91 protein-coding genes, 3 tRNA genes and 3 pseudogenes (2 of these 97 cut by a window edge) are annotated in these 115,343 nt (G+C 33.3%); 31 read left to right on the top strand and 66 right to left on the bottom strand.

Annotation, left to right across the window (positions count from 1 at the left end; all coding sequences use genetic code 11):
- The 3 genes from E9099_RS09500 to E9099_RS19190 all read right to left on the bottom strand — a co-directional run.
- Positions 1-826 carry the 5' portion of a heparinase II/III family protein gene (locus E9099_RS09500; RefSeq protein ID WP_136583405.1) on the bottom strand. 1,397 nt of this gene lie to the left of the window's left edge, so 826 of the gene's 2,223 nt are visible here — the first part of the coding sequence; its start codon is at positions 824-826; the stop codon falls past the left edge of the window.
- Between the two features lies 1 nt (position 827).
- On the bottom strand, positions 828-3,164 hold the full coding sequence (locus tag E9099_RS09495; RefSeq protein WP_136583404.1) for a chondroitinase-B domain-containing protein: 2,337 nt from the start codon (positions 3,162-3,164) through the stop codon (positions 828-830).
- A gap of 72 nt (positions 3,165-3,236) precedes the next feature.
- Positions 3,237-3,374: a hypothetical protein gene (locus tag E9099_RS19190; RefSeq protein ID WP_168800733.1), complete on the bottom strand. Its 138-nt coding sequence runs from the start codon at positions 3,372-3,374 to the stop codon at positions 3,237-3,239.
- Positions 3,375-3,883: 509 nt separating this feature from the next.
- On the opposite strand from E9099_RS19190, the gene E9099_RS19385 reads away from it, so the two are divergent.
- Positions 3,884-4,339: a hypothetical protein gene (locus E9099_RS19385; RefSeq protein WP_205960995.1), complete on the top strand. Its 456-nt coding sequence runs from the start codon at positions 3,884-3,886 to the stop codon at positions 4,337-4,339.
- Between the two features lie 176 nt (positions 4,340-4,515).
- On the opposite strand, the gene E9099_RS09485 is transcribed toward E9099_RS19385, so the two are convergent.
- The 3 genes from E9099_RS09485 to mutS form a co-directional block, all read right to left on the bottom strand.
- Positions 4,516-4,599 (bottom strand) — tRNA-Leu (locus E9099_RS09485).
- A gap of 26 nt (positions 4,600-4,625) precedes the next feature.
- A tRNA-Gly gene (locus tag E9099_RS09480) sits at positions 4,626-4,697 on the bottom strand.
- A gap of 95 nt (positions 4,698-4,792) precedes the next feature.
- On the bottom strand, positions 4,793-7,405 hold the full coding sequence (mutS, locus tag E9099_RS09475; protein ID WP_136583403.1) for a DNA mismatch repair protein MutS: 2,613 nt from the start codon (positions 7,403-7,405) through the stop codon (positions 4,793-4,795).
- Between the two features lie 99 nt (positions 7,406-7,504).
- Between mutS and E9099_RS09470 the strand changes: the two genes are divergently transcribed.
- Entirely contained in the window at positions 7,505-8,041 is a 537-nt protein-coding gene (locus E9099_RS09470; RefSeq protein WP_136583402.1) for an RNA methyltransferase, read from the top strand.
- Positions 8,042-8,133: 92 nt separating this feature from the next.
- Here the strand turns inward: E9099_RS09470 and E9099_RS09465 are convergent, their stop codons facing one another.
- The gene (locus E9099_RS09465; RefSeq protein WP_136583401.1) at positions 8,134-8,556 is read right to left on the bottom strand and encodes a hypothetical protein; all 423 of its coding nucleotides are present in this window, start codon (positions 8,554-8,556) and stop codon (positions 8,134-8,136) included.
- A gap of 281 nt (positions 8,557-8,837) precedes the next feature.
- Here E9099_RS09465 and E9099_RS09460 point away from each other — a divergent pair, with 281 nt between their 5' ends.
- Positions 8,838-9,158 carry a hypothetical protein gene (locus E9099_RS09460; RefSeq protein WP_136583400.1) on the top strand — a complete coding sequence of 107 codons (321 nt, stop codon included), beginning with the start codon at positions 8,838-8,840 and terminating at the stop codon, positions 9,156-9,158.
- A 21-nt stretch (positions 9,159-9,179) separates the two neighbouring features.
- A complete protein-coding gene (locus E9099_RS09455; RefSeq protein WP_136583399.1) occupies positions 9,180-9,554 on the top strand; it encodes a hypothetical protein in 375 nt (124 codons plus the stop codon).
- Between the two features lie 107 nt (positions 9,555-9,661).
- On the opposite strand, the gene E9099_RS09450 is transcribed toward E9099_RS09455, so the two are convergent.
- Positions 9,662-10,141, bottom strand: coding sequence for a GyrI-like domain-containing protein (locus E9099_RS09450; protein ID WP_136583398.1), 480 nt, complete (start codon positions 10,139-10,141; stop codon positions 9,662-9,664).
- Positions 10,131-11,267 (bottom strand): 2-amino-4-hydroxy-6-hydroxymethyldihydropteridine diphosphokinase, encoded by a 1,137-nt coding sequence (gene folK, locus E9099_RS09445; protein WP_136583397.1) that lies wholly within the window; start codon positions 11,265-11,267, stop codon positions 10,131-10,133. The genes E9099_RS09450 and folK overlap by 11 nt, the downstream gene beginning before the upstream one ends.
- Before the next feature lie 72 nt (positions 11,268-11,339).
- On the opposite strand from folK, the gene E9099_RS09440 reads away from it, so the two are divergent.
- The 4 genes from E9099_RS09440 to rpsU all read left to right on the top strand — a co-directional run bounded on the left by E9099_RS09440 (position 11,340) and on the right by rpsU (position 16,121).
- Complete coding sequence (locus tag E9099_RS09440; RefSeq protein ID WP_136583396.1) at positions 11,340-12,044, top strand: queuosine precursor transporter; 705 nt, start codon at positions 11,340-11,342, stop codon at positions 12,042-12,044.
- A 90-nt stretch (positions 12,045-12,134) separates the two neighbouring features.
- Positions 12,135-14,807, top strand: coding sequence for an AsmA-like C-terminal region-containing protein (locus E9099_RS09435; RefSeq protein ID WP_136583395.1), 2,673 nt, complete (start codon positions 12,135-12,137; stop codon positions 14,805-14,807).
- 152 nt (positions 14,808-14,959) lie between these two features.
- Positions 14,960-15,823 carry an RNA polymerase sigma factor RpoD/SigA gene (locus tag E9099_RS09430; RefSeq protein ID WP_101015307.1) on the top strand — a complete coding sequence of 288 codons (864 nt, stop codon included), beginning with the start codon at positions 14,960-14,962 and terminating at the stop codon, positions 15,821-15,823.
- A gap of 103 nt (positions 15,824-15,926) precedes the next feature.
- Positions 15,927-16,121, top strand: coding sequence for a 30S ribosomal protein S21 (gene rpsU, locus E9099_RS09425; protein WP_090841842.1), 195 nt, complete (start codon positions 15,927-15,929; stop codon positions 16,119-16,121).
- 225 nt (positions 16,122-16,346) lie between these two features.
- Here rpsU and murI read toward each other — a convergent pair whose 3' ends face one another.
- The 8 genes from murI to E9099_RS09385 form a co-directional block, all read right to left on the bottom strand.
- Positions 16,347-17,126 (bottom strand): glutamate racemase, encoded by a 780-nt coding sequence (murI, locus tag E9099_RS09420; RefSeq protein ID WP_136583394.1) that lies wholly within the window; start codon positions 17,124-17,126, stop codon positions 16,347-16,349.
- 66 nt (positions 17,127-17,192) lie between these two features.
- A complete protein-coding gene (locus E9099_RS09415) occupies positions 17,193-17,702 on the bottom strand; it encodes an OmpH family outer membrane protein (protein ID WP_136583393.1) in 510 nt (169 codons plus the stop codon).
- 163 nt (positions 17,703-17,865) lie between these two features.
- Positions 17,866-18,708 carry an OmpH family outer membrane protein gene (locus E9099_RS09410; protein WP_136583392.1) on the bottom strand — a complete coding sequence of 281 codons (843 nt, stop codon included), beginning with the start codon at positions 18,706-18,708 and terminating at the stop codon, positions 17,866-17,868.
- A 230-nt stretch (positions 18,709-18,938) separates the two neighbouring features.
- Complete coding sequence (locus E9099_RS09405) at positions 18,939-21,593, bottom strand: outer membrane protein assembly factor (RefSeq protein ID WP_136583391.1); 2,655 nt, start codon at positions 21,591-21,593, stop codon at positions 18,939-18,941.
- Positions 21,526-22,209 carry an isoprenyl transferase gene (locus E9099_RS09400; protein ID WP_240788989.1) on the bottom strand — a complete coding sequence of 228 codons (684 nt, stop codon included), beginning with the start codon at positions 22,207-22,209 and terminating at the stop codon, positions 21,526-21,528. Before E9099_RS09400 ends, E9099_RS09405 begins: the two co-directional genes overlap by 68 nt.
- Positions 22,210-22,267: 58 nt before the next feature.
- Entirely contained in the window at positions 22,268-22,957 is a 690-nt protein-coding gene (locus tag E9099_RS09395) for a DUF6089 family protein (RefSeq protein WP_136583390.1), read from the bottom strand.
- Positions 22,958-23,055: 98 nt separating this feature from the next.
- Positions 23,056-23,925 (bottom strand): NAD kinase, encoded by an 870-nt coding sequence (locus tag E9099_RS09390; RefSeq protein ID WP_136583389.1) that lies wholly within the window; start codon positions 23,923-23,925, stop codon positions 23,056-23,058.
- A gap of 2 nt (positions 23,926-23,927) precedes the next feature.
- Positions 23,928-24,587: a CBS domain-containing protein gene (locus E9099_RS09385; protein WP_136583388.1), complete on the bottom strand. Its 660-nt coding sequence runs from the start codon at positions 24,585-24,587 to the stop codon at positions 23,928-23,930.
- A 93-nt stretch (positions 24,588-24,680) separates the two neighbouring features.
- Between E9099_RS09385 and E9099_RS09380 the strand changes: the two genes are divergently transcribed.
- The 6 genes from E9099_RS09380 to clpX all read left to right on the top strand — a co-directional run bounded on the left by E9099_RS09380 (position 24,681) and on the right by clpX (position 30,151).
- A complete protein-coding gene (locus tag E9099_RS09380; protein ID WP_136583387.1) occupies positions 24,681-25,394 on the top strand; it encodes a pyridoxine 5'-phosphate synthase in 714 nt (237 codons plus the stop codon).
- A 36-nt stretch (positions 25,395-25,430) separates the two neighbouring features.
- Positions 25,431-26,192, top strand: coding sequence for an alpha/beta fold hydrolase (locus E9099_RS09375; protein ID WP_136583386.1), 762 nt, complete (start codon positions 25,431-25,433; stop codon positions 26,190-26,192).
- 23 nt (positions 26,193-26,215) lie between these two features.
- On the top strand, positions 26,216-26,569 hold the full coding sequence (locus E9099_RS09370; protein ID WP_136583385.1) for a phage holin family protein: 354 nt from the start codon (positions 26,216-26,218) through the stop codon (positions 26,567-26,569).
- Between the two features lie 132 nt (positions 26,570-26,701).
- Positions 26,702-28,030 (top strand): trigger factor, encoded by a 1,329-nt coding sequence (gene tig, locus E9099_RS09365; RefSeq protein ID WP_136583384.1) that lies wholly within the window; start codon positions 26,702-26,704, stop codon positions 28,028-28,030.
- A 140-nt stretch (positions 28,031-28,170) separates the two neighbouring features.
- Positions 28,171-28,845 (top strand): ATP-dependent Clp endopeptidase proteolytic subunit ClpP, encoded by a 675-nt coding sequence (clpP, locus tag E9099_RS09360; RefSeq protein ID WP_101015319.1) that lies wholly within the window; start codon positions 28,171-28,173, stop codon positions 28,843-28,845.
- Positions 28,846-28,918: 73 nt separating this feature from the next.
- Entirely contained in the window at positions 28,919-30,151 is a 1,233-nt protein-coding gene (gene clpX / locus E9099_RS09355; RefSeq protein ID WP_136583383.1) for an ATP-dependent Clp protease ATP-binding subunit ClpX, read from the top strand.
- 236 nt (positions 30,152-30,387) lie between these two features.
- Here clpX and E9099_RS09350 read toward each other — a convergent pair whose 3' ends face one another.
- A complete protein-coding gene (locus E9099_RS09350) occupies positions 30,388-31,902 on the bottom strand; it encodes a GH3 auxin-responsive promoter family protein (protein WP_136583382.1) in 1,515 nt (504 codons plus the stop codon).
- 42 nt (positions 31,903-31,944) lie between these two features.
- Between E9099_RS09350 and E9099_RS09345 the strand changes: the two genes are divergently transcribed.
- Positions 31,945-32,739 carry a DUF2797 domain-containing protein gene (locus E9099_RS09345; protein ID WP_136583381.1) on the top strand — a complete coding sequence of 265 codons (795 nt, stop codon included), beginning with the start codon at positions 31,945-31,947 and terminating at the stop codon, positions 32,737-32,739.
- Positions 32,740-32,769: 30 nt separating this feature from the next.
- Entirely contained in the window at positions 32,770-33,135 is a 366-nt protein-coding gene (locus E9099_RS09340; RefSeq protein WP_136583380.1) for a GTPase, read from the top strand.
- Positions 33,136-33,246: 111 nt separating this feature from the next.
- Here the strand turns inward: E9099_RS09340 and E9099_RS09335 are convergent, their stop codons facing one another.
- The 3 genes from E9099_RS09335 to E9099_RS09325 all read right to left on the bottom strand — a co-directional run bounded on the left by E9099_RS09335 (position 33,247) and on the right by E9099_RS09325 (position 36,732).
- Entirely contained in the window at positions 33,247-33,762 is a 516-nt protein-coding gene (locus E9099_RS09335; protein ID WP_136583379.1) for a gamma carbonic anhydrase family protein, read from the bottom strand.
- A 73-nt stretch (positions 33,763-33,835) separates the two neighbouring features.
- Entirely contained in the window at positions 33,836-34,570 is a 735-nt protein-coding gene (locus E9099_RS09330) for a LytR/AlgR family response regulator transcription factor (protein ID WP_136583378.1), read from the bottom strand.
- Positions 34,571-34,572: 2 nt separating this feature from the next.
- Entirely contained in the window at positions 34,573-36,732 is a 2,160-nt protein-coding gene (locus tag E9099_RS09325; protein WP_136583377.1) for a histidine kinase, read from the bottom strand.
- A 205-nt stretch (positions 36,733-36,937) separates the two neighbouring features.
- Here E9099_RS09325 and E9099_RS09320 point away from each other — a divergent pair, with 205 nt between their 5' ends.
- The gene (locus tag E9099_RS09320) at positions 36,938-37,951 is read left to right on the top strand and encodes an SIMPL domain-containing protein (RefSeq protein ID WP_136583376.1); all 1,014 of its coding nucleotides are present in this window, start codon (positions 36,938-36,940) and stop codon (positions 37,949-37,951) included.
- A gap of 58 nt (positions 37,952-38,009) precedes the next feature.
- Here E9099_RS09320 and E9099_RS09315 read toward each other — a convergent pair whose 3' ends face one another.
- On the bottom strand, positions 38,010-39,020 hold the full coding sequence (locus E9099_RS09315) for a type IX secretion system membrane protein PorP/SprF (RefSeq protein ID WP_136583375.1): 1,011 nt from the start codon (positions 39,018-39,020) through the stop codon (positions 38,010-38,012).
- Between the two features lie 254 nt (positions 39,021-39,274).
- Between E9099_RS09315 and E9099_RS09310 the strand changes: the two genes are divergently transcribed.
- The 3 genes from E9099_RS09310 to E9099_RS09300 all read left to right on the top strand — a co-directional run bounded on the left by E9099_RS09310 (position 39,275) and on the right by E9099_RS09300 (position 41,607).
- The gene (locus E9099_RS09310; RefSeq protein ID WP_136583374.1) at positions 39,275-40,177 is read left to right on the top strand and encodes a NifU family protein; all 903 of its coding nucleotides are present in this window, start codon (positions 39,275-39,277) and stop codon (positions 40,175-40,177) included.
- A gap of 120 nt (positions 40,178-40,297) precedes the next feature.
- Complete coding sequence (locus E9099_RS09305) at positions 40,298-40,498, top strand: dodecin family protein (protein ID WP_099568818.1); 201 nt, start codon at positions 40,298-40,300, stop codon at positions 40,496-40,498.
- A gap of 296 nt (positions 40,499-40,794) precedes the next feature.
- On the top strand, positions 40,795-41,607 hold the full coding sequence (locus E9099_RS09300) for a mechanosensitive ion channel family protein (RefSeq protein WP_136583373.1): 813 nt from the start codon (positions 40,795-40,797) through the stop codon (positions 41,605-41,607).
- Between the two features lies 1 nt (position 41,608).
- Here E9099_RS09300 and tsaB read toward each other — a convergent pair whose 3' ends face one another.
- The 34 genes and pseudogenes from tsaB to E9099_RS09135 all read right to left on the bottom strand — a co-directional run bounded on the left by tsaB (position 41,609) and on the right by E9099_RS09135 (position 83,610).
- Positions 41,609-42,280 (bottom strand): tRNA (adenosine(37)-N6)-threonylcarbamoyltransferase complex dimerization subunit type 1 TsaB, encoded by a 672-nt coding sequence (tsaB, locus tag E9099_RS09295; RefSeq protein WP_136583372.1) that lies wholly within the window; start codon positions 42,278-42,280, stop codon positions 41,609-41,611.
- 2 nt (positions 42,281-42,282) lie between these two features.
- Positions 42,283-43,620 carry a TolC family protein gene (locus E9099_RS09290; protein WP_136583371.1) on the bottom strand — a complete coding sequence of 446 codons (1,338 nt, stop codon included), beginning with the start codon at positions 43,618-43,620 and terminating at the stop codon, positions 42,283-42,285.
- Positions 43,604-44,722, bottom strand: a complete 1,119-nt coding sequence (locus tag E9099_RS09285; RefSeq protein WP_136583370.1) for an efflux RND transporter periplasmic adaptor subunit — start codon at positions 44,720-44,722, stop codon at positions 43,604-43,606. Before E9099_RS09285 ends, E9099_RS09290 begins: the two co-directional genes overlap by 17 nt.
- Positions 44,723-44,778: 56 nt before the next feature.
- Positions 44,779-46,020 (bottom strand): ABC transporter permease, encoded by a 1,242-nt coding sequence (locus E9099_RS09280; RefSeq protein WP_136583369.1) that lies wholly within the window; start codon positions 46,018-46,020, stop codon positions 44,779-44,781.
- A 3-nt stretch (positions 46,021-46,023) separates the two neighbouring features.
- Positions 46,024-47,253 carry an ABC transporter permease gene (locus E9099_RS09275; RefSeq protein WP_136583368.1) on the bottom strand — a complete coding sequence of 410 codons (1,230 nt, stop codon included), beginning with the start codon at positions 47,251-47,253 and terminating at the stop codon, positions 46,024-46,026.
- Positions 47,246-47,947 (bottom strand): ABC transporter ATP-binding protein, encoded by a 702-nt coding sequence (locus tag E9099_RS09270; protein WP_136583367.1) that lies wholly within the window; start codon positions 47,945-47,947, stop codon positions 47,246-47,248. The genes E9099_RS09275 and E9099_RS09270 overlap by 8 nt, the downstream gene beginning before the upstream one ends.
- A gap of 108 nt (positions 47,948-48,055) precedes the next feature.
- Positions 48,056-48,283 (bottom strand): hypothetical protein, encoded by a 228-nt coding sequence (locus E9099_RS09265; protein ID WP_136583366.1) that lies wholly within the window; start codon positions 48,281-48,283, stop codon positions 48,056-48,058.
- Positions 48,284-48,333: 50 nt separating this feature from the next.
- Positions 48,334-48,882 (bottom strand): DUF420 domain-containing protein, encoded by a 549-nt coding sequence (locus tag E9099_RS09260; RefSeq protein WP_136583365.1) that lies wholly within the window; start codon positions 48,880-48,882, stop codon positions 48,334-48,336.
- Positions 48,883-48,931: 49 nt separating this feature from the next.
- The gene (locus E9099_RS09255; protein WP_136583364.1) at positions 48,932-49,678 is read right to left on the bottom strand and encodes an SCO family protein; all 747 of its coding nucleotides are present in this window, start codon (positions 49,676-49,678) and stop codon (positions 48,932-48,934) included.
- A 10-nt stretch (positions 49,679-49,688) separates the two neighbouring features.
- Entirely contained in the window at positions 49,689-50,405 is a 717-nt protein-coding gene (locus E9099_RS09250; RefSeq protein ID WP_136583363.1) for a hypothetical protein, read from the bottom strand.
- 87 nt (positions 50,406-50,492) lie between these two features.
- Entirely contained in the window at positions 50,493-50,873 is a 381-nt protein-coding gene (locus tag E9099_RS09245) for a cytochrome C oxidase subunit IV family protein (RefSeq protein ID WP_136583362.1), read from the bottom strand.
- A gap of 21 nt (positions 50,874-50,894) precedes the next feature.
- Entirely contained in the window at positions 50,895-51,893 is a 999-nt protein-coding gene (locus E9099_RS09240) for a cytochrome c oxidase subunit 3 (protein ID WP_136583361.1), read from the bottom strand.
- A gap of 120 nt (positions 51,894-52,013) precedes the next feature.
- Complete coding sequence (locus E9099_RS09235) at positions 52,014-52,598, bottom strand: heme-copper oxidase subunit III (RefSeq protein ID WP_136583360.1); 585 nt, start codon at positions 52,596-52,598, stop codon at positions 52,014-52,016.
- A gap of 1 nt (position 52,599) precedes the next feature.
- Entirely contained in the window at positions 52,600-53,493 is an 894-nt protein-coding gene (gene cyoE / locus E9099_RS09230) for a heme o synthase (protein WP_136583359.1), read from the bottom strand.
- Between the two features lie 98 nt (positions 53,494-53,591).
- Positions 53,592-55,727: a gliding motility protein RemB gene (locus tag E9099_RS09225; protein ID WP_136583358.1), complete on the bottom strand. Its 2,136-nt coding sequence runs from the start codon at positions 55,725-55,727 to the stop codon at positions 53,592-53,594.
- 111 nt (positions 55,728-55,838) lie between these two features.
- A complete protein-coding gene (locus E9099_RS09220) occupies positions 55,839-56,648 on the bottom strand; it encodes an energy transducer TonB (protein WP_136583357.1) in 810 nt (269 codons plus the stop codon).
- A gap of 111 nt (positions 56,649-56,759) precedes the next feature.
- A complete protein-coding gene (locus E9099_RS09215; RefSeq protein ID WP_136583356.1) occupies positions 56,760-57,485 on the bottom strand; it encodes an energy transducer TonB in 726 nt (241 codons plus the stop codon).
- Between the two features lie 56 nt (positions 57,486-57,541).
- The gene (locus E9099_RS09210; RefSeq protein WP_240788982.1) at positions 57,542-57,913 is read right to left on the bottom strand and encodes a VanZ family protein; all 372 of its coding nucleotides are present in this window, start codon (positions 57,911-57,913) and stop codon (positions 57,542-57,544) included.
- A complete protein-coding gene (gcvH, locus tag E9099_RS09205; RefSeq protein ID WP_136583355.1) occupies positions 57,906-58,286 on the bottom strand; it encodes a glycine cleavage system protein GcvH in 381 nt (126 codons plus the stop codon). The genes E9099_RS09210 and gcvH overlap by 8 nt, the downstream gene beginning before the upstream one ends.
- A gap of 64 nt (positions 58,287-58,350) precedes the next feature.
- Positions 58,351-65,505, bottom strand: a complete 7,155-nt coding sequence (gene sprA / locus E9099_RS09200; RefSeq protein WP_410523977.1) for a cell surface protein SprA — start codon at positions 65,503-65,505, stop codon at positions 58,351-58,353.
- A gap of 51 nt (positions 65,506-65,556) precedes the next feature.
- Positions 65,557-66,138 carry a Holliday junction branch migration protein RuvA gene (gene ruvA, locus E9099_RS09195; RefSeq protein WP_136583353.1) on the bottom strand — a complete coding sequence of 194 codons (582 nt, stop codon included), beginning with the start codon at positions 66,136-66,138 and terminating at the stop codon, positions 65,557-65,559.
- Between the two features lie 55 nt (positions 66,139-66,193).
- Positions 66,194-68,488 carry an NADP-dependent malic enzyme gene (locus tag E9099_RS09190; protein WP_136583352.1) on the bottom strand — a complete coding sequence of 765 codons (2,295 nt, stop codon included), beginning with the start codon at positions 68,486-68,488 and terminating at the stop codon, positions 66,194-66,196.
- Between the two features lie 103 nt (positions 68,489-68,591).
- Positions 68,592-69,518 (bottom strand): annotated as a pseudogene (queG, locus tag E9099_RS09185) (tRNA epoxyqueuosine(34) reductase QueG).
- A 129-nt stretch (positions 69,519-69,647) separates the two neighbouring features.
- Positions 69,648-69,982, bottom strand: a pseudogene (locus E9099_RS19695) (cytochrome P450).
- Between the two features lie 28 nt (positions 69,983-70,010).
- Positions 70,011-70,754: a cytochrome P450 gene (locus E9099_RS19690; RefSeq protein WP_317130655.1), complete on the bottom strand. Its 744-nt coding sequence runs from the start codon at positions 70,752-70,754 to the stop codon at positions 70,011-70,013.
- Positions 70,755-70,992: 238 nt separating this feature from the next.
- Positions 70,993-72,012: pseudogene (ruvB, locus tag E9099_RS09175) on the bottom strand (Holliday junction branch migration DNA helicase RuvB).
- 137 nt (positions 72,013-72,149) lie between these two features.
- Positions 72,150-73,940, bottom strand: a complete 1,791-nt coding sequence (locus E9099_RS09170) for a cbb3-type cytochrome c oxidase subunit I (protein WP_136583351.1) — start codon at positions 73,938-73,940, stop codon at positions 72,150-72,152.
- Between the two features lie 35 nt (positions 73,941-73,975).
- The gene (locus E9099_RS09165) at positions 73,976-75,052 is read right to left on the bottom strand and encodes a cytochrome c oxidase subunit II (protein WP_136583350.1); all 1,077 of its coding nucleotides are present in this window, start codon (positions 75,050-75,052) and stop codon (positions 73,976-73,978) included.
- Positions 75,053-75,081: 29 nt separating this feature from the next.
- Positions 75,082-76,479, bottom strand: coding sequence for a quinol:cytochrome C oxidoreductase (locus E9099_RS09160; RefSeq protein ID WP_136583349.1), 1,398 nt, complete (start codon positions 76,477-76,479; stop codon positions 75,082-75,084).
- Between the two features lie 26 nt (positions 76,480-76,505).
- A complete protein-coding gene (locus tag E9099_RS09155; RefSeq protein WP_240788981.1) occupies positions 76,506-77,063 on the bottom strand; it encodes a c-type cytochrome in 558 nt (185 codons plus the stop codon).
- A 9-nt stretch (positions 77,064-77,072) separates the two neighbouring features.
- The gene (locus tag E9099_RS09150) at positions 77,073-77,603 is read right to left on the bottom strand and encodes a DUF3341 domain-containing protein (protein ID WP_136583348.1); all 531 of its coding nucleotides are present in this window, start codon (positions 77,601-77,603) and stop codon (positions 77,073-77,075) included.
- A gap of 3 nt (positions 77,604-77,606) precedes the next feature.
- Entirely contained in the window at positions 77,607-79,064 is a 1,458-nt protein-coding gene (gene nrfD, locus E9099_RS09145) for an NrfD/PsrC family molybdoenzyme membrane anchor subunit (RefSeq protein WP_136583347.1), read from the bottom strand.
- Between the two features lie 32 nt (positions 79,065-79,096).
- Positions 79,097-82,228 carry a TAT-variant-translocated molybdopterin oxidoreductase gene (locus E9099_RS09140; RefSeq protein ID WP_136583346.1) on the bottom strand — a complete coding sequence of 1,044 codons (3,132 nt, stop codon included), beginning with the start codon at positions 82,226-82,228 and terminating at the stop codon, positions 79,097-79,099.
- Between the two features lie 71 nt (positions 82,229-82,299).
- Positions 82,300-83,610 carry a c-type cytochrome gene (locus E9099_RS09135; RefSeq protein ID WP_136585164.1) on the bottom strand — a complete coding sequence of 437 codons (1,311 nt, stop codon included), beginning with the start codon at positions 83,608-83,610 and terminating at the stop codon, positions 82,300-82,302.
- Between the two features lie 213 nt (positions 83,611-83,823).
- On the opposite strand from E9099_RS09135, the gene E9099_RS09130 reads away from it, so the two are divergent.
- The gene (locus E9099_RS09130) at positions 83,824-84,222 is read left to right on the top strand and encodes an SPOR domain-containing protein (RefSeq protein ID WP_136583345.1); all 399 of its coding nucleotides are present in this window, start codon (positions 83,824-83,826) and stop codon (positions 84,220-84,222) included.
- A 74-nt stretch (positions 84,223-84,296) separates the two neighbouring features.
- Here E9099_RS09130 and infB read toward each other — a convergent pair whose 3' ends face one another.
- From infB to rimP, 3 genes are read right to left on the bottom strand one after another with little or no spacing between them, the layout of a single operon-like run.
- A complete protein-coding gene (infB, locus tag E9099_RS09125) occupies positions 84,297-87,122 on the bottom strand; it encodes a translation initiation factor IF-2 (RefSeq protein ID WP_136583344.1) in 2,826 nt (941 codons plus the stop codon).
- A 41-nt stretch (positions 87,123-87,163) separates the two neighbouring features.
- A complete protein-coding gene (gene nusA, locus E9099_RS09120; RefSeq protein ID WP_136583343.1) occupies positions 87,164-88,396 on the bottom strand; it encodes a transcription termination factor NusA in 1,233 nt (410 codons plus the stop codon).
- Between the two features lie 13 nt (positions 88,397-88,409).
- Complete coding sequence (rimP, locus tag E9099_RS09115) at positions 88,410-88,871, bottom strand: ribosome assembly cofactor RimP (protein ID WP_136583342.1); 462 nt, start codon at positions 88,869-88,871, stop codon at positions 88,410-88,412.
- 161 nt (positions 88,872-89,032) lie between these two features.
- Between rimP and E9099_RS09110 the strand changes: the two genes are divergently transcribed.
- Positions 89,033-89,857, top strand: coding sequence for a universal stress protein (locus E9099_RS09110; protein WP_136583341.1), 825 nt, complete (start codon positions 89,033-89,035; stop codon positions 89,855-89,857).
- Between the two features lie 57 nt (positions 89,858-89,914).
- On the opposite strand, the gene E9099_RS09105 is transcribed toward E9099_RS09110, so the two are convergent.
- Positions 89,915-89,987, bottom strand: a tRNA-Gln gene (locus E9099_RS09105).
- Between the two features lie 151 nt (positions 89,988-90,138).
- Here E9099_RS09105 and E9099_RS09100 point away from each other — a divergent pair.
- Together E9099_RS09100 and E9099_RS09095 are read left to right on the top strand one after the other, a co-directional pair.
- Entirely contained in the window at positions 90,139-93,447 is a 3,309-nt protein-coding gene (locus E9099_RS09100) for a DUF2723 domain-containing protein (RefSeq protein ID WP_136583340.1), read from the top strand.
- On the top strand, positions 93,448-94,074 hold the full coding sequence (locus E9099_RS09095; RefSeq protein ID WP_136583339.1) for a polysaccharide deacetylase family protein: 627 nt from the start codon (positions 93,448-93,450) through the stop codon (positions 94,072-94,074).
- Here E9099_RS09095 and E9099_RS09090 read toward each other — a convergent pair.
- Together E9099_RS09090 and E9099_RS09085 are read right to left on the bottom strand one after the other, a co-directional pair.
- Positions 94,071-94,367 carry a thioredoxin family protein gene (locus E9099_RS09090; RefSeq protein WP_136583338.1) on the bottom strand — a complete coding sequence of 99 codons (297 nt, stop codon included), beginning with the start codon at positions 94,365-94,367 and terminating at the stop codon, positions 94,071-94,073. The genes E9099_RS09095 and E9099_RS09090 overlap by 4 nt on opposite strands.
- A 53-nt stretch (positions 94,368-94,420) precedes the next feature.
- Positions 94,421-95,650 (bottom strand): metallophosphoesterase, encoded by a 1,230-nt coding sequence (locus E9099_RS09085; RefSeq protein ID WP_136583337.1) that lies wholly within the window; start codon positions 95,648-95,650, stop codon positions 94,421-94,423.
- 172 nt (positions 95,651-95,822) lie between these two features.
- Here E9099_RS09085 and E9099_RS09080 point away from each other — a divergent pair, with 172 nt between their 5' ends.
- The 7 genes from E9099_RS09080 to E9099_RS09050 all read left to right on the top strand — a co-directional run bounded on the left by E9099_RS09080 (position 95,823) and on the right by E9099_RS09050 (position 110,402).
- The gene (locus E9099_RS09080) at positions 95,823-97,496 is read left to right on the top strand and encodes an MFS transporter (protein WP_136583336.1); all 1,674 of its coding nucleotides are present in this window, start codon (positions 95,823-95,825) and stop codon (positions 97,494-97,496) included.
- A gap of 136 nt (positions 97,497-97,632) precedes the next feature.
- Complete coding sequence (gene polA, locus E9099_RS09075; protein ID WP_136583335.1) at positions 97,633-100,488, top strand: DNA polymerase I; 2,856 nt, start codon at positions 97,633-97,635, stop codon at positions 100,486-100,488.
- A 200-nt stretch (positions 100,489-100,688) separates the two neighbouring features.
- Complete coding sequence (locus tag E9099_RS09070) at positions 100,689-101,747, top strand: DNA cytosine methyltransferase (protein ID WP_136583334.1); 1,059 nt, start codon at positions 100,689-100,691, stop codon at positions 101,745-101,747.
- The gene (locus tag E9099_RS09065; protein ID WP_136583333.1) at positions 101,737-104,637 is read left to right on the top strand and encodes an ATP-binding protein; all 2,901 of its coding nucleotides are present in this window, start codon (positions 101,737-101,739) and stop codon (positions 104,635-104,637) included. The genes E9099_RS09070 and E9099_RS09065 overlap by 11 nt, the downstream gene beginning before the upstream one ends.
- 1 nt (position 104,638) lies before the next feature.
- Positions 104,639-106,186, top strand: coding sequence for a response regulator receiver domain (locus E9099_RS09060; RefSeq protein WP_136583332.1), 1,548 nt, complete (start codon positions 104,639-104,641; stop codon positions 106,184-106,186).
- Positions 106,187-106,190: 4 nt separating this feature from the next.
- Positions 106,191-108,095: an MrcB family domain-containing protein gene (locus E9099_RS09055; RefSeq protein WP_136583331.1), complete on the top strand. Its 1,905-nt coding sequence runs from the start codon at positions 106,191-106,193 to the stop codon at positions 108,093-108,095.
- A 3-nt stretch (positions 108,096-108,098) separates the two neighbouring features.
- Positions 108,099-110,402 carry a DUF2357 domain-containing protein gene (locus tag E9099_RS09050; RefSeq protein ID WP_136583330.1) on the top strand — a complete coding sequence of 768 codons (2,304 nt, stop codon included), beginning with the start codon at positions 108,099-108,101 and terminating at the stop codon, positions 110,400-110,402.
- 7 nt (positions 110,403-110,409) lie between these two features.
- Here E9099_RS09050 and E9099_RS09045 read toward each other — a convergent pair whose 3' ends face one another.
- The 4 genes from E9099_RS09045 to E9099_RS09030 form a co-directional block, all read right to left on the bottom strand.
- A complete protein-coding gene (locus E9099_RS09045; RefSeq protein ID WP_136583329.1) occupies positions 110,410-111,216 on the bottom strand; it encodes a tryptophan-rich sensory protein in 807 nt (268 codons plus the stop codon).
- A gap of 876 nt (positions 111,217-112,092) precedes the next feature.
- Positions 112,093-112,458 carry an endonuclease domain-containing protein gene (locus tag E9099_RS09040; protein ID WP_136583328.1) on the bottom strand — a complete coding sequence of 122 codons (366 nt, stop codon included), beginning with the start codon at positions 112,456-112,458 and terminating at the stop codon, positions 112,093-112,095.
- 530 nt (positions 112,459-112,988) lie between these two features.
- Positions 112,989-114,941, bottom strand: coding sequence for a YgiQ family radical SAM protein (locus E9099_RS09035; protein WP_136583327.1), 1,953 nt, complete (start codon positions 114,939-114,941; stop codon positions 112,989-112,991).
- 215 nt (positions 114,942-115,156) lie between these two features.
- Positions 115,157-115,343, bottom strand: the 3' portion of a protein-coding gene (locus E9099_RS09030) for an alpha-amylase family glycosyl hydrolase (RefSeq protein WP_136583326.1). 1,238 nt of this gene lie beyond the right edge of the window; the window shows 187 of its 1,425 coding nt (coding positions 1,239-1,425); its start codon lies off the right edge, out of view — the gene reads right to left on this strand; it ends in the stop codon at positions 115,157-115,159.

Below are 115,343 nucleotides of genomic sequence, written 5' to 3'. Positions count from 1 at the left end.
CTAAGTGCTCTCCTAAAAGCGTCATAGAATGCTTATACCACTCGTCCGCACCTTTAAAATCTCTCAATACAATAGACAGCATTGCTAAAGCCGACAATCCTCGTGTTTGATGATTACCCGATTTAAACGTTTTATTATGCTCATATAAATGTTGCGCATGTTGTAAAAACGTTGCAATGGTCACTAATTGCTCCGCATCAGAGTAGCCAGACTGTCCTAAAAACAAACTGTGTAATTGCAACCAATTAATCATACGGTATCCAGAACGAAAGGCCTCATACACGCCATTACCATCTTCAATACGTTCATATTGTTTATTGACTAAGGCTGTATTTAAAGACGCTAATTGTTCTGTAAAATAATCAAGATATTGCTCGTCTTTATTCTGGTAAAAATAATAGTATCCAATATCTATCATTTTATGCTGCCTAGCCAAATGGCGCAAAGCATAAGCATTTACTGGATCTCCGTTTTGATAATTAAAAGGCAATTCCCATTGCGCTTTCGCGGGAAATTTTGCCAAATGATCCAATGCGCGTTCTGTATGATTTATTTTGGCCTCAGGATAAATCTCTGTGTATTCCTTAAATCGCTTCTCGTTAGTTTCCCAATTATAGAAATAACGTTCCGTAAATTTTGTTCTAAAAAACCGTGCTAAGTCCGCTTCAGAAATAGCTCCGTTAGTTTTTAAATCTTGTTGAACAGTGCTTGTTAAATAAGATGCTAAATCTTGATTAGACAAAACCTTATCAGAAGGTATCGTTTGCCCTTCAACAGTTTGAAACCATCCTAATAAACTTATAAAAAGTAGTGTTATTGACTTCATATTAATACATCAATTTCATTTTCAAATTCTCTTCCGTGTTAATTTGCCCTGAATTAACTAGAGTGTTTTCGGACTCTACATTATTTTTTGCTCCCCATAATGTAGAGACAAACTGTACTTTGTTGTTTTTAAATGTGTTTTTAGTGATATTCACATTTACAATCCCGTTATGATTCAATAATGTTTTGTTCTTTTCTTTAGCTCCACAATTAATAAAAGTACTATTCGTGATTAGAAGGTTTCCGCCGATAGTAGACTCGTCATACCCCCCTCTATAATAATCAATCACATTTGCTTTTACATTATCAAAATGACAGTTATTAATGGTTAAATACTCTGTATTATAATCTCCTTTATCGTTGGTTTCCTCTGATAATTCTAATCCATTTTCACAGTTTGTGATTGCCGTATTCTCAAAAGTAATACGCTCTGAAAATGATTCTTTATACACTTTTAACACATAGTCAAAATCACTAATTTCAGTATTTGAAACTGTTAGACCGAAGTGGTTAGCCATGTTTTCTTTTAAACTTGCAAAGGCATAATTATTTTCATTCCCTTCTAAAACAATATTATTAATTGTTAATTTACCTTTAGATTGCAATGAAAACAATGGTGTCTCAGACGGTCCCACATATACTAACTTAGCCTTCTTTTCTCCTTGAGATTGTATTGTAATTGCTTTATTAATTATTAAAGCCTTCTTAAAAGCATAACTACCTTCCGCTATAGCGATAATATCCCCACTATTAGCTTCATTTATTTTAGCTTGTAAATCCTCTGCTTCGTTTACAACATGCGTTACTGGAGCTTTCACTTCTGCTTCATTTGAATACCAAGTTGTTCCGTATTTAGATTTATCCAAAATATTAGGACTACCAACCTCTGTGCCGATTACTGCACCAATACTGGTATTATCTATTCTTGACGTTCCAAATAAGTCTTTCTCAATCGTATTAAAATCGAAACCTTTATAAGCTTTTATTTCTTCAGGAACTCCTATTGGTAAAAACAGATTATCCGTTAACTTTTTCAACTCTAAAGAGGCCGCTATAATACCACCATCAAAATCATTAAACGACACGCCTTTATTATCGACTACATTATTTACAAATGTTACACCGTCTGCTTTATCGTTTTCCACAACAATAGCTTCCAACCCTTTTTCATTATACACAACGTTATTAGCAACCGTTGTTCTAATTGCTCGAGCCGATCTAATTTCTGATTTTGGTAACACATCCGCTTGCGCGATATTTGTACCCACACCAAATTGCCAAGGCGAACTACAATTAACGTAAGTATTATAAGCAACAACCACATCTGTGACTTGGTTGTAACGGTTTAATGGTGATTTAGGAATTCCATTCATAACCGCTAAAGGACTTCTAAAGCTTTTCCCTTTTAAATTGTAAAAGAAATTATTTGTAACCCAATGCCCTGTGTTAATTATTCTAATCCCACCATAATTCTCGTTTACACCATCACCTATAAAATAATTCCCATCGATTTTACAGTAATTACCATGACGTGTCACTAAAGACCCCTCACTTTTATAAAACACATTATTTCTAAACTCGTTGAAATTAGTTTTACTAGAAATCACCTCAACTTCACCATTACATTCTTCAAATAAATTATTAGCAACCATAGTATGGCTTGGAGACATAGACGTATAACTATTACCTAATTGAATAGTTTCTCCGCTTGGCCCACCTTTTACAGGTCTTGGTCCAAAATGATTATTAATAATTTGATGATAATTATTAATACTTTCAACACCTTCTATACTAACTCTTACTGTTGGGCCTCTGTTTGTTTTACCTGCAATATAACTATTGCTCAACTCATTATGTCTTCCCCAAAATTGCACCCATAAATCACTATTATCCCTTTTAGGCTTATTAAAATCTTCAATAACACAATTAGTCACCTTACAATGGTCAGCGATTTCATCCGGCGCATCCTTATGACTAATTTTAAAATCTATTACAGCACTAGATGGTGAAAATCCATTTTTAAAATGCAACCCTTCAACCACTAAGTATTCCCCTCCAAATTTCAAATACGACTGTCCTTCAATGGACACTTTACCTGCCGTTTCCGCCTTTAAGGTTATTGGATTGTCTTCAGTTCCTTTTCCTCTAAATTTTATTTCAAAATCCTTATAAGTTCCATTAGCCAACACAATATTATCACCAGGCTTAGCATCTTTAATAGCGCTATTTAATGCTTCTATATTAGATACCGTAGTAACACTAGCTTGTGTTGTTATTGTTTTTTTTCCACAAGAGATAAGGAAAAGAGATAAAACTAAAATATATACTGTTTTTTTCATAAGTATTAATAGTGTTGTTTTTATAAAAGATAAAAGTCTATTATTTTATTAAAAGACCTGGTTATTATTATTTTAATGTGTCACAACTAAATCATAGTATTTAGCGTAACAAAAAGCATCTGCATTTATAATTGTCAAGTAATTCCATACATCTAACCCCAAGTCTGTTTCTTCTGGCGCATTATTATCACCAACATCTTCTACCTCCATTGTAACTGCGAGAAGTTGCCTTATCACTGTGACAAACGAGCAACTACATATGATAAAAATAGTGTGCTTTTTTAACCCTAACCTTAACTGGTTTACCAATCTGGTTTACCAAATATAGTTTTTTTTAGTACACTACTAAAACAATAAACTTAATAAATAGCATCTAAAACTAATTATTTCATAATAACACACGTTTTCTAACGCATAAAATCATCATTTTTATTAAAAAACATACCGTATTCTAAATTCACAAAACTAATAAAACAGATTAAGAATATCTGAGTTCTTTTATTTACAATTCACTTTCAATTAAAAGCTTACAATCCTTAATGCTCCATAAAAAAAAAGAAATTAAAACCTTAAACAAAAGACATAAGCACATTAATACTAACAATTTAGGTACTATAAGTTGTTTTTTATCTAAAATGTTAAAATTTTGTTATAATTACTATAGTTTTTTGAAATTAACTTGTTAATTTTGAATTAATATAACACTAAAACAGAATCTAATGAAAAAATTATTATTAAGTGCAGTCCTAGTTGCTGCCGTATTATTTACATCTTGTAGAGATGAAAAAGACAATGCTGACAAAACTGAAGACACTTTAGAAAACGCTGCTGAAGCGACAGGTGATGCTTTAGAAAATGCAGCCAACACTACTGGTGATGCCACAAAAGATGCTGCTAACGCAACAGGTGAAGCTCTAGAGGACGCTGCTAACGCTACTGGTGATGCTGTAAAAGACGCAACCAACGCAACAGGTGAAGCTTTAGAGAACGCTGCTAATGCTACTGGTGATGCTGTAAAAGAGACAGCTGAGGGCGCTAAGCAATTAGCTACAGACGCAGTGGATGGTGCTAAAAAAATGGGTACTGATGCTGCAAACGCAACAAAAGAAGCTGCCTCAAAAACAGGAGCTGCTGTTGAAGAAACAAAGCAAAGAGTAAAAAGAGAAATGGATTAAAAACCTTATTTACAAAAACACTCTTTTCGAAACAAAAAAACCTTATCAAAATCTGATAAGGTTTTTTTTGTATTCAAAACTTAATTCATCTAAAAGCGCACACCCTAAATAATTGAGAGGCTACTTTTATAAAGCAAAAAACCTCTTGAAAATCGTTTGATTAACAAGAGGTTTAGTACTCGGGACGGGACTTGAACCCGTACGTCCTAATGGACATTGGATTTTAAGTCCAACGTGTCTACCAATTCCACCACCCGAGCTTGGTATATTTTTAAGAAAGTCTCAGAGCGAAAGACGGGATTTGAACCCGCGACCCCCACCTTGGCAAGGTGATGCTCTACCCCTGAGCTACTTTCGCAGTCTTTATATGAACGTGCAATATCGTATTGCGGTTGCAAATTTAGGACTTTTATTCAAAGTACAAAGCTTTTTTTGAAAAAATTTTAAAATAATTTATACTTGCTTCTTTTTCACCAACATACGTTTGATCTCATTTAGCTTCATTAAAGCTTCCACTGGTGTTAATGTGTCAATATCGATATCTATGATCTCTTCTTTGATGTTTTCAAGTAATGGATCGTCTAAATTAAAGAAGCTTAATTGCATCTCATCTTGCATAGATTTAACTTTATCTGTCAATTCTTCACTAGAATGACTCTTCTCTAGCTTTTTTAAGATCTGATTTGCGCGTCTTAATACTTGTTGTGGCATTCCTGCCATTTTTGCTACATGTATACCAAAACTATGCTCGCTACCACCTTCTACAAGCTTACGCAGAAATAACACATTGTCTTTTAACTCTTTTACGGAGACATTGAAATTTTTAATACGCTCAAAAGTTTCTGTCATTTCATTTAACTCATGGTAATGCGTTGCAAATAACGTTTTAGGCTTCGCAGGGTGCTCATGTAAATACTCACTAATAGCCCAAGCAATAGAAATCCCATCATAAGTACTAGTCCCTCTTCCTATTTCATCTAATAAAACTAAACTCCTATCAGAGATGTTATTTAAAATCGATGCAGTTTCATTCATCTCCACCATAAATGTAGATTCTCCCATCGATATATTATCACTAGCCCCTACACGTGTAAAAATTTTATCTACAACACCTATTCTAGCCTCTTTTGCGGGCACAAAGCTTCCTATTTGAGCCAACAGTACTATTAAAGCGGTTTGACGCAAAATAGCGGACTTACCAGACATGTTTGGTCCTGTAATCATAATAACCTGTTGCGCTTCCCTATCTAAAAATACATTATTAGCGATATAAGGCTCTCCTATTGGTAATTGTTTTTCAATAACAGGATGACGCCCCTCAACAATATCCAAATCATGCGACTCGTCTAAATTTGGATACACATAATTATTATCTGACGCTAACTGTGCAAAACCGCACAAGCAATCAATTTTAGCAATTAAATACGCATTTTGTTGCACTGGCTTAATATACTGATTCATCCATTGTACCAAATCTGCAAACAACTTTTGCTCGATTGCCATAATGCGCTCTTCTGCACCTAAAATTTTAGCTTCGTATTCTTTTAACTCTTCAGTGATATAACGTTCTGCGTTTACTAAAGTTTGTTTTCGTATCCATTCTTCAGGCACCTTGTCCTTATGCGTATTTCTGACTTCTATATAATAACCAAACACATTGTTAGATGCAATTTTAAGAGACGTGATTCCCGTACGCTCACTTTCACGCTTTAGCATTTGATCTAAATAATCCTTACCTGACGTCGATAATGCTCTAAGCTCATCTAATTCGGCAGAAAAACCAGCAGCAATAGAACTTCCTTTTAAAATATTTACTGGTGCTTCTTCATTTAATGTTTCTTTTATTTTTTCACGAAGCACATTACAACTTTGCAAATTATCTCCAATAACCTGCAAGGACTCGTTATCACAATTAGAAGCAAACTCTTTTATAGGAATTATAGCTTCTAAAGAGTTTTTAAGGTGAATGACCTCACGTGGACTCACCTTCTGAGTTGCTATTTTAGAAATTAAGCGCTCTAAGTCACCAATCAACTTTATATTATGTTGAATTTTACCCAAAACAATAGTATCTGTTTTTAAATAAGATACGACTTCGTGACGTTGCTTAATCTGATCTATCTGTTTTAATGGCAAAGCCAACCATCGTTTTAACAAACGCCCTCCCATAGGAGAGATGGTTTTATCAATGATATTTAATAAAGTGACCGCATTGTTGTTAGTCGAATTATAAAGCTCTAAGTTTCGGATAGTAAAACGGTCCATCCACACATAATCATCTTCTGCAATACGCGAAATAGACGAAATATGCTCTAATTTATTATGTTGTGTTTCTGCTAAATAATGCAGTATCGAACCCGATGCGATAATACCTTCATTTAAATTTTCGATTCCAAATCCTTTTAAAGATTTAGTATCAAAATGTTTTAATAACGTTTCGTTAGCATAATCAGGCTGATATACCCAATCTTCTAAATTAAACGTGTGAAAATCTTTACCAAAACACTCAGTAAACTTATTACGTTTAGGTTTAGCAACCAAAACCTCACTTGGACTAAAATTTTGAAGTAATTTATCGATATATTCTTGATTACCCTGTGAAGTCAAAAACTCTCCAGTTGAAATGTCTAAAAATGAAATTCCGATATTAACTTTTCCAAAATACACAGAGCACAAAAAATTATTAGTCTTAGACTGAAGCACTTCGTCATTTAAAGCAACTCCTGGTGTCACCAATTCTGTGACCCCACGTTTTACAATATTTTTAGTTTGCTTTGGATCTTCCAATTGGTCACAAATAGCAACACGCTCTCCTGCTTTTACCAATTTAGGTAAATAAGTATTTATCGAGTGGTGCGGAAAACCAGCTAATTCAATTTCACTTTCACTTCCTGCTCCTCTTTTTGTAAGAGTAATACCTAATATTCCAGCTGCTTTTATTGCATCCGAGCCGAAGGTTTCGTAAAAGTCTCCCACTCTAAATAATAATAGCGCATCAGGATATTTAGCCTTGATCGCATTATACTGCTTCATTAAGGGCGTGACTTTTTTGCTTTTTGTTGCCAAAGGATATACGTTTTTAGTAAGTTTGCAATGTAACTAAATATTGATTTTTATAGAAGTCAATTCAATTTTAGTTATTGAAAATTATTCACAATCATTGTAATGAGAAAACTAAAGAACAGCGAACTAGACAGATTAAGTGTTAACGACTTTAAATCGGCTAAAAAAACACCCTTAATTATTATTTTAGATAACATTAGAAGTTTAAATAATATTGGTAGCGTTTTTAGAACTAGCGATGCCTTTTTAGTTGAAAAAATTTATTTGTGCGGCATCACTGCTACACCTCCACACAAAGACATCCACAAAACAGCTTTAGGAAGTACAGATACTGTTGCTTGGGAGCATGTTGAGAATACAATGGATTTAATAAAAAAATTACAAACTGAAAACATAAGCATTTGCGCCATTGAACAAGCAGAACATGCCACAATGCTTAACGACTTTAAAGTTGAAGACAATAAAAAATATGCTTTAGTTTTTGGTAATGAAGTAAAAGGTGTTACTCAAGACGTGGTAGACGCAAGTGATGTTGTTATTGAAATCCCTCAATTTGGAACAAAACATTCTCTAAACATAAGTGTTAGTTGTGGTGTTGTCGTATGGGATGTTTTTTCGAAGCTATCCTTAACAGAATAAGTACACAAATTAGTTTTTATAAAAAAAGTATAACCATACTAAAATTGAGTCACCTTCTCAGGTTTACATCGTTAATACGACACCTCTTTTTCTTAACGTCTTCGTTTTCCAAAAAAACCACTTTTCATACGCTTCTGATAAGTACCTGCTGTATCCGTAGAATGAGAACTTGACGCTTGTACATCTAATTCTTCTGCAAAAACCTCACCCTCTTCAGCTGAAGCCGTTTCTTCTTTTTCTACTTCCTCTATTTCCACATCATCTTCTAGCACAACAGATTCTTTTTCAACAAAAAGCTCTTCCGTCGCTGGAATACTCGGTTCGCCATCAACATCTTTTAACATGTGAAGCACTTCTTCAATTAAGTTATCTCCTATAGCCTCATTCTCTTCGTCTATAGCCTCATTCTCTTCGTCCAAATATTGCTCAGGGTTAACTCTAAACGAATTAAACTTTATCTTCTTCTGTTTCAAAACTTTAATTAAAACCGTCTCTGTCATCTCTTTAAATCGCATATTTTATCATTCTTTGAAGCAAAATAATGCTTTTTAAAAACAACGGTAATCATTAAATTAGTTAAAAAAATACTATACTCGACAAAAAGCAAATTTTCACCACTAACCACGTTAAGTATTATTTAAAATATAAAAAAACAATGTCTTAATTCATACGAACACCTTTAAACCGATAAATATGATATTTATCGGTTCATATTAAAAACCTACAATTTACTCACAAAAAATATAACTGTTTTCAAAAAAGACAGTACATTTGCCACCCAGAACACTTCGAACTAATGATTGATATAGAACAAATTAAAGCTGAAACAGGAGCCAACATCGTAATTATTGTAGATAACTACGGCACCATTATTAACTCTACTGAAACAGAGTATGTAAAAAACTTTGCATTAATGACCGAGTCTGCTTTCTCCATGTGCGATGCCCTGCTTAAAGACATGACCGATACCAATCTAGATCAATTAATAGCTAAATCGAAAGAAAACCTTTTTATAGCAAATAGACTAGACGAAAACTCTATCATACTTGTAACCACTGACAATTTATCTAAATTCGGATTACTTCTTAAGTATATGAATTCTATAGAAAATAAATAACTCAAATTAATAAATAAAACTATGTCAAATTTTTTAGAACAATTTACCACAGAAATCAAAGCTAATGTACCAGGATACATTGCAGTAACAGTAACAGAAGTAGCTACAGGTATCTGCTACGTATCTCACTCTGATAAAGCAGATTTTGATCCAGAAATGGCTTCTGCATACAACTTAGAAGTTGTTAAAGCTAAACAAGGCGCTATTAAAGCATTAGGTTTAGATTCAAAAATCCAGGATATCTTAATTACACTTACAGATCAAATCCACATTATTGATGTTGCTGAGAATGGTGAATATTTTATCTATTTAGCTGTTGATTCAAGCAAAGCAAACTTAGGAATGACTAGAGCCTTACTTAAAAAGTACAAAAAAGACATCGTTAACGAATTATAGAAATCACTTTAGCATTACAATAAACTTGTAATATAATAACACTTTCTATTTAACAAAAAACCATCATAAACACTTGATTTATGATGGTTTTTTTTTTATTTTAGACACTAAACAATAGGCACCCAAATCTCCTCTTCAACTTCTAAATTTGTAGGATGATAATCCTCAGGGAGCTTTTCAAAATGAGGCCTATCATCCAACGTAAATACTGAGCTAGGCAACCAATTTTCATGTATAAACTGCCAAGCACTTAAAAACCCCTCTGACTTCCCCTTATAATTAAACACAGCATATTTACCAGACTCTATTTTTAATATCTTCAAACCTTCTGGCACATTTAAAAAACTAGAAACTTCCACACCAACCCACTTTATATATTCCGTTTTTGGAGATGTTTTATTATAATCAAATTGATTATAAATCTGAATAGAAAATTTTTCAGAACCAACTTTATTTGAAATCTGGTGTCTCTTGGGCATAAATTGCCTAGCTAAAGCTCCAGTCCCTTGCGCATTAGTAATAAAAGACATTACATCCTTGAGACCAACAATTAAAATAGCTTTTGATTGTATTATACTAGGCGTCATGCTCACATATTTGTTCCATCAACCATAAATAGTCAGCCCTATTTTTAACAAAGTCTTTATCTGAAATATCAATAATCTTAATATTAAAATCCGTTTGGCTTTTCAAGAACTCTAAATAACCCGCATTAATTTTATCAAGATAATCGTCTTCTATTTCACTTTCATATTTACGTCCACGTTTTTTAATATTTGCTTGTAAACGCTCTGTATTCTGATACAAATAGACATATAAATCTGGCTTTGGAATGTCTTTATACATAAGATAAAACAACTTCCTGTACAACTTAAACTCGTCCGGTTGCAACGTGATTTTAGAAAAAATCAAGGATTTAAAAACATCGTAATCACTGACAATAAAATCCTTAAACAAATCCAACTGCCCTAAGTCGTCCGTAATCTGCTGATAACGATCTGCCAAGAATGACATCTCCAAAGTAAACGCATAACGTTGCGGCTCTTTATAAAATTTTGGCAAAAAGGGATTATCTGCAAAACGCTCTAACACCAATTTAGCATTAAAATCTTCAGAAATCTGGGTTGTTAAACTCGTTTTACCAGCTCCAATATTACCTTCAATAGCAATATAATTATGCTTAGAAAAACTAAATTTTTTATTTGGATTTTTTAACCAAATCTTTACTTCCTCTAATTCGCTTTTATCCTCACACACCAACAATAAATCTTGAACAGACCGCTGCAATATAGGATGCATTACACTTCCTGCTATTAGCTGCAAAGGCTCTAAAACAAAACGACGCTTATGAGCTGCAGGATGTGGAATTATTAAATTTTTGTCATCAACAATTTGATCTTCAAAAAAGATAATATCTAAATCTATAACTCTAGACTCATATCCTTCTGATTGCTTTGGCGTACGTCCTAACTTTTTTTCAATTTGCTGTAAAAGACTCAAAACTTTCTTAGGCTTAAACACCGTACTTACAGCGATACAAGTGTTAAAAAAATCTTCCCCTTCAAAACCAAAAGCCTTACTTTGAAAAACTTTAGCAATACCAACCACATTACCCACCTCTGTAAACACAGCGTCTACAGCGTTTTGTAAGTTCTTAAACTTATCGCCTTTATTACTTCCTAATGCTATGTATACTGTTTTTTGGTCAGTCATAATTTCTTTAGCAAAATAACTAAAAGAAATTCACTTAGTTCTTATCTTTATCAAATCTGTTAATAAGTTTTTATGACCTTAAAAGACAAATTACTTGCTCAAAAAATCTATTTCCTTCTAGGAGCGCTTTTTATAACCTCTTTAGTTGTTTCCAATCTAATATTTCAAAAGTTTTTTTATTGGTATCCATTTGATATTAATATTTTTGGCTCTAAATTATTCGAGATTTCTGTAGGTATCCTCCCTTATCCAATCACTTTTCTAATTACAGATCTAATCAGTGAAATTTATGGTAAAAAACGCGCAAATCAAATTGTAATTGGAGGCATATTCGCTTCACTATTTTCACTCCTCATCGTGTTTACAGCCAATTCTATACCTGCAACAAATTGGTCTCCTGTTAACGACAGCTTGTTTACCAATGTGTTTGGAAACACCATCATCGCGGTATTTGCTAGCATGATGGCTTATCTTCTTGCTCAATTAGTAGATATTCAGATATATCATTTTTGGAAACGCATCACTAAAGGTAAACATTTATGGTTACGCAATAATTTTTCAACCTTTTTATCACAATTTGTAGATACCTTCTCCGTCTTGATTCTACTTTGTTCTTTTGGAGAAATACCATGGCATAGATTTACAGGCTTACTAATAAGTGGTTTTATCTTTAAAGTCCTAATTGCTATAATAGACACACCCTTTTTGTACTTAGGTGTTTATATTTTCAAGAAACGCTTTAAACTTAAGCCTAACGAAGAATTACAACTACTTTAACAAATGCTAAACTTTTATTAAATACTTTTGTATAAACAACTATTTATATAAAAAATTCGTAAATAGAGTGTACCAAAAAATCAATATTTTATGAAGAAAAAACTTAAAATCATAGGTGTATTTTTACTAATAATTGTAACCTTATTAATTGCAAGCCCATTTATATTCCAAAGTCAAATAAAGGACATGGTGCGTAATTACATCAATGACAATGTTAACGCAAAAGTCACTTTTGACGATGTCAATTTAAGTTTTATAAGCAGTTTTCCTCAAGCCAATGTCACATTAGACAACTTAGCGATAACAAATTTAGCGCCCTTCGCAAATGATACGCTTGCAAAAGTCAAGCTACTGTCGCTTGATATGTCTATAAAAGAATTGTTTAAAAATGCATCAGAAGATCCAATTATCGTTAATACTATAGCTATTGATGAAGCTAAAATCAATCTAAAAACGAATGCAGAAGGACAAGTAAATTGGGACATCGCTAAAACCAATGACACTAACGCCGCTCCAGAAACAACTAAAAGTAAAGGTTTTGCTTTTGACATCGAAAACTATAGTATCAAAAACAGTGCTTTTAACTATTTAGACCAAAGTACAAATACCATATTTAACATCGCCAATTTAAATCATTCTGGAAACGGTAGATTCTCTGGTGATGTTTCGGAATTGGATACAGAAACCGAAGCTAATATTTCCTTTAGCCTTGATAGCACAGAATATTTGAGTAATAACAGCTTAAAATTAGATGCGTTAATAGACTTAGACTTAACCAATAGTAAGTATACTTTTAAGGACAATAAAGCGTTAATTAATGACTTACCCATAGAGTTCAAAGGATTTATACAACTAACTGAAGCTGGTCAGAATATTGATATCAGCTTTGAAAACCCTGGCTCTACCTTTAAAGATTTTCTAGCTGTAATCCCTAAAGCATACGCTAAAAATTTAGACAATGTTGATACCACGGGTAGCTTCAAGATTAACGGTGTTATTAAGGGAGAAGTTACAGAAACTACAATTCCAACTTTAGATATAAATATTTTATCCAATAATGCCTCTTTTAAGTTTGCAGAGTTACCTAAACGTGTTGAAAACATAAGCATTAATACACAAATAAAAAACGACACCGGTAATATAGATGACACTTATGTAAATATTAATACACTAAACTTTAAAATTGACCAAGACGAATTTAAAAGTTCAGCTACCATTAAAAATTTAACAAAAAACATGTTAGTTAATGCTAATATTGATGGTGTTTTAAACTTAGGAAATCTTACAAAAGCATATCCTATAGCGTTAGAAAACGAACTAAAAGGAATCTTAAAAGCAAAAATCAATACTAGTTTTGACATGAACGCAATTGAGACCAATGCTTATGACCGTATAAAAAATAACGGAAGTATATCCTTGTCCGATTTTGTGTTTTCTTCAGCAGATATTGTTAATCCGTTAAATATCACTAAAGCTTCCGTCAACTTTAATCCTGGTACTATCACGCTAGACAATTTTATTGCAAAAACAGGAGACACCGATTTAAATGCCACTGGAACGATCAACAACTTACTTGGTTTTTTATTAAGCGACCAAAAACTTACCGGAAACTTTAATCTAAAATCTAATGTCTTTAAGATAAGTGATTTTATGGCTGAAGGTGGGAGTGACGCCCCAATCAATCAAAGCGCAGAACCAGCCACCGCTTTAAAAATACCTGCTTTTCTAGACTGTACTATTGTTGCTGATGCCAAAACAGTATATTACGATAATCTAGTTTTAAAAGACGTTAAAGGACAACTTAAAATAGCGGATGAAAAAGCGCAACTAAACAACGTAACATCCAGTATATTTAGTGGTAATCTAACATTAGAAGGACTAGTAGACACAAAAACAGCTAGACCATCTTTTAACATGAATGTTGGCGCCCAAAATTTTGATATTGCCAAGTCATTTACAGATTTAAATTTATTACAAGCGTTAGCTCCACTTACTAAAGTTTTACAAGGTAAATTTAATAGCACTATTAATCTATCAGGAAGTTTAGGAGAAGATTTCACACCGCTATTAAATAGTATTTCAGGAGACGCTTTCGCGGAATTAATGACCACAAAAATTGAACCTAAAAATGAACAATTATTTTCTATGTTAGAAAGTAAACTTAACTTTTTAGATTTTAGCAAACTAGACTTAAAAGATTTGAGTACTAAGCTATCTTTTGATAATGGACAAGTCACCGTTAAGCCTTTTGACATTAAATATAAAGATATAAAAATGACAGTAGGCGGATCACACACCTTTAGCAACACCATGAATTACCAAGTTGTTTTAGACGTACCAGCTAAATACTTAGGTAGTGATATAAATACTTTAATTAATAAAATTAATGACCCTGCGGTCAATACAATTACTATTCCTGTTACTGCTACTATCTCTGGAAACACTTTAAAACCAGATGTAACAACAGACTTAACTAGCGGTGTAAAAAATTTAACAACTCAATTAGTCGAAATTGAAAAACAAAAACTTTTAAATAAAGGGAAAGACAAATTAACTGATGTCGTAGGTAATATTCTAGGGGGCAACACTACTAAAGACAGTACAAGTACACAAAGCGATAATGGTGTAAAAGACCTGCTAGGAGGCATAATCAACAATACTAACACTCCAAAAGACACTACCAAAACAGAAGACAATACTCCTAAAGACAAAGTCAAGGATGCTCTTAATGGTCTGTTTGGAAAAAAGAAGACAAACGAATAATTTAAAACTTTAACAAAATTTAATTGTTGTTACGATTTTTTTTAATGAATTTTAATCGTTTGAACTCTTTTTTAAAAATAAAGTGTTAATAATTAGGAAATGTCAAAAAAAACATTAGATTGTATGTATAACTTTAAAACAATTTGGACTGAATGAGGCAATTAAAAATTACCAAGCAAGTTACCAACCGTGAATCAAAATCACTAGATAAATACTTACAAGATATAAGCAAACTTCCCATGATTACTGCTGAGGAGGAAGTAGAACTAGCCCAAAAAATAAGGGAAGGTTGTCAGAAATCTTTGGATTTATTGACTACTGCTAACTTACGTTTTGTGGTCTCTGTTGCAAAGCAATACCAAAATCAAGGTTTAACTTTGCCTGATTTAATAAATGAAGGTAACGCTGGATTAGTTAAAGCTGCGAAACGTTTTGATGAAACCAGAGGGTTTAAATTTATATCTTACGCCGTTTGGTGGATTAGACAAGCAATTTTATCTGCTTTAGCAGAACAATCTAGAATTGTTAGATTACCATTAAACAAAATTGGATCTATTAATAAAATCCGAAAAGTAACGTCTCATCTTGAGCAAGTCAACCAAAGACCTCCAAGTGCATCAGAAATAGCAAAAGAGCTTGACTTAACAATTAGTGATGTTAAGCAGTCTATGAAAATTTCTAGTAGACACGTTTCTATGGATGCGCCTTTAAAGGAAGGTGAAGATTATAGCCTTTATGATTTAGTAAGCTCTAATGAGTCTCCAAATCCGGATAATAACTTAATGCGTGAGTCTTTAAACACAGAGATTGACAGAGCACTAGAAACGTTGACACCTAGAGAAAGTGACGTGATTAGACTTAATTTTGGATTAAGTAATCAACCAGCTATGACTTTAGACGAAATTGGTCGTACATTTGACTTAACACGTGAACGTGTAAGACAAATTAGAGAAAAAGGAATCAGACGTTTACGTCAAACTTCAAAGAGTAAAATACTAAAAACATATTTAGGATAAACCTAAATATTGCTTTGTATATTAAATAACAAAAAAAAGTGCATTATTAATTTGAATTATATTTTAATTTAATTGATATTTGCACCAGATTTAAAATTTAGATATGTTAAGAATTGAAATTAAAGAAGGTGAAAACATAGAACGTGCACTTAAACGTTACAAACGTAAGCACAGAAATGTAAAAGTTATGCAAAACTTAAGAGACAAGCAATACTTTACAAAACCATCTGTAAAGAACAGACGTCAGATTCAGAAAGCTAGTTATATTCAAGGTCTTAGAGACGCAGAGAATATATAATAACTTTTTATTTTATATAAAAAAACCACGCATTTATAAATGTCGTGGTTTTTTTGTTGTCTTAAATCAAAAAATTTATAATATCATCAAGGTTGTTACATTAATTAGAATACACTCTATCTTAACTACAGAGTTGTTAAGCTCAACGCTTTTATTAACCTACTGATTTTTATATAATTGCAATCGTCCTTTTTTTTATTCGAAAAACTTAGTTGCTCTTCTTGATTAAAATTTTAAATAGTCAACTTTAAACTTATCTTCCAACAAACTTGACATCACTAATGGGTTACTATTAGAATAAAACTGTAAAATTGGATTAGCTTCAGCTGTATTTAATAATGCATGCTTTTCCAAAACAGCTTTCGTCTGTTTTGCTACCGCCTCTCCAGAATCAATTATCTTAACATGTTTAGGCAATATTTTTTTCAATTGAGTCATCAAATAAGGATAATGCGTACAACCCAACACCAAATAATCAATATTAGCTTCTAGCATTGGTTCTAAATAACCTCTAAGAACAGCGGTCATTTTAGTAGAGTTAATGCGACCACTTTCTATTAATTGTACTATCCCCTCTCCTTCTTGCTCTATAATCTTTATACCATTACTATATAATTGCGTCGCATTACAAAACAATTCACTACTTAAAGTTCCTCTTGTAGCCAAAACACCTATGACCTTTGTTTGTGTTTTTAAAGCAGCTGGCTTAATGGCTGGCTCTATACCTATAATTGGCACATCATAATGTTGTCTCAGATAGTCAATAGCATTCGTTGTAGCAGTATTACAAGCCACAACAATAAGCTTACAGTTGTGATTAAGTAAATACTCCGTATTTTTAATAGAAAGGGCTAAAATAGCCTCTTTCCCTTTTGGACCATAAGGTGCGTTAGCACTATCTGCAAGATAAACAGTATTTTCTTTAGGCATCAAAGCATGAATTGCCCTCCATATGGACGTACCACCTACTCCCGAATCAAAAATACCTATGGGTTGTTTATTCATAAAATTAAGCATAAAAAAAGCTGTCTAAAGTTAGACAGCTTAATTTTAATTTGAAAGGAATTTTAATTAAAATCCTAATTCTTTTTGTACATCAGTCATTAAGTCTTTTCCAGCTGCCATAATTACACCAGATCCTTCAGAAGAATCTAAAACGTAATTAAACCCTTGTGCTGCACCTACTTTCAAGATTGCAGCTTTAGCTTTATCAGTTATCGGCTTTAATAAGTCAAACTCCTTTTTTTGTAATTGAGTTTGCGCATCTGTTTGATATTGACGGATACTTTGTTGCATTCCTTGTAATTCTTCTCCACGAGATTGATTCTGCTCGTTTGTTTTAGTCGCAGCTTCAGCTTCGTATACCTTTGCTTTAGATTGATATTCAGTCATCATTTCTTTAATATCAGCTTCAAAAGTCTTACCCATCTTTTCCATTTCTGCTTTAGCAGCTTTCATTGCCGGCATTGATGCAACTAGTTTTTGTGTATCAACATGTGCTAATTTTGTTTGAGCATTTGTAAAACTTGTCGCTCCAATAAATAAGGCTGTAGCAAATAAAAGTGTTTTGATTTGTTTCATTTTTTTAATAGTATTTGTGTGTTATAAATTATTTGTAATTGTCTTAGTTGTCTTCGTCTTTTCCTCTATATTTTTTTTTAGCAACTAGCGCTACTTTACCCGCTTCGCTATCTGCTATCCTTTTTTTTATCTTCTCTTGTAGAAGTTACCCTCTTCTTTTTGGTTACTCTTCCTCATTTACATCACCTGGTTGTCCAACAGACTTATTGTCTTCTTCCTTACCAGCATTTCTTTCCTCTAATTTATCCTCCCTCGCTTTAGCTCGTTCTTCTATGACTTTAGCTCTTTCTTCTGCTGCTGCTTTTTTCTTAGCCTCTCTCTCATCCAATACCGTCTTTTTTCTTAATTCAGCAGCCTTTGCTCTCTCTGCTAATTTATCGTCTATAGCCTTTTGACGTGCTTCCTTACTTTCGTTAATTTCAACAACCACATCCTCTTCCTTGGCATTTTTTCGTTCCGATCTATTATTTGCTTGCGTACGTTTTGACGCTCTTGATATTGTTCTTATAATTAGTTCACTCATATCAAAACGTTCCGCTGAATACAGCATCACAACATCTGCAGACTTATCAAAGACGAAATCATATTTCTTTGCTGTTGCAATATCCTGAACAGCCTGAAAAATCTGATCTTGGACAGGTTGCATGAGTTGTCTTTTTTGAATCATTAAATCACCATTAGGACCAAAACGCTTCTGTTGATAATCTAATATCTCTTTTTCTTCAAAAACAAGATCTTCTTCACGCTCCTCAATTAACTCTTTGGTCAATAAAGCCTTTTCAAGATTTAACGACTCACGCTTTACCTTTAAATCATTAAGCTGACCTTCTATTTCGGATTTCCATTTTTGAACTTTGCCTTCTAATTGACTAGTAGCTTCCGTGTATTCAGGAATATTTTCTAGAATATACTCAGTATCTATATAACCAATCCTAACCCCACGTTGGGCACTAGCAGTAAAACCTACCGTCAGCATAGCCAATATAATAAGAACTTTAATTTTCATTTTGGGTTTTGTTTAATTATTTCACAATTATAAACTCAAATTAATTACAAACATTATAAAAAAAATGTTTTTTTTGAGTTAATTTTTTCAAAATAACGAATTTAAATCTAAAAATTTTTGATTCTCTAATCAAATCCTTATAATATTATTAGAAAATATCGTGCCAAAAATAAAAAATAAAAAAACTATGGCTGTAATTTAATGGTTTTATTAGATGTAACTATAATTAATTAAAATTGTTGACCAATTATAAAGTGAGTTTCCCAACCATGTTTAGACGTTTCTCCTGGTTGTGGATCAAACCCGTGACCAAAATCAATTCCTAATAAACCAAATGCTGGCATAAAGATTCTTAAACCAAACCCAGCTGATCTCTTAAGTGCAAACGGATCATAGTCATTAAAATTATCATAAGACCCACCACCTTCTAAAAATCCTAAAGCATAGATCTTAGCAGATTGCTTTAAAGTAATAGGGTAACGTAATTCCAAAGAAAATTTATTATAAATAGTACCACCATCTGAAGATGAGAGTGCTTGATTTGCATAACCACGAAGGGCTACAGCCTCTCTACCATCTAAACTATAACTACCCAATCCATCACCACCTACAAAGAAACGCTCAAAAGGAATCACACCTCTATCTTGATTATATGCTCCTAAAAACCCAAACTCTATACTTGGACGCAATACAAGTTTACCCACTAATTTGGTATACCAATCTCCTTTGAATTTAATTTTATAAAACTCCAACCACTTATAACGTTCTTGATCAATTTCACTTACTCTATTTGCGGCTTCTGTTCTTAAAATTATGTTTGCATTATCATCATTAGCAATATCTTCATTAATATCTCTTTCCGATTTAAGCGCATCATAATCTGTACTGTTAAACAAAGAATATGGTAAAGAAAATTTAGCTGTCGCAGAAAAACTGGATCCACCCATTGGGAAAATTGGATCATTAAATGTATTATTTCTACTCAAACCTAACGTGTATGATAAGTTATTAGAATAACCATCTCCAAAAGTAAATAATCCTGTATTGTAATTTTTTAAATCATAATGTTGAAAACTTACAGCCTGAGATAAAGTAAAGAAATCATCAGGAACCGATAAACGTTTAGCTAGACCAAATGTGATCCCCGTAATATTAAATCGACTATCTTTATCTGCATTCCCTGTTGTTGCATCATACAAGAATTGTTTTGTTTGTGAAATAGACGTTGAAAACTGAACTGGTTTTTTACCTCCTAACCAAGGTTCTGAGAATGAAAAACTATACGTTTGGAAATAAGTACTGGCCTGCAAACGTAATGCCAGCTTCTGACCATCACCACTTGGTATTGGATCATAAGCCTCTTTTTTGAATAAATCTTTTATCGAAAAGTTATTAAAAGAAAGCCCCAAAGTACCAATAAATCCACCGCCACCATAACCTCCTTGAAGTTCGATTTGACTAGAACCAGACTCTACTACAGCATATTCCATATCTATAGTACCTTCCTCTGGATTAGGATTTTTAAAATTTGGAGATAATTGTTCTGCATCAAAGAAACCTAACTGACTAAGTTCTCTAATAGTTCTAACTACATTTTCTTTACTATATAATTCACCCGGTCTTGTTCTAATCTCTCTGTAAATTACATGGTCATTAGTTTTTTGGTTTCCTACTACTGACACTTTATCAAAATAGACTGCCTTACCTTCAGAAATTCTAATCTCCATGTCGATCACATTCCCACCCGAGTTAATTTCGACAGGATTTATTGTAGAAAATAAATAACCATTATTTTGATAAAGGTTAGTCAAGTCATCTCCATCTGGTTTTGTATCATCAGCAATACGCTTTTGAAGTTCAACCCCGTTGTAAGTGTCCCCCTTCTCAATTCGTAATTTCCTTTTTAAGTATTCATCAGCATAAACAGTATTACCAATAAAGGATACTTCACCAAACGTGTATTTTTCACCTTCTTCAACATTAATTTTAAGGGATACTGTTTTGTCATTATTATCAATTAAGGAATCAGAAATAACTCTCGCATCTCTGTATCCAACTTCTTTATATTTATTTACGATGCTTATAAGATCCTCTTTATAGTCTGCTTCGATAAATTTTGAACGCTTCAAAACTCTAATAGGATTTTTCTTTTTAGTGTTTTTCATAGCTTTTCTAAGGTTTTTATCACTTATAACTGTATTACCTTCAAAATCTATATTTTTTACCTTTACCTTTTCACCTTTATCAATAGCAACTATCATGTTTACAATAGATTTATCGATTGAATCATTAACTACTTCTATAGTATTTACATTTACCTTAGCATTAAGAAAACCATCTTTCTTGTACTTACTTTCTAAGTAATTCTCTGTAGTGGTAATTAAATTCTCTGTAACTTTCGTCCCTTTTAAAAGTTTATTTTCTTCTAAAATAGCTTCGTGTTTTCCTATTTTAACACCTGTTATTACAATTTCTTTAAGTTCCGGCAAGTCAGATAATCTAATCTCTAAAAAAGCACTATCCCCTTCAACCTTTAGCAAATACATTTCTATATCACTAAACAAATTAGACTTCCATAGCTTTTTTATGGCATCACTAATTTCTTCACCAGGAATCATAATTTCCGTTCCCTTTTTTAAACCGGAATACGTAACTATAGTTTGTTCGCTAAAGCTAGTATTCCCTTTAACTGTAATTTCTGCTAGATTATATTTTTTACCGTTTTCGTAGCTTAAATCTTGAGCAGTTATTGTTAATGCACTTAAAAATGCAAATACAAACAAAGTGTAATTTAATATTGTTTTCAATGGTAATTGTTTAGCTAAGTTGTTCACTTGTTTTCCCAAATCGTCGTTCTCTTTTTTGATATTCTGTAATCGCTTCATTTAAGTGTTTCTTTGTAAAGTCCGGCCAAAGTACTGGTGTAAAATATAATTCTGCATAAGCTATTTGCCACAACAAAAAATTACTAATACGCTGCTCTCCACTTGTCCTTATAAGTAAATCAACATCAGGTAAACTCTGCGTGTAAAGATGTGCATTAAATACCGATTCGTCAATATTTTCTGCAGAAATTATATTATTTTTAACTTTAATACTGATTTCTTTAACAGCATGTAATAGCTCTTCTCTAGACCCATAGCTAAGTGCTAATGTCAGATCCATATGTGTATTATCCTTAGTTAATTCAATAACTTCTTGTAATTCTTTATAAACTTTTTTAGGTAATGACTCTAGATTACCAATTGCTTTTAGTTTGATTTTGTTATCTAAAAGTGTTTTAATTTCTTTTTTAAGAGAAGACACTAAAAGCTTCATTAAAGTATCCACTTCTAATTTGGGACGTTTCCAATTCTCTGTAGAAAACGCATATAATGTTAAATGTTTTATACCTAATTCGGCACAAGCCTCCACTGTTTCGCGCACAGATTTAGTACCATTCTCATGACCAAAAGCACGCAACATACCTTGCTTTTTAGCCCATCTCCCATTACCGTCCATAATTATGGCGATATGCTTTGGCAGGTTCTGTTTTTGTATGTGATTTTCTGTTTTCAAATTAATATCCGCAATAACAAGGGTTTTTACCAAATGTATATGTTAAGGTTACTCCTGTAAACATATACCAATCATTATTATTTAAATTCCCGAAACTTCTTTGTGCTAATTCTTCTGCATCTGGCGAACTTCCATCTAAATTATCAGAAAAAGTATAACGTGCGCCTACTTCTAAAGCTAGAATTATATTAGAACTAACTAAAGCTTTAAAGCCTATTATCATTGGAATCCCTAAAGCAATATTAGTATCATCATTAGACTCTACCTCTCCTAAACTATTATAGTAAAAATCATCGTGTTGCGTTGCACTTATACCTGTAGACAGATATGGTGTAGACACAAACCCGCCCTCGTGTAAATCAAAGTCAAAAAAAGTAAATTCGACACCTGCCGATAATTCTATAATTTGATTATTAAATTCTAAGCTTCTTAATTGCCTACTTGGGTCGTCGGAATTTTTATCGATACCTTCTAATTCTGCAAACGTTAAAGAAACCCTGTAAGAATGTCTTGGACTCCTATTCCATTTATATATAGCACCTATTGCTAATTGGTTTGGAGCTATATAATCGGTAGCTCCAACATCTCCTACAAAATTAGCACCTCCCAAATACAACCCAAATTCGTTGATTTGTGCGCTACTATTTTGTATGCAAAAAAATGTTAGTATTAGTAAGGTTAACTGCTTCATAAATCTTCAAAGTTTGCAAATATAATAAATAAGACTAGTCTATAACAATTTGATTGAAATAGTTACACTTAAAAACAGATTTAACAGCAATTTATTGTTTAATTACGTTTGTCTTCTCCCCAAAGTAATTTTTTTCGGAGTGTATCCAGAAAAGTTTCGTTGTTTAACACGATCATTTTAATAGTAAAAGGTGCCTTTTTAATGGTAATTGTAGTTCTATTTGAAAGCGTTGCAATTCTAGAGTCCATCGACACTAAATGCTTTTTCTCTCTCCCATCTACTTTTAAAGTAATTACGGTAGAATCGTCAATAACCAATGGTCTTGCACTTAAATTATGCGGTGCAATTGGCGTTAAAACTAAACTATTTGTATTAGGAGTTATTACTGGCCCTCCACAACTTAAAGAATACCCTGTAGATCCTGTTGGTGTTGATATAATCAAACCATCACTCCAATACGACGTAAGATACTCGCCATTCAATTCGGTCTCAACCGTAATCATAGACGTTGTATTTTTTCTACTAACTGCGATTTCATTTAAAGCAAAATTGCACGTATTAATTTCGGCATTATCCTCAGAACTTTCAATCGTTAACAAACTACGTTCTGAAATGGAATATTTTTTTTCTAAAATACGATGTATCGCCGTTTCAATGTCTTCAATTTGTATGGTAGCCAAAAAACCTAGACGACCTGTATTAATACCAACAATAGGAATATTTAAATCTCCAACGACAGTTATCGCACGTAAAATAGTACCATCCCCTCCAATACTAACTAAAAAGTCGCAACTATTATCTAGCGTTGAAAACGTATTATATTCAGACTTTATACTTGACGACACCCCTTTATAGAAAGCGGCTTCAATAACAACCTCTATTTTCTTTTTTTCTAACACATTCAGCAACACTTCTAGTGATGCTAATGGCTTTTTTTTCTGAAACTGACTAAAAATAGCAACCTTCATCATTACATGTTTAGATATTTATTAAGATAATCAGAACGTTCTTTTAAAGCATCAAGATAACTATCCTCTTCATGTCCTGAAACAATATTATAACTATAACGTCTAAAGGTTTGCATAATCTCGCTTAGACCAACATTCCCTATTTTTAATGTAATCTGAGCAATATCATTTTCAATTTTAGAAATAAAAGCCCCATACAACTTACCATCATTACTTTCTACTATTTGGCTAATTTCACTAAACGAATAATCAGGCAATCCTTTTTCAATAATTAAAACGGCTCCATTCTCGGCAAAAAATGGTGTTTCATTAAACAAACTAATAATATCATTAAGTTCATAATAACCTAAATATTTACTATTTACATCTAAAACAGGCATAATATTAGCTGAGTTTTGCGCAAAAGCCTCTAAAACATCTAGCCAATTAGTATCGTCTCTTACAAAAAAACCTTCTGTAGCATACGCACAATCCGAAATAACCTCAACTTTTTGAAAACAATGCGCGTCATTCTCCGAGATACACCCCAAGTAGACGCCATCCTCGTTTTTTATAGGAATATGAGAATAAGTTAATTGATTAAACAGCAACTGTAAATCACTAACCAAACCTGTGTTAAGCAATGGTTTTATATCGTTTATTACGTAATCTGGAAGATTCATTTTATAAAAACTTTAGTTTTGCAAATTAATTAAAAATTAGAACAAAAAGCCTCTTATACTTTGTATTTTTGTGATTTAAATTCTAGTATAGTTATGACAAAATTAAGCGTAAATATCAATAAGATTGCTACTTTAAGAAATTCTCGTGGTGGCAACACTCCTAACGTCGTTCAATTTGCTAAAGACGTCCAACGTTTTGGAGCGGAAGGCGTGACTATACATCCACGACCAGACGAACGCCATATTACTTATCAAGATGCTTACGATTTAAAACCTATAGTACATACCGAGTATAATATAGAAGGTAATCCTATCCCTAAATTTATGGATATGGTTTTAGAATTACAACCAACACAAGTAACTTTAGTCCCTGATAGCATCGACACTTTAACTAGTAATGCAGGTTGGGACACGATTAAAAACAAAGCGTTTTTAGTTGAAGTTATTGCCGAGTTCCAGAAAAAAGGCATCAGAACATCCATATTTGTAGATCCTGATTTAGCACAAATAGAAGGCGCTAAAGCCACGGGGACAGACAGAATTGAATTATATACTGAAGCTTTTGCACATCAATATAGTTTAGGGAACAACAAAGCGATTGAACAGTATACTAAATGTGCAGAATTAGCAAATAGCTTAGGACTAGGAATAAATGCAGGACACGATTTATCTTTAGATAATATCCAGTTTTTTAAACAAAATATGCCTGGCTTATTAGAAGTATCGATAGGTCACGCGCTAATATCAGAAAGTTTGTATTTAGGTATTGAAAACGTCGTTAATATGTACAAAAACAAGCTGAAGTAATTAGATAAGAAAACAATTAATCTTAATCCAAAATTAATGTTGTTACATTCAAATATTATAGGTGAAGGCCAACCATTCGTAATTCTTCACGGTTTTTTAGGCATGAGTGACAACTGGAAAACATTAGGTAATCGATTTGCCGAACATTTCCAGGTCCATCTAGTAGACCAACGTAATCATGGACGCAGTTTTCATGACGACAACTTTTATTACGAAACTTTAGCTGAAGATTTAAAACACTATTTTGAGCACCACAACATTAAAAACGCCATAGTATTAGGGCATTCCATGGGTGGAAAAACAGCCATGTTATTTGCAGCCTTATATCCTGAGCTAGTAAGTAAGTTAATTGTTGCCGATATTTCTCCACGTTTTTACCCAGTCCATCATGATGCCATTTTAGAAGGGTTAAATAGTTTAGATTTTGAAGTTTTAAAAAGCAGAAGTCAAGCGGATAAACAATTAGCTAATTATGTTTCTGATTTTGGAACACGACAGTTTTTATTAAAAAACTTGTATTGGATTGAAAAAGGACAACTAGCTTTAAGAATAAATCTAGACGTTTTAACAGAAAATGTATCTGAAGTTGGAGAAGCACTTCCCTTGCATGCTAAATTTGACGGTGACACCCTGTTTTTAAGAGGAGACAAGAGTGAATATATTGGCAATCAAGACGAAACCTTAATTAAAAACCATTTTCCGAAAGCACAAATTGCAACTATTTCTAATGCGGGGCATTGGCTACATGCAGAAAACCCTGAAGATTTTTATAATGCTGTAACAAATTTTGTAAATTAAGGTCTAACATTAAAACTTTAATCATGAACTTAATAATAAGATTACTCCTAAATGCAGTCGCTATCTTTTTTCTAGCTAACATCCTAAGTGGTGTCGCTGTTGACAATTACACTACAGCTATAATTGTAGCTGCCGTAATATCCATCTTAAATTTATTAGTCAAACCCATCTTAGTTATTTTAACGTTTCCAATTACTATAATAACATTGGGATTGTTTCTATTTGTGGTTAATGGGCTAATCATTTTACTCGCAGACAACTTCATTTCTGGCTTTTCAGTATCAAGTATTTGGACTGCCATTCTATTTAGTATTTTATTATCCATACTTCAATCTGTATTCCAATCGTTTTTAAAGACAGATAATAAATCCAACTAATACCTAAAAATCGGTCTGTAACACAACACGTTAAAAACTTTGTAATACTGTAAAAAAGTAGTACTTTTGCACACCTTTTTAATTAAAAAAAACTAGTGTTAATGCCCATTTTTGGGCTTTATATCATTTATAATGAATATTACAAGAGAAAACATTGATGCATTAAATGCTGTAGTAAAAATAGAAATCGTTAAAGAAGATTACAACGATAAAGTAGAAAAAATCTTAGTCGACTACAGAAAAACAGCTAACATTCCAGGATTTAGAAAAGGTCAAGTACCAATGGGAATGGTAAAAAAACAATACGGTCAATCTGTATTAGCTGATGAAGTAAACAAATTACTTCAAGGCGCATTAAGCAACTATTTAACTGAAGAAAAATTAGATGTTTTAGGGCAACCATTACCTAAGCAACAAGATGAGATAAATTGGGACGCAGATTCTTTTTCTTTTGAATTTGAATTAGGTCTTTCTCCTAAATTTGACGTCGAGTTAAAAAGCAAAAAAGCAATCACGCATTATAACATCATTGCTGATGATAAAATGATTGATGAACAAATAGAGCGTATCCAAAAACAATACGGTAAAGTTACACCTCAAGAGGACGTTACAAAAGACAGCGAAATCACTGGTACTTTTAAAAATGAAGAAAAAGAAATAGATAACACTGTAACGATTACTTTAGATCAATTTAAAGGAAAAGCTACAGAAAAGTTATTTATTGGCGCTAAAGTTGGAGATGTAATCACTTTAAAAACTAAAGGATTATATGCTGACGATCATGAATTAATGAATGCTTTAAAAATAGAACATGACGCTGCACATGGCTTAGACATCGAAGTCTCTTTTACTATCACAGGTATCAACAGTCGTGAAGCAGCAGATTTAGACCAAGAGCTATTTGATAAATTATTTGGTAAAGATGGCGTGAAATCTGTATCAGAATTGAAAGGGAAGATTAAAGAAGATGCTGAAAAGCAATTTGTACAACAATCTGACCAAAAATTATTAAATGATATTACAGAATATTTAGTTGATAATACTAAGTTTGATTTACCTGAAGCGTTCCTTACAAAATGGATGCAAGTAGCAGGTGAAAAGCAATTAGATGAAGCGGCTGCTAAAGAAGAATACAATAAATCAGAAAAAAGCTTACGTTACCAGTTAATTGAAGGTAAGTTAATGCAAGACAACGATCTTAAAGTAGACTTTGAAGACGTTAAAACAAACGCTAAAGGCATGATCAAAATGCAAATGGCACAGTTTGGTCAATTAAATCCTTCTGAAAAAGAATTAGACGATATTGCTGCACGTGTATTAGGTAACCAAGATGAAGTAAGACGTATTTCTGAGCAAGTTGTAAGTCAAAAATTATTAGACCTTTACAAAGAAAAAGCAAACATCAAGACTAAAGAAATGTCTTACGAAGCTTTTGTAAAAGAAGTTTATGGTGATAAATAAGACCGGCACTTTTTCATTTTTATCTTTTTGATAAGATTGTATTAGTACAGGTTTAACAAAATAATCATTATCTTTAGGCGTTGTTTAGCAAGACTAAACAACGCCTAATTTTTTCAATTATAATAACAATTAAGCAAACTATGGATTACGGAAAAGAATTCGAAAAATTCGCTATAAAAGATCAGGGTATAAGTAGTACATATTACAATAAGATTATTAGTAGCATGTATCCTCAGGATATGACGCCTTATATTATAGAAGAGCGTCAATTAAACATATCTCAACTTGATGTGTTTTCAAGATTAATGATGGACCGCATACTTTTTTTAGGTACAGGAATTAACGACAATATTGCAAATATTGTACAAGCACAACTTTTATTTTTAGAAAGTGTAGATGCTAATAAAGATATCCAAATGTATATTAACTCTCCTGGAGGAAGTGTTTACGCTGGATTAGGTATTTATGATACTATGCAATTTATTAAACCTGATGTGGCGACAATTTGTACAGGTATGGCTGCCTCAATGGGAGCAGTACTTTTATGTGCTGGAGCAAAAGGAAAACGTAGTGGTTTAACACACTCGCGTGTTATGATACACCAACCTTTAGGTGGTGCACAAGGACAAGCAAGTGATATAGAGATTACTGCACGTGAGATTTTAATCTTAAAGGAAGAACTTTACAAAATTATTAGTAAGCATTCTGGTCAAGATTACGACAAAGTATACGCAGATAGTGATAGAGACTACTGGATGAAATCAGATAAAGCTAAGGAGTACGGAATGATTGACGAAATTTTAGCTCGTAAATAAAACTATATTATAGTGAGTTAATACCCTTTTGAAAAAATCAAAACGTTTAACTTATCACTTTTAACTAAAGAAGATGGCAAAGGAAGAATTAGAATGTTCATTTTGTGGTAGAAAAAAACCAGAAACCAGCTTATTAATAGCTGGTTTAGATGCACATATATGTGATAGATGTATAGAGCAAGCTCATGGAATTGTTATAGAAGAATCTAAAGAAGAAGATTCTAATGACCTTTCTGCTGAGATGATGCTTAAGAAGCCTCAGAAAATAAAAGCTTTTTTAGATCAATATATTATTGGTCAAGAATACACAAAAAAAGTAATGTCTGTTGCGGTTTATAACCACTACAAACGTTTATTACAACCAGCTACTACAGACGATATTGAGATTCAAAAATCTAATATTATAATGGTTGGTCAAACAGGAACAGGAAAAACATTAATGGCTAAAACCATTGCAAAAATGTTAAATGTTCCTTTAGCTATTGTTGATGCAACCGTGTTAACAGAGGCTGGTTATGTTGGAGAGGATGTCGAAAGTATTTTAACGCGCCTATTACAAGCTGCCGATTACAGTTTAGAAAAAGCAGAAAAAGGTATTGTTTTTATTGACGAGATTGATAAAATTGCTCGTAAAAGTGATAACCCATCAATTACAAGAGACGTTTCTGGAGAAGGTGTACAACAAGCTTTACTTAAACTTTTAGAAGGGACAGTTGTTAATGTTCCGCCAAAAGGAGGTCGTAAACATCCAGATCAAAAATTTATTGAAGTTAACACAGAAAACATCCTATTTATTGCTGGTGGTGCTTTTGACGGTATAGATCGTGTGATTTCAAAACGTTTAAATATGCAAGCGGTTGGATACAGTGCTTCTATAAAAGAAGATGTTGTAGACCATGACAATTTATTACAATATATTATACCAAAAGATTTAAAAGACTTTGGTTTGATTCCTGAAATAATTGGTCGTCTACCTGTTTTAACTTACATGGATCCTTTAGATGGCAAAACATTAAGAGCTATACTTACTGAGCCTAAAAACGCGATTATTAAACAATACAAAAAATTGTTTAAAATGGACGATATAGAGTTAAGTATCACAGATGGCGCCTTGGATTTTATAGTAACAAAAGCTATAGAGTATAAACTAGGTGCACGTGGTTTAAGAAGTCTATGTGAAGAGATACTTACAGATGCTATGTTTGAGTTACCAGGCGGCGACATAAGAAAGCTTAACGTAACAAAGGCTTATACAGAACAAAAACTAAGTAAGACGACTATTAAAAAACTTAAAGCCGTTTCTTAATTATACCATTTACTAAAATAAAAAACCACTTTAGACCAAATGTTTAAAGTGGTTTTTTTTATTAATAAAAATGACTTTCCCAAAAGCCAGAATAACAGCAATTACAACACATACTGTAATGGCTTAAAAAAACAAATCATTATATTATTTATTAGTAATACATTAAACCCTGTATCCAGAAAGTATTTTTTTGCACATAACTAAGCTTAAATTAATATTAGTGCCAATATCCTAAATTATTTATTTAATACCAGCAACTCATCTAAATATTGACGTGTATTAGATAGTCTAGGTACTTTGTGTTGCCCACCTAATTTATTGTTTTGTTTTAACCAATCATAAAACAACTGCGTTCTAGCAACATGTATTTTTGGTTTATTTAATGTCATATTATTATAACGCTTAGCTTCATAATCAGAATTTAAACTTTTAAGTGCATTATCAAACAACTCATTAAAGTAATCAATGTCCTTAGGCGGTGTTTTAAACTCGATTAACCACTCATGGGCACCTTTCTCCTTACCATCCATAAATATGGGAGCAGCGGTGTAATCTACAATCTCTGATTTTGTTTTTTTACAAACCTTTTTTAAGGCGTCTTCTGCATTTTCAATAATTAACTCTTCTCCAAAAACATTAATATGATGCTTTGTACGACCAGATACTTTTATACGATACGGGCTTATAGAGACAAATCTAACTGTGTCCCCTATTTTATAGCGCCAAAGACCAGCATTAGTTGTAATTACTACGGCGTAGTTTTTTTTAAGCTCTACCTCACTTAAAGGAATCACCTTTTGATCTAATGTCCCGTAATTGTCCATTGGTATAAATTCATAAAAAATACCATAGTCCAACATTAATAATAAATCTCCTGAGTAGTTTTGATCCTGAATCGCAAAAAAGCCTTCCGATGCATTATAAGTCTCGTAGTACTTAAAGTCTTTTTTAGGTAGTATTTTTCGGTATTGCTCTATGTATGGATTAAAGCTAACCCCACCGTGAAAATAAACTTCCAGGTTTGGCCACACATCAAACAGACTTGTTTTATCTGTTTTATCTAATACATTATTTAGTAACACCAACATCCAACTAGGCACACCAGCTAAACTGGTGACGTTTTCATTAATGGTTTCATTAACAACCGCAGCCATTTTAGTTTCCCAATCACTCATTAGACTAACCTTATTACTTGGTGTACTACTAAATTCTGCCCAAAAAGGCATATTATCTATTAGAATAGCACTTAAATCTCCAAAAACAGTCCCCTTTTCTTTATACAATTCTTTACTACCTCCTAACCGTAAACTTTTACCAGTAAATAATTGTGAGTCTTCATTATTATTTAAATACATACAAAGTAAATCTTTACTTGCTGCATAATGGCAATCCTCTAAACTATCTGTACTTACCGGAATAAATTTACTTTTAGCATTGGTCGTACCACTAGATTTTGCAAACCACTTGATTGGCTTTGGCCAGAAAATATTATTTTCTCCTTGTCTAGAGCGCTCTATCTTGTCTTGAAAATCTTCGTAAGTTGTAATCGGTACACGCTGGGCAAATGTCGCGTAGTTTTTTATTGAAGCAAACTCATGTTGCTTACCAACTTCGGTATCTTTTGCCATGTCTAATAAGCTAAATAGCAGCTCTTGTTGTACTTCATTTGGATACTTTAAAAACAACTCTATTTGATGAAAACGCTTCTTGAGAAACCACGAAGCAATAGAATTAACGAGAGGAATTGACATAGTTATTTGTATCTTTAAGTTTTAAAAATAATACTTTTTTTTATGACCTACCAAGGTGTGTTGACAAAAATGCAAACAGAGTTTACTAAACCTATTAATTACTATCTAGTATTTAAAAATGACTTTATAAACCTTAATCAATTATTAAACAAAACCTTAGAATTTAGTTTTGTAAAATACGAGTGTTTAAACTGCCATTTAGACAAGCCTATTTACCGTCAAGGTTTTTGCAAAAGTTGCTTTTTTGAGATCCCTCAAGCCGCAGATTGGATCATGAAACCCGAATTAAGCAAAGCTCATTTAGGTATTGAAGAGCGTGATTTAGACTACGAAAAGCAGGTCCAGTTAAAACCACATATTGTGTATTTAGCTAATTCTAGCAATGTAAAAGTAGGAGTAACAAGAAAAGGCCAAGTCCCTACACGTTGGATAGATCAGGGCGCCCATGAAGCTATTGAGATTGTAGAAGTACCTAACAGATATCTTGCAGGTATTACTGAAGTTGCTTTAAAAAATTATGTTGGAGACAAAACCAATTGGCGTACGATGTTAAAAAATGAGATTAAAGATGAAAATTTAATTGAATGGCGTGATAAACTGAAACAATACATACCTGATGAAGCCCAACAGTACTATATTGAAGATAACGAAGAAACCAATATTGAATTTCCGGTATTACGCTATCCAACAAAACCAAAGTCTTTAAATTTTACAAAAACAGCGCATTATACAGGTGTTTTAAAAGGCATAAAAGGACAGTATTTGATTTTTGAAGATGACACTGTTTGCAACATTAGAAGCAACGAAGGTTTGGTTGTAAACATAACTATTTTGTAATTATTATTGCATTAACACGACTTAGGGTATATGAATACACTAATTTTTGTTTACAATGCTAATTCTGGGTTGAAAAACCTAGCTATAGATATTGCACATAAATTATTTAGCCCTAAAACCTACGCTTGTAATTTATGTGCATTGACTTTTAATACATTTTCAGAAAATACGATTTGGAAAGATTTTAGAAATAGAACCAATTTAGATATTTCGTTTTTACATACAGACGAGTTTAAAACGAAACACCCCAATCATTCTTTTGAATACCCGATTATTTTAAGCAACAACAGTACTACTCTTGACGTCTTTTTATCTAAAGATGAAATCAACGCACTATCCTCAGTTGAAGAACTAATCCTTAATATTGAATCTAAATCTTGCGACATGCTGCGTTAGCGGTAGTAATGGCATCCTTTTTTTGCTGCCATATATGGCAAAAAAAGATAGAATGGATGACGTGACCCTTGTGGTAACGCCCAACTTTATCAAGCTAACCGCAGAAAAAAACTACGCTTTAAACCAGCCGGAGTATTTAACGTAATTTTCGGCAATACGGTTTATCTCTCCATTGATTAACTCTTGACTAATATCTTTTACTTTTTTTGCTGGTACGCCTGCATAAATACTACCGGACTCTACGGTTGTGTTTTGAGTGACAACTGCCCCGGCTGCCACAATACTATTACTTTCTACGACGCAATTATCCATCACAATACTTCCCATACCTATCAAAACATTGTCATGAATTTTACATCCGTGGACAATAGCATTATGACCAATGGATACATTATTACCGATAATTGTTGGATATTTTTGATAAGTACAATGTACAACTGCTCCGTCTTGGACATTAACTTTATCTCCTAATTTGATGTAATTAACATCACCGCGCAATACCGCATTAAACCAAATACTGCATTGGTTACCTATCTGGACATCTCCAACTATGGTTGCATTTTCTGCGATGTAACAATCTTCTGTTATTTGTGGTGCTTTACCATTTACTGGTTTTATTATTGGCATGTTTTATATTTTTTTTATTGTTCTAACTACTTTTTGCTTATTCTTCTATAATTACTCAAAATGAAGTGTTTCTCTATTTAAAATAAGATAATAGGTCTGATTTTTTAGAGGCGGATACCATAATTTCTTTTCCATTACTTAAGATAACACTTCCTCCTTTTCCTTTTATGTATTTAACAACTTCTCCTACATTAACTAAATAACTTTTGTGAACACGAGCAAATCCTGATGGCGTTAGTGCATCCTCAAAATATTTGAGCGTCTTACTGACGACTTTCTTTTTATTGTTGTTTAAATAAATTTCAGTATAATTATCATCTGCTTTGCAAAACAGTATGTCTTTAGTGTTTAACACTTCAAATCCATCTTGTTGTGGTATGGTTATTTTACCAGTTACACTCTTTGTTTTTGGAATTAAAACCTGGTCTTGTAAAGCATCTTCTTTTGACTTAATTTCGGAAACGTAGTCTACAGCCTTAATCAACTCGTCTATATCTATTGGCTTCATCAAATAATAGGATGCATGTGCATTTAATGCGTCTATAGCATAGTTATTATAAGCGGTTACAAATATAGTTTCGAAATCGCGATCACCCACTTTGTCTAGTAGGTCAAATGCATTACCATAAGGCATCTCCACGTCTAAAAAAACAAGATCTAGGTCCAAGGTACGAATTAGCTCTAAGGCTTCTATAACATTAGCTGCTTCACCTAAAATATTGACTTTTGGACAGTATTTGGTTAAGTAGTTTTTTAGTATAGCTCTACTTTGTTCTTCGTCTTCTACTAGTATTGCGTTTAACGTCATGTTTAGTCTTTTTTTATTGTTACTACTACCTTAGTTCCCACATCTCCTTCTGTACCATTATCATCTATAAGCACATCTACTTTGTCTTTATACATCTGGTTTAAAATAGACACTCGTTTTTTAATATTACCTAAGCCTTTAGAGTTGTGCTTTTGTTGATTTTCTGTCTTTAAACTTTTAGACTTTTTACGCCCAATACCATTATCTGCAATAGTAATAGCAATAATACCTTTTTGTTTTTTGATTATTGAAATATGTAGTAATCCCATATCGTCTTTATATCGTAAGCCATGCCAGACAGCATTTTCAATATAAGGTTGAAGTAACATAGGCGGAATCTGATACGCTTCGATATCTATAGTTTTGTCCACGTCTATTGTATATTCAAACTTATCTTTAAACCTAAAATGTTCTAGTTTTGTGTACAATTCGATCAATTCGATTTCTTTTTGAAGTGGAATAAAATCTTCTTCAGAATTCTCTAAAACAGCACGCATCAATTTTGAAAAATCTGACAAATATTTGTTTGCTGTACGCTCATCATTAGTTGCAATAAAACTATTAACCGAGTTTAGCGCGTTGAAGATAAAATGAGGATTCATTTGGCTTCTCAATGACTTTAAAGCTAACAAATTATTAGCCAATTTTTGTTGTTTAATATACTTATACATTAAATACGCTGCTACTGCAAATAAAAACAAACCACCTATTAAAGAATAGATTATCAACTGTTGGGTTTTATTTTTTTCTTCGGATAACGCGACTTGACTCAAAGTTAATTTACGATCGGTTTCTAGTGTTGCTATTCGGTTTTGCTTCTCTGCAATACTTTTATTAAATCGTGCTGCCTGAGATATTTCCTGTTCCTTTTTAATATAAAGTTGATCAACCGTTTTTACATACTCATCAAACGTTTTTTTAGCTTCACTAAAATTACCTGATTCCACATAAACATCAGTTAGCTTTTTAATCGCGTCCTTTTTAACTATTAGATCCTCTTTTTTATCCGCCTCTACTATACTTTTTTCTAAGTAAGGAATAGCCTCTTTATACTCCTTTTGCAAAAAATAAGCATTTCCAATTTTATAATTTTGCTTTTGTTTAGTGATGCTACTTTCGTTAGAAATAATAGAGTCTTTTTCTATGGTATCGATATCATTAATAATCTCTTTTCTGATTTCAATTTCTTCATCATAAGATTTATTATTATTCTGAAAATCTGCAAATTTAACCTTCTGCTCTACCTCTCGAGTTTTGTTTTCTTGAGCTGCTAACACTACAGAATTTTCTAATAAAACTTCAGCTTTCTTCTTTTTGCCTTCGGTATTATAAACTTCACCTAGTTTAGAGTTTAAATCAGTTATTTTAGACTGAATACTGTTTTCTTGAGCAACCTTTAATCCTTCCTTATAAGCTTTAGTTGCTTTACTTTCATCCTTAATTTTAGAATAAACATCACCTAAACCTTCATAAGATAACACTTTTTGAATACCAGTTAAATCTTTTAATTTTAAGCCATTATAGATCGCTAAACTTTCTTGATGGTTTTTATTATTGTAATACGCCTTTGCTAATTTCAACTTAACATCATTAGAAATAACGTTATTTAAACTAATCCTATAATTAGTAACTGCCAAATCATATTGTTTCCAATACATATAGACATCTCCTAACACTTGAAAAGCCTCCGCATTTTGTGTAACAGAATTACTCTTAGGAATCCCATCGGCGATAAACTGAATGCTTTTTTCTGCTGAAATTTTCTTATAAAACTGTGCCGAATCTATAGCTATTTTAAACGTGTTTTCTTTTGCTTTTTTTTTAGATTGAGAAGCTTCACTTATAGATTGTACCTCAATCCTAATATCATCGTTACTTGTTACCATGTAGTAGATTGTCTGAAAATCCTTATGACTTATCATAATCTCATCTCCTTTTCTAACACTTATTTTAAACCGTCCACTTAAACTCGTACTAGTATAAGCACCTCCATTAACCTGCACATTAACGTCAGATATGGGGTTATAATTATTAGTCTCTAACACAAACCCGTTTACTGAAAAAGAGTCGTCAATTGACCTACTAAGCTCTTGTTGAGCAACTATCATTTGCTGAAACACAAGACTTAATACAACTGTAATTATTAACCGTAGATTTTTCATTTATAAATTTCTAAAACATAAACTTACGGACTTTAAATCATTAAATAAAATGCGTTTTTTTAATGTAACGTATTAAATTATTTAAATAGCAGCCTTAACTCATTTACCTGTCACATTTGCTCATTACCCTTACTAGTTCCCTCATTATGGTTTGTACTTTAAATAAAAGCCATCTAGCTTTACTTAACCAAAACATAAACAAATTATGAAAATTACACATTTATTTTTCTTTTTCACCTTGCTAGTCTCTAATACACAAGCCCAACATAAAGGTAATTACAACCAAAATATTTCTAGACAGAATATTGCGACTGGTAATGCGGCAGTTTTTGGGCATTCGGAAAAACACAGCCTTACCAACCTAAACCCTAATAGCACTATAGTAATTGATGTGAGAGCTCTACAGAATGTAAAAGCAAGTACCTATACCGCTATTTTTAATGTTTCCCAAATTGGCGAAACTGCCGAAATGACAAATCAATTGATGACTGAGCGTATTAAAAAAATAAAAACAGAATTAATTTTATATGGCATAACAGAACAAGATATAGCAATTGATGTGATTTCCTTTGTTCCCGTTTATGAGGTTGAAGTCACAAAAAAATTATTTAGTAAATCATATACCGAAATCCCAAAGGGTTTTGAGTTACAACAAAACATACATATCCAATTTTCTAAAACACAACACTTTGAAAATATATTGACTGCTTGTGCTAAAAATGAAGTCTATAATTTAGTTAAAGTAGATTATTTTATTGAAAACATTACAGACGTATATAAAAATCTACAGACTAAACTCTTGGCATTAATTACAGAGAAAAAAGATTATTATAATGCTTTAGGTTTTACTTTAGACCATTACAATGTAATCATGGCCGACCAAAAATATTGTTATTTTCCAAAAGATTTTTACCAAAACTATGAAGCCTTTAATAGTATCTCTTTTCAAGCCTTAAAACAAAACAAAGGTATCACGCAGGCTGAAAAACAAAAATCTTATTACTACCAGCCTTTATCTTACGAAAAATACGATGTTGTTATCAACCCATCAATTTTAGCGCCAGTCGTACAAGTAGGAATGGAAATAAAACTACAATTTACACCAAAACCTAAAGCGCAAAAAGAGGAACCCCTAGTAAAAACAGAAATTAAACATAAATATTATGTTATCTCTCCTGACGGAAGCATAGATGTAAAAGAATTAAATACCAACCAATAGAGTAATACCACAAAAAAAAGCCTCGATATTATCGAGGCTTTTTTTTATGTCTTTTTATTTAATTAATTGCAGGACAATCACAACTGTATCTTTCTTTACCACAGTTAAAGTTTAATCCAAGTGTTAATTGATGAAAACCACCATTATTAAACACGACTGAATTAGATTGATAACTATAAGTATAAGCAAAAACAAAATTATTAACCTCTACTCCTAAAATTGGAGTAATATATTGTAATTTTTGACTACTAACTCCTGATCCATCAACAAACTCTGCACCATCTAAAGAACGTCTATACGACAACCCTCCCCAAACTTTACCAAACTCTAAAGACTTATACGCTTTAAGGTTTATATCAAAAGACGCCTCTTCTGTGGCATCTCTGTACATAAACATCGCTGAAGGTTCAAAACTCCAATCACTACCTGAACTACCAAAGTTATTCCCAATAGACACTAAGTACGTTCTTAAGTTATCATAACTCAAACCTTGTTCGTTAAAATTTACACCATCATTGTTTAAAAGATTTTTAATTGTTGCATGTGCATAAAAATCATATACGAAATAAGAAAAACCTAAGTCAACATTAAAATTAGTAGCAGATTGCTCTATTCCCGAAATTATTGGATCAAATCCATCTGCCAAAAAACTAGTTTCATCCAATTTATATTGTATCGCACCAGCACTTAAACCAAAAGATAATTGATTTAAATCCGTTGTACTTCTAGAAAACATTAAGTGATGTGCATAAGTAAAATAAGCGCCCGTTTGCGAGTGGTATCCATTTTTATCACTGTACACAATTGCTCCAATACCAGATTGAGACTCTCCAATACGACCATTAACACTAGCCGTTACTAACTTTGGCGCGTCATCATCTCCAAACCATTGTTGTCTTCCAGTGATTCTAAGCTTCGCACAGTTTGCAGCACCAGCCATAGATGGGTGTATTAAATAATAGTTGTCTGTTAAATAATCAGAGTAGATTGGCAACCCTTCTTGGGCTCTAGACAACTGAGCACCGAACAAGGCCACAATTGCTATTAAAAGTACGCGGTTTAATCTCATAGTCTCTAAATTCGAAGTCGATAGGTTTAAATGGTCAGTTGTTAGGTTTATAACTCTTTTTTAACATAAAAATTATAAATAAGATTCAAATATATAAATTTACACCTTATAAATTCACTCCAAAAAGTTAAAGCTTCAAGATAAAAAGGTTTTATCAAATAAACTAAAAAAAAACAAATTTTGATAGTTTTATAAATTTGACATATCCTAGATAGCTATACTTTTCTTTAGTATTTTTGCAAAAAAAAGTACCAATGAGCAATTTTAAAGTTTCCATTCAAGAAACCTCAAACCCAACTATAATCAAATTTGAGCTTAATCAGTTTATAACTAAGCATCAAAGCTTTGAGTTTAATAACATTGACGAAGCTAAAGACTCTCCTTTAGCGCAGCAATTGTTCTACCTTCCTTTTGTAAAAAAAGTTTACATTTCTAGTAATTTTATAGCTATTGAACGTTATAATATAGTGGAATGGGATGCTGTTAAAACAGAAGTCTCAGAACAAATTGAATCCTATCTAAATGAAGGCGGAAGTGTTGTCTCAGATTTAGCTGAAACAAAAAAAGTCGCCGTTACCGTTTACACGGAAAGTACGCCAAACCCATCCGTATTAAAATTTGTAGCAAATAAAAAATTAGTTACGGCATCATACGAATTTACGTCTATTGAAACTGCAAAACCATCACCGATGGCTACTGCCTTATTTCACTTCCCTTTTGTCAAGAGTGTGTTTTTTGATGAAAATTTTGTTTCTATTACTAAATATGACATTGCAGAATGGAGTGATATTTCTTTTGAATTAAGAGAATTTATAAGAACTTATATTGAAGATGCAAAAGAAATTGTATCTCCAAATGCTCCTGAAGTTGTAGAAAAATCCATTGAGAAAGTAGAAGCACATTTTGAAACACTTGATGACACTTCTAAAGAGATTATAAATATCTTGGAAGAATACGTTAAGCCTGCTGTTGCAAGTGACGGAGGAAATATTCAATTTGAATCTTATGATGAGGCTACAAAAACAGTAAAAGTAATTTTACAAGGTGCTTGTAGTGGCTGTCCATCGTCTACTTATACCTTAAAAAGCGGAATTGAAAACATGTTAAAAGAAATGCTAGCAGGTAAAGTTGATTCAGTTGTTGCCATAAACGGTTAATTTCATCCTTAAAAACCTGCTGTTTATCCGTTTATGCCTTTTATTACACCTTTAAAAACGGCGATAATTATTTTAATATTCGTAAATTTAAGGAACAAATAATAATTAAAAAACAACATTATGGCAGTATTAAAAGTAATTGAAGTATTATCTAACTCGGATAAAAGTTGGGAAGATGCAACTAAAAAGGCAGTAAAACATGCATCTAAGAGCGTGAAAAATATTCGCTCTGTATATGTACAAGATCAAAGCGCTAGTGTTAAAGATGGTGAAGTCGTAGACTTTAGAGTAAACTTAAAAATCACTTTTGAAGTTAATTAAACACCTTTTTAAGATTACTTAAGTATAAAAAAAAAGCCTGAACATATGTTCAGGCTTTTTTTAGCTGTAAATATTAAGTAACTATTATCACTTAAAACTAAAGTATGCCCTAAAGTGCTATTTAGTTATCTTAGAATCGTTTGGATCTCTGCAGTAACTGCAACCACTAGTTTCCATTAGGTTATTTAAATAGGACAAGCTCTTTAAGTAAAACAACTTAACACATATAATTATCCTACCTTAAAGAAGTGTTTACTATTTATATTTATCTTTGCTTTAAACTATAAAATTTTACAATGGATTTACAACAATGGAAAGATAAGGCCTCTGAACTTATTATTGAGTACGCACCAAAATTATTATTAGCAATTGTAATATGGGTTATTGGAGCTTTCATAGTCAAATACCTTTTAAAAGGTTTAAAAAAGTTAATGCTTTCAAGAAAATATGATGAAAGTCTTCAAAAATTCTTGCTCAACTTATTAAATTGGGTTTTAAAAATCGTTTTAATAATTGTTGTTCTTGGTACATTAGGTGTTGAAACAACATCATTTGCTGCAATAATTGCTGCTGCTGGATTAGCTATTGGTTTAGCATTACAAGGCTCTTTAGGTAATTTTGCTGGAGGTGTTTTAATTATGCTATTCAAACCTTTTAAAATCGGTGATTTAATTGAAGCGCAAGGACAAACTGGTGTTGTTAAAGAAATTCAGATTTTTACGACCAAATTAACAGGACTTTCTAATAGAGAAATTATTATTCCCAATGGATCACTTTCTAATGGTAACATTATTAATTTTTCTACGGAAGGCACTAGACGTGTCGATTTAGTTTTTGGAGTTGGTTACGATTCTGACATCAAACAGACTAAAGACGTCTTAATGAAAGTTTTAAAAGACAACCCAAAAGTAATAGACACACCAGAACCGACAGTAAATGTAATGGAACTAGCTGATAGCTCTGTTAATTTTGCTGTAAGGCCTTGGTGTAAAGCAGAAGACTATTGGACAGTCTACTTTGATGTTACAGAAAAAACAAAAGAAGCATTAGATGCTGCGGGAATAGAAATACCTTATCCTCATGCTGTAGAAATACAAAAAGAAGGGTAAATTATTTTTTAGATTTTATTGCTACAAAATCTTTTAAATAATAAGGTTCAAAATAGGCGACATCTTCGATGTCGCTTTTTTTATACTTTTCAAAACTCAATAAACTCATTTGATCAGCAGATGGCAATTTGTTTTCTATAAACACAGCATTTTGATGATTAATTAGCTTTTCTGTTTTCTCAACACCGTCCCCTACAAAATAAACTTTCCCCGAAACTAATTCCTTTTTAAAAGCACTCTCATCAAGTATCTGTGCTTCGATAGCTCTCACTAAATTATAACTAGCATCAAATATAGCGGAGTATACTTCTAAACGTCTAGCATCCAGCATTGGTATAATAACACCCGATTCTGCTTTTATTTGGTACGCTAACGCTTCTAAAGTTGAAACTGATATCAGAGGCTTCTCTAACGCATACGCCAATCCCTTTGCTGCCGATACACCAATACGTAAACCTGTATAAGACCCAGGTCCTTTACTTACCGCAATGGCATCCAAATGACTTGCTGTAATATTTGCTTCATTTAACACCTCTTCAATGTATACATGCAATTTCTCTGCATGAGAATATCCATTTCCGTAATCTTCTTTTAATACTAAAGTCTCCCCTTTATTAGAAAGAGAGACTGAGCAGTTTGTCGTAGACGTTTCAATATTTAATATATAAGCCACTGTTATTCTGTTATTGGTTTGCCCAGATAAAAATCTAGAACTTTAGTTTTAAAAACAAAATCATACTTAGCGTTAACTAAAGAAGCTTCAGCATTAACTAATCGTAGTCTTGTTTGTTCAATATCAAAAGCATTCATTGCTCCGATATTATAACGCTCTTGCGCATTTTGAAATGCTATTGTTTGTGCTTCCAAACTGACCTTAGCTGCTTCATACGATCTAAAAGCTGCTTTTGCATCCGTAAAAGCACGTTGTACATTTGCTTCCAAAGATAATTTGGTTTGCTCTAAACTTAACCTAGCATTATCTTCTTGAATTTTTGCTTTGGCTACATTGGTTTTATTTTGAAATTGAGAGAAAATAGGTATACTAACATTTAACCTAAAACTATGTGCTTTTTGATCATTTAATTGATTAAAAAAAGCATCTTCATTTTGTAATAAATTTGTATAAAACACATTAGACCCAAAACCATAACCAACACTTATAAATGGTAAAAATCCACTTTTAGAAATCTCAGTAGATAATTCTGCATTTTCAATATTTTTTTGAGCGACTTTAATTTCATATCTATTATCTAATGCATACTTAACAATTGGCTTAGCATCTTCATACATCAACTCTATAGATGGGTCATTAACCTCAATCTCTTCAATATTAAAGCCGTCATATGGTACTTGCAGAAGTTGCGATAAAGTTAACAATGAAATATCATAGTTATTCTGAGCTACCGTTACACTTTGTAAATCTCTACTTAGAGTGGCTTGTGCATCGTAAATATTAGCCTTAGGCTGTACACCTGCTTCCACTAAATCTTGTACTTGTTGCAATTGCTTTTCTGTAAACCCGTATTGCGCTTCAGCAATCTCTAGATTTTCAATATTAAATAACACATTTAAGTAGGCATTAACAACGTTTAAAGAAATATCATCTTTAATTCTGCTTAATTCTAATTTATTAGTCTCCAAATTTAATTGAGACTGCTTATATAAATTAGTTAATCTAAAACCATTAAACACCGTTTGATTTGCTGATAAACTAAAACTTGTACTATTAGAGGTTCTGTCCACAAATTGTCCTGGAAAAATCTCTGTATTACCTAAAGACAAACTATGTCCTGCACTACCGCTTATTGATGGTAAAAATTGTCCTTTAGAAGCAATTATATCTTGTTCATTAGATAATAAAGTATTCTGACCTTGTAATACCGTAATGTTGTTTTCTAAAGCATGACTAACACACTCTTGAAGTGTCCATTTTTTTTCTTGTGCAGAAGCCGTAAATCCAACTAAAAGCAATACTAAATAAGTGATCTGTTTCATATTAATCTTCGTCTTCATCGTTATCTTCTTTTGACGCTTTATTCCAAACTTTTATTTTATCTCCTTCTTTAACACCTTCTTTAATCTCGACGTTAATTCCGTCAGACAATCCTAATTCGACATCTCTCTTCTCAAACTTACCTGCTTGTTTTTCAATTTCAACAAAAGGTTTTTCTGTAATTCGGTTAAATTGCAATAAAGACTCTTTTATAACTAAAGTGCTATCTCTAGATTCCATTTCAATTTCAGCATTAGCACTATATCCTGCTCTAATTTTTGTAGATGACTCTACAGTGACATCCGCTTTTATTGTAAATTGTACAGCTCCGTTTTCTTCCATCCCTTTTGGGGCAACAAAAGTTAATTTTGCAGGAAATTCTTTGCCATTAATTGCTCCTAAAATCACTTTAATTTCTTTTCCTTCTTCTAATTTTCCTACTTCAGCTTCATCCACTTTTCCTTCAAAAATCATTTTACTCATATCTGCAATAGTCGCAATAGTAGTTCCCGCATTAAAGTTATTACTTTCTATAACTTGATCACCTTCTCTCACAGGAATCTCTAAAATTGTACCAGGTATTAACGCTATAATGTTGGTGTTAGCAGATCCTCCGCCTGACAATGACCCTCTTTTTATAATTTGATAATTATTTTGCGCTTGACTTAGTGTTTCTTGTGCTTGGTTTAATGCCAATTCGCTATTCTCAAAATCTTGTTTTGAAACCACACCTTTATCAAATAAGGTTTTATTACGATCGTACATCGTTTTAGAATTATTGAAAGACAATTTTGCACTACTAATTTGACTACTTGCGCCTACAAGACTTTGCTCATTTGGAACCACTCTAATTTTAGCAATAACATCTCCTTTTTTAACAATATCACCTTCTTCTACCAATATCTTATCAATAATACCAGAAATTTGAGGCTTAAGCTCTACTTCTTCCTCAGGGTTTAACTTACCCGTAGCTACTGTTTTGGTATTTATTGAGGTAAAAAATGGGTCTGCTGTCTTAAAATCTTCAACAGACTTAGAGTTAGAGTCTTTAAAATATATTAAAACCATAACAAGTGCTATTACCAGAGCAATAATTACAATTATTTTTATTACTTTTTTCATTTTTATATAGTTTAAGCGGTTGATTTAAAAAAGTTTATTTTATTTATTTGATTGATTTACTCTTCTCTTAAAGCCTCTATTGGCTTTATACTTGTTGCTTTAAATGCTGGAATTAACCCAATTAAAGTCCCTAATACCACTAATATTAATAAAGCAACAAAAACAACTGTTATAGATACGGACGCATTAACAATTACAGCTCCTGCCCCCTGACCAAAAGCACTATCTAAAGCAATAAGTATCCAACCACCAGATATGATACCTAATAATCCAGCTAATAAGGTTATAGATACAGCCTCAACAATAATTTGTCTTTTTATCTCATAAGGTGTTGCTCCTAAAGCACGTCTAACTCCTATTTCCTTCGTTCTTTCTTTTACCGTAATAAGTAATATATTTCCAATTGCAAATACACCAGCTATTAAAGTAGCGACGCCCACAAACCAAGTTAAAAACTGCATACCAGATAGGAATCCGGTGATTTTAGCAAATTCTTTTCCTAGATTAAAACTACCAAAAGCACGTGTATCATCTGGATGAATATTATTTAAGTTTCTTAAAATTAATTTAGCATCAGATTCTATTTGAGAGATATCATATTCTGGTTTACCAGTAATCATCATCCATCTAATCTCATCTCCCATATTATATATTTGCTGAAACGTTGTAAAAGGAATATGAATATCACTTGATGGTCCCATGTTACCATTACCTGTTTCAAACATACCAACAACCTTAAAATTCATGCTGTTTAATTGAATATACTCCCCAATCATTTCGGCATCCTTTTCAAATAGTTGCTTATAAATTTCTTCAGAAATCACAACGACCTTCCTGTTTTCATCAATATCAGTTTGATTGATAAAGCGTCCTTGAATCATCTTCTTCTTTTGAACCTGATCTAGTATTGGGTAATCACCATTAACACTAAAACTACCTGATAAAAAACTATGAACAACTAAAGCTGTGTTTACATTTCTGGGCACAACAAATTCGATACCCTCAACATTTTCCTCTATCTTTTTAGCATCACTAACCGTTAAGTTTACTTGGCGGCCTTCCTGGAATCCTTTAAACGGTTTACTTGTACTTTGTGCCCAAACAAAGACACTATTTGTGGCAAAATCTCCAAACAAACGATTAAAAGAATTCTCCAATCCTTTTGCCGAGCCTAGTAAACCGATTAGCAGTAAAATTCCCCACCAAACACCAACCATAGTTAATGCAGAACGGAGTTTATTTTTACTTAAACTATCGTAAACTTCTTGCCATGTATCTCTTTCGAATAAAAACATTATAATTTAATCATTTCTAAGTGCGACAATTGGTTTAATTCTAGATGCCTTTTTAGCTGGTAAATAGCCTGCAATACCACCAGCGACAATAAGTGTAATTGTTGCAGCAACAACAACACTTAAACTAACTGTAGGATCTTTAATAAAATATTTTTCTAGCATCGGCCCTGCGAGTTCCACAACACCCATACCTATAAGTAAACCCACAAACCCTGCTATAACCGTTACTAAAATAGATTCTAGTAATATAATTGAAACTATAGATTTTGGAGAGGCCCCTAATGCTTTTCTGATTCCAATCTCCTTTGTACGTTCTTTAACAATAAATATCATCATATTACTAATACCAACAATCCCTGCTATTAAAGTACCAAAACCGATAACTAAAACCATAACACCTAAACCACCAGTCATTTGATCTACCGCTTTAGACTCGTTAGCTAAATTTCGAACTCTTATAGCGCGTTGATCACTTTGGGACACCATAAAACGATCTTTCATTTTCTTTGTCAACAGATCACTAAACCCAATAGCCGCATCAAAATTCATATTAGGATTATAGGTTAAATTTATTTGATCGATATAATCATTATTGCCATAAATTTGTTGCGCTGTACTAATAGGAATATAAATTATACGCTCTTCATTATCACCTCCATCATCACTAAAAACACCGACGACTTTATATTGAATACCATTTAAATTAATGTATTTACCAATAGCAGTCGTTTTTAAAAATAAATCTTCTTCTACCAAACGCCCAATGACTACGACTTTTGTTTTATTATCGATATCTAATTGATTGACATATCGTCCATATTCAACTTTAGTGTTTTCTAAAAATTGATGATCTGGATTGACCGCAATTAAACTATAACTACTTTTTTCATTTCCAAAAGAAGCCATGACATTTAAATACACTCTTGAAGTAATATATTGCACTTTATCACCGTACTCTTTTTCTATCCAAGCTTGATCATCATTTTTAAACTGAATTTTCCGCCCAGCTTGTAAACCATTACTAGCTTTAGACGTTTCTCCAGATCTGATAAATATAGAATTTGTGGCATCATCTGAAAAAGCTGTATCAAACGTATTTACCAACCCATTGACTAAACCAAATAAAATAGCAAATAACGAAATAGCAAAAGCTACTGTAAAACCAGATAATACACTTCTGGTTCTGTTCATGTTTATACTCTGAAATATTTCTCGCCAAAGATCTCTATCAAACATGCGCTGAAGCTCTTTCTTGATTAATAAACACATCTTCTATAATAACACCATCCTTTAGACGGACAATACGTTTACACATATTTGCGATGTCTTCTTCGTGCGTTACCATTAATATGGTTTTACCTTCATCATTTAACGATTGAATAAAATCCATAATCTCATATGATGTTTTAGTATCTAATGCCCCTGTAGGCTCATCAGCTAAGAGTAATTTTGGATCCGCTGCTAATGCTCTTGCAATTGCGACACGTTGTTTTTGACCTCCAGACAGCTCATTAGGCAAGTGTGTTGCCCAATTTTTTAAACCTACTTTTTCTAGATGAAACATCGCTTTTTCAAGTCTTTCCTTTCTCTTGAATCCTTGATAATATAGCGGAAGTGCAACATTCTCTATTGCGTTTTTATAATTGATTAAGTTGAAAGATTGAAATATAAATCCCAAAAACTTATTTCTATAAATTGCGGCTTTTTTCTCAGTAAGATTTTTGATTGGCACACCATCTAAAATGTATTCACCTTCATCAGCTTCATCTAACATTCCGATAATATTAAGTAATGTTGATTTTCCCGAACCTGAAGACCCCATGATTGCAACCATTTCTCCTTCTTCAACAGATAAATCAATTCCTTTTAAAACATGAAGACTAGAATCCCCTATTGGGTAGGACTTATGAATCTTTCTTATTTTGAGCATAATAGACAGTTTATTTGATTGATGAGTAACTCAATATCAATTAGACTACAAAGGATGGAATTTGTTACAACATTTAATGGCTTTTTTTGTTAAAATATGTGTTTAGTACTAATTTATTGCTTTTTTAGTTCTAAAAAACTTCCAATAAATAAAGAATCCTAATCCAAAAACTAATAAATAAGGAATAGACATTAAATACACAATTCCATCATTGATACCTTTTGCAGTAGCCTGCCCCTCTTCATTTTCTAAAACCGCTCTACACATAGCGCATTGCGCTGAACTTTTTAGACAAAAGAAAAAAGAGATTAGAAAAAAGATTGCTTTTGTTTTCATATTTATTGTTTTGATGCCATTCAGATTGCTATCAGTGTGACATTATCCTTTTAAATGTAATAAGGTGAAATCATTAAATACACAATAACGCCTGTTACTGCAACATATAACCATAACGGGAATGTTAGTTTAGCTATTTTTTTATGACGTTCTATATTATTAGTAATTGCCCTAACATAAGTGATTAAAACAAATGGAATAACTACAATAGATAACGCAATATGCGTTATTAATATCACAAAATAAACTGTTCTGACAACACCTTCACCACCAAATTTTGTAGAATCACTAGTCATATGATACGCCACATACATCAGTAAAAAAACCACAGAACAACCAATAGCAGTTGACATTAATTTTTTATGAAGGACTATGTTTTTCTTTTTAACAGCCATAAAAGCTAAAACCAAAAGAACAGCTGTCAAAGCATTAATACCAGCATATATTGGCGGTAAAAAAGTTAATGGTTCTACATTAAACCCAAAATCTTTTAACTTGACGTTAAAAAGCACAGCAACAGCAATAGGAATTAATATTGACAACACAACAATCCACTTATTGTATTTTTTTTCGTCTTCTAGGGTGTTGATATTAGTCATATTTAATAATTTATGCGATTCTGAAACACGTTTAGAATGATAGAATAATTTACTCTCTTAACAATTTAGCAATATCTTCTTGTATCACTGTTATTTCTTGCTCATTACCATCTTCATCCACTTTTTCCTGCTCGCTTATCACACCTTTATAAAATATTTTTGGATTCCCAAAAGCATCTTTTCTAGAACGCAAGTACCCTTCTTTATCAACTAAAGCAAAATCCCCAGAATGTTCGAAATTTTCAATATTAGCAAAAATATTAAACCCAATATTTGACAACTTATAAATGTCTTCTTTTGCGCCAGTCAATAAATGCCAATTTGGACTTGTCACGCCATAATCTGCCGCATAAGCTTTTAAAACCTCTGGTGTGTCATTCTCTGGGTTTATACTAAAAGAAGCAATACCAAAGTCTGGATTGTCTTTAAACTTATCTTGAATTACAGCCAAATTTTTGCTCATTCTTGGACAAATAGTAGGACAGGTTGTAAAAAAGAAATCAACAACATATACTTGTCCCAAATAATCTTTATTAGTAATTGTTTTACCATCTTGATCCGTAAAACTAAATTCAGGTACTTTTTTAGGTTGACCATCAATGATTAAATACTCTAAATCAGACTTATTCTTTGAAGTTTTCTTACCGTTAACAACAAGACCTTCACTTCTACTTTCGTCTGTGCGACTTATATCTCCATTACTCACCCTATCTACAATCTTCGGAATAAAAATAATACCGAATAACAAAATGATAAACGCGATACCTATATATGAATAATTTGCTTTTTTGCTCATTGTAATACGATTAATTTGTGTCTCCTTTTAAGTCCTGTGCGCGTCTAGAAGCCGAGTTAAACTCACCTTTACGTTTCTGTCTATACTCCGTAAACAACACCCGTAAATCATCTGCTCCCATAACATTTTTAAGTTGTGCTACTTCCGAAGCATTATAGGCGGTTAATGGATATGCGCCTTTATCAGCTTCTATTTCAGGTTTAGTTCTATTATCCAAGCGTCCACGTTGATTTAACTCTTTGTCAACAATAAAAACCTTACTTGTTGCAAGATTAAAATCTAAGACCTCGCTTGTTCTTAAACTATTAAACATCTTTTTTGTATCTGAATCATCCAACTCCACAAACGACCAGTACTTAAGCTCACCATACTTGGTTAATTCTTTTTTAAGCCGATCTGTCGCCTCTTTAGAATCTTTTGAAACTAACATTACCACTTGAAACTTTTTAAAGCCTTGAAACTTATCGTAGATCAATTCTTTAAGGTTAGAACATTCTACAAACTTACTTTCAGGATCTTTACCTAAAAACCCTAATACAGTAATATGTTCTTCTAATTGTATATCCGTATTGGAAGAACTAAGATTTTTTAAATCTAGTATGTTCTTTTTAACAACTTCTAGTGGATTGTAATTGTTTGTAGACGGGTATAAAAACAATAAAAAGATAACAGGAAGAAAAAACAAGACACTTAAAACAACTCCTTTTTTAATATTCTTTTTATCCATAATAATTGTACTGTTTTTTAAAATACAAAAATAAAAAAGGTGGCTTTAATAAACCACCTTTTTAACTTTATATATTTTGATTTCACTCTAGAAATCTCTTTTTATAAATCCATTGTCGTACACGTTAAACACGTAACCACCTTCTTGTAATAATATAAATAGTAAATAACAGATTAAGAATATACCTGTCCATACTACTGCACGTCTTAATCCTGCAACTTCATCACGCATGTGCATGAAGTCCCAAGTAATATAATACGCCTTTACTATTGTTAATATAATGAAGATCCAGTTTAATAGTTTCATCCCTAAAACAACACTTGTTCCCCAAGCTGGTTTTATTATCCCCAAAACAACCTCTATAGCCGTTATGATAGATAACAAGATTAAAACTCCCCAAATTTTTTGAGTATTAGATTTAAACTTTACTAATCCTCTGAATATTTCTAATTTATGTGCGTCTGCCATGATATGTCTTTTCTATTTTTATTAAACTAGGTAAAAGAATGTGAATACAAATACCCAAACTAAATCTACAAAGTGCCAGTATAAACCAACTTTCTCTACCATTTCGTAACTTTTACGTCTTTCGTACGTTCCTAAAACAACATTAAAGAAAACAATGATATTTAGGATAATTCCTGATACAACGTGAAACCCGTGAAATCCTGTTATGAAGAAAAAGAAATCTGCAAATAACGGCGAACCGTATTCGTTAACATGAAGATTTGCTCCTTGTACAACCGCTTTACCGTTCTTTTTAATTTGCTTTAAAGACTCTGTTTGAGATAAGATAGTCTTCTCACCTTCTTCGTTGATAATTTGAGTCCTTATTAAAACATTAGGATTAGCTTCCATACCTTTTATAACGTCAGAAACTTGGTAAACAGGTAACGCTCCTTCTCCTACAAACCACAATCCGTTTTTACGTTCGTGATCCACTCTATCTGTGTGAGCAGCCGTAGTAAAATCTGCTATAGCAACGCGTTTAAATGTTTTTTCTCCATCTATAGTTACGTACTCTCCAAATTGTAAGATGTTACCACCTTTAGTTTGCACAGCACCAAAATCTCCTTTAATAAAAGTATTCCATTCCCAAGCTTGAGAACCAACAAATATTATACCTCCAATAATAGTAAGAAACATATACCATGTTACTTTTTTCTTATTTAAATGGTGACCAGCATCAACTGCTAACACCATTGTTACTGAAGACATAATCAGTATAAATGTCATAAACGCAACATAGATCATTGGATAATTTCCATGAAAAAATGGTACGTGAGTAAAAACTTCGTCTGCAATTGGCCAAGCGTCAATAAATTTGAATCTTGAAAAACCATAGGCTGCTAAAAACCCAGAGAATGTTAATGCATCTGATACGATAAAAAACCACATCATCATCTTACCATAACTTGCTTTTAGCGGTTCATTACCACCTTCCCAAGTCTTTCCTTCTGTATCAGTAGTTGCAACTGTAGTATTCATAGTGTTAAATTAGTTGTTAAAATGTGGCACAAAAATAATCATTTTATTCAGTTAAAAAAATAGCTAACTCTAATTTTATAGTATCTAAATAAGGTTTTAAGCTTATTCTATCTATTTTTTTTAGTTTAGAAAAAAGTATAAGAAGAAAAACAGGTAAATCCAAAGCAAATCTACAAAATGCCAAAACGTTTCTGCTAGTTCAAATCCTACTATATTTTCAGCTGAATACTTCCCTTGTAAATGTCTAACCAACACGACTAATACAGGAACTAAACCTACTAAAACGTGCACTATATGCACTACCGCTATTAAATAAATATAGGTTACTGTAATGTTACTTGTAGGCCCTGTAAAGTTAAAACCTAGATCAATTATTTGGTTAAAACCTCTAAATTGATTGTAGACAAAAAACAAACCTAATACAAATGTTAAAATTAACATTGCTGTAGTTAGTGCGTTATTTCCTTTTAATAATGCTTTTTTAGCCACTATAAAAGTAATACTACTTACAATCATTATTATAATGCTAGTCCAAAACGGTTGAGGCATCACAAAATCCTGAAGCCAATCTGGCCTAGAGCTACTTACAATAAAAGCACTGGTCCAACCCGCAAATGACATAATTAAAGAGGCTATACCAAAATACAGCATCATCTTTTTTGCACGTCCCGTTTTTTCTTCTATAGTCCCTTCGGTTAAATCCATTTTATCTTATAAATTTATCAATAACGTATACAATTTGAATCAATGTAATATACAGTACACTAGACAACATTAATTGCTTGGCTACTTTTTCATTCATGTTTTTGTATAGTTTAATGGCATAAAACAACATCATTAAGCCTAAAGCAAATACAATAACTGCTGCTACTATAGATAATTTTAATCGTCCTGTTACTCCAAAGACAGGAACAATAGACACTAAAATAGTCCAAATAGTATATAATATGATTTGTATTGCGGTCCCTCTATCTTGCTTCCCTGTTGGCAACATAAAAAAGCCTCCGCGTTTATAATCTTCAAATAAAAACCAGCCAATAGCCCAAAAATGAGGAAATTGCCAGAAAAACTGTAAGGCAAACAACGTCCCTGACTCTATACCAAAATCATCAGTTGCAGCAACCCATCCTAACATAAATGGGATAGCTCCGGGAATAGCTCCGACAAAAACAGATAATGGTGTTTTTGTTTTTAATGGTGTATAAACACTGGTGTATAAAAATATAGAAATGGCACCAAACATAGCCGTTTGCGCATTGATAGTATACAATATAGCAATCCCTAAAATTGTAAAAATACAAGCAATTAAAAACGCCGTATTTACAGTCATACGCCCTGAAGCCACAGGCCTATTTCGGGTGCGATGCATTAAAGCATCCAAATCTTTTTCGATAATTTGATTGAACGCATTACTAGCGCCAACCATAAAATAACCTCCTAAAGCTAGCAGTAAAACAATTTTTAAACTAATAGTATCTGCACCTAAAAAATAACCAGCCACTGACGAAAACACGACACTTAAAGACAAGCGCATCTTAGTGATTTCTTTAAAATCGGATATAATTGTATGTTTTATTGTAGGGGTTGCTGTTGTACTCAAACCAACGCTATTTTTTTTGCTGGTGCAAAGATACTGCTAAATGGTTATTTAGCATAAAAAAACATCAAGGTTTTTAAGTTATGGTTTTTGAGCCTTTGTTACATATCAAAATACCAATTAAACAAATCTGTTCTTAAACCAAAATTAATCCATACCGTACTGTTGTTAACAGCGGATAACGTTTCGGCTTCGGGGTTAAAATTACGATAACTTATATTAACAAAGGCTTTTAAGTTGGATGCGGGATTAACTAAATAACCTAGTTGTGCACTAGCATTAATAGAGGTCGTTTTAATCCCTTGCCCTATAGATACTCCGGTATCAAATGGTCTATCATTGTAGTTTCTATAAATATCTCCACCATAACTAAAGTCATCCGTACCATCATTAACATCTAAACCTCTAATACCAGCAATTAACTTAGCCTCTCCAAACCAACGTTCTTTTTGATAACGCCCAATAAGCACTAACTCTTTAAAGTTTGCTCCCCAAAGGTGCGCCATTGGCTGGTTATTGTGCGCATAATTCAAAACAATAGTATTATGCGAATAAGTATATGGTCTTACCTGATTGTACTCAGCTTGAAGCATTAATTTTTTCACATTAAAAGCATTGTACCATTTTGCCCCTAACTGAAAACCATATTTGTTCTTCCAGCTTCTGTCACCTCCTGTTACATCACTTAGAGAAAATTCATCTAAAATAAATTGACCATAAACATTAGCATTATCACTTAGCTTATATTTCCCAGAAGCTCCTACAATAGCATTTCCTGCTCCTTGGCCTGTCTCGAATTCGATGGCTCTAAAAAAGATTAATGGATTTAAATAATTAACATCAAAACCTCGATCGTTACTATTTTCCCAAATAACAGATTCAAACAAGCCTAAATTAAATCGTTTTGTTACATTCCAACTTAAATAATGATTTGCTATATACTTTGTTAGAAAGGCCTTATCCAAAGTAACATCATCACGTACATCTTTAAGCCAAGTCCAAGTATTGGTATATTTTATATTCCAAAACTTTGTGTTCAGCTTTAAAAAAGGATAGGGACTAGAAACATCACTTTGCAATAAACTACGGTATCCATCTCCAATAAATTGTTTACCATGACCAAATTGTACATTTAAAAATTTTGCTGGAGAATAAGACAAATACCCCTCTGCAACAGGGTAATCATAAGCGTCTTCTTTAAATCGTTTGGCAATACCACGCCCAGGAATTATTGCGGGGTCAGGCCCAAAAGCTTTTAAACTTTCGGCATACTCATTGTAGTATTGTGCAAACCTACCTTGGTTTTCATAAACAGAAGCTGAAAAACTCAGTTTATCACCCAAACCTCCTTGCACATACGCACCTCGTGTATTATTATAAGTATATCCAAAATCCGCGTCTGTATCTTTCCCTAATTGCAGATCAAGAATAGGATCAATAGTAAACCAATAGTCTTCACTTTGCAACTGTACTAAATGCTCATTCCATAATTTACGTCCTACCCATGTTTTAGACTGCTTTTGAAGCGCTTCATTCTCTGATTCAAAATCATAATAATTAGAAACGTCTTCATATTTATAAGGTTTAGATGCTGTATGGTTATTAGTTCCAATCCTATTTAAATCTTGATCAAATCGAAAATAATTTTCATGAGAAAACGGGATATTAACCTGACTCTTATAAGCCTTATTTGTATATTTTGAAACGGACTTCTGAACACTATCAAATTCTCGTTTTGCGTTTTGTTGTAATTCCGTTAATTGTTCAATTTGATTAACCTTTTTTATACTTTTAGTGTCCACTGAAACTATTGCCGGAAGCTTACTAGATTTGTTATTTTCATTTAACGGAAAATGCAACGTCATACTGTATTGTTTAAACGTTGGATTACCGTTGTAAGTTGCCGGTTGTATTACTGGGAAAACAGAAAACACTCGAATAAGCTCTTCTTTTAAAGCCTTAATCTGAGCATCAATATAAACCGTTTTAAAAACACCTCCTTTGGTAACTTCGAATATAACAGCTATTTCTCCAATATAATTAGATTCAACAGATTCAGGATACCTAAATTGAGAATATACAGTTTTATACACTTCTTGATTAAAACAATTATCAAGCTGTTTTAAATCCGTCTCCTTACAATTTTCAAAACGCGGCGCTATTTGATAAATAACTGAGTCTTGAGCATAAGAAAAAATAGAACACATTAATAAAAGTCCTAAAATGAAAGTCTTCATATTTAGTTTACGGTTTAAATTTAGCCGAAAGATACTGTTTTTATCAACGTCTTAAAACCAAAATAGTCGTTACCTTAAAAGATAACGACTATAAATATTATACCTTTTTAACTAATATCTAACTTCAAAAACTATTGGCAAAGAATATAAAACAGAAACTGCTTCCCCTCCTTGTTCTCCTGGTTTCATTTGTGGCACTCTATCAACTACTCGATTAGCCTCCTTTTCCAAATCTTTATGTGGCGCACGTGTACTTATAATTTCCACAATTCCAAATTTATTTATTCTAAAATTAACGGAGATACGCTGTATACCTTCCTTTAAACCTAAATCCATTCCTAAATTTCTATCAAATTTATTTTGGATTAATTTGGATAACTTCTCCGACATACATTTTCTGCGCTTATCATTAGTATTAGCACTTTCGCATCCAGGATAAACAGGAACCTTTTCTACAAAGTTTACATGTATTTCTTCCTCAGGCATATCAACTGTAATTCCATCTAAGTCTAAAGAAGGTTTAGCTTCTTTAGGTTTTGTAGGAGTAAACATTTCTGACTCCAATTTATCGGTTGTCGTTTTTACTTCTGGCGTCTCATCCGGCACAACCGTAACATTAACCACACGTACTGGTTGCTTTTTTAAAGGTTCTGAAGTTTCTACTGCATTCGCTTCTACTCTAAAAGTAGGAGCAAACATGTAATCCTTATCAACTTCGACCTTTGCTGTTGTCGGAATTTTAAAATCACTTTCTTCAAAACGCATTTCTAAAGCACCATAAGCTGCAAGCAAGCACATAATTAAACCAATCTGAAAATAGAGCGCTGTGTTTTTTTGCACATTAGCGTCATGCTTTTGCGATTTAGTTACATTTTCTTGACCAAAATCTTTTAAATCGCTTTTTTTCTTTGAAACCCTCATAATATAAATAGTTTAAGTGTTAATATTATGAATTAATCACAAAAAGTATACCAAAACAAAAATCCCGCTACATAAATGTAACGGGATTTTTAATGTATATGGAAATATGCTCTACTCTACTTTAAAAGTAATAGGTAATCCGTAAGGTACATTTACTGCTTTACCTCTTTGTCTACCTGGTTTCATTTTTGGTAACTTACCAATGATACGCTTAGCTTCCTGTTCTAGTTTAGGGTGTGGTGCTCTTGCTTGGATATTAACAATATTACCGTTTTTATCGATCTTAAAACCAACATTAATTCTTTTAACACCACTATCAAGACCTAAATCTTGTGCTAAATCTGCATTGAAATTTTTTCTTACAAATTTACCAATCTTTTCAGACATACATTTTTTCTTAGCATCATTGTTTCCTGCACCTTCACATCCTGGATACACAGGTACATTTTCAATAATAGAAAAAGGGACATCTATATCTTCCTCAACCTCTTCAACTTCTACATCAGCAACTTCAATTTCCACAACTTCTTCTATATCTGTTTCTGTAGATTCCATAACTGTTTCTTCTACATCCTCCTCATCTTCAACAACCTCAATAACTTCTGGAGCTGCTGGTGGCGGTGGCGGTGGCGGTGGTGTATTCAAAATTTCTGTAATTGGCACATCTTCATCATCAATATCATCAAAGGTTAACATTCCTATATCGATATCCGACTTTTCTGTTGTCGTATAATTAAGTGTAACGTATGATAAAAAAAGCATTAATGCTAATCCTACCGCTACGTAAAGCGAACTGTTACGTCCTACATTTGCTTTTGTATTTTTTTTAGATTCCATATCTTTTTGTTTACTGAATGCTAAAATAACTATTTATTTGTTAAAAAAACAAGCTATTAGTCGTTTTTAACTTTCCTTAATGTTAGTAAATTAATAATAAACACTGCAATAACTGCCCCTATAATATTGGCTATAACGTCTTTATAATCTGCCTGTCTACTTTTTGTAAGTGTGTGTTGTAATATTTCAATTAGCATACCAAACAGCACAGACACACTAAAAGCCAGTTTTAGAGCCGTTTTTTTACTTTTTCCAAAAAAGTAAAAAAATGACAAAAACCAAACACTAACAAATATTAGATGTGCTATTGCATGAACAACTTTATCATTGCCATGGGATAAATCAACCTCTGAACTAATCTTAATAAGACTAACCGTCATTAATGAGGCGCTATATCCAAAACTTACAAATAATAAAAGTTTACGCACCAATAAGTGCCTTGTAATCTTCGGCAGACATCAAGTTATCCAACTCTGAAACATCAGTCACCTTAACTTTTACCATCCAACCTTCTCCATAAGGATCTGTATTCACTTTCTCTGGCTCATCCTCTAAAGCTTCATTAAATGCTACAATCTCTCCAGAAACAGGCAAAAACAAGTCTGAAACCGTCTTAACAGCTTCTACAGTACCAAAAACCTCTTCTGCTTTTAAAGTTTCATCTAAAGTTTCAACCTCTACATAAACGATGTCTCCTAATTCACTTTGAGCAAAATCTGTGATTCCAACTGTAATTTGGTCTCCTTCTACTTTAATCCACTCGTGGTCCTTAGTGTATTTTAAATCTGATGGTATGTTCATTATATATTTTATTTATTGAATTACAAATGTATTTAAATGAACCTTAAATTCAAACAATCAAATGCTAATTTCCGAAATTATATCTTAAAGTTAATCCAGAACGAATTGTTGTTTGAGGAAACGCCGTAGATATCGCATATTCTGAGAATGTATAATCAAAATAAAATAAGCCTGTCAGGTTTTTACTAAAGGCATATTCTGCGTTATATTTAAGGCCCCAAATAGTTTGTCCGTTTGTAATTTGATTATTATCTAAATCTAAATAACGAATAATTGTTTTGTTATCTCTAACCGATACATCTGCCGACATTATTAAATCCGCAACAATTTTTGTTTTTGGTCCCGCTAATTTAGAGTTTATAGTCACATCTTTAAAACGATACCCTAAACCAACAACATATTCGTTTCCTGATATTTCTGTCATTAAATTATTATCAAAACTAAGCGATAGCATCCTATCTTTTCTCATTTCTAATAAAACTCTAACCGAGTTTTTCATTTCCATATCAAATCGGAACAATGGACTAAACATCTCTGTTAACGTTACACTAGTATATAGATATTCACTTTTAAAATTTCCTGCTTGATCCAAGTCGTCACTAGGTTGTGAATTATAATCCAAACCGTAATCTATTCCATCAAAATCAAGATTACTTCTAAACTGACCAATATTATAACTAGAACGGTATCCGTGAGTTAAAGAGAAACGTTTAAATTTCTTTTTAAACCATTTCATTTTCATGAAACCAGTGTATTTAATATCCCAGTTTGGAATTGGCACATTTCTTAAGGCTCCTAATTTTGTTTTATTAGTATTCTGACCTGTGTAAGCACTAACAAAAGCTGGCAATAACACTTGTTGACTAGTCTTACCAAATCCTTTAGGGTATCCATCAGCATCAACATCATTTGGATCTGACCCGTTTTGAACGGCTAAACGTCTTGCAATCTCTAACCTATTTGCTTTAAAATCATCAAAAGCTTGAGACCCCGTCTCATCACTTTTCCCGAATGCTGTTGGTAAGGTAAATGACGAGATACTAAAGTTTCCATAGGTATTTGGTGTTAACGATAAATACTCGTTATTTTCGATACGGTAGTTCTCAGTGTAGTTTTCGGCATAAGTTCTAAACCCAACTAAATCAATTTTAAAATCATTAAAAGGCTCTAGGTTTGCAGATAAATCTAATTGTTTCGTTTGGTTTGTCGTGTATTGTTGATTAAAGTCAGGAAATGTTGTTAACCATCCATTTCTTGCTGCTAAATCTCTAACATCACTTTGACTACCTAAAGTATAACCTACAGTAGGCTTTGCTGTTCCCAAAAAACCTGGAGTTTGTAAATATCCTGGTAAATAGGTTCCATTAGTTTCACTATAAACTGCTTGAATTCTTTTAATGGAAGTTAACATACCTATTCCAATGTTACCAATTTTTGAACCAATACCATCCCCTTTTTTCTTGGTCACCTCTTTTACCTTGGCTTTAGCTGTGGTTGGCGGAGCACTTCTAGACCCTCTCGCTACTTTATTAGACTTTCTTTTTTTCTTAGTAGTAATACCTAAGTATTTATACAACTTATTCATGTCTAAAGTCGAATTAATATTATGCGTATTACCGTTAGAAATAGTATTCCCTAAATTATAAGTATTACCATCGTCTCCAACAAGATTACCAAATAAATCAGATCCTTTTTGCCATTGGAACAATCCAGAGTAAGAATAGGTTGCTTGAATAAAACTTAACGTTGGTATTTTATCAAAAGGCAATTCGTAATTAATACCGATTTGTTGTTGTTGACGGTTTGGATCACCAAAATCAAAAAAGCCATCCCATACATCTAATAACGGATCCGGCTCTCCATTAATAATATTGTCCTTAAAATAGTTTCTTATTATATTATTGTTTGCAGAAGAATAACTTACTTGAAGCGACTTTGTCAAACTCCAATTAAGGTTATACTGATAATCAAAGGTATAATTTCTTCGATACAACTCTTCTAGTCCTATGTTACCATCAGCCAAATCAATATCTCTAAACTTTTGACGGTTAAATTGTCTATTTAAATCCGAATTAACTGCGATACTGGATGGTAAGGCATTAAAATTTAAGTCTTTTAAGAATTTCCAATACTTACCAGTAAATAATGAATCGTTTTTCTTGAAAGGTTCTATAATTTTAGGTTCAAAATTGTAGCCGTAATTAACACCAGCTCTCACCTGTTTATCTACGGATCTTTCTATTTCAAAATCACGATGTTCTAATTTATTATAAGAGTAATTTACTGTTACATTCTCTACGTCGTAAAAACGAGACTTAGCATCTCCTGTTCTAACCTTTTTGACTCCAATAAAATTGATGCTTTTTCGTTTAGTATATTCTTCTGACTGCTCCAGTATATTGTCTCTTTCTAAATCGTTTTCAGCTTCATCTAAACGTGTATCCAATTCTATATCCTCGTATTGTTGATCATATTTTGGAGTAACAACTTCCACACCTTGACCGTAACTAAATGGTATTTTAATTCCCCATTTTTTTGGTAATAATTGACCAACATTAACATTTGTAATGACATCATACTGCTTTACGTCTTCCAAACTACGTTCACTAGGACCTTGACTTACCGTACCAAATCCAGAAGTACTCATTTTACCAGTAGCACTAACACTTGCAAAATCTGCCAATTGTGTATCTACAGTAACTATCGCTGCCCACCCTCCTTGGTTATCCATTTCTGATAAACGCAACTCATTATACCAAATCTCTCCACATTGCGTTATGTTTGTTCCATTTTTGACACCAACCATTAACGTTCTTACATCTCCAAAATTAGGATTTCCTTTTATAGCTACACGTTCTTGTCCTAAGACATGATCAGAAAACTCATCCGAAACAGGAACAAGATCAGACCCCACTACATCATAAAAATCAGCGACACCATCCGTCAATGTTTGATTACTAATACCTAAAGATTTTATACGCTGTAAAACCTCTAGATCTATATTGATTTCATTTACATCAGGCCAATAAGCTTCCGCAGTTGCTCCTCCATTATAAACTTGCAATGGTATTTCTATTTGATAATAATTATCTGTTAAATCATTACCCATCCTAATAAAACCAACTAAATCGCTATCTCCTAGGCCTGGAGTTCCTCCTTCTCTAGCGTGCATAAACATACGTAGCTTTTTATATTGACGCATATCTATACTTATATTTTTATATACTCCACGAGAATCTTTAGACTTTAAGTCACACACATCAACAACCAAGGCTTGTTCGTTTTGACTTACTATTGTATTGTTATTGTTTAATTGCTCTGGCACAACACTTGGAGGAGAAATATAGCTACCTTCATTTTCTTGTGTACTTACAGCTCCAACAGTAAAATCTGTATCATCAAAATCTAAAGGTGTTGCCCCTCCACTTAACGCCAACTGATAACGTCTCCAGTCACTACGAACCAATTCTAACGACCCAAATCTTAAGGTTGTATTTTGCTCGAAATCGTTTAAATATAATCTTGCAAATCTAATTGAACGTAAATCTGTAATTCCATTTACAACAAACTCGTCATCCGTACGAATAGGAATTCTAAATTGATACCATTTAGGATACACAGTATCTCCATTTGGCAAAACCCTAGGGTTATTGTTATCTGTTACGTTTTTAGTATCTACAATATATTCGTTATCTAAGTTTAAAGACGCTGGCGTTATTTCAACTTCATATTCAAAATAACTATCAATAGTATTCATTGTGTTATCTCGATTGACATCCTCTACATCTGGCTGTGTTGTAGACCCTCTATTTGTATCACTAAATGTATCAGGAGAGTTTCCTTCAATTCCATTGTAAAATTTATATCTCTCAAAGATATTACCATCTCCGCTTAAGTAATAGTTATAATTATCCTGAGCTGGATCTGCCAAACCTGAAAATCCAGAAGGGAAATTGGCCGCTTCTTCTGCGTCATTATAACCGTCAAAACCAACATCTTGATTGGTTCGCTCTTGACCTGTTGTATCAAATGCATAAATCAAAGCTTGATTTTGAGGTACAATAGACTGAAAATCCGTTTGCGGTAATAAACTAATATTCCCATCTTGGGGAAGACCATTTTCATATTGTTTACGTCCATCTTTAAGTACATCTTCTGAGATATTACCTAAATTAAGAAATAACTTACCTCCTTGATTTGATGTGTTTTCTTGAAAAGGATCTTGTAACCAAAACTCGATATATTCGACATTAGCTTGTTCAAAATCTGTTGATGTAATCTGTCTTGTAATCCCTCCCCAACTTGCTGCTGGATTTGAAATGGTACCACTTTCTGTTCCTGGCTCAAAATTATAAGGACCTCGCTCTTGTGGATAAAATGATATATCTAACGTATTTAACACAGAGGTTTGGCCTTGTGCAATGTCTTGTTCTGGGAATAATTCGTTTACAAAAACCCTACTAGTATATAAGCTAGACATATCATCGTCAGAAATTCCTGAAGGACGTTGACTGCCATAAAATATGGGATCAATAGTATACCAGTTAAACATAGCTCTACCATAACCATTTTCTATTCCATTACTATCAAACGATGTCACATCGTTAACATTTAGAGGTCGACTTGACATACTCCAAGATTGGGGAGACTTAAGGTCTATTCCATTTTGTGTTCCTTCAAAATCATCTATATAAGCAGTTGCCTCTCCATTAAAATCTGTTCCTTTTGGAGCGCCTGGAATTAAATAAGCAAAATCTCCTCTAACCGAAATGTTAGAAGGCGCATCCGTATCTATATTTGGTAGTTTATTAACCAACCTAGATAAGAATGGTAATTCTGACGAATAATTAGCATTAAAACCAAGCATTGTATTATTGATTGGTTCGCTATCATAATTAGCTTTTTGTGTGATTGGTCTCTCATTAAGGTTTAAATATGTAGCACCAATTACAAAATTTTCATTAAACTGATGTTCTACATTTAAACCTGTATAACGTTTCGTTTGTTGTCCAAAAATAGAATTGTTTTCAGTAGATACTTCAATAGGAATATTTGATGCTTTTAAACCTTCATCTATTATATAAACACGACCTAATTGATAGTTTACCGTATAATCTTGACCTTCTACTAAAGTACGTCCTCCAGCAGTAACCTGAACAGAACCCCTTGGCACATTAAATCCACCAATAGGAATTCCGTCACCTCCTGAAGATTTATAACGTCCTTTAATTAAAAATTTATTTTTTTGACCTTCATCTAAAGCAGCTGTTTTTGTGGCTTTATATAGTAAATCATAAACGTATTTTTCTTGATTTGCATTGGCATATGTATCTGCTTCATAATCTGTCGCATTGTTACCACTATTGGCATCATTATCTAAAATATCAAATAAATAACGTCCAAAAGGCTCTACTTTAGTAAACACTATTTTTCCGTTAGCAGGTATTACGGTTATCCCTGAAACAAAGTCAAAAAAACCATCACCATTAGTTTGGGGATCATTATTGTAATTTAATTTATCAAAATTGAATAATCGCAATAACGTCGTTTGCTCAATTGGTTCACCATTAAAATCAACCCCAAATGGCGTGCCTTCGACAGGACTAATATAATTAAGTGGTGCCGATTCATTATAAAATATATTTAACTTAAAATCTTCTTGAGTTAATTGGTAAGCCCCAGTGTCATAGACATTTTTCATCATTAAATCCCAGATCGGCTGAGAGACACTAGTGATACTACTTTTTAATAACTTTAATACTAATGCATTATTAGTCACATTTGTGACCTCTCCAGCACTGTTAACATCAACATCCGTTGCACCAATACCATCGTTTGCAAATTCTCCGACTTGAAACACTTGACCTCCGACTGTATATTGATATGCTACTGCTAACACCTCGTCATTATTTAAACGTTGATTTAATGAGATGTAACCTAATTGTGTGCTTAAAGTATATTCCTGTCCTTCTGTAAGTTTTCTGGTGTTTTCCTGTTTTGCAAAATCGAAACCTTCGTTAAATCCAGAAATTGAAATCCCATTTTGAACTGTTGCAATATCTCTTACTGCTGTATTTAATTGTGACCCTGCATTACCAATGTTTGTTGGATCTAATCCATTATTCCCGTTATCCGGAAATGCATTAGGCCCACTAGTTACAGCAACCCCTGGATTACCAATAACTCCTGTTTCTCCTAAATCCTGAAAGGCTACAAAGTTTCTTACATTTTCTGTGCGATTACTTCTGTTAGTTACCCAAGCTTCAATTCTAGTAATTTGAATATTATTATTTATAAATGGATAATTTTCTAATGCACTATCATAATTGTTACGGAAGTATTGCGCTAAGAAAAAGTGACGATTTTCATCATAATCTCTAATAAAAAACTCGAATTCATCAACAGTACCACCACCTTCTGCAATAACTGATTTTGCATCAGAACGTTGGTCTGAAAACACACCTGTTACTGTTGTTTTACCAAATTTTAATTGTGTCTTAACTCCAAATAAACTTTGTGCTCCAGAAATTAAAGAGTTAGTTATCGGCATACTAACGTTACCAACCTCTATTTTTTGAATGATATCATCTTCCGTAGGTGTGTATTCTAATTTTATTAAATTCTGAAAATCAAAAGTAGACTGTGTATCATAATTAGCAGTTACTTGTAATCTTGATCCCACTTTACCAAGCATACTTAAACTAATACGCTGATCAAAATCAAAAGAAAAATTTGTTCTATTTCTAGGAGAAAATGAGGGATTATCTTGTTTAGTAAATAGAATTCCTAAATCCATCTCAACCGTTCCTTGAGGTATAATTGATATTGGACCTTCTCCAAAAATACTTTCAAAAAAACTAGAGTTAACATAAAACTCAGGGATTAAGTTTTTCTGAGCCTCTTCAGAACCTCCTTTTTTCCCTTCGTAAGCATCAATTTTATCTTTGTAATACGATTTTTGATTTTGCCTTAAGACTAACGCTTGATACTCCTTAGGTGTTAAAATTATTGGATAATTTATATTAAATTTACCAACTGACTCTGTATAAATATAACGATCAGTTACCGGGTCATACGTATATTTAGACTCTATACTTGTCGGATTAGGCATATTAAGACGACCTAAACTAAAACCGGTTTTGGTACTATCTTGCTCTGTTTCGTTTTCTTCCTGTGCTAAAGAAAGTGTTGACACTAGCAACGCAAATGCTGTTAGCAAAAAATGTTTAAGGGATTTATAAGAACTAAGTTGAGTTGTATTCAAAATATATTATAAATTTTTTAAGGCTAGTTTGATAATCGTTTCTACGTTAGCATCTGGTTGAGTCATAACAATTTTGTCCACGACTTTCTCTGCTTGTTTTTTAACAAATCCTAATACTTCTAAAGCAGATAACGCTTCATCTTTACTTGTATTGTTCTTAGTTACAGAAACTTCATCAATATCATAAATTTTAAGAATTTTATCTTTTAAATCTATAATCACACGTTGTGCCGTTTTTATTCCGATACCTTTAATAGACTTAATTAAAGCAACATCTTCTATAGCAATACCTTCTCTAATCTGCTTAGGTGTCAAAGAAGACAGCATTGTACGAGCTGTATTTGCTCCAATACCACTAACGGAAATAAGTAAGCGAAATAGCTCTCTCTCGGCCAATGATGCAAATCCATATAACGTATGCGCATCTTCTCTAATTTGAAGATGCGTATATAATTTTAGTGCTTCTTGGTCCGGAATCTGTGAATACGTATGTAGGGAAATATTTAAGAAGTACCCGACTCCATTACAATCTATAACGACATCTGTCGGACTTTTCTCTACTAATTTCCCTTGTATATGTGTAATCATCAGTTTTTTACTATTAAGCTTCCAAATGTAAGAAAATTATTTATATCAAATAATTCTACTGTTTTTTTGCATTCTGTTCGAACTTCTCTTTTTGTTGTGCATCAATAACGGCAATAGCAGTCATGTTTACAATCTCGTCTACACTAGCGTGTAATTGTAAAATATGCACTGGTTTGCGCATTCCCATCATAATAGGCCCAACAGATTCTGCACTATTTAATTCTTTTAACAACTTGTAAGTAATGTTAGCCGATTCTAAATTAGGGAAAATTAAAGTATTTACTTTTTTTCCCGCCAATTTAGAAAACGGAAAACTATCGGTTAACATTTGGCTATTTAAAGCAAAGTCTGTTTGTAATTCTCCATCCACCAATAAATCAGGGTGTCTTTTATGTAAATAAGATACTGCTTCTCTTACTTTAGTGGCTGTTTGGTCTTTTGACGATCCAAAATTAGAATATGATGTCATTGCCATAACAGGTTCCATTCCAAACATTTTAACCACTTTTGCTGTCATTTGAGCAATCTTAGTTAAATCTTGGGCTGATGGATTAATGTTTATTGCTGTATCACTTAAAAACATAGGACCACGTTGCGTCATCATCACGTTAGTAGTCGCTATTCTTGTAGATCCAGGCGCCAAACCAATAAGCTCTAACATAGGTTTTACAACCGACGGATAATTACGAGAATAACCAGAAATTAATGCATCTGCATCCCCTTCATTAACCATCATAGCAGCATAGTAGTTACGCTCTCTCATTAGTTTTTCAGCTAATAAAAACGTTACTCCTTTTCTTCTGCGTTGTTCCCAATATATTTTAGCGTATTTATTTTTTTGTTCTAATTGTTCGTCAGATTTTGGGTCAATAATAAGGACATCTGCATCAAACTCTAACTCCTCTTTTAGACGTTCAATCTCATCTTTTCTTCCTAATAAAATAGGAATAGCAATCCCTTCCTCATACACAATTTGAGCTGCTTTTAAAACATCTAAAGAGTCCGCTTCTGTAAACACAACACGTTTAGGGTTTAGCTTTGCTCTGTTCAATAATAATCTTACAATCTTATTATCATTACCTAATCGGTCTAGTAGTTGCTCTTCATATTTGTCCCAATCTTCAATTGGCTCCTGTGCCACACCACTTTCCATTGCTGCTCTCGCTACCGCTGGAGGTACCGTTGCTATTAAACGTGGATCAAAAGGCTTAGGTATAATATACTCTTTACTAAAAGTCAAACGTGTTTCACCATAAGCAATGTTTACCTGCTCTGGCACTGGCTCTTTAGCTAATTCCGCTAATGCTTTTACCGCAGCCATTTTCATTGCTTCATTAATTTTAGTCGCTCTAACATCTAAAGCACCTCTAAAAATAAATGGAAAACCTAATACATTATTAACTTGGTTAGGATGATCACTTCTTCCTGTAGCCATGATAATATCTTTACGCGTTGCAATAGCTAGATCGTATTCTATTTCTGGATCTGGATTAGCCATAGCAAACACAATTGGGTTTGTAGCCATCGTTAATAACATCGCTGGAGTAACTATATTTGAAGTAGACAAACCGACAAATACGTCAGCATCCATCATTGCTTCATCAATGGTGTCTATTTTTCTATGCGTAGCAAACTCAGCTTTTTGAGAGGTTAAATTTGTTCTATCATCTCTAATAACACCTTTACTATCTAACATGACCACGTTTTCACGTTTTGCGCCAAATGCTAAATATAATCGCGTACAAGAAATTGCTGCTGCCCCTGCTCCGCTAACTACTATTTTCACATCTTCTATATTCTTTTCAGAAAGTTCTAAAGCGTTTAATAATGCTGCTGCAGAAATAATTGCCGTTCCATGTTGGTCATCATGCATTACAGGAATATCTAATTCCTCTTTTAAACGTCTTTCAATTTCAAAAGCTTCAGGTGCTTTTATATCTTCTAAATTGATTCCACCAAAAGTTGGTGCAATCATTTTTACGGTTTGTATAAACTCTTCTATATTTTCAGTATCTACTTCGATGTCAAAAACATCAATATCAGCAAATATTTTAAATAATAATCCTTTTCCTTCCATCACAGGCTTAGACGCCTCAGGACCAATATTCCCTAGACCTAAAACTGCAGTTCCGTTAGTTATAACGGCTACTAAATTTCCTTTTGCTGTATACTTATAAACGTTGTTAACGTCTTTTGCTATTTCTAAACACGGTTCTGCTACACCTGGCGAGTATGCTAATCCTAAATCCCTTTGTGTTGCATATTTTTTTGTTGGTACGACTGCAATTTTACCTGGTTTTGGCTTAGCATGATATACTAAGGCTTCGCGACGTTTGCTTTGTTTACTCATAATTTCACTTTAAGTTTTAGTGAATTACAAATGTAATGCTTTTAGAAGAAAAGAGGTTACAAAAAATGTGGTTTGGACTGATGATTTTTACTGAAGACTCTTATTATTTCAAAAACTGTATATTACGTTTCAACCCCGTAAATTTAGTCCGTTTAACTGCTGATTTTTGGAATACTTTTTTAAATACATCTTCAGTAATCTCTTCCCAATCCTTTTTAGTCATGTCCAATAACTCGGGATGTGGATTAAACAACGGTTCTTTATGTGGTTTAGAAAACTTATTCCATGGACATACATCTTGGCAAATGTCACAACCAAACATCCACTCGTCAAACTTGCCTTTCATGGTATTGGGCAATTGGTCTTTAAGTTCAATAGTAAAAATAACTAATACATTTACTACCATTTACAACATAGGGTTCTACAATAGCATCTGTCGGACAAGCATCAATACAAGCGGTACAAGTTCCGCAATGGTCCGTTGTAGCATAATCATACTCTAAATCTAAATCAATAATTAGTTCAGCAATAAAATAAAAAGACCCTGTTTTTTGTGTTATTAAATTACTGTGTTTTCCTATCCAACCTAAACCTGATTTAGCCGCCCAAGCTTTATCTAAAACAGGCGCCGAATCTACAAAAGCACGACCTGAAACGGCACCAATTTCTTCTTGAATAAAATTAGTCAGTTCTTTTAGTTTTGTTTTAATGACCTCATGGTAGTCTTTACCATAGCATATTTAGATAGTTTTGGAGCGTCGCTGTCTTTTTGAAGGTCGGACGGGTAATAATTTAATAATAATGAAATAACAGATTTAGAATCTTCCACCAATTTTGTTGGATCCAACCGTTTATCAAAATGATTTTGCATGTAACTCATTTGTCCATGCATATTACTATTTAACCAGTTTTCTAATCTTGGCGCTTCTACCTCTAAAAACTCAGCTTTACTGATACCACAAGACAAAAAACCTAAACGTTGTGCTTCAGCTTTTATTTGTTTAGTGTATTTAGCCTTGTTTTCAATCATTTTTATTACAATAGTTATAAGACTAGCCTTAGACTAAGAACACATTACAGTACTATTATTAATTAGCGTTATAAAAAGGTTAGTCCCTTTTCTCTAATCTTAAAAACGCGTTTTTTGGCTTAAGGGTTATTAGCGGTGTAATATCAATTTTATCAAACTCTGGTTGAATTTATAATTTTTAACCAGTTCTGTTACTGCAATAATCATCTCAAACATGGCAAAGTTATTTCCTATACATTTTCTTGGTCCCGCTCCAAATGGAAAATATTGCGCAGAAAATTGTCGTCCGCCATCTGCAAAGCGTTCCGGTAAAAAGGATTCAGGATTAGTCCATAATTTTGGGGTCTATGGATTTCGTACACCGAAAACAATAAATTACATCCTGGCTCAAACACCATGTCATTAAAACGATCTGCCTCAACATTTACACGATCAATAAAATAAGCGGGAGGATATAATCTCATAGATTCCTCAAGCACTTGTTGGCCTATTTTAGAAGTAGATACACGTCATCAAATCTGCGTCGTCACCCCCTAAGTCCGTCCATTCTTTAAAGATTTTATCTTGCCATTCTGGATGTTTAGCCAATAATTGAAATGTAAATGTCAGTGCATTAGCTGTTGTTTCATGGCCCGCTGTGAAAATGATTAATATTTCGTCAATCAATTGCGTTTCCGACATCCCTTGACCATCATCGTATTTAGTTTCTAGCAACATGTCCAATAAATCGTCAAAACGCTGTCCTGATGCTTTTCTTTCGGCAACAATACCTTTTAAAATGGTCCTAGCTTCTTCCGATAATTTTAAATGTTTTTTTAAAGCTCCTCCTATTTTAAACCACCAGCCTAAATACGGTTGACGTAATTCCTTAACTAACATGCGTTGGTTAGCTTCAGTGATAAACTGCAATCGTTTCATATCTTTACTATTTGCAGCTTGTGTAAATAACGATTTTACAACAGTCTGAAAAGCTAAATCATTAAGCAGTGGGAACACATCTATTGTTTTGTTAGTTTCAACTTTACTAAACTCAGAGATGATGGTATCTTGCATACCCGTTAATAAATTTTGCAATTGCTTTTTATGGAAAGCCGGTTGCATCATTTTACGTTGCTTTTTCCATTTATCTCCTTCTGAAGTAAGTAAACCTTCACCAACATACTTGACTAAATCAACCGTTTGAATTTTAGATTTAACGTAGTTTCTTTGATTCTTCTGAAGGACATATTGTGCCAATCCAGCGTCGCGAGAAAAAATATTTTAGAATTAAACCCTACATTAAGTTTAAATACATCTCCCCTTTCCTCAAAATTTCTATTATGAAATGGTAATGGGTTTTTAAGAATTTCTAATGAATGCTTAATGAATTTTACAAGTGAAACTTCTGGTATTTTATTATTCATTACTCTATTCTTTAAATTCCTTTTTAATAACTACTGCGCTCTTGAAAATAAGTCAGGCAAAACATTTGTGGTTAAAACAAACCGCCTTGTGTTGGTCCTTTTATTTTCCCAAATGCTTATAGGCTAATTCCGTGACTTCTCGACCACGTGGCGTTCGCATAATAAACCCTTGTTGAATTAAAAACGGTTCGTATACTTCCTCTATAGTTTCTGTACTTTCACTCACTGCTGTTGCAATAGTTGAAATACCCACAGGTCCACCTTTAAATTTTCGATAATTGTAGATAATATTTTGTTATCCATTTCGTCTAAACCATAAGCATCGACATTTAATGCTTCCAAACTATATCTCGCTATGTTAATATCAATACTACCGTTTCCTTTATTTGTGCAAAATCACGAACACGACGTAATAAGGCATTAGCAATCCTAGGTGTACCGCGACTACGTCCAGCAATCTCAATAGCTGCTTCCATAGAAATTGGCACATTTAAGATATCAGAACTACGTTGTATAATAGTCGTTAATAATTCCGTTTTATAATATTGTAACCTACTTTGTATACCAAAACGTGCGCGCATCGGCGCTGTTAACAACCCTGATCTAGTCGTTGCTCCTACTAAGGTAAATGGATTTAGATTAATTTGAACTGTTCTTGCATTAGGTCCAGACTCAATCATTATATCGATTTTATAGTCTTCCATAGCCGAGTATAAATACTCTTCTACAATAGGACTTAAACGATGGATCTCGTCAATAAACAAAACATCTCTTTCATCAAGATTAGTTAATAACCCTGCCAAGTCACCTGGTTTATCCAAAACAGGCCCTGAAGTGATTTTTATACCAACACCTAACTCATTAGCCAAAATATTAGCCAAAGTAGTCTTACCTAAGCCGGGAGGACCATGAAATAAGGTGTGATCTAAAGCTTCGTCCCGAGCCACTGCTGCTTGAACAAAGATTTGAAGATTCTCCAACACTTGATCTTGCCCTGTAAAGTCATCAAAAGATAAGGGCCTTAATTGTTTTTCTACATCAAATTCTTCTGGTGTAAAGTTTTCGCTAGTTGGGTCTAAGTTTCCATTCATTAAATAAGCAATTGATCACTGATACTAATTCAGCATAAACAAATATAAAGAAAAAGCCTTTCTGTTTTCACAGAAAGGCTTTTCAATATTATAGAATCTCATAAACAATTTATGAATGTTCTTTTTATAAGTTAATTTTAGTGTTGTAATTCTTCTTCACCTTCTTTTAAAGGTACGTTTTGCGGAACAAAATCTTCATCATGTCCTGGCTTACTGTAGTCATAAGACCATCTGTAAACATGAGGAATAGCACCTGGCCAGTTTCCGTGAACATGCTCTACTGGTGTAGTCCATTCTAAAGTATTAGATCTCCATGGATTTTGTTCTGCTTTCTTACCGTAAAATATACTTGAAAAGAAATTATAAATAAACACCAATTGGAAAATAGCTCCTACAATAGCAAATAATGTAATGACAACGTTAACACTTGCTAAATCATCAAATAATGGGAAGTTAGTGTTAGTATAATAACGTCTTGGTAAACCTGCCATACCGATGAAGTGCATTGGGAAAAATACTCCATAAGCACACACTGCGGTTACCCAAAAGTGAACATACCCTAAGTTTTTGTTTAGCATACGACCAAACATTTTAGGGAACCAATGATACACCCCTGCAAAGAAACCATATAATGCCGATATACCCATCACTAAGTGAAAGTGAGCAATAACAAAATAAGTATCATGTACATTAATATCTAATGCACTATCTCCTAAAATAATACCCGTTAAACCACCAGTAATGAACGTAGATACTAAACCTATAGAGAATAGCATAGCTGGATTCATCTGTAAGTTACCTTTCCATAGTGTGGTTATATAGTTAAACGATTTTACCGCTGATGGAATTGCAATTAACAATGTTGTAAAAGTAAATACAGATCCTAAAAATGGATTCATACCTGAGATAAACATATGGTGACCCCAAACAATTGTAGATAAAAATGCAATGGCTATAACAGACGCAATCATTGCACGGTATCCAAATATTGGCTTACGTGAATTAGTTGCAATAATCTCTGATGTTATACCTAAAGCTGGTAATAATACAATATAGACTTCTGGGTGACCTAAGAACCAAAATAAGTGCTCAAATAAAACTGGAGATCCTCCTTGGTAATGTAAAACTTCTCCTTGAATGAATATATCAGATAAAAAGAATGATGTTCCAAAACTTCTATCCATTATTAATAACAATGCCGCAGATAATAACACTGGGAAAGATATAATACCGATAATAGCAGTTACAAAAAATGTCCAAATAGTTAAAGGTAGTCTAGTCATAGACATTCCTTTTGTACGTAAGTTAATTACTGTCACCACGTAATTTAAAGATCCCATTAACGAAGATGCAATAAAAATAGCCATAGAAACTAACCACATCGTCATACCTAATCCTGAACCTCCTTGAGCCATTGGTAACGCACTAAGTGGAGGATAAATTGTCCATCCAGCAGCTGCTGGACCTGCTTCCACAAAGAAAGAACAAACCATAATTACACTTGAAACAAAAAACAACCAATACGATACCATGTTTAAAAAACCTGACGCCATATCTCTAGCTCCAATTTGCAATGGAATTAATAAGTTACTAAAAGTACCACTTAAACCTGCTGTAAGTACAAAGAAAACCATGATAGTACCATGTATTGTAACTAACGCTAGATAGATATCCGCACTCATTACACCATCTGGTGCCCATTTACCTAATAATGCCTCAAAAATAGGATTTGACTCCTCAGGCCAAGCAATTTGCATACGCATCATGATTGACATTGCTACTCCTATAATTCCCATTATAAGACCAGTAATTAAATACTGTTTAGCAATCATTTTATGATCAGTACTAAATATATATTTAGTTATGAATGTTTCTTTATGATGGTGACCATGATCGTCATGTCCATGTTCTTCTACCTGTGCTGACATAATCTAAAAATCTTTAAATTGAATTTTTTGTTTCTTTAATTTTTTACTAGTGAATCAACAAATAACTTTTGTTCACCCATCCAAGCATCATACTCCTCTTGTGTTTCTACTATAATTTTCATTTGCATGTTATAGTGAGAAGTACCACAGATTTTGTTACATAACAATAAGTAATCAAACTCATAAGGTTCTAAACCTTCTTCGCCTTTAGCAATTAAAGCTTTACTCTTATCTGCTCTGATTTTATTAATGTTTGCTACTTTCTCCTTCATTTCCTCTGTCTCACGCATCGCTGCAGTAGTCACTGTCGGCGTAAAACCAAATTGAGTAATCATACCAGGGACACAGTTCATTTGCGCTCTAAAGTGAGGCATATAAGCAGAGTGTAAGACATCTTGAGAACGCATTTTAAATACTATTGGCTGCCCTACAATTAAATGTAATTCTTTTACAATAACATCATCTTGTGCATTTGGATCAGCTTCATCAACCCCCAATTCGTTAGCTCTATTAATATCAATTAATCTAACATTAGCTTTTCCTAAGGCATTATCTGGTCCTGAGTATCTCGCTTTCCAGTTAAACTGTTGTGCATACAACTCGATCACCATTGGATCAGCCTCTTCATCAACATTCATTATACTAGTCCAAGTAAATAAACCTTGTATAATCAATCCTGCTAAAACGATTACTGGCATGATTGTCCAAATAGCCTCTAGCTTGTTGTTATCAGCATAAAATAATGCCTTCTTCCCTTTTTCACCTTTGTATTTAAACGCAAAGTAATGTAGTAAAAATTGAGTTACAGTTTGTACGAAAAAGATAACAACCATAGAAATGATCATTAAGCTATCAACACCTGGTCCATGCTCTGAAGCCGAGTTAGACGTTAAAGGTAAATCTCCCCACTTAACGAAACATACAATTGTAATAGCATAAATGAAGATTAAAAAACCTATCATTAAATACCCATTAACACGGTTATCGTTATCGTTTGCAACTTGATTATTCTCGTTTTCCTTTCCAACTTGGGTCAAATCAAAGATTTTTACCATTTGCCAGATTGCAACGAAAATAAATACTAAAACTAAAATTGATAATAAAGTCGTCATTGTTATCGTTCTTCTTTATTTAATTTTTATTAATAATGGAAATTTTCACTTTCTTTAATGAAAGGATTTCCTTTAGGTAGTAAAGATTGTTTCGAAATCGCATAAAATACTATTAGCATAAATAAACCTGCAAATAATAAAATAGCACCGATCTCAGGCATACCTATAAACCATCTATCTCCAACTGTAGCTGGCATAATCATATTGAAAATATCTATGTAGTGTCCTGCTAATATAACAACTCCTGCCATAATAACGAACCAAGGTACACGCTTATAGTCACTATTCATTAATAGTAATAATGGGAATAAGAAATTCATTGCCACCATACCAAAGAATGGTAAATTATAATCTTCAATTCTTGTAATAAAGTATGTTACTTCTTCTGGAATATTTGAATACCAGATTAACATGAATTGAGAGAACCATAAGTAAGTCCAGAAAATACTAAATCCGAACATGAATTTAGCTAAATCATGAATATGACTATCATTAACATTTGGTAATAAACCTTTAGACTTTAAGTATATTGTAATCATTGCAATAACTGTCACTGCACAAACTAACATACCTGCTAAGACATACCAACCAAACAACGTAGAGAACCAGTGTGGGTCTACACTCATAATCCAATCCCAAGACATCATAGATTCTGTATATAAAAAGAACACTAAAAATGCTGCTGATATACGAAATGTTTTTATAAAGTTACGTGTATCTCCTTCAGGTGCTGCATCCTGGGCTAAAGAGAATTTACGTGAGAAGTATCTGTATAAAGACCAACCTCCAATAAAAATTAATGCTCTTATAACAAACCAAGGTATATTCAACCAATCCGATTTACCAGCAACTAACTTATCGTAATCTGCACTTTCTGGATTCACCATATCAGGATTCATCCAAACAAAAATGTGATCTCCAGAAATAACCGCAATAGCTACTACAATTAAAGCCCCTGGTAATAAATAATATGTAATTCCTTCCATTACTCTAAATAACAATGGCGACCAACCAGCTTGGGCCGCTTGTTGAATAGCGTAAAATGCTAAAGCACCTAAAGCAATCATCATAAAAAAGAATGCTGCTATATACAGTGCAGAATATGGTCTATTATGAATTTGGTGCATCACGTGTTCTGCATGTGCATCACCGTGATCCGTAGCATGTGTATCTTCAGCGTGACCCGTGACCGCATGTGCAGTATCAGCATGTTCACCATCGTGATGAGCTTCTTCCGTAGCATGTGTATCTGCTACAGCTGCGTGACCACCACCATGTCCACCATGACTAGCTTCTTCTGCTAACATGATTTTGACATCATCCTGTGATACATGATGTGCTGTATAATAACCTGTTCCCCATAATATCGCTCCTACAATAATTAGGACAAGTGATACTATTTTTAGTCTATTTGAAAATGTGTACATATCTATATATAAACTTTATCTAAATCTTATTTTTCTAGGTCTGCCTTTAATGTCATAACGTGAGCAACAACTTGCCAACGTTCTTCTTCGCTTAAAAAGTTAGCATAAGAACCCATTGAGTTTTTACCATAATACATAACATGATAAATACTTCCCGAATTGATCGCTCTTCCTGCGTCATCGTAACTAGGTACACCAAGAATTTTTTCTCTTGTCACTAAATTACCCTTTCCATTTCCTTTATTACCGTGACATATACCACAATAAATCGTATATAATTCTTTCGCTCTTGGCGCATCAAATTGCATAGAATCTAAAGGTGATTGTAATTCGGCTTTAGCCAAATCATAACCCGCTATATCATTAGTGTATTCAAAAGGCGTATACCCTCTAGGAATTGTACCATCTACTGGTAATTGTGCTTCTACTCCGTCTGCAAATGCACTTGATTCTTGATAAGCTTCATAACCAACCGGCTCATACATGTTTGGCATGTATTGGTAGTTTGGTCTTGAATTCTTATTACAAGAAGTAAATGAAATTGTAACTAAGGCTATAATTGTTATTTTAATTAAATGTCTCATTCTATCTAATTAATGTGCTTTATCTACTATGTTAATCTCTACTGCTCCCGTATCACCTAATAAATTTTGTAATTCATTTTGATTTCCAACAACCGAAATTTCCATTAAAAAATGATCATCAGTTGTTCTTGGATCAGGATTTTCAGCGTTTTTAAAAGGCCACATTTTACTTCTTAAATAAAATGTTATAACCATTAAATGGGCTGCAAAAAATACGGTAAGTTCAAACATAATCGGTACAAATGCCGGCATGTTTTCTAGGTAACTAAAACTAGGTTTACCACCAATATCTTGAGGCCAATCTTCAATCATGATAAAATTCATCATTAAAGTGGCTACTGCCAAACCAACGCAACCATACATAAATGCACAAATTGCTAAACGTGTTGGAGCTAATCCCATTGCCTTATCTAGTCCGTGAACTGGAAAAGGTGTATATACTTCGTCAATGTGGTACTTTGCAGCTTTCACTTTCTTAACTGCATTCATTAACACATCGTCATCGTTATAAATAGCGTGAATTACTTTTGAAGCTTCCATATGCTACTTTAAATTATTAGTTTCTTTATTATTCACTACTGACGTTCTAGCATCAGCTCCTGTTCCTACTAAACTATCGCCTCTTTCTCTGATAGCTTTATAATTATCTCCAGAAGACTTCAATATAGTTTTAACCTCTGCTTGCGCTATAACTGGGAATGTACGAGAGTACAATAAAAATAGTACAAAGAAGAATCCTATTGTTCCGATAAAAATTCCAATATCAACAAATGTTGGTGAGAACATTGTCCATGAAGATGGTAAGTAATCTCTGTGTAATGATGTTACAATAATTACAAAACGTTCAAACCACATTCCGATATTTACTACGATAGAAATAGCGAAAGAGAACATAATACTTGTACGTAACTTTTTAAACCACATAAACTGAGGTGAAAACACGTTACACGACATCATTGCCCAGTATGCCCATGCATAAGGTCCCGTTGCTCTGTTTAAGAAAGCATACTGCTCATACTCTACACCAGAATACCATGCTACGAATAATTCCGTAATATATGCCACACCTACGATTGACCCTGTAAGCATGATAACGATATTCATTAACTCAATATGTTGTACAGTAATATAATCTTCAAGACTACATACCTTTCTCATTATAATTAATAAGGTGTTTACCATTGCAAAACCAGAAAATACTGCACCTGCCACAAAGTATGGCGGGAATATTGTTGTATGCCATCCCGGTATAACAGATGTTGCAAAATCAAAAGATACAATTGTATGTACAGATAGTACTAATGGTGTTGCTAAACCTGCTAGCACTAAAGATACTTCTTCAAAACGTTGCCAATCTTTTGCACGACCTGTCCAACCAAAACTTAATAAGCTATATATTTTCTTTTGAAAAGGCTTAACAGCTCTATCACGTAACATCGCAAAATCTGGTAATAAACCTGTCCACCAGAATACTAATGATACTGACAAATAAGTTGAAATTGCAAATACATCCCAAAGTAATGGTGAGTTAAAGTTAACCCATAATGATCCAAATTGGTTTGGTATTGGTAATACCCAATATGCTAACCATGGACGCCCCATGTGAATAATTGGAAATAACCCTGCTTGAACTACAGAGAAAATAGTCATCGCTTCTGCAGAACGGTTAATTGCCATTCTCCATTTTTGACGGAATAATAAAAGTACTGCAGAAATTAATGTTCCTGCGTGACCAATACCAACCCACCAAACGAAGTTAGTAATATCCCAAGCCCAGTTTACTGTTCTGTTTAATCCCCAAGTTCCAATACCCGTTGATACGGTATAAATAATACAACCTATTCCCCAAAGAAAAGCTACAAGTGCGATAGAAAATACAATCCACCACTGTTTGTTAGCCTTACCTTCTACAGGAGCTGCGATATCTACAGTTACATCATGGTAAGATTTCTCACCGGTAACCAAAGGTCTTCTAATAGGTGCTTCGTAATGAGACGCCATAATCCTTTATAATTGTTTATTAATTAATCTTTTTATGCTTCTTTCGTGTTTCTTACTTTAGTATGATACTGAACATTAGGTTTAGTACCAACACTTTCTAATAAGTGATACATACGATCATCTTCGTATAGTTTTGCAACTTTACTTTCTTTATCGTTGATATCTCCAAAAATCATTGCACCACTACCACAGGCAGCAGAACAAGCTGTTTGGAACTCTCCATCTTTAATAACACGTCCATCACGTTTAGCGTCTAGAATGGTTTTTTGTGTCTTTTGAATACACATAGAACATTTTTCCATTACACCACGAGAACGTACTGTCACGTCAGGATTAATTACCATACGACCTAAATCATTATTCATGTGGTAATCAAACTCGTCATTTCCATTATATAAGAACCAGTTAAAACGTCTTACTTTATATGGACAGTTGTTTGCACAATATCTTGTACCAACACATCTGTTGTAAGCCATATGGTTCTGTCCCTGTCTTCCGTGTGCTGTTGCAGCAACAGGACAAACAGTTTCACAAGGTGCATGGTTACAATGTTGACACATTACTGGTTGAAATGCTACTTGTGGATTATCCGCAGGATCTTCTAATTCTCCAAAACCTCCTAAAGAACCATTATCTCCAAATAAACCAGAGAATCCTTCTTTTTTAGCATCATCTTGAGCAAATGTATCTTCAGATGAATAATATCTATCAATACGTAACCAGTGCATATCACGACTACGTCTAATTTCTTCTTTACCAACTACTGGCACGTTGTTTTCTGCGTGACATGCAATAACACATGATCCACATCCTGTACATGCATTTAAATCAATTGACAAGTTAAAATGATGTCCAATTGAACGATCAAATTCATCCCATAAATCAACTTCAGGAGACGTTACTGGAGTTTCTTCGTGGTTTAAAGATACCATTGGTATTTTATTCCACCCATGCTTATGATCTTGACTATCATAAGTATTAAAAATCTCTAATGTTGTTTCCTTTATAATATCTCCACGCCCCATTAACGTGTTTTGTAACTGTACACATGCAAATTCATGCATTCCAGTTGCAAGTTCAATAGATACACTTTGAACAGTATTGAAATCGTTATATAATGTAAACGCGTTAACTCCCGTTTTCATTTCATCCTTAAGACCAGCTGTTCTACCATAACCAAATGCTAACCCTACAGATCCTTTTGCTTGACCTGGCTGAATAATTACCGGTACAGTTAAATCTTTAGATCCTTTAACTTTTAAAGTCACATAACTCCCGTCTAAAGCCCCAGTAGAATCATTTTCATTGACAATGTTCCAAGCTTCAGCATCCGCTTTAGATACTGTTAAATAGTTATCCCATGACGTTCTAGTAATCGGATCTGGAAACTCTTGTAACCATGGGTTATTGGCCTGTTGACCATCTCCCATTCCAACCTTAGAATATAATGTTAACTCAACCCCTACCTTTGTAACAGAATCCGCTAATGCTCTTGCAGAATTCCCTGCAGGAACTTCATCTTGTTCAATCTCCACTTCTTCCGCCTCTACTTCTAATAACGCTTCTGTAATAGATAAACCACTTACAAAAACACCATCATGTAATGCTTGGTTATAAGACCCGCCATTAAGGATATTCTCTTTCCAATTGGTCTTAATGTATTCATTTAAAGTACTAGTATTCCCAGTCCACTTTAATAACACCTCTTGAAATTGTTTTGTATCAAATAAAGGTCTTATTGTTGGTTGCATTAATGCAAAATGACCTTTCTTTAATTCAACATCTCCCCATGATTCTAAATAATGGGGTGCTGCTGCTATATATTGTACAACTGAAGCAGTCTCGTCTTCCTTAGAAGTAAACGCTACTGATAATGTTGTGCTTTTTAAACCTTCTGCAAATTCATTCGCATTTGGTAACGTATACATTGGATTAACACCACTCATAATAACAGCACCCACTTTACCCGACTTCATATCAGAAATCAAAGTTTGTACCGCCTTATTATTTCCTTGGCGTGTTTTTATCGGTGTATTGTAGTCAAAAGCCTTACTTGCTAACTTAGTATTTATTTCTAAAACCACAGTTTGTGCATTAACATCCTGAATACCGGTTACCACAACACCATTACTTCCTGCTTTAATTAATTCTGATGCCGCTTTTTGGACAGCTTCCTTAATTTTTGCTGGTAAGTCACTTGCATTTACTGAACCACCTGTAACTAAACTATGTAATTGAGCTAATGCTAATTTTTGTTGTGATGGGGTTAATGGTATACGTTTATCTGCGTTTGCACCAGATAATGACATGTTAGATTCAAATTGAATATGTCTTGACATTTTACCATGATCCGGAATTCTTTTTACAGAATATCCTGAATCAAATCCTCCACCTTGCCAATCTCCTAAAAAGTCTGCACCTACAGACACAATAGTCATTGCTTTAGAGAAATCATAATTAGCTAACCCTCTCTCACCATACATTGCTTGGTAAGCATCTAATGCAGCCGACTCAGAAACAGCATCATAAACCACGTGGTTTACATTACCATATTTCTCAGTAAATTCGGCAACTAACTTAGATGTTGAAGGACTTGCATATGTTTGTGTCAATAGTACGATTTGCTTTCCTGAATCCCTCAAAGCCTCTAAAGACTGAGTAGTTTCAGCACTAAAATCAGACCAAGAAATGTCTTTTCCACCTTTCTTAGGACCTTGTACTCTTGTGCTATCATATAAATCTAAAACTGAAGCATTAACTCTAGCATTTGCATGACCATTGGTAGCAGCTAAAGTATTGTTTTCAATTTTAATTGGACGACCTTCACGAGTCTTTACTAAAACACTTGCAAAATCAAAACCGTTAGCTATAGTTGTTGCATAATAATTAGCAACACCAGGAACAATTCTATCTGGCTGTACTACGTAAGGAATCGACTTAACTACTGGTCCTTCACACGCTGCCAATGATGCAGCAGCAGTACTAAAACCAACATACTTTAAGAAATCACGACGTGTTGTAGAAGACGCCTCTAATGTATCCTTATCACCTAAGAACTCATCAGTAGGAATCTCTTGAACAAATTCGTTTTGTTTTAGCGTCTCAACAATAGAACTATCTTTTAGCTCCTCAACACTTTTCCAGTATTTCTTGTTTGATGACATATTATATAATTGAATTTATTTCTTTATTATTTATTTTAAACTTCACTGTCTACTTTGATAACCTTAGCTATCTAGTAATGACATTTACCACATTCTAATCCTCCCATTTGCGCAGCAGTAAGGTTTTCTACGCCATACTTCTTAGACAATTGCTCATGGATTTTAGTATAATACGCGTTATCTTTTACCTTAACGTCAGTTTCTCTGTGACAATTAATACACCAACCCATTGTTAATGGTGCATGCTGAGATACTATTTCCATCTCTTCAATAGGTCCGTGACATGTTTGACATTCTACACCTCCAACAACAACGTGTTGTGAGTGATTAAAATATGCAAAGTCAGGTAATTTATGAATCTGAATCCACTTTACGGGATGCGTCTCTCCTGTATATTTCTGTTCTGCATCATCCCAACCTACAGCACTATATAGCTTCTTGATTTCGTCATTATAGTTCTTACCATATTCAGCTAAACCTTCAGCTAATGTTTCTGGAGCTACTTCGTAAATAGATTTATGACAATTCATACAAACATTTAAAGAAGGAATTCCTGAATGCTTACTTACTCTAGCTGAAGAGTGACAATACTTACAATCAATTCCATTATCACCTGCGTGAATTCTATGAGAATAATGTATTGGTTGAATTGGCTGATAACCTTGATTAACCCCAACTTGCATTAAGAAACCGTAAACAAAATACGCACTAGCTAATAACAAACCAATAGCTGTTATAAATACTAAAAATTGATTTTGAACAAACGCTTTCCAAATTGGTGTACGTTTTGAAGTTTCCGATAAAGAAACCCCTTTTGCATCAGCAAAACGACGTAAGGTTTTGTTTACTAAAAATAAAGCCCCTGCCAATAATGCAAACAACACACCTAAAGCTCCTAAAATTATTTTATTAGAAATACCACCCTCAGAAGAAGATGAACCACCCCCTTTTTGAACCGTTGGATCTCCCGATGGAGGAGTCACCACTGTTGGCTCCGTAGCAGTATATGCTAAAATATTATCTATATCGGCATTTGTTAACGTAGGAAAAGCACTCATGGCTGCACCATTAAACTCAGAATAAATCTTATTCGCATAAGCATCCCCAGATTTAATTACCCCTGAACTGTTCTTTATCCAGTTATACAACCACTCTCTATCTAAACCTTCTGCTTCTGCTAATCGAGACTCTACTTTACGTAAAGCAGGACCTGTCATTTTTTTATCTAACTTATGGCATGCTATACAATTAGCATTAAATAAAGACTTACCTGCTACTGCATCGCCTTCTTGAGCGAAAAGTGAGGTTGAAAATGTTAGTAAAAAAATTAAGCTTAAACGAAGATTGTTACGACTTAACTTACGGTGAATCACCTGTTTCATATTATACATTGAATTTACTTCTAAACTTTGGCATGGTTTTTTCATCTATGTTTACAAAATACAGTTGAAAAATACCTTTCACAAAAGTAATACTTAAAGTCGATTTTAGAAATCTTAAAGAAGTCTTAATTGCTAATTTAGAGATATTCTAAATAATAAAACAGGTGCCTTTTTAGTTTAATACTTATACATTTGCAATAAATCCGTTTATAAATGAAGAAAATACAAATAAAAACCTTTTATCTAACTGCCTTAATTACAATTGGTTTTTCGGCTGTAGGCTACTCGCAACAGGGAACAGTAATACTAAATGAAGACCCTACAATTGCCAATTTATTAAAGGTGAAAAAAGAAATAAATAGCAACGAAAAAAACAGTGATAGATATAAAATACAAATCTATTCAGGTAATTTAGGTAGGGCGGAAAGCACCAAATCTAACTTTAATGGTTCTGTAGGCAAATACAGTTCTCAGTTAGTTTTTGAAGCTCCAGACTACAAGGTTTGGGTTGGCAGTTTCAGATCTCGATTAGAAGCTGATCGTGCCCTAGTAGAGGTTCAGAAAAAATTTAGAGATGCTTTTATTTTTAAACCATTAAAAGAAAAAAACTAGAGCCTTACGCTAACAAATAAACATAAAAAAAGCGATTCAAATGAATCGCTTTTTTTTATATAATAACTTAAGGTTTACTTCAGTTTTTTCTTAACCTCCACCTCATGGAAAGCTTCAATAACATCACCGACATTAATGTCGTTGTAGTTCTTAATTTGCATACCACAATCGTAACCTTTTGATACTTCTCTAACATCATCTTTAAATCGTTTTAACGATTCCAAGACTCCTGTATAAGCTACAACACCTTCTCTAATAAGACGTATTTGCGAGTTTCTGAAGATCTTACCATTCATAACCATACACCCTGCAATAGTACCTACTTTAGATACTTTAAACATTTCTCTAATTTCTGCTGTACCTGTAATCTCTTCTTTCAACTCTGGAGATAACATACCTTCCATAGCATCTTTAAGATCATTAATAGCATCATAAATAATAGAATATGTTCTAATATCAACTTCTTCTCTATCTGCTATTGTACGTGCATTTCCAACAGGACGCACATTAAATCCAATGATTATTGCATCTGAAGCTGTTGCTAACAATACATCACTTTCTGTAATGGCACCTACACCTTTATGAAGGATGTTAACCTGAATTTCTTCAGTAGATAACTTTTGGAAAGAATCTGTTAATGCTTCAACAGAACCATCCACATCTCCTTTAAGGATAATATTTAGCTCTTTAAACGTTCCTAAAGCAATACGACGACCAATTTCAGCCAACGTTAATGTTTTAGTTGTTCTTACGTCTTGTTCGCGTTGTAATTGTGTACGTTTAGTAGCAATTTGCTTAGCTTCACGCTCATCAGCAAAGACATTAAACTTATCACCTGCTTGAGGTGCTCCGTCTAAACCTAATACAGATACTGGCGTTGATGGTCCAGCTTCCTCGACATCATGACCACGCTCATCCTGCATTGCTTTTACTTTTCCACTATTCTTACCTGCAAGAACATAATCTCCAACACGTAATGTACCCGCTTGTACTAATACCGTAGATACGTAACCTCTACCTTTATCTAAAAAGGCTTCTACTACTGTTCCTACTGCTGGTTTATTAGGATTAGCCTTAAGCTCTAGTAATTCTGCTTCAAGCAATACTTTTTCTAATAATTCTTTAACACCTGTCCCTACTTTTGCAGAAATATCATGAGACTGGATTTTTCCACCCCAATCTTCTACTAGTAAATTCATTTGTGCTAAACCTTCTTTAATCTTTTCTGGGTTAGCGTGTGGCTTATCAATCTTGTTTATTGCAAACACGATTGGTACACCCGCCGCTTGTGCATGAGATATTGCTTCTTTAGTCTGAGGCATAATATCGTCATCCGCTGCAGCAACAATAATCGCTATATCTGTTACTTGAGCACCACGTGCACGCATCGCTGTAAAGGCTTCGTGACCCGGCGTATCTAAGAATGCTATTTTTTGTCCATTATCAAGTTCCACCCCATAGGCACCAATATGCTGTGTGATACCTCCAGATTCTCCTGCAATAACATTTTCCTTTCGTATGTAATCTAATAAAGATGTTTTACCATGATCAACGTGTCCCATTACTGTAACAATTGGAGCACGAGGTTTTAAATCTTCTGGTTTATCAACAACGTCTTCAATAGACACTTCGATATCTGCCGTTACAAATTCTGTTTTATATCCAAATTCTTCTGCAACAATAGCAATAGTTTCAGCATCCAAACGCTGATTCATTGTCACCATCATACCTAAAGACATACAAGCTGAGATAATTTGTGTTACTGGAACATCCATCATCGTTGCTATTTCATTTGCCGTAACAAACTCAGTAACCTTTAGAATCTTACTTTCTGCCGCTTCAATTTGTTGATCAATTTCTGTTTGCTCTCTATGTTGATCTCTTTTCTCTCTTCTATATTTTGCACCTTTCCCTTTTGAAGATTTACCTTGCAGTTTCTCTAAGGTTTCACGTACTTGTCTTTGTACTTCCTCTTCAGTAGGTTCCGTCTTAACAACTGGTGTTGCTTTACGCCCACCTGGTCTTTTTCCTTTAAACCTATCATTACCTCTTGAAGGACCAGAACTAGACCTGTTGTTATTATCTCCAGGCTTAGAAATACGACGACGCTTTCTTTTGTTAGCGTTATCATCCTTTTTAGGATCTTCTTTCTTTTTCTTAGGCTTATTAAACTGAGATAAATCAATTTTTTCACCAGCTATTTTCGGACCAGAAAGTTTTGTATATTTTGTTTTAAGCGTTTCTTCAACCGGTTCTTGAGGGGCAGTTTCTTCTTTAGCCACTTCCTTTGCAGGTGCAGCTTTAGTTTCCGTCTTAGCCTCTACTTTAGTTTCGGTTTTTGCTTTCGGAGCATCAGTAGTTTTAGCACCTACTTTAGCCTTCTCTTCAGTTTTAGCTTTCGCTTCTACTTTGACTTCAACTTTAGGTGTTTCTTTTTCTACAGATACTTTTTCTGCTTTAACAACATCTTTCTTAGACTCCGCAGTTTCCTCGACCTTCTTAGCCACTTTTTTACCCGTACCTAAATCTATCTTACCGACAGTTTTAGGACCAGAAAGCGCTTTAGAAGCTTTAATAACCTCTTCATCTTTTTTAAGCTGTGCTGCTTTTGCTGCTTTCGCAGCCTCTTCAGCTTTTTGCTTAATCTCTAGTTCCTTTTCGCGTTTAACACGCAATACTTCTTTCTCCTTATTCTTTGCTTCATTAACTTCTTGTGATGCCATTTTCTTGTTAGCATCAGTTTGAAATTCATTTGAAAGAATACTGTAAGTTTCTTCTGAAATTTTGGTAGTCGGGCGCTTCTCAACCTCTACACCCTTAGAATCTAAAAATTCTACAGCGCGATCAAGAGAGATGTTAAGCTCACGTAATACCTTATTTAATCTTATTGTTTCAGCCATAAATTGCCTTTAACCTAATTTCTTTTTTTCTCAAATATATGCTAATCTTCGAATTCTTCCTTAAGAATTCTAATAACATCTAAAATAGTTTCTTCTTCTAAGTCTGTTCTTTTGACTAGATCTGCCACATCTTGCTCTAAAATACTCTTTGCTGTATCTAGACCTGCTTTACTAAATTCTTTGATAACCCAATCTTCGATTTCATCAGAGAATTCTCTTAATTCAACATCTTCTTCAGCTCCTTCTCTTAACACATCAATTTCGTAACCTGTTAATTGACCAGCTAATCTAATATTGTGACCACCTCTACCAATCGCCTTACTTACCTCTTCAGGTTTTAAGATCGCTTCTGCACGTTTGTTTTCCTCATCTATCTTGATTGAAGTCACTCTTGCCGGGCTTAATGCTCTTGTAATATATAATTGTAAGTTAGTCGTGTAATTAATAACATCAATGTTTTCATTACCTAATTCTCTTACGATACCGTGGATACGAGATCCTTTCATACCAACACAAGCTCCAACAGGATCAATTCTATCATCGTACGAATCTACAGCTACTTTTGCTTTTTCACCTGGAATACGCACAATATTTTTAATAGTAATTAAACCATCAAACACTTCTGGAATTTCAGATTCAAATAGTTTTTCTAAAAACTTAGGCGACGTACGAGACATTATAATAGTCGGCTTATTACCTTTAAGCTCAACACTATCAATAACACCTTTAACGTTATCTCCTTTTCTAAAAAAGTCAGATGGAATTTGTTTATCCTTTGGAAGAATAATCTCATTCCCTTCATCATCTAACAAGATCACTGCTCTGTGACGTATATGATGCACTTCTGCCGTATATAAATCTCCAACAAGCTCTTGAAACTGCTTGAATATATTAGAATTATCGTGTTCGTGAATTTTAGAGATTAAATTTTGACGTAACGCTAAAATAGCACGACGACCTAAATCAAATAACTTAACTTCCTGTGACACATCCTCTCCTACTTCAAAATCTGGCTCAATCTTTCTTGCCGCACTTAACGATATCTCTTGATTTGGCTCTTCAACCTCTCCATCCGCAACTACAACACGATTTCTCCAAATCTCTAAATCCCCCTTATCTGGGTTTATAATAATATCAAAATTATCATCATCTCCAAATTTTTTCTTCAATGCATTTCTAAACACATCTTCCAAAATAGCCATTAAGGTGACACGATCAATAAACTTGTCGTCCTTGAACTCTGAAAAAGATTCAATTAACGCTATATTCTCCATAACTCTACTTGAATTAAAATTTTATTATAACTTTTGCTTCTACAACATCTTTGTAGGCAATATTTTCTTTCTTATTAACGGTAACTTTACCTTTTCCAACAGGCTTTGGCTCTCTTGCTTTCCACTCTAAAGTAAAAACATCGTCATTCACCTCTGTTAAGGTCCCTTCCATCTTTTGCGTTGCAGTCGTCACTTCTAATGTTCTACCAACATGTCTAGGATATTGCCTAGGCAAGGTTAGTGGAGCAGCAGCCCCTGCAGACATAACTTCTAGAGCAAAATCATGTTCTTCTCTATCTATATTATGCTCTATTGCACGGCTAATAAAAATGCAATCCTCAACTTTAACCCCATCGTCTCCATCAATAATTATATTGATAGCATTATCTCCAGTCATGCTAAAATCTATTAAAAATAGATCTTGGCGCTCTGTTAGGGCTTCTTCTAATAAACTTTTTACTGTATTTATAAACATTTTTAAGTATAAAAAGAGGGGACTTTAGTCCCCTCAATTCCTGTTTTCCTCTTACAACGCTGCAAATATACATATTTTTATTGATTTTCATAACTTTTTAAAATTCATTTTTTATTACTAACTTTATAAGGAGTTCTTTATTAACCAACTAAAATGATAATATGAAAAAAATACTCGTTCCAACAGACTTTTCTCCAGAAGCCGAAAATGCCGTAAAAGTTGCTGCCCAATTAGCAAGGAAACATGATTTCGAAATAATCCTGCTTCACATGTTAGAGCTACCATTTTATAATCTTGCTGGAAACTCTCCACCAACAGAACTACCTGAAGCGGTTTTCTTTATGAAATTGGCACACAAAAAATTTGAAACATTATTAGCCCAAGATTACCTAAACGGATTAACCGTTCATGAAACGGTAGACTTTAACGAAATCGCGACAGGTATAGTTGACACCTGCAATACGCATGAGGTCGATTTAATTGTAATGGGGTCGCATGGCGACGAAGTTGTCAAAGAATTATTTATCGGATCTAATACCGAAAAAGTAATCCGCACATCAAAAATACCCGTACTAGTTATCAAAAACGAACACCACCATTTTGATATCAAAGAATTTGTATTTGCTTCCGACTTTAAAAACGACAATAAAGAAACCTATGTACAAGCAGTCAAATTAGCCAAAATACTTGACGCTAAAATACATCTACTTAATGTCAATACGCCTAGCAATTTTACTACAACTGCCGCTGCAAAGGTTAGGATGTCAGAGTTTATTGGAAATAACCCCTTTGACAACTACACGATAAACATCTATAATGATGAAACAATAGAAAAAGGGATTCTTAACTTTTCTAGAATAGCAAATGCTGATTTAATTGGAATAAGCACCCATGGACGACAAGGTATTGCTCACTTTTTTAATGGAAGTATAAGCGAAGACTTAGTAAGCCATGCCAAAAGACCAGTAATAACCTTTAAAATATAAGATTTAAAAATCGTTTAAAATAAAAAAGCTCCCTTATAATAAGGAAGCTTTTTTTTGTTGGCCCACTAGGTCTCGAACCTAGACTCTTCAGTACCAAAAACTGACGTGTTACCAGTTACACCATAGGCCAATCTCGTAATGCGAGTGCAAATTTAAGATAAATATTAACTCTCACAAACTTTTTTTAAAAAAAATATCAAAAAGAACTTAACGTTAACTTAAAAACCACGCCTGTTCCATAATAATTACTAAATTCGCATGACATAACAAACCGATATTTTATGACGTCATTTAACTTTAGAAAATGGAACTTAATTCTTAGCTGGTTCGCTTTTTTAATTGCACTTATCATTTATACTCTTACCGTAGAGCCTACAGTAAGCTATTGGGATTCTGGTGAATATATATTAACTTCCTCCAAACTACAAGTAGGTCATCCACCTGGAGCACCCCTATTCCAAATGCTTGGAGCAGTATTTTCCGTATTTGCTTTAGCACCTTCTCAAGTCGGTTTTTTAATGAATATGATGAGTGCAGTCTCTAGTGCTTTCGCTATTTTATTTATGTTTTGGACCATTGTTTTATTACTAAAAAAAATAGTTGGTCAGCCAGAAAATCTTGAAAACGGTCCAAAAATAGCAATTTTAGGAAGTGCTTTTGTCGGAAGTTTAGCATTTGCCTTCACAGATTCGTTTTGGTTTAATGCTGTAGAAACGGAAGTTTACGCTATGGCAACCTTAATTATGACTGTTATGTTTTACTTAGGTTTACGTTGGGAAGCAGATATGCATAAACCTAAAGGTAACCGTTGGTTAATACTTATTGCGTTTGTTGTTGGTTTATCTTTTGGGATTCACTTTATGGGACTTTTAACCATTCCTGCTATTGGATTAATCTACTATTTTAAAAACTACGAGACAATAACAGTAAAAAACTTCATTATTGCCAATGTAGCCTCAGTTGCTGTATTACTGTTTGTTTTCAAATTAATGTTTCCTAACGTTTTACGCTATTTTAGTATTTTAGAATTGTTTTTTGTAAACCAAATAGGACTACCTTTTAATTCAGGGTCCATTATTGCTGGTATATTATTGATCGCAGCCTTCTATTACGGATTAAAATACACTAACACAAAAAAACTATATAACTATAACACTGGTATACTTTGCCTCTTATTTGTATTGATAGGTTCTTCAACTTGGTTAATGCTTCCTATTAGAGCTAATGCGAATGTTGTTATTAACGAAAACAATCCTTCAAGCGCGCGAGAACTTTTAGCCTACTATAACCTGGAGCAATATCCAGAAACTCATTTATTTTACGGTCCTTTATTTACCGATCAATATACTGGTTTAGACGAAAACGAACCTTATGTAGATGACAAACCTAAATACGAAAAAGACGAAGCTGCTGGTAAATACATTATTGTTAACAATTACAAACGTGCTAAGCAAAATTACAACCATAAACAAGCCGCCTTTTTACCAAGAATGTGGAGTGGTGAAAATGCCGAAAACTACATGTTATTTACTGGCTTTTTAGACTTTAACTTGAAACCGGAATATCAAGGAGAAAACACTTTAGTGCAGTCTGTAATTGACTTTAAAAATGATGTTGCTAAAGGTTTTGTGGATTACGAAGATTATCATAATTTTTTAAAACAATACGGACAATTCGTCACTATAGAAAAACCATCTTTAGCGAGCAATATTTCTTATTTGTTTGAATACCAACTAGGCTACATGTACTGGCGTTATTTTATGTGGAACTTTACTGGTCGCCAAGATGATTTACAAGGACGTTATGACCAACATGGCAACTGGATTAGTGGTATCAAATTTATTGACGAATGGCACTTAGGTCAGTCTCAAGACAATTTACCTAGTGACGTTGCACAAAACAAAGGTCGTAACACGTATTATTTCTTTCCTTTAATATTAGGACTTTTTGGTCTGTTTTTCTTATTTAATAAAGACAAAAAAACATTTTGGGTCACCTTAGTCTTTTTCCTATTTACAGGATTAGCTATTCAAGTGTATACCAACGTTAGACCATTTGAACCTAGAGAACGTGATTACTCTGTAGTGGGCTCATTTTATGTATTTGCAATATGGATTGGTTTAGGGGTTTATGCTATTTTCGATTTACTTAAAAAATATGTAGCAAATAGTGTTTTAGCTCCTGCTGTCACACTAGTATGCTTATTATTAGTACCTACACTAATGGCCTCACAAAATTGGGATGACCATGATAGATCGGAAAAATACACCGCTCTAGCTATGGCCAAAAAGTATTTGGATTCTTGTGGTGAAAACGGAATACTATTCTCTATTGGAGACAATGACACCTTTGCCTTATGGTACGCGCAAGAAATTGAAAACTATCGTACAGATGTTAGGGTTGTCAATACAAGTTTATTCCAAACCGATTGGTATATTGACCAAATGAAGCGTAAAGCTTACAAAAGTGATCCTATTCCCTCTACTTTAACCCATGACAAATACAAACATGGCACAAGAGAGTACCTTATCAAACGCCTAAGATCTAAAGACACTTTAGACATTGGTACTTTTATGAATTTTATAACTAGTGAAGACCCTAAAACGAAGTTAAAGTATGCGTTGCAACAAGAAGGAGAAGACCCTAGCAACTATCCTGAACAATACTTAAATTCTAATTACTTCCCTGTTGAAAACATTAGAGTTCCTGTAGACAAACAATCGGTCTTAGCTAATGGTCTCGTAAAAGCTAAAGATGCTGACTTAATCGAACCTTATTTAGATGTTACTATTTCTAGTAATGCTATTACCAAAAACAGATTACTAATGTTAGACATTGTTGCTAGCAACAATTGGGAGCGTCCAATCCACTTTACTGGTGGTGCGTTTAGTGATGAAGACTACATTTGGATGAAAGACTATTTACAGTTAGACGCCATGGTCTACACATTAGTCCCTATAAAAACCCCTGTTGCCAGAGCAAATCCATTTGACATGGGACGCTTAGATACGGAGTTTATGTATAATAAAGTAGTTAATTGGGATTGGGGTAACAGTGGTAGCGATAAAATTTACCATGATACAGAAACCAGACGCAACTCTATTACTTACAGAGGTAATTTAGCACGCTTAATAGAACAACTAATCAATGAAGAGCAATTAGATAAAGCTGAAGAAATAGCAGATATAGCTATGAAAAACATGCCTGTAAACAAGTATGGCTTCTACACCTTATTAGAGCCTTATATTAGTGCTTACTACGAGGTTAATAAACAAGATAAAGCAAGACAACTATTTAAAGATGTTGCCTCTAAATATCAAGAGAGTTTAAAATATTATAGTACGTTAACAAAAGACAATCAAGATAACAACTTTACAGAAATATTGACAGATATTGAACGCTATAAAGCCTTAGTTGACGTTTTAGTACAATATGATAAATCATTTGCTCAAGAGGAATCTAAGATCTTCACAAACTACCTAGAGCTATTTAAACAATACTACGATAATGAACCGGAGGTTGAAACGAATCCAATCCGCACGGACAAAGATTTACTACAACAATTAGACACGGTCTTAAAAAGCGAATAAATGCCTGTTTTTCCTGCAAAAACACCAAAATTAATCCAACGCCTTTTTCCAAAATACATTTGGAAAAAGGCGTCTTTGGATAAAACACTATACCTAACGTTTGATGATGGACCAACTCCAGAAATCACACAATGGACTTTAGATATCTTAGCACAATATAATGCTAAAGCCACCTTTTTCTGTATTGGAGAAAATGTAACAAAATACCCTGATATTTTTAAGGCAATTGCTAAAGCAGGACACGTTATTGGTAATCATACTTTTAACCATCTAAAAGGTTGGCAAACAAATACGGAACAGTATATCAATAACACATTAAAAGCGCAGCAAGTTATTGCTCCTAGTACTAATGGCCTATTCCGACCTCCATTTGGAAAAATTAAAAGAAGCCAAGCTAAACAATTACTTAGCAAAGGTTATAAAATTGTTATGTGGAGTGTATTGTCTTACGACTGGGAAGTTAAAGTCTCACAAGAAAAATGCTTAAACAATGTCATTAACAATGCTTCGCCAGGAAGTATTGTCGTGTTTCATGACAGCATAAAAGCATCAAGAAACATGCAATATACCTTACCTAAAGTTTTAGAGTATTACAGCAAAAAAGGCTATCTATTTAAATCACTTTAAACAAATTTCTGAACGATTCCAATTAAGGTATTAGCGTCTTGCTCTCCGCTTTGACGCCATTTCATTTCACCATTTTTATAAATAATTAAGGTTGGTAAACCTTTGACACGCAATGCCTCTGATAGCTCTTGATTTTTCTCAACATCTATCTTAATTACTTTTGCTTTGTCACCAAGTGCTGCTGCTACATCACGTAACACTGCATGCATGGCTTTAGACGGCTCATTCCATTCTGTAAAAAAATCAAACAGTACAGGTATTTCGACATCTATTAATTCTCCAAATTTTGACATTTGATATCAGTTTAATTAAAACTTAATTACTAAAATATAACATTTAGATTAAATTAAGCCATTTGCTTCCCTTTTTTAAGTTCTATTACGGTTATTTCTGGCCAAATTCCTACACGCCCTGGGTAGGCTAAATAACCAAACCCTCTGTTAACGTTAATGTATTGCCCCTTTTCTTTATAGATTCCTGCCCAATGTTTATAACGCCATTTAATTGGACTCCATTTAATCCATCCTGGGATTTCTATCCCAAACTGCATACCGTGTGTATGTCCACTTAGCGTTAAGTGGTAATGGCAATCATGCGCTATTACTTTTTCATCCCAATGCGATGGATCATGAGACATTAGTATTTTAAAATCGTTAGCACCAATATTGGACGATGCAGTATCTAAATCTCCAGACTTTTTAAAACCACCTTTCCCCCAATTTTCCACACCAATCAAAGCCAAACGCGCTCCTTCTTTTTCAATATATCGACTTTCATTTAATAATAAATCAAAGCCCATATCTTTCTGAATGGATTTTAACTCGTCTAAATTAGCTTTTTTCGCTGCTGCGGAATCCCACTCAACATAATCGCCATAATCATGGTTTCCTAAAACAGAAAACACACCATCTTTAGCAGCTAATTTAGAAAAGGTGTCTTTCCAATCATACATCTCGGACGCCTTATTATTAACTAAATCACCAGTAAACAAAATCACATCTCCTTTTTGCTCATTAACCAAATCGACTGCATAATTTATTTTTTCTTTATTATCGAAACTTCCCGCATGGATGTCACTGATATGTGTCAAACGATAACCATCAAACGCCTCAGGCAAATCATCAAAATGTAGTGTGTATTTTAAAACCTTATAGTTGTAACGTCCTTTATACATTCCGTAAAGCAAACCAGAAAATGGTATGGCTGCCAATCCCAAAGCGACTTGACTAATAAATTTACGTCTTGAGGGTATGGTAAATGATTCTCTTGTAATAAAAAACCGATCATACAACCCAATAAAACCACGAATAAGATCCTCTCCAATTAAAAGCGGAACAATCACCAAGTTTAAAGACAAATAGGCTAACATAAATCCAATAGCATAACCACGCCCGCCTGAAATAACACGACCTACACCAGGTGAAGAAAATTGATAAACAACATTAGCTGCGACTAAAAAAGCGATACCAAAAAACAAGTAATGTACCCATGCAGATTTAAATACAGTTTTTATAGCTTGATAACCGTAAACTGTAAACACTATATATACAATGGCAATAATAAGATAACGAATCATAGTCTAATTTGATGTTCAAAAATAGCGCTTTCAAAATGTATATATCTTATTATATTGTTAAACGTTAAACCTCTAAAACAATCTATTTACAGCGTTTCTGCGATAAAACGATTTTACTTTTTGCTCTCCAGAAAACATTTATAACTATATTTAGCACTATAAAACTACCTAAATGAATAACCAAAACAACAAATCTGCTTTAACCACTTTAGTAACAGTCTTCTTTTTCTGGGGATTTATAGCAGCTTCAAACGGTGTCTTTATTCCGTTTTGTAAAACGTATTTTAATATTGATCAATTTCAATCTCAATTAGTAGACTTTGCTTTCTTTGGAGCCTATTATATTGGTGCTTTGTTGTTATTTATTATATCCAATACTTTAAGAAAAGACATTCTTAATAATTGGGGGTATAAAAACGGTATTATTTATGGCTTATTGTTATCTGCTATTGGTGCCTTTATCATGTATCCATCGACTTCTGGAGCAGAACAAGGTCAAACTGGTGTGTTTTATTTAATATTAGTCGCTTTATTTATTGTTGGTTTAGGATTTTCGTTACAACAAACCGCAGCAAACCCTTTTGTAATAGCTTTAGGTGATCCAAAAACAGGCTCGCACAGACTAAATTTAGCAGGAGGAATAAACTCCTTAGGAACTACAATTGGACCCATAGTTGTTAGTTTTATAATCTTTGGATCTACACATTGGTCTACTCAAGAATTAGCTCAAAAAATTAATGATAACGAGATTACATTAATCACCGTTCAAATGCTATATTTAGGTGTTGGTCTTTTATTTTTAGTAGCTGCTGCCCTATTTCATTTTTCAAAAAAATTACCCGCTTTAAAATCAGAGACTGCTTTTGAGCCGGCTAATAAAGCAAAAAACTTATTAATTGTATTAACCATAATAATTATGGGCTGTTTTGGCTATATTTTCAGCACCTATACAGGAACAGAGACCGCAACAGAAAACTTAGAACATACCAGACTAACCTTATTAATCATAGCTTTAGCTGCTGTAGTAGGCGCGCTAATATTCGCATACTCTAGCGCATCAAAAAAACCAGAAGGTTGGGGTGCCATGAAATACCCACAATTAGTATTGGGGATGTTGGCCATTTTTACTTACGTAGGTGTAGAAGTTACGGTTGGAAGTAATTTAGGCGAACTTTTAAAACGTGCAGTTGGAGACACCAATTTAAACACACTAGGATTACCAACATTAAATGATGCTCAAATAGCCCCTTTTATCTCATTATATTGGGGAGGATTAATGATTGGGCGTTGGGTAGGCGCCATTACAGTCTTTAACCCAAGTAAAGGATTAAAAAAATGGCTACTTATTATTGTGCCTTATGTCGCTTTAGCGGTAGTACTTTCTGCAAACAGACTTGCTGGAACTATATTTTCGACCAACGAAATATTGTTTTTTGCGATCTGTATAGCGGTGCAAATAGGAGGTTTCTTTTTAGCTAAAGATAATGCTGTAAAGACCTTAAAAATATTCAGTTTATTTGGGGTATTAGCCATGATTATTGGTTTATCAACTACTGGTAACGTCGCTTTATTTGCCTTTTTATCTGGCGGATTGTTCTGCTCTATCATGTGGCCATGTATATTTACTTTAAGTATTGCAGGTTTAGGAAAATACACCTCTCAAGGGTCTGCTTTTTTAATCATGATGATTTTAGGTGGTGCCATCATACCGCCATTGCAAGGTAAATTAGCTGATGTTTTTGGCATACAACCGTCTTATATTGTTGCAGCTTTATGTTTTGGATATTTACTTTTTTATGCTTTCTGTACAAAAACCGTTTTAGATAAACAAGGCGTAACATATTAAAAAAACAGACGCGTTTTTAAAAGGAACAAAAAGCATCATGTTATTTGTTCCTTTTTTTTATGGTCAGATGTTAATAAATTATAAAGCAAACCTGCGTTAAGTTTTGTAGTTTTGGTATTCTATCAAAATTCCAATTATGTCAGATAACAAACGTGTATTTCTAGTAGATGCTTTTGCCTTAATTTTTCGTGGCTACTATGCCTTTATAAAAAACCCAAGAATCAACTCTAAAGGCGTCGATACGTCTGCGGTTATGGGATTTATGAATTCACTTTTAGACGTCATTAAACGCGAAAGACCAGATCATTTAGCCGTTTGTTTTGATAAAGGAGGAAGTGCGGACCGTGTAGAACTATTCGAAGCCTACAAAGCCAATCGTGACGAAACACCGGAAGCCATTAAAATTGCAGTCCCAATTATACAGGAGATTTTAAAAGCCATGCACATCCCAATTATGGTAAAAGCAGGTTTTGAAGCCGATGATGTTATTGGTACTTTGGCAAAACAAGCCGAAAAAGAAGGTTTCCAAACCTTTATGGTAACGCCAGATAAGGATTTTGCGCAATTAGTAAGCGAAAACATTTTTATGTACCGCCCAATGTTTGGTGGAGGCTATGAAACTTGGGGAATCCCAGAAGTACAGAAAAAGTTTGAAGTTACGGATCCGTTACAAGTTATTGACTTTTTAGGGATGATGGGAGATGCCAGTGATAACATTCCGGGTTTACCAGGTGTTGGAGAAAAAACAGCCAAGAAGTTTTTGGCAGCCTACGGAAGTATGGAAAATCTTTTAGACAACACACACGAGCTAAAAGGCAAAATGAAAGAGAAGATTGAAGCCAATAAAGAGTTAGGTTTATTATCTAAAAAACTAGCAACAATTATGCTAGATGTTCCGGTGACTTTTAACGCCAAGGATTTTGAGTTAGACACGCCGGACATTCCTAAAGTGACTGAGATTTTTCAGGAGTTAGAATTTAGAAGACTAATAGATAATTTTACAAAAACATTTACATCTGGTGCCGAGGCTACAGCACATAGCAACGACAAGGCTTCAGTTAAAAAAGAAGTAAAAGTAACACCAAAAGAAGCAGAAAGTGCCGGAGCAGGTCAATTCAATTTGTTTGGAGGCGACCCAAGTTCCGCGACAGCGACATTAGAAGACAATACATTTGCACGCAAAACAGCCGCAACCAACAGTCACTTTTACCAAAGCGTTGCGCCTGGGATGGCAACCACATTATTTATTAAAAATTTAATGAGCCAAACATCCGTGTGTTTTGATACCGAAACCACAGGTTTAAACCCGTTAATTGCAGAGTTGGTTGGGATTTCATTTTCATGGGAAATTGGTAAAGGCTTTTACCTACCGTTTCCGGAGGACAAAAGCGAAGCACAGGACATAATCGAAGCCTTACGACCATTTTTTGAAGATGAAACTATTCAGAAAATTGGCCAGAATTTAAAATACGACATTAAAGTATTAGCCAAATATAATCTGCAAGTAAAAGGCCCATTATTCGACACCATGTTAGCGCATTATTTAATTAATCCAGACATGCGTCACAATATGGATATATTGGCAGAAACGTACTTAAACTACACGCCAATTTCTATTGTGGAGTTAATTGGTAAAAAAGGAAAAAATCAATTATCCATGCGCGATGTTCCGTTAGACAAACAAACGGAATATGCAGTAGAAGATGCCGATATTACATTACAACTTAAAGAGCATTTTGAAAAAGAATTAGGCGAAGCCAATACCAAAAAATTATTCACAGATATTGAAGTGCCTTTAGTACGCGTTTTAGCAGCAATGGAACTGGAAGGTATTAATTTAGATGTGCCTTTTTTAAACACGTTAGCGCAAGATTTAAACAAAGACATCGACACTTTAGTCGCTAAAATTTACGAGGTTGCTGGCGAAGAATTTAATATCGCCTCTCCAAAACAATTAGGAATTATTCTTTTTGAAAAACTAAAACTAGTAGACAAACCTAAAAAGACCAAAACGGGTCAATATAAAACAGGAGAAGATATCTTATCTGCTTTAGCAAAAGAGCACGAAATTATTAGAGATATCTTAGAATACCGTGGGTTAGCAAAACTAAAAAGCACGTACGTGGACGCCTTACCGTTACAAGTCGAACCTTCTACAGGTCGTGTACACACAGATTATATGCAAACCGTTGCGGCTACAGGACGTTTAAGTAGTAACAATCCTAACTTACAAAACATACCAATCCGTACAGAACGTGGACGACAAGTGCGTAAAGCCTTTATACCACGTAATGACGAATATACTTTATTAGCTGCCGATTATAGCCAAATAGAACTGCGTATTATTGCGGCTTTAAGCGAAGAGGAAACCATGATTGAAGCCTTTAAAAACGGAGAAGATATTCACGCTTCTACCGCTGCAAAAGTATTTGGTGTGCCTTTAGAAGAGGTCACCCGTGAGCAACGTAGTAATGCCAAAACCGTAAACTTCGGGATTGTATATGGTGTTTCTGCTTTTGGATTAAGCAACCAGACTGATTTATCGCGTGGCGAAGCCAAAGAGCTTATTGACACCTATTACGAAACCTACCCAAAGCTTAAAAAATACATGAGCGCTCAAGTCGAGTTTGCGCGTGATAATGGGTATGTAAAAACCGTTTTAGATCGTAGACGTTACCTTAAAGATATTAATAGTGCCAATGCTATTGTGCGTGGCGCTGCAGAGCGTAACGCGGTTAATGCACCAATACAAGGTAGTGCTGCAGATATTATTAAAATTGCCATGATTAATATTTATAATAAACTAGAAGCTGGTAATTATAAAACTAAAATGCTACTGCAAGTGCATGATGAATTGGTTTTTGATGTTTACAAACCTGAACTTGAGGAAATGAAAACATTAATTAAAACCGAAATGGAAGGTGCTTTTGTAATGGAAGTTCCTTTGGATGTGGAAATGGATATTGGATTGAATTGGCTGGAGGCGCATTAGGATTTGAGCAGTAAAACCTAACCAAAGCCTTGAGACCACTTAAATTTAATTGATTATTATTGTAATCTTTACTAAATTGTCTTTTTTTGTTGAATGTAATTTGTCTTAGATATTACACATACTTGATTGATAGGTTTTATACAATATGTTATAGAAATGAGGATAAATGAAGACAAAATATTAAAGCTTAATATTAATATATGGGAAATCTAAAAGCTGTTGATTTTTTCTGTTCTGGTGGAGGCATGAGCTATGGAATACAAAAAGCTGGGATACAAATTCTAGCAGGAATTGACTTTGATGAAACTTGCAGTGAAACATACGAAGCAAATATTAAAAATGCTGAATTCATACATGCTGATGTCTTTGAGTTGAAAGAAAAGGATCTTGAAAAAAAATTATCATTAAAAATAAACGATGATGAACTAGTGCTAATTGGCTGCAGTCCGTGCCAGTTTTGGAGTATTATTAATACCACAAAAGAAAAATCGAAACAGTCAAAAAATTTATTAATAGAATTTCATCGTTTTGTATCCTACTTTAATCCGGGCTATGTGATTGTAGAAAATGTGCCAGGTGTATTACGCAAAAAAGAAGAAAGCGGTCTTAATGAATTTATAAATTGGCTAGAAAAAAAAGATTACACAGTTCATTTTAAAGTGCATGAGGTAAGTAATTACGGAGTACCGCAACACAGGAAAAGATTTACATTAATAGCAAATAGAATTAACCAAATTAAATTGGAACCTATAGCTGTAAAAGGAAAAAAAATAACAGTTAGGGATGTGCTAGGAGAAAAGAATGGTTTCCCTAAGGTTAAACCAGGACATAAAGACAATTCAGAATTTATGCACACTGTTGCTGGTTTAAATGAGCTAAATTTAGAAAGATTAAGTTTAACTCCTAAAGATGGAGGCACTAGAATGGCTTATGTTTATGATAAACGATTAGCTCCGCCATGTCATTATATGAAAACTGATGGGTTTAAAGATATTTACGGTAGAATGTGGTGGGATAAACCATCACCAACAATAACAACAAAATTCTTTAGTTTCTCTAATGGGCGTTTTGGACATCCAGAAGAAGACAGAGCTATTTCTATCAGAGAAGGTGCTGTGCTACAGTCCTTCCCTAAAACCTACAAATTTAAAGGAACTAGCGTAGCACGTATTGCCAGAATGATTGGTAACGCTGTTCCTCCAAAATATGCAACCGCTATCGGTAAAGCAATAATACAAAATCACAAGAATGCAATTTAGAACCAAAGCAAGAGCAGTAGATTTACTTGGTAAAGGTCAAATAGCAGATTTACCTACTGCAATTACTGAGTTATGGAAAAACGGGTATGACGCCTATGCAGATAATTTAACTGCTGAAATTTATTTAGACACTTATAAAGACGTTAATTCACCATTATTTGTAATGACAGATGATGGTAAAGGAATGTCTAGAAATGATATATTTGAAAAATGGTTAGTACTTGGTACAGATTCAAAAAGTAGAACAACATTAGAAGAAAAAGAAAGTGAGGAAACACTTTGGCAAAAACCAAGAATAAAAGCTGGTGAAAAAGGAATAGGAAGATTATCTGTTGCTTTTCTTGGTAACCCAATGCTAATGTTTACAAAAAAACAGGGGCATCCTTTACAAGCCTTATTTTTTGACTGGAGATTATTAGAGAATTATAACCTTTTCTTAGATGATGTAGATATTCCTGTAGAAGATATTGATAGTATTACTGATTTACCTTTTAAATTTGAAAGATTAAAAGAATCTTTTCTTAAAAATTTTGATAAAGAGAACGACACGGATGGCAATTATATTTGGGAAGAAAAACAACTAGGGTTAAGAAGAGATATTGAAAACTCAGTTAATAATTCAGAAATCCCAAATTTTTTGTCAGAAAAATTACTTACTGATTTATTAGATGTTCAAAATAGTCACGGAACAAAATTTATAGTATTTGAGCCTTTAGAACAAATAGTGGATCTAACTAAAAATGATGAAGATGATCTTGAAGATAGACAATTTGTGATTTCAAGTTTATCTGGTTTTACAAATGATTTTAAAAAAGATAATAATTTAATAAAAACCTCAATTCCAATTTATAAAGAAATTGAGCAGGAGTATGATTTTTTAACTTCAGAAGGAAAGTTTTTCACATCCGATGATTATGATTTAGCTGATATTATTATTGAAGGAATATTTGATGGAACTGGAAAATTTAATGGGAAATTAAAAATATATGATGAAATAATAGATTACACATTTCTTAACCCTAGGAAAATTGATTCAAGAAATGATTATGGTAATGTTATTATCAAGTTAGGTTATAATCAAGGTAAAGAAAATGAATCTATACAAGATGACATATCATATAACAACATAAAGAAAAAAGTAAAAAACTATGGAGGTCTATATATTTATCGTGATGATTTTAGAGTTCTACCATATGGAAGACCTAACGCTGATTTTTTAAGATTTGAAGAGAGACGTTCAAGAAGAGCTGGGTCATATTACTTTTCATATAGAAGAATGTTCGGCTATTTAGGTTTAACCCGTGATGAAAATTATAGATTAAAAGATAAATCAAGTAGAGAGGGCTTAATTAATAATGGAGCTTACAGAGCTTTTGAAAGTGATTTAATTCATTTTTTTTTAGACTTGGCTAATGAGTATTTTTCAGATAAGCCTAACAAAAGCTTGTTTAGGGATAAAATGGCTCAAATAAAAGAAGAAAGTGAAGCAATAAAAAAAGATAACAAACGAGCTATTGTAGAGAAAAAAGCTTTTACTAAGTCATTAAAAGAATACCCTGATAAATTTGAAAAATATCAAATTGAATATCAATCTATTTTGGAACAGTTAGAAGAGAAAACAAATGCATCTAATGTATTGTACTCCGATATTGAAAGTTTACTTGATAGACTGCACACTCTTGATATAGAATTTAAAAATTTAATACCCAAAGTACCTAAAAGATATAAACCAACCGATACACAATTAGATCGTTTAGATAAGTATGAAGATAAATTATTAGGCTTCAACAAAACGATTAAGAAAGATAGTACCCAATTAATGACCAAAGTTCAAGAAAAACTTGAAGTCAAAGAATTGAAAGTGGAATTTACCAAGAATTATCAAAAATATAATGGTACACTTGAAAAGATTATAACCGAAAATAGAATCCAATTAAAAACTAAATACGATAGCTTGTTGAAGGATTTTTCTTTCAGATCGAGAAGAGTCATTGATGAATTAAATTTTGAAAAAGATAAGATTGTCAACTCAATAGATTCAAAAGAAAGTGTACTAATTGAATCTGAAAAATTATCTTCAAAATTTGAATTTTTAAGAGATCAGATAAATAAAGAGTTATCACCGTTAGTTGAGCACTTAAGTAAATTAAGTTTTGATATTGATGAAGAATTAGTTCAAGGAGCTTATAAAGCCGAATATGACACCATCAAATATAAATGGGAACAAACTAGAGAAACTGCACAATTAGGTGTTGCTGTTGAAATTATAGACCACGAGTTTAATCAGTTGTATGCTAAAATAAATAGTTCTATTGATAAATTAAGTGGGGTTAGTCTTTTTACAGATGTAGAACAATTTAACTTTTTGAGACAAAATTTCAAACAATTAGAAGACAAATATGATTTACTATCTCCACTATACAGGATATCTGGAGTTGTACCTAAAAACGTTTCTGGATTAGATATAACTAATTATTTAATGAGGTTTTTTGATAGAAGAATTGATGATTACAATATAAAATTCCATTCTACTGAAGCTTTCAAAAAGTGCTCTTTAACCATAAAAGAGCCAGTTATCCATACTGTATTTATAAATATAATTAACAATGCAATTTATTGGATGAGAAATAAAGAACATCGTGAAATTTTATTGGATTATAATAATGAAACAAACGAAATGATTATTTGTAATTCTGGATTAAAAATTGAAAATCATCGAATAGAAAAAATATTCGATATATTTTATTCTAACAGACCAAACGGTAGAGGGATAGGTTTATATCTTTCTAAACAAAGTCTAAATGAAAGTAATTTAGATATATATGCTACTAATGATAAAGAATATAATGTGCTTAGTGGCGCTTGTTTCGTTATAAAACCAATGTTATAATATGACTTTAAATCAAAAAACAAAAGAAATAATATTGGATTCAATCAAATCTGCAATTTTTATAGATGAAAAAGCTTTAGAGCCATATAAAGTTAAACCTAGAAATCCATACCCAGAAGTTGATTTATCTATTAATCTCCTTAAAAAATTTAAAGAAAAAGGTATTTCTTTAGCTGTACATAAATTTTCTCCTAGCGACCTTCAAAATGAAGAGCGACTAAAGTATTTTTTTAAAAGAAGAGATTTAGTATTACTCGATTGGCGTCTTGATGGTAATGATGGAGAGGAGCATTCTTTAAATCTATTATCAAAAATAGTTAAAGAGAAGCATATTCATTTTTGCTCAATTTTCACTTCTGAACATAATAAGAATGTAATTATTGATAACTTATCTACTTATTTTTCGGGATATAATTTAGGGTACTATCAAAATATAATTGACGAGTTAGATATTTATAGAGATGATAATTTAGCTTCTTTTAACCAAATATCATTTAATGATGATAAGTTTAATGGAACCCTTTTTAATGCTTTTAGATTAATTGATGCTGGATTACCAAAATTAATAAAAGATTGTACAGGAATTACATCATTTGGTGAAGCACTTATTCAAGTACGTTACGCATTTTCTAATTTGCATAAATCACTAGAGCCTAATCCTAAGTTATCTCATATAAATAGAACAAATTTCAGTCTTAACATTAACAATACCATTATAACTATTATTCCTAAATCTGAAAATAGTGCTATTAAGATTTTAAACAGATTAGTAGACCAAGTAAGAAAGTCTGAAAATAACCTTTCTCAATTATTAGGTTTAGATATGCAAAACAGTTTTACTAATAATGCTTCTTTTATTGATGAAAATTTATTAAACACTAGTATTAATACTTTAATGTATCACCGGAAACAGCTAAAGGTTCATAACTTAGATTTAGAATTTAATAATTTTATAAAATCAATATTATTAGAACATTCGAAATTAAAATTAGAAGACTCAGACTTAAAGATACTTGAAGAAAAGTTTCTAAATAAGATATCAAAGCAAAATTATAAAGTTTCTGATAATGAGATAGCAGTATTAAATGCATTTTATAATGGCACCACTCTAAAAGAAAAGAAAATATTGAATTTTGGAGATATCTTTAAAGGAGAGAATAATACTTATTATTTATGTATAACAGCACTTTGTGATTGTATTTTGCATAATGGTGAAAGCAATATTGACTTTAATTACTATTTTGTAAAAGGAAATTCTATTCCTGTGGAAGAAGGTATAAAAAAAGGTGATGGAGGATTTATTTCTTATATAGACTCTACAACTTGTATTTTGTGGGGCCAAGAGTATGTGAAACCAAAACAATTTTTTGTAGAAAACCCTTTACTAGTAAATAATAAAATAAGAATAGAGTTTAGAGATAAACGAAGAGTATTAGTCAAAAAAGACATTGAATATGTGTTTACTCTCAAACAAAATTATGCGCAAAGAATAACAAATCATAGTTTTAATCACCCTATAAGAGTAGGTGTTGATTTTGTAAAAACTTAGTTTTATGATAATACAATTCACTAGAGAAGATTTAATACAAGCTATAAAGCAAATAGATAATAATTCTGAGTTACTGTCAGGAAGACATTCTTCTACTTATGATCTAATTTTTGAAGGAAAAAAGTATCCTCCAATATTAATATTGTCAATAGCTAATAAATCAAAAAACGGTAAAGATCTTAAACTTTCAGATTTTGGAAATAATACAGAACAACCATTTAAAATTCTCCGCGAAAATGGATTTAAAATTGAATCTAAAAAAAACGAAACAACTTTGAACCTAATAGAATTTATAAAAGTTGCAAATGATCAAGAAACTGGAAAAGGAACAAAAGATTCAGCAACTCAATACAAGAGACATAATAAAGGCACATTAGAAGGTCTAAAAATTGAAATGTCCTTTGGTGTTGGTCGTGCTTCATCTATTCCTTGGATAGCGTTTACAGGTTTTGGGCAAACAGTAAAAGATGGAATATACCCAGTTTTCCTATATTACAAAGAATACAAAAAACTCATTTTAGCATATGGTTTAAGTGAAACAAATACACCAAGTCACAATTGGTCTCAAACAAATGCCAAAGAGACAATAAAACAATACTTCCAAAAAGAACTATCTATAAACACGATAAAATATGGCACATCGTATATTTATAAAACTTACGATATAGCTACATTGCAATCAGATGAGGTATTACACAAAGATTTAAAAACCCTTATTAACGAATATAATTTTTTATTCTCTGACAGCATAGAAAAAAAATCTACTATCAAAGAAATTAAACAAGTAGATTTTAATATTTCCTCTTTCGAAGAAAACTGTAAAATCTCAGGTCTTAACTATAATTCTCAGTTAATAACAAGATACGTTTCTTCATTAGCAACAAAACCATTCGTTTTACTTAGTGGTTTATCTGGTTCTGGTAAAACAAAATTAGCACAAGCTTTTGCACAATGGATTTGTGAGAACGACAAACAATATTGTATTGTACCTGTCGGAGCAGATTGGACAAATAGAGAGCCACTTTTAGGCTACGTTAATGCATTAAACAACAAAGAATACATTTTACCTGAAAATGGTGCATTAAAACTACTTATTGAAGCCAATAAAGCAAACAATAAAAATAAGCCCTATTTTTTAATTTTAGATGAGATGAACTTAAGCCATGTAGAGCGATACTTTGCAGACTTTTTAAGTATTATGGAATCTAAAGACCAATTGAAGCTGCATAGCGACGTTGAAGATAAAGGCATTGTGTCTTCTCATTTAAATTGGCCAAAAAACTTATTTATAGTTGGGACAGTAAACATAGATGAAACTACATATATGTTTAGTCCAAAAGTATTAGACAGAGCAAATGTTATTGAATTTAGAGTTAACAAAGATGACATCTCTAAGTTTTTAGATGCTCCAACCGAAATTGATTTTACAAACCTAAACGGTAAAGGTGCTGGAATGGGAGAAAACTTTATAGAGATTGCTTCTAATAAAGAATTCCCAAAAGTAAAAACAGACAAACTAAATGAAAAATTGGTTCTGTTTTTTGAAGAATTGAAAAAAACGGGAGCCGAATTTGGCTATCGTACTGCAACAGAAATACACAGATTATACAACCAATTAACTACATTGGATAATACAATGCTTGAAGAAGCAAAAATAGACATTGCCATTATGCAAAAGCTTTTACCAAAACTACATGGTTCTAGGCGTAAACTTTGTCCTATTTTAGAAACTCTAGCTTCGTTTTGTGTTGTTGAAAAAACAGATGTTTTAAAAGCCTTTTTAAACAATAAAGAAGCTATCGATTATAAAACAAACACAAGTGTTTTATATCCTTTATCTCTAGAGAAAATTACTAGAATGTATAAAGGCGCAGTAGACAATGGTTTTGCAAGTTACGCAGAAGCTTAACGCATGGAGAAAGAACAATCCATAGAAATAGATTTATCTTTTATAGAAGATGGTTTACACTTATGCATCGATGCTCAAAAAAAAGGCGATATAGAAGTAGATACAACCAACTTATATACCAACGAACCTGCTTATCAATTAAAAGAAGGTAGTTTCTATGATTTTGAATTCTCTCATAAAAATGAAACCCAAGCTAAAAATTATCGCCTTTTTTGTAGCGACCAAAGTAATATTGTAAAAAACAGAAAACGAAAAGAATATATTGGTGTAATTGCACCAAACATCTTTGTTGGTACATTAACCTTGCAAATTTTAAATACTGAAAATCCTAACCAAAAATGGGATTTACAATTAGAGGTTCAATCTAAAAAAACAAGCTATCGAGAGGATTATCAATACATGTTAAATGATATTACATCAAAATGTACTGATTTAATTATTCAAGCAAACTCTCCCGTTAGTCATTCGTTTGAAATAGACCCAGAAACCAAAAACAAAACCTTATATCAGCGTTTTGCTTTTATTAGCTCTATAATAAACTCAGAGGACTTCGAAGACGCTATTCAACGTATTGTAACAAGCCCAACAACAACTTGGACAGAAGAATCTGAACTGACAGATGTTAGAAGAATAAAACGCTTTAAAAACAGCGAATTAAAATCACTCTTAAACTCTGAAAACAGATTAAAGCTTAATGACACACATCCTTTATATAAAAAAGGAATACAATCGGTTGCAACAAAAATCGAATCCTATCGAAAACTAGAAAGTGTTGATACATCGGAAAACAGATTTATTAAACATGCTTTGGAAACTTTTTTAAAGTTTTGCATGGATATTTCTAATCATCCAAATGCAGGAAAAAGACTAAAAGAAGAAGCTGATACTGTTTCCGAAAAATTAGAAACACATTTACAACATGATTTATTCAAATCTGTTTCAAGGCCAACTACTTTAAAATTAAACAGTCCAACGTTACAAAAGAAAGAAGGATATCGTGAGCTTTTAAAAGTTTGGTTAAAATATGATTTGGCAGCTCAACTTATTTGGAATGGTGGCGACGAAGTCTATAGTGGTGGAAAAAAAGACATTGCTACTTTATACGAATATTGGTTGTTTTTTAAATTACTAGAAGTTTTAAAACAAGTTTTTGATATTGAACCAAAGGAATTAGAAAAGTTAATTGTTCCATCAAAAAATAATTTAAGCTTACAGCTTAAACAAGGAGAAATGACAGCTCTTGAAGGCACCTACTCTAAAGGAAATAGATATTTAAATATCCGATTTAACTATAACAGACCTTTTAAAGGTGGAAGTAATGATATTACAATATCTGGTAGTTGGACTACAACTCTAAGACCAGATTACACATTATCTATTTGGCCAACAAAACTAAAAGAAACTGAAGCTGAAGCCAAAGACCAGATTGTGCATATTCATTTTGATGCCAAATATAAGATTGCAAATATTAATCAAATATTAGGAACAGAAACAAATGAAGAAAGCTTAAATAATGAGAAAAAAGAGAACTTAAAAGGAATCTATAAAAATGCAGATTTATTAAAAATGCATGCTTATAAGGATGCCATTAGAAGAACAAGTGGAGCTTATGTTTTATATCCTGGAGAAACAAATAAACCCATTAGAGGTTTTCATGAAGTACTGCCTGGATTAGGAGCTTTCCCTATAAAACCTTCAGAAAATGAAAACGAAACTATTTACTTAGAAAACTTTATCAAAGAGGTATTAAATCACTTTTTAAATTCTGCTTCACAAAGAGAAAATATTGCTCATAAAAGCTACACTATTTATAAAAATGATAAACCTAACGAGGTTTCAGAACCAATTCCAGAGTATTTAGACACAGATAAACGACAAAAATTAATACCTGACGACACTAATGTATTAGTAGGTTTTTATAACAATCAAAACCAATATAATTGGATTTCTAAAAAAGGGTTATATAATTTCAGAATGGGTTCTGGTAATGGCTCGTTAGTTTTAGATAAAGAAACTGTTTCAGCTAAATATTTACTTCTTCATACTCATAAAGATAAATCATCAGGTAACTTATGGAAAATTGTTAGTAAAGGACCAAAAGTGTTTTCAAAAGCCAATTTAATTAAAAAAGGATATGCTAATCCATCACAAGATTACTATTTAATTATAGAATTAGAAAAAGTAGATTTAACTGAATTTGGAAATAATAAATGGGATTTCAGAAAATTAGAAAATTACAATTCAGGTAACGCTTCTGCTAAACCATTCACCACAACCATCACTGAGTTGATGAACCACAAGATATAATTAAACCCTAACTTTTCCTCCCCCTAAAATACTCCACACATTTAATAGCAGGATTTGTTTTTCGGTTTATAAAAGCATGTGCAAAACTGCTAATTATCAAAATAGCAGCAGCAATTGCAGCGGTATACGCTACAGTAGTATTACCGTCACTATTAGCTACATAAATAGCAATTAATGCCCATGCACCAACAAGTGCAAACTCGCGCATGTTACGTGTCCAGGTAATAATTAAATTTATTACCATGGCGATAACAATAAGTAAAACGGTCCAAACGGTTGGAGACAGTCCAAAACCATCCCAATTGTATTTTACTAAAACTGCAGAGACATTTGCAATACTTGCAACCGTAACCCAACCATTATAAATTACAAAAGGCCACCATAAAAAGACAATCACAGAAATAGGTTCGTCAACCAATTCCATGCTGTTTTTAAGCACAATTTGTATTAATGAGAATAGCAGTATAAAAATAAAAACAGAAGACAATAGCGTGTAACCATAAATCCAGGTTACAATCCACAATATATTAGCCATACACGATAGTAAAAACCACCACCCTGTTTTAATCACAAAAGCATCATCTCTTACAGTTACAAAAAGGCTACGTCCTTGGTAAATAACAAAAGCTAAAACCTGTAAATAGATAATTCCCCATATAGAAAACGCATAACCTGCTGGCGTAAACAAGGTATTATATTGCTTGGATACTTCTCCAATAGTCGTATTATTTAATAAACCTGTGTTGGACATATAGTTCATTACAATAACACAAACAAATGCAACACCGTTAATTATTTGTAGTTGTTTTTTCATGGTATATTAATCTAAAGGTTATTATGTAAGCTTAGCGTTTATAGGTTAAAGATATGAATTATTTAAGGATGATTTTATAAACCCCGCTAAAGTCCTCCGAGGGGACGACCATTACCTCAACAGGTTTTGTGCGCGTATTATTGGCACGTTATTAGTTGTGTTTTAGGATACTCTTAAAGGACACCCCTAAAGTCCCCTCAAGGGGACGACCATCTCATCAACAGTTTTTTAAGCTAATTTAATTAGTGGGCATAAAATAAATAACAAAGTTTAACACGAATCCCTCCGGCAAGATCTCCCCTTGAGGGGACCGCAGGGGTGTTACACTCAGCTATGTCAGGCCACTCTCAAAGGACACCCCTAAAGTCCCCTCAAGGGGACGACCATCTCATCAACAGTTTTTTAAGCTAGTTTAATTGGTGGACATAAAATGTATAACGAAGTTTAACACGTAACACTCCGGCAAGATCTCCCCTTGAGCGGACCGCAGGAGTGTTACACTCAGCTATGTCAGGCCACTCTTAAAGGACACCCCTAAAGTCCCCTCGAGGGGACGACCATCTCATCAACAGTTTTTTAAGCTAGTTTAATTGGTGAACATAAAATGTATAACGAAGTTTAACACGCAACACTCCGGCAAGATGTCCCCTTGAGGGGACCGCAGGGGTGTTACACTCAGCTATGTCAGGCCACTCTTAAAGGACACCCCTAAAGTCCCCTCAAAGGGACGACCATCTCATCACATATTTTTTTAAACTAGTTTAATTGGTGGACATAAAATGCATAACGAAGCTTAACATGAAACCCTCCGGCAAGATCTCCCCTTGAGGGGACCGCAGGGGTGTTCACGCTCAGCTTTAGTCCACACCAATTCTACTACCCCTGTAACTCCTTCACCTTTTCCTCAATAACCAACAACACACTAAACATGTTCTTTTTTACTTCTTCATTAGTAAACCTTAAAAATGTCACACCATAAGCCTCTAATTCAGCTTGTCTTTTAGCATCATATAACACTTTATGATCATGACTAGAACCATCAATCTCGATAGCCAAACCAATTTCGTGACAATAAAAATCTGGTATATAACTTAGCATAGGCACCTGTCTATGAAACTGAACACCATACGCGCGTTTCTTTATATTTTGCCAAAGTAAAACTTCGGTTAATGTGCTGTTTTTTCGTAATTGTCTTACAAACAATTTTAAGTCTGAACGGTATGGGATAATCTTATTTCTCATTGTGTAGAATAGTTAAAGTGAATTATGCGTTCCGGACTTGCTTTCGGAACGTATTTCACTATAGTCTAATAAGTTAAAGATATAACATTATTTAGACATGTGTTTTAAGGACACCCCTAAAGTCCCAGCAATGGGACGACCATCACATCAACAGTTTTTTTTAGCTAGTTTAATTGGTAGGCACAAAACGTATAACGAAGCTTAACACGAATCCCGCCGGCAAGATGTCCCCTTGAGGGGACCGCAGGGGTGTCACATCCAGCTATGTCAGGAACGCTCTTTCAGGACACCCCCTAAAGTCCCAGCAATGGGACGACCATCGCATCAAAAGTTTTTTAAGCGAGTTTAATTAGTGAGCATAAAATAAATAACAAAGCTTAACACGAATCCCGCCAGCAAGATGTCCCCTTGAGGGGACCGCAGGGGTGTCACGTCCAGCTATATCCAACCCACCCAGAAAAACCACTAAGATATTCAACAAAAAAACCCACTTAATATAAGTGGGTTTTTATTTATAAACTAGTCAATTTTTAACGACGTTTCTTTTTACTCTTAAACTGCGCTTTATTCTTACGTTGGTTAAAAGGAACCGCATCATTAAAGGTGTTTTTAGCATCTCCTTTAGGTGTGTTTTTACGCCATTTCTCTTCTTTTCCTGGTAGTAATACTTTTAGTAAGTCTTCGCGCCCTAATTTGTTTAAAGTCTTTTTTATCCACGCTTTATTTTCTTCTTTATACCAGAAGAAAAAACGGTGTTGCTCATCTTTCTCTTTACGCGTAATTGGCGTATTTACTTTTTTAAGTGTGTATGGATGGTAACCACTGTAATAAATTACGGTAGCCACAGTCATTGGTGTCGGAGTAAAGCCTTGCACTTGTTCTAACTGAAACCCCATATCTTTGGTTTCGGCAGCTAAGTTTGCCATATCCTCTACCTCACACGCTGGGTGATTAGATATAAAATACGGAATCAACTGTAGTTTTAAACCTTTAGCAATATTAATCTTATCAAAACGCTCTTTAAACTTATGGAAGTATTTAAACGATGGTTTACGCATCAGTTTTAATACAGGATCACTAGTATGCTCTGGTGCTACTTTAAGTCTACCAGAAACGTGCTTAGTCATCACCTCTTCCGTGTAAGCGTCCAACTCTTTTGGATCTGCATTTTTATTAAATTCTGGCACTAACATATCATGTCGAATTCCAGATCCAATAAATGACTTTTTTACTTTTGGATGTTTGTCAACCGCTTGGTATAATTCTGTTAACGGTTTATGTGACGTATCTAAATTACTACATATTACTGGCGAAATACAACTAGGCGCCACACATTTGTCGCAAATAGATTGTACTTTACCTTTCATTTGATACATATTAGCACTTGGCCCTCCAATATCACTTAAATACCCTTTAAAATCAGGCATATTTGCAACAGTATCGACTTCTTTTAAAATAGACTCTTTACTACGTGATGCAATAAATTTTCCTTGGTGCGCAGATATCGTACAAAAGCTACACCCTCCAAAACACCCTCTGTGAATGTTGATCGAAAACTTTATCATCTCAAACGCCGGAATTGGTCCACGCTTATTATATTTTGGATGTGGTAATCTTGTGTATGGTAAATCAAAAGACGCATCAATCTCCTTTTCCGTCATGGTTGGATACGGTGGATTAATCATTAAGGTTTTCTCGCCTACTTTCTGAAAAATTCGTCTAGCAGCCAATTTATTTGATTCTTGCTCAATAACTTTAAAGTTAGACGCGTATTTTTTCTTATCGCTTAAACAGACATCGTGAGACGCTATTTCGACATCTTCCCAATTTGCATTTTTAGGAATACTTTCGCCTTTATCCAATAGCACAGCGGTTTGAAGTACTGTATTAATACTATTAAAAGGCACTCCTTTTTCAAGTAAACGGACCACTTCGCGTAACGGTTGTTCTCCCATTCCGTAAACTAACATATCCGCTTTAGACGTTTCTAAAATAGAAGGCATTAATTGATCACTCCAATAATCGTAATGTGTTACACGACGTAAAGACGCTTCAATACCACCAATTAAAACTGGAGTATCTGGCCACTTATCTTTTAAAATCTTAGAATATACTGATGTTGCGTAATCCGGTCTAAACCCAATATCGCCATTAGGCGTGTACGCATCTTTATCACGTTTCTTTTTATTAGCATTATAATTACTAATCATTGGATCCATACAACCACCAGTAACACCAAAAAATAGTTTCGGCTTACCCATTTTAACAAAATCCTGAAGATTATCGTTAACATTTGGTTGCGGAACAATGGCTACACGCAAGCCAAAACTTTCTAACATACGCCCAATTACCGCTGGACCAAACGTTGGATGGTCCACGTAAGCATCTCCACTAAAAAGGATAACATCTAGTGCTTCCCATCCGCGTATTTTCACCTCTTTGTTTGTGGTAGGTAACCAATCTGAAAGTTTTAATTCTTGCATAGTCTGCAAAAATAGTCAAAAAAAGACTCTTAAACACTATTGTAAAAGGGTTTAGCATATTTTTTAATATAAATAATGCCATTCTAATTTAACAGGTAACACTACTGACTCTCAACTAGTTTAAACAAACGCCCTTTATTTAATCCAGTAATTAAGGTCTATAAAACAGAAAAGTTGGCACGACGTCCAACTTTTCTAACACACTACTAATTCTGTTAATTCTGCTTTACAAAGACTTTGTATTCATTAGCAGCCAATGGAATAGCATCTCCTTTTAACACGACCGTTTGATTGGTCATAAAATCAAGATATTGCCCTTTTTGTGGTAAGTTAGTTTTTAGGTTTTCTGCTGAAATGTTGGCAATAAAAATCACCTCATCAGTTCCGTTTGTTCTTGAGAAT

It is taken from the genome of Psychroserpens sp. NJDZ02, from assembly GCF_004843725.1.
Classification (GTDB): Bacteria; Bacteroidota; Bacteroidia; order Flavobacteriales; family Flavobacteriaceae; genus Olleya.
Note: the sequence above shows the minus strand (reverse complement) of the source record. Positions and strands in the feature narration are given on the sequence as shown.

Excerpts from the sequence above, each read along its gene's own strand:
- E9099_RS09495 (WP_136583404.1), bottom strand. The coding sequence starts at position 3,164 with ATGAAAAAAACAGTATATATTTTAGTTTTATCTCTTTTCCTTATCTCT.
- E9099_RS19190 (WP_168800733.1), bottom strand. The coding sequence starts at position 3,374 with ATGGAGGTAGAAGATGTTGGTGATAATAATGCGCCAGAAGAAACAGAC.
- E9099_RS19385 (WP_205960995.1), top strand. The coding sequence starts at position 3,884 with ATGAAAAAATTATTATTAAGTGCAGTCCTAGTTGCTGCCGTATTATTT.
- E9099_RS09470 (WP_136583402.1), top strand. The coding sequence starts at position 7,505 with ATGAGAAAACTAAAGAACAGCGAACTAGACAGATTAAGTGTTAACGAC.
- E9099_RS09465 (WP_136583401.1), bottom strand. The coding sequence starts at position 8,556 with ATGCGATTTAAAGAGATGACAGAGACGGTTTTAATTAAAGTTTTGAAA.
- E9099_RS09460 (WP_136583400.1), top strand. The coding sequence starts at position 8,838 with ATGATTGATATAGAACAAATTAAAGCTGAAACAGGAGCCAACATCGTA.
- E9099_RS09455 (WP_136583399.1), top strand. The coding sequence starts at position 9,180 with ATGTCAAATTTTTTAGAACAATTTACCACAGAAATCAAAGCTAATGTA.
- E9099_RS09450 (WP_136583398.1), bottom strand. The coding sequence starts at position 10,141 with ATGACGCCTAGTATAATACAATCAAAAGCTATTTTAATTGTTGGTCTC.
- folK (WP_136583397.1), bottom strand. The coding sequence starts at position 11,267 with ATGACTGACCAAAAAACAGTATACATAGCATTAGGAAGTAATAAAGGC.
- E9099_RS09440 (WP_136583396.1), top strand. The coding sequence starts at position 11,340 with ATGACCTTAAAAGACAAATTACTTGCTCAAAAAATCTATTTCCTTCTA.
- E9099_RS09435 (WP_136583395.1), top strand. The coding sequence starts at position 12,135 with ATGAAGAAAAAACTTAAAATCATAGGTGTATTTTTACTAATAATTGTA.
- E9099_RS09430 (WP_101015307.1), top strand. The coding sequence starts at position 14,960 with ATGAGGCAATTAAAAATTACCAAGCAAGTTACCAACCGTGAATCAAAA.
- rpsU (WP_090841842.1), top strand. The coding sequence starts at position 15,927 with ATGTTAAGAATTGAAATTAAAGAAGGTGAAAACATAGAACGTGCACTT.
- murI (WP_136583394.1), bottom strand. The coding sequence starts at position 17,126 with ATGAATAAACAACCCATAGGTATTTTTGATTCGGGAGTAGGTGGTACG.
- E9099_RS09415 (WP_136583393.1), bottom strand. The coding sequence starts at position 17,702 with ATGAAACAAATCAAAACACTTTTATTTGCTACAGCCTTATTTATTGGA.
- E9099_RS09410 (WP_136583392.1), bottom strand. The coding sequence starts at position 18,708 with ATGAAAATTAAAGTTCTTATTATATTGGCTATGCTGACGGTAGGTTTT.
- E9099_RS09405 (WP_136583391.1), bottom strand. The coding sequence starts at position 21,593 with ATGAAGCGATTACAGAATATCAAAAAAGAGAACGACGATTTGGGAAAA.
- E9099_RS09400 (WP_240788989.1), bottom strand. The coding sequence starts at position 22,209 with ATGGACGGTAATGGGAGATGGGCTAAAAAGCAAGGTATGTTGCGTGCT.
- E9099_RS09395 (WP_136583390.1), bottom strand. The coding sequence starts at position 22,957 with ATGAAGCAGTTAACCTTACTAATACTAACATTTTTTTGCATACAAAAT.
- E9099_RS09390 (WP_136583389.1), bottom strand. The coding sequence starts at position 23,925 with ATGAAGGTTGCTATTTTTAGTCAGTTTCAGAAAAAAAAGCCATTAGCA.
- E9099_RS09385 (WP_136583388.1), bottom strand. The coding sequence starts at position 24,587 with ATGAATCTTCCAGATTACGTAATAAACGATATAAAACCATTGCTTAAC.
- E9099_RS09380 (WP_136583387.1), top strand. The coding sequence starts at position 24,681 with ATGACAAAATTAAGCGTAAATATCAATAAGATTGCTACTTTAAGAAAT.
- E9099_RS09375 (WP_136583386.1), top strand. The coding sequence starts at position 25,431 with ATGTTGTTACATTCAAATATTATAGGTGAAGGCCAACCATTCGTAATT.
- E9099_RS09370 (WP_136583385.1), top strand. The coding sequence starts at position 26,216 with ATGAACTTAATAATAAGATTACTCCTAAATGCAGTCGCTATCTTTTTT.
- tig (WP_136583384.1), top strand. The coding sequence starts at position 26,702 with ATGAATATTACAAGAGAAAACATTGATGCATTAAATGCTGTAGTAAAA.
- clpP (WP_101015319.1), top strand. The coding sequence starts at position 28,171 with ATGGATTACGGAAAAGAATTCGAAAAATTCGCTATAAAAGATCAGGGT.
- clpX (WP_136583383.1), top strand. The coding sequence starts at position 28,919 with ATGGCAAAGGAAGAATTAGAATGTTCATTTTGTGGTAGAAAAAAACCA.
- E9099_RS09350 (WP_136583382.1), bottom strand. The coding sequence starts at position 31,902 with ATGTCAATTCCTCTCGTTAATTCTATTGCTTCGTGGTTTCTCAAGAAG.
- E9099_RS09345 (WP_136583381.1), top strand. The coding sequence starts at position 31,945 with ATGACCTACCAAGGTGTGTTGACAAAAATGCAAACAGAGTTTACTAAA.
- E9099_RS09340 (WP_136583380.1), top strand. The coding sequence starts at position 32,770 with ATGAATACACTAATTTTTGTTTACAATGCTAATTCTGGGTTGAAAAAC.
- E9099_RS09335 (WP_136583379.1), bottom strand. The coding sequence starts at position 33,762 with ATGCCAATAATAAAACCAGTAAATGGTAAAGCACCACAAATAACAGAA.
- E9099_RS09330 (WP_136583378.1), bottom strand. The coding sequence starts at position 34,570 with ATGACGTTAAACGCAATACTAGTAGAAGACGAAGAACAAAGTAGAGCT.
- E9099_RS09325 (WP_136583377.1), bottom strand. The coding sequence starts at position 36,732 with ATGAAAAATCTACGGTTAATAATTACAGTTGTATTAAGTCTTGTGTTT.
- E9099_RS09320 (WP_136583376.1), top strand. The coding sequence starts at position 36,938 with ATGAAAATTACACATTTATTTTTCTTTTTCACCTTGCTAGTCTCTAAT.
- E9099_RS09315 (WP_136583375.1), bottom strand. The coding sequence starts at position 39,020 with ATGAGATTAAACCGCGTACTTTTAATAGCAATTGTGGCCTTGTTCGGT.
- E9099_RS09310 (WP_136583374.1), top strand. The coding sequence starts at position 39,275 with ATGAGCAATTTTAAAGTTTCCATTCAAGAAACCTCAAACCCAACTATA.
- E9099_RS09305 (WP_099568818.1), top strand. The coding sequence starts at position 40,298 with ATGGCAGTATTAAAAGTAATTGAAGTATTATCTAACTCGGATAAAAGT.
- E9099_RS09300 (WP_136583373.1), top strand. The coding sequence starts at position 40,795 with ATGGATTTACAACAATGGAAAGATAAGGCCTCTGAACTTATTATTGAG.
- E9099_RS09290 (WP_136583371.1), bottom strand. The coding sequence starts at position 43,620 with ATGAAGACGAAGATTAATATGAAACAGATCACTTATTTAGTATTGCTT.
- E9099_RS09285 (WP_136583370.1), bottom strand. The coding sequence starts at position 44,722 with ATGAAAAAAGTAATAAAAATAATTGTAATTATTGCTCTGGTAATAGCA.
- E9099_RS09275 (WP_136583368.1), bottom strand. The coding sequence starts at position 47,253 with ATGTTTGATAGAGATCTTTGGCGAGAAATATTTCAGAGTATAAACATG.
- E9099_RS09270 (WP_136583367.1), bottom strand. The coding sequence starts at position 47,947 with ATGCTCAAAATAAGAAAGATTCATAAGTCCTACCCAATAGGGGATTCT.
- E9099_RS09265 (WP_136583366.1), bottom strand. The coding sequence starts at position 48,283 with ATGAAAACAAAAGCAATCTTTTTTCTAATCTCTTTTTTCTTTTGTCTA.
- E9099_RS09260 (WP_136583365.1), bottom strand. The coding sequence starts at position 48,882 with ATGACTAATATCAACACCCTAGAAGACGAAAAAAAATACAATAAGTGG.
- E9099_RS09255 (WP_136583364.1), bottom strand. The coding sequence starts at position 49,678 with ATGAGCAAAAAAGCAAATTATTCATATATAGGTATCGCGTTTATCATT.
- E9099_RS09250 (WP_136583363.1), bottom strand. The coding sequence starts at position 50,405 with ATGGATAAAAAGAATATTAAAAAAGGAGTTGTTTTAAGTGTCTTGTTT.
- E9099_RS09245 (WP_136583362.1), bottom strand. The coding sequence starts at position 50,873 with ATGGCAGACGCACATAAATTAGAAATATTCAGAGGATTAGTAAAGTTT.
- E9099_RS09240 (WP_136583361.1), bottom strand. The coding sequence starts at position 51,893 with ATGAATACTACAGTTGCAACTACTGATACAGAAGGAAAGACTTGGGAA.
- E9099_RS09235 (WP_136583360.1), bottom strand. The coding sequence starts at position 52,598 with ATGGATTTAACCGAAGGGACTATAGAAGAAAAAACGGGACGTGCAAAA.
- E9099_RS09225 (WP_136583358.1), bottom strand. The coding sequence starts at position 55,727 with ATGAAGACTTTCATTTTAGGACTTTTATTAATGTGTTCTATTTTTTCT.
- E9099_RS09220 (WP_136583357.1), bottom strand. The coding sequence starts at position 56,648 with ATGAGGGTTTCAAAGAAAAAAAGCGATTTAAAAGATTTTGGTCAAGAA.
- E9099_RS09215 (WP_136583356.1), bottom strand. The coding sequence starts at position 57,485 with ATGGAATCTAAAAAAAATACAAAAGCAAATGTAGGACGTAACAGTTCG.
- gcvH (WP_136583355.1), bottom strand. The coding sequence starts at position 58,286 with ATGAACATACCATCAGATTTAAAATACACTAAGGACCACGAGTGGATT.
- ruvA (WP_136583353.1), bottom strand. The coding sequence starts at position 66,138 with ATGATTACACATATACAAGGGAAATTAGTAGAGAAAAGTCCGACAGAT.
- E9099_RS09190 (WP_136583352.1), bottom strand. The coding sequence starts at position 68,488 with ATGAGTAAACAAAGCAAACGTCGCGAAGCCTTAGTATATCATGCTAAG.
- E9099_RS09170 (WP_136583351.1), bottom strand. The coding sequence starts at position 73,940 with ATGTCAGCACAGGTAGAAGAACATGGACATGACGATCATGGTCACCAT.
- E9099_RS09165 (WP_136583350.1), bottom strand. The coding sequence starts at position 75,052 with ATGACGACTTTATTATCAATTTTAGTTTTAGTATTTATTTTCGTTGCA.
- E9099_RS09160 (WP_136583349.1), bottom strand. The coding sequence starts at position 76,479 with ATGTACACATTTTCAAATAGACTAAAAATAGTATCACTTGTCCTAATT.
- E9099_RS09155 (WP_240788981.1), bottom strand. The coding sequence starts at position 77,063 with ATGAGACATTTAATTAAAATAACAATTATAGCCTTAGTTACAATTTCA.
- E9099_RS09150 (WP_136583348.1), bottom strand. The coding sequence starts at position 77,603 with ATGGAAGCTTCAAAAGTAATTCACGCTATTTATAACGATGACGATGTG.
- nrfD (WP_136583347.1), bottom strand. The coding sequence starts at position 79,064 with ATGGCGTCTCATTACGAAGCACCTATTAGAAGACCTTTGGTTACCGGT.
- E9099_RS09140 (WP_136583346.1), bottom strand. The coding sequence starts at position 82,228 with ATGTCATCAAACAAGAAATACTGGAAAAGTGTTGAGGAGCTAAAAGAT.
- E9099_RS09135 (WP_136585164.1), bottom strand. The coding sequence starts at position 83,610 with ATGAAACAGGTGATTCACCGTAAGTTAAGTCGTAACAATCTTCGTTTA.
- E9099_RS09130 (WP_136583345.1), top strand. The coding sequence starts at position 83,824 with ATGAAGAAAATACAAATAAAAACCTTTTATCTAACTGCCTTAATTACA.
- infB (WP_136583344.1), bottom strand. The coding sequence starts at position 87,122 with ATGGCTGAAACAATAAGATTAAATAAGGTATTACGTGAGCTTAACATC.
- nusA (WP_136583343.1), bottom strand. The coding sequence starts at position 88,396 with ATGGAGAATATAGCGTTAATTGAATCTTTTTCAGAGTTCAAGGACGAC.
- rimP (WP_136583342.1), bottom strand. The coding sequence starts at position 88,871 with ATGTTTATAAATACAGTAAAAAGTTTATTAGAAGAAGCCCTAACAGAG.
- E9099_RS09110 (WP_136583341.1), top strand. The coding sequence starts at position 89,033 with ATGAAAAAAATACTCGTTCCAACAGACTTTTCTCCAGAAGCCGAAAAT.
- E9099_RS09100 (WP_136583340.1), top strand. The coding sequence starts at position 90,139 with ATGACGTCATTTAACTTTAGAAAATGGAACTTAATTCTTAGCTGGTTC.
- E9099_RS09095 (WP_136583339.1), top strand. The coding sequence starts at position 93,448 with ATGCCTGTTTTTCCTGCAAAAACACCAAAATTAATCCAACGCCTTTTT.
- E9099_RS09090 (WP_136583338.1), bottom strand. The coding sequence starts at position 94,367 with ATGTCAAAATTTGGAGAATTAATAGATGTCGAAATACCTGTACTGTTT.
- E9099_RS09085 (WP_136583337.1), bottom strand. The coding sequence starts at position 95,650 with ATGATTCGTTATCTTATTATTGCCATTGTATATATAGTGTTTACAGTT.
- E9099_RS09080 (WP_136583336.1), top strand. The coding sequence starts at position 95,823 with ATGAATAACCAAAACAACAAATCTGCTTTAACCACTTTAGTAACAGTC.
- polA (WP_136583335.1), top strand. The coding sequence starts at position 97,633 with ATGTCAGATAACAAACGTGTATTTCTAGTAGATGCTTTTGCCTTAATT.
- E9099_RS09070 (WP_136583334.1), top strand. The coding sequence starts at position 100,689 with ATGGGAAATCTAAAAGCTGTTGATTTTTTCTGTTCTGGTGGAGGCATG.
- E9099_RS09065 (WP_136583333.1), top strand. The coding sequence starts at position 101,737 with ATGCAATTTAGAACCAAAGCAAGAGCAGTAGATTTACTTGGTAAAGGT.
- E9099_RS09060 (WP_136583332.1), top strand. The coding sequence starts at position 104,639 with ATGACTTTAAATCAAAAAACAAAAGAAATAATATTGGATTCAATCAAA.
- E9099_RS09055 (WP_136583331.1), top strand. The coding sequence starts at position 106,191 with ATGATAATACAATTCACTAGAGAAGATTTAATACAAGCTATAAAGCAA.
- E9099_RS09050 (WP_136583330.1), top strand. The coding sequence starts at position 108,099 with ATGGAGAAAGAACAATCCATAGAAATAGATTTATCTTTTATAGAAGAT.
- E9099_RS09045 (WP_136583329.1), bottom strand. The coding sequence starts at position 111,216 with ATGAAAAAACAACTACAAATAATTAACGGTGTTGCATTTGTTTGTGTT.
- E9099_RS09040 (WP_136583328.1), bottom strand. The coding sequence starts at position 112,458 with ATGAGAAATAAGATTATCCCATACCGTTCAGACTTAAAATTGTTTGTA.
- E9099_RS09035 (WP_136583327.1), bottom strand. The coding sequence starts at position 114,941 with ATGCAAGAATTAAAACTTTCAGATTGGTTACCTACCACAAACAAAGAG.